This window comes from Pseudomonas sp. W2-17, assembly GCF_041060445.1.
In the GTDB taxonomy this organism is placed as follows: Bacteria; Pseudomonadota; Gammaproteobacteria; order Pseudomonadales; family Pseudomonadaceae; genus Aquipseudomonas.
In genome coordinates, this window is the sequence record NZ_JAUFNS010000008.1 from 1 (window position 1) to 115343 (window position 115343).

Genomic DNA, 115343 nt, shown 5'->3' on the forward strand with positions numbered 1-115343 from the left:
TGGTCGACAGCGAGAAGGATAAGCGCGGCGAAGGGTTTGAATTGCGCACGGATGGCTGGGGAGCCATGCGTGCGGGGAATGGACTGCTTATCAGTGCGGATGAACAGACCAAGGCACAGGGTAAGCAGCTCGACATGAGCGCTGCTGTCGGTCGCTTGCAGAATGCCGGTGATCAACTCGAAACAATCTCTGCAGATGCCGCCATTAGCCGGGCAGACCCGGCGGACGTCCAAGCTCAACTCGATCTGCTCAAACAGGATCTGGACGCGCTCAAATCCTCGGTGTTGCTGCTCAGCGCTCCGGACGGCATTGCCCTGACCAGCGGTAAACATCTGCAACTGGCCGCGCAAGACAACCTGATGCTCAACGCTGGCGGCCACGCCGATATCAGCGTGGTCAAAAAAATGTTCATGGGTATCGGCCAGGGCCTGAGCCTGTTCGTGCGCAAGGTCGGGCTCAAGCTGATCTCCAACGAGGGCCCGGTGAGCATCCAGGCACAGAACGATCGTCTGGAATTGCTCGCTCGCCAGGGCATAAACATCACCAGCACCGAAGACGAGATCCACATCACCGCCAAGAAGCGCATCGTCCTCAATGCTGGCGGCAGCTACGTCGCCATCGAGCAATGCAGCATTGAATCCGGCACCGCCGGCGACTACCTGATCAAAGCCGCGCACTTCGATTTCAAAGCGAAAGCGGAACAGCCGGTTGAACTGCCAGCCTTGCCACCACTGTTGGATATTCCGCCTGAACTGCACGAGTTTTGGGCCAGCTTCAGTGGCGGCAACATTCACTACGAGCGGAGCATGATCAAGAATGCTGCGCCGGTTGAACAGCCCGAGACACTTGAGGAGGAAGAAGAGGAAGAGGAGTTCGTTGAAGGCATCACCCTGCGCATCGGACTGTTCTTTGATGGGACGGGGAATAATCAGAGCAATGCGGCGGCGACGGAGCGTTGCCGACGGCAGGATCTGGAGACCTTTAGCAGTGAAGAGCTGGAGAGCATTGCGGCGACGTGCAAGCAGTACGGGTTTGGGGAGTTTGACGGCAGTGCGTTTAACAGCGCGCCGAATAACAGCTACGGGAATGCGCCGAGTAACGTGGCGCATTTGTATCAGCTGTACCCGGACAACGCGGTGGATGGTATTTCGGCTAAAGCCAAAACCGCGTACATCAAGGCGTACGTAGAAGGTATCGGCACCCGCAGCGGTGGCGAGGATGACATGCTGATTGGGCAGGCTCTGGGCCAAGGTGAGACTGGCGTGGTAGCTCGGGTGAAGGAGGTCCCCGATCTCGTTGCCAAGCAATTAAGTAGCTTCCACCAAACCAATCCCGGCATTGTCATCCAGAGAATCGAGTTTGACATTTTTGGCTTTAGCCGTGGCGCCGCCGCTGCACGGCATTGCGCTAATGAAGTGCTTAAACCAGGGCGCGGGCTGTTCAACGAACTGCTTCGGGGTGGCCTGGCGGGGCTGCTGAGAAGCTTCGATTCGGCCGCTGATGTATGCATCAATTTGGTCGGCCTGTTCGATTCGGTTGCGGCCATCTCAACGCCTTGGCGCGGCGACTTCAGTCCAGGCGATGACGTCAATCGTGGCGTTAATCTCTACCTGCCCCCCGACTGCGCGCGGCAGGTCATTCAGCTGCATGCCCTCGACGAGTATCGAGCCGACTTTTCTCTTAACAACGTCCACCACACGCACCTCCAGATCGGACTGCCGGGCGCCCACTCCGATGTCGGCGGGGGCTATCTGCCACGAGCACGAGAAAAGTTGTGGATGACGCAGCCCTGCAAGACCAGCGTTCCGACCGGTCAAAGGGTTGAATCCGATGCCGCATGGGCCCGAGCAGAAGCGGACGCCAGGGTTTTGCGCGAATCAGGCGTGGCCCGCGAGGGGTACATAGCCGTGAAAGCCTGGCCTGCAGCAACTAACATTCGCGGCAAAGCTGAGCAGTCCATGCAGGACTACTGGGTAACAGTGCTGCTTGAACGCCCAGTGCATGGCGAACTGAGCCTTATTGCACTACGTGTCATGCGTGAACTGGGGATACGTCACGGCGTCCCGTTTAAGAGCCTGGACGGGCGGCCTGAGCTCGCAATGCCCAACGAGCTCAGACCTATCGCCAAGCGAATCTTGCAGTTGGTCATGGCTGACCGGCTCGTACGACTTGAACCTGCGCAAGAGGCGTTGTTACGAGCGCGGTATATCCACCTGTCTGCGCACTGGACCCCACGAGGCCCCTTCTTACTAAGCAAGCCAGCACCGCTGAACCGTAGGAATGTGCATCTCAACCGCCCGCAAAAGGGGTATCCAGAATGAAGCGTTTGGTCTTCGCAGCGGGATTGCTTATCAGCCTAAGTGCCTGCGCAACGGGAGGGTCAGTACCTCCACCTGTCAAGCTGCCATATCCAGCATGGTACATAGGCTTTGCCGCGCCCAAGCACATGGAAGTGTGGGTGGAAAGCGTCGATGTGCTTGATCAGCGAGGATACGTTTTCTTCAATGTGCATGCCGGAGTCGCCGGCTACACGCGTAAGTCTGAGGGTTGGCATAAGGGCACATCCGGGGGCAAACCCATCAACAGCGTCGACTTGCCGGACCAACTCCTTCTGCGCTGGCAGTCACTTGCGGAACCTCAAGCCTACAAAATCAGCATACGGATTCCGCAGTGGGTCCGTGATGAGATGACCAGGCCCGAGCGTGTTCTGTGCCAGTGGAATCAGCAATGGAAAACAGACTACCGAGAGACGATCACGCTGGGCATGGCACCCGGCGGAATCGTAAAAGTGTGGCTAGGCGGATCGTGTTTGGATTTCAAGGAAGTCGGTCGTTACCAAGCCAAAGTCGAGCCGCTCGGCTCCTACCGTGGCGCAAGCAAGGGCAAGTACATCGCTCTCGAACCTGAGAACAAGGCCTACGTCGACCAACACGGCATTCCGTATGGCAGTTGGTAATGCTGCTGCGGCCTCGGACCCATTGCGGCACCGCACAAATGAACGTCTCAGAACCCAGTGCGACGCCCACTCCGATGTCGGCGGGGGCTGTCTGCCACGAGCACGAGAAAAGTTGTGGATGAGGCAGCCCTGCAAGGCCAGCGTTCCGACCGGCGAAAGCGTTGAGTCCCATGCGGCCTGGGCCCGTGCAGATGCGGACGCCAAGGTATTACGCGAATCTGGCGTCGCTCGCGATGGTTACATTGCGGTGAAGGCCTGGCCTGCAGCAACTAACCCTCGCGGCAAAGCTAAGCCGGTCGTGCAGGACTACTGGATAACAGTGCTGCTCGAACGCCCGGTGCATGGCGAACTGAGCCTGATTGCATTGCGTGTCATGCGTGAGCTAGGAGTGCGTCATGGGGTGCCATTCGACGTCATTACCGATACGGATAAACGCTTCAAGTTACCGGACGAGCTCATGCCTATCGCCAAGCGAATCTTGCAGCGGGTGATGACGGACCGGCTGGTAAGACTCGAACCTGCGCAAGAGGCGTTGCTACGAGCGAGGTACATCCACCTGTCCGCACACTGGACCCCACGAGGCCCCTTCTTACTAAGCAAGCCAGCACCGCTGAATCGTAGGAATGTGCATCTCAATCGCCCGCAAGCAGGCTATCCAGAATGAAGCGTTTACTGTTTCTAACGGGCATTTTGGTCAGCGTGACAGCTTGCGCGTCAGGGTCTAAACCACCGCCAACTCCCAAACTGCCGTATCCCGCGTGGTACGTCAGCCTCGTTGCGCCCCGCCACATGGAAGTGTGGGTCGAGAGTGTGGATGTGCTCGATCAGCGCGGCCTCGCGTTCTATCGAGTTCATGGGGGAGTTGCTAGTTACACTGGCACGGTCAAGGGATGGCCAACAGAAGGCGGGGGAGGAAAACCAATCAACAATGTGGATCTTCCGAAAACAATCCATCTGCGCTGGCAGTCGCTGGCGGAACCTCAGGCTTACAAGGTACTCATCGACATTCCGCAGTGGGTCCGTGATGAGATGGTCAAACCACAACAAGTGTTTTGTGCTTGGGATCAGAAGATTGTGACCCTCTATTCACGAACGATCAGCCTAGGGATGGCCCCGGGAGGCATAGCTAAGGTATGGGTAGGTGCAGGTTGTATAAAGGGTAAAGAAGTCGGTCGCTACCAAGCCGAAGTCGAACCGCTTGGTCCCTACCGTGGTGCAAGCAAAGGCAAGTACGTCCCGCTCGAACCTGAAAACAAAGCCTACGTCGACCAGCATGGCATCCCTTATGGAAGTTGGTAATACTGCATCGACCTTCAAAGGCCCGGATTTGTCCTCAGTTGCAACTCCCCGAGCCGGTCACCCCAGTGCAATAACTTCACCCGAAACACTCCCACTCGCCAGTAAGTCATTTCTCTAAACTTAATAGCGACAGAAACACTACAGATAGAGCCAAACAACTAAACCCAGAATCACCGCAATCAAAGAATCAATCACTAAAACCAACAACGAGCCTCACAAAATGAAAGACATTATCCGCCTAGGCGACATCACCACCCACGGCGGCGTCGTGCTTCAGGCCTTTGCGCAGACCGACCTGAACGGCAAGCCCATCGCCGGGGTGGGACACAACGTCAGTTGCCCGTTATGCAAAGGCATTTTCCCCATCGCCGAAGGCAGCAGCACCTACACGGTCGACGGAATTCCCGTCGCATTGGACGGCATGAAAACCGCCTGTGGTGCGGCCCTTATCGCCAGTGGCCCAGAGGGCGCCGTTACCAGCTGAATCAACCTGCGCGGGTCACCAACGGGCCTCGCTAGACAATTCAGGGAGATCGACGGCGCAATGCCGTCGATCCTTGTGCCGCCCCCGCTGATCAATACCTATTGCGGTCGCACGCTCAGTCGTTATCCGAGACCGAATGACGTGATAAACCGCTCGTCGGCACATCATTAACCGTTATTAAACTTTCAGCGCCAAACCACTTGTCGGCTCCACCCTCGCTTTCCTGAATTCGAGCTTCAGGCACCTCTCTTTATATCTGTGCGTTCTGCTTAGTTGACAGATCGCCGCAATAGAAAGCTGAACGTGTCGTTAAAAACCCTGATACGAAATTAGCCTAAGAAGGGAGTAAGACTATGTTCCTGCACAATAAACGTCTTCAATACACGGTTCGCGTTGCTGAGCCTAATCCGGGTCTGGCCAACTTGCTGCTGGAGCAGTTCGGCGGCGCCCAGGGCGAGCTGGCTGCGGCCACTCGTTACTTCACTCAAGCGTTGGCTGAAGAAGATCCAGGTCGCAAGGATCTGTTGCTGGACATCGCCACCGAGGAACTGAGCCACCTTGAAATCATTGGCTCGATTATCGTGATGCTCAACAAGGGCGCCAAAGGCAAACTCGCCGAAGGCGTGCAAGCGGAAGGCGAGCTGTACCGTGACATCAACGGCGCCGGCAATGATTCGCACATCACCAGCCTGCTGTACGGCGGTGGTGCTCCGCTGATCAACTCGGCCGGTGTGCCGTGGACCGCAGCCTATATCGACACCATTGGTGAGCCGACGGCGGACTTCCGTTCCAACATCGCTGCTGAAGCCCGGGCAAAGATCGTCTACGAGCGCCTGATGAACGTGACCACGGATCCAGGCATCAAGGACGCATTGGGCTTCCTGATGACCCGCGAAATCGCGCATCAGATCTCGTTCGAGAAAGCGCTGCACTCGATTCAGCCGAACTTCCCCCAAGGCAAGTTGCCAGGCATGCCGGAGTTCTCCCGGACTTACTTCAGCATGTCCAACGGCGAGCCGAACGTACGTGGCCCGTGGAACAGCGACGCTGATTTCGACTACGTCGAGAATCCAAAGCCGGCAGTCGATGGTGGTGACGGTACTGCTTCGGTCACGCTGAGCGAGGACGACTCGGTCACGTTGACGATGATGAAAGAGCGTCTGAAGTCTGATCTGCAAGCCGACCCCATGACCGGCGCCGACCTTGGGTCGGGTCTGGCTCAGGGTAAAGCTGAGTAGCGCGATAAGGGGAGGGCCGGTACGTAGCGGCTCTCCCGGCGATGTGATCAAGACCACGTACGACATGGAGATCTCTGATGAACAAGTTATTGGAAGATTCGACGTCCAATGAAGTCAGCGAGTTGTTCAACGACAACGCTCAGCTGGACTTCACATCCTGTGTGACCCGCTTCGAAGCAGAAGCTGCAACGCTGGGGCGTGGATTCAGAACCGCGTTGTTTGTTCAGCAATTCAAAGCCGGACTGTTGCCGAAGTCCGTAAAAGGGGTTGAAAGACTCCACTAAGGCCCGTGGCTTCCAAGGTTGATTCAATAGCAGCGTCCGCTGGCCGGGCTGTCTGATCCGCTACGACTCCATCGTTTTTGCCCGCGAAAGCGGGCTTTTTTTGGCTCCGATCAGGGGGTAGAGCTGGATCCCGGCGCAGCGCCGGGATGCCCCGCCATTCGCGACAGTGCGACAGGCTGGACTGATCCGCGATTACCCGCCACTGTATTGCCTTTCGCGCGTGGGCAATGCGTATTTTCAGGCCTGATGCACATCAGGAGAGGGAGCAGATTTGAATCAGCTAAAACGCCTTGAAAGCGGGATCAAGGGCTTCGACGCACTGCTCAAAGGAGGCCTTGTGGCGGGCGCCTCATACATCATTCAGGGACGCCCGGGGTCAGGCAAGACGATCCTCGCCAACCAGTTGGGGTTCAATCACGTCCGGCAGAACGGCCGCGTGCTGTTCGCCACACTGCTGGCCGAGCCTCACGACCGGCTTTTTCATTTCCTCTCGACGCTGAGCTTTTTCGATCGCCAGGCGGTGGGCCAGAGCATCCAGTTTGTCAGCGCCTTCGACACGCTGGAGAACGACGGTCTGGACGAAGTCGTCAAGTTGCTGCGCCGCGAGATCAGTCGTCAGCATTCCAGCCTGCTGATTCTGGACGGGCTGCTCAACGCACGCTCCAAGGCAGAAACGCCGCTGGACACAAAGCAATTCATCTCCGAGCTGCAGGGTCATGCCGCTTTCGCCGGCTGCACGGTGCTGTTTCTCACCAGCTCGCAACTCGACGATGGCAGCCCCGAGCACACCATGGTTGACGGTGTGATCGAGATGGGCGAAGACATGGTCGGCTCCCGTACGGTGCGCCGGATCAAAATGCGCAAGACCCGGGGCAGCGGCGCGATCCCCGGCGCCCATGAATTCGAGATCAACGACCAGGGCATTTCCATTTACCCGCGTCTTGAATGCATGCTCACCCGAACCGGTGCCATGCCCGAACACCCTCATACCCTCCTGAGCAGCGGCATTGGCGGGCTGGACTCACACATCGGTGGCGGTCTGGTCCGCTCGTCGGTGACGCTGATCATGGGCCCTTCAGGCGCGGGAAAGACGTCTCTGGGCATCCAGTTTTTGAGCGAATGCTCCGCGCAGGAGCCGGGGCTGTACTTCGGCTTTCATGAATCGCCGCAACGGGCGATGACCAAAGCGCGTTCGCTGGGCGTTGACTTTACGGCGCTGCAGGCGGCGGGCGCCCTGCACATCGTCTGGACACCGGCATCGGCAGGGCTTATCGACCGGGTGTGCTACGACCTGCTTGACAGGGTAGAGCGGCTGCAGATTAAGCGCGTCTTCATCGACAGTCTCAATGCCCTGAGCCGGGCGGCCACCGATCAGCGTCGGGCGCCGGATGTTCTCGAAACCGTGCTTGGCGAGCTTCGCGCGCGCGGCGTCACGGTAATGGCTTCCTGGGAAGCGCATCGGTTGTTCGACGATCAAACGAGCGTCCCGGCGCCTGACGTCTCCGGCGTGGTCGATAACCTGCTGCTCGTCCAGTTCGTTCAGCATCGGAGTGAACTTCAACGCCAGGTTTCTATTCTGAAGATCAGAGACAACGCCTACGATCCCTCGCCACTTGAAGTCGTGATGAGCAACGCTGGAATCACCATGAAGAAGGTCTGAGATATGCGATTCGCAACGTGGGGATGGCCAGAACGATTGAGTTGCCTGACCAGGTGCCTGACCCTCGCGACATCGTGGGCGCGCCGGGAAATGGCCCTCTGATGCCAACCATTCTGATCATCGACGATGAATACCTGATTGCCGATATCCTTAGCTTCGCGCTGGAGGACGAGGGCTTTCAGACCGTGGTGGCCGGAAGCGGGCGCAAGGCACTGGAGATTCTTGATCGCGAGCGGCCCGACTTGATCATCACCGATTTCATGATGCCCGGCATGACCGGTCTGGAACTTGCCGAGACGATCAAGTCTCGGGATGTGCACATGTCGACGCCCATCATGCTCATGAGTGGCGCGCAGGCCTACATGGGCGCCGAGCGGCCAGACCTGTTTGATGAGGTGGTTGAAAAGCCCTTTGATATCGACCAGGTCATCGGCAAGATTCACGCCCTGTTCCAAGCCCGCCACTAAGCCGCCTGTAAGGTTCTCGCGGTCCATCGTTATTGCCGTTGAACGAATCGATTGAGCCCAGGGTCGATACTGATAACGCTTATTGAGATGGGCAGTGCAATGAATACCTGGTACAGCAAATCGTTGGGTGAAGGCACCGTCGTCTACCGCCGCTTACGTGTGTTGAACGAACTTCGACATCAAGTTTGTCCTGACGCTTCCTGTCCCTATTCGCTTTACATGGACGCCGTCAGCGCGGAAACCATCGTGTTGTTTGATCCCGAGCAGATTGTGCTGGCCACCGCCTTTGGCGCACTACCGTGTGGGCAGCCCCATATCAATGGGGTTCGGTTGATCGATCTTGAATACCGTCCGCTCCCCGTTACATCCCAAAGTGCGCAACTGTTCAGCTCCCCACGCATCCATTCGCAACCCCGGTTCCACGCTGAATACCGCGCGTGACCCGTTGTGCCCTTGAATACTCAAGCTGATAACAGACGCGAGCCAGTTCCAGCGTGAGCGGCTCCGTTCGCTGTCAGTGCTGACCGCAGGAGAATCACCATGGCCGTGGCCGTTGTCAGACTGGAAGGTGAAGACATCCCCCTCGAACATCGGCAGTCGGGCGCAACCGCCGTCTTCCGTGTCAAAGATGATGAGGGCGCCGTACTGTTTTTTGAAGATGAAGTGGAAGCCGCCAAGTCGGCCGTTGAGCTAAGCAATGCCGAGCAATCCTGAATGAGCAGCGGTCTGACAGAGACTTGTGCTCAGTGATTTTTCAACAGGCTTAATATCGCATCGGCGAATTCTTGCGGTGCTTCCTGCGGCACATTGTGGCCCACTCTCGCTATCACCTGCCGCCGGACGGGCCCTGCAAAGCCACGTACCGCAGCACTGTCATCGCGTTTCGATGAGACGCCGTCGTCAGCTCCCGCCAGAATCACCGTCGGCACTGTGATCAGGGGTTTCTGCGCGAGCTTCTCCTGAATCGCCGCGCAGGCAGGATCGCCCGCCACCAGTCCATAGCGGTGTCGATAGGAATGCACGACCACGTCGACAAAGTCCGGGTTAGCAAATGACTGCGCACTTTCAGTGAACGTGGATTCTGCAAATTGCCACGTCGGCGACCATAATTTCCAAAGCAAGTGGCAGAACTCATCTCGATTGGCCGAAAGGCCGGCACGTCCGCGCTCACCGTGCAGGTAGTACTGATACCAGAGCCGTCGCTCTGTTTCGGGTGACGCAGGTGTGTTGGCTGCAGCGATGTCCTGAATGTTATAGCCCGGGTCGCAACTGACCAGCCCGGACACCCGTTCCGGCCACAGCGCAGCCACCACACACGCCGCGCGCCCGCCCCAGTCGTAACCGGCGAGAATGGCTTTCGGGATATTCAACGCATCCAGCAGTGCCAGCAGGTCGGCGCCCAATGCAGCCTGTTCGCCCGAGCGGGGCGTGGCTGAATCTATAAAACGGGTAGCGCCGTAGCCCCTCAGGTAAGGCACGATGCAGCGGCAGCCGGCCTGGACAAGCCGCGTCGACACTTCGTCGTACGCGTGAATGTCATAGGGAAATCCGTGGAGCAATACCACAACCGGCCCATCGCCTGGGCCCATGTCGCGGTATGAAACATTCAGCACGCCAGCAACTATATTCTTCACGGGAATACTCCGGCAGACAGCAGTAAGGGAGCCCTGACGAATGCCGGGCTGACGTGTGAGGAGCAGGGGTTAAAACGATCCAATTGCGCGATTGGCAATGGCAGACTAACAAGAGAGCAATGATCGAATCACCGATGCCGCGCGACGGGCGCGGGCATCGGGAGATCGGCAACGGAGCGAAGGTTAATCACCTGTCTCCCCCGTTCACACACCCATCAGGAAACCCAGGATTCGACAGTGTCGGAACCGTGTTCGGCTTTCCATTCTTTCAAGGTCTTGTGATTGCCGCCTTTGGTTTCTACGACTTCACCGGTGTGCGGGTTTTTGTAGACTTTAACGGCGCGGGCTTTGCGAGTGGTCTTCTCGGGGGCGGTGGCGTTCTTGCCCTGTTTGGATCCGGTAGGGTGATCCAGAATCGAAATAATATCTTTCAGGCTCTTATTGTATTCGCCGAGCAGCGTACGCAATTTGCCTTCGAATTCGATTTCCTGTTCCAGGCCTTTATCGCCTTTCATGGCCTCGAGGGCAGCGAGCTGATCGGCAAGGTGACGTTCGAGTTGGCGGTATTCAGCAAGTTTAGACATTGGAACTCCATGTTTCGGTTTGTTGATACTGACGTGCGGCGTTAGCACTGGCGAACATTGGAGCGCACGGTGGTGACTGGTGTGACCGTGGACACTGTAGTGCGAGTGGGTGCATGGATGCCAGTACTAACAGCAAACTTTTCTGACTTCTTTCCTCGCGTGACTGCAAAGCTGCCAGTTCATGTGGCGCAGGCGGATTTAAACCCTGCACGGTCGTCAGTTTTCGGCCAGGGCCGCAGGCTGCAACGCGGTATTCAATGCAGGCTTCATTGCCAGGCCGCCAAACGAGGTGGTCGGGTCTACATAACGCAGCGCCGATTTAATGTCTTTCCAGCCGACGTAATTCATCAGGCTTTTAATATCCCAGCCGTTACCGGACGCCCAAGTTGCAAATCCTCGGCGCATTGAGTGACTGCTGTAGAGGTCATCAGGCAACCCGGCGTCTTTAAAGATGCGCCGTAACATCGGCACCAGGCTGTGGGAATTGATGGCTTCCATGGACAGGTTGCCCCAACGATCGATTCGTCGAAACACCGGCCCGTGGGTCAGGCCGGCCACGGTAATCCAATTGATATAAGCATTGACCGGGCAGAGCGTCTTCAGCGCGGGGGTACGAAACGTGGTGCCCTCATGCTGGCGGTCGCCTTTGGTGTAAGGCAGATAAAAGCTGATGCCTTCGCCCGCCTGGGCCTGGGTGTTGCCGATGTCCAGCCTGGCCAGCTCATCGCCGCGGAACCCTCGCCAGAAGCCGATCAGCACCAGAGCGATAGACCGTCGATGACGCATCAATGTTTTGTGGTCGCCGCGTGCCCAGGCGGCATCGGCCTCGTTCTCCAGCCACGTCACCGCTTGCTCGAGATGACGCAATAGCAGCGGCGCCGCCTGTTTGGCTTGCGCCGGGTGGACGACGCGGATGCCTTTGAGCAGCTGCCGCACCGTTGGCGTTTTGGTCGGATCCGGAAACCCCTGAGTGACGTGCCACTGGGCCAGCGCCGCGAGACGCTGCTTCAGCGTACTGATCGCGTGTTTGTCGGCGTACTCCGCGAGGTAGCGCACGATGCCGTCGCCCGTCGTGGGCAGGTAACCGCCCCAGACCACTTCGAAGTGCTCGATCGCTGCCCGGTAGCTGCGGCGCGTGTTGGCGCGGGTGCCTGCTGACAGGTATCGATCTGCCTTTTCCATACATCCCTCGATCGGCGTGACACGGGCGCTTTACTGGCTTTGATCGCCGCTTACCCGGCTGAAAAGCGATAAAGCACTATTATCGGCTGCTGGCAGAAACATTTCCACACAACGTTTTAGCTGATATCGTGACCTGTAATAGCGTGTTACGTAACACGGTACGAAATCATAGGAGATGGCATGGCACGCGGTGGCATTAACAAGGCGGTAGTGGAGCGGGCCCGACAGGCCTTGCTGAGCAAGGGCGCTTACCCCAGCATCGACGCCGTGCGCGTGGAACTGGGCAACACCGGTTCAAAAACCACCATCGCCCGCTATCTAAAGGAGCTGGACGCCCAGGCGCCGGCCGAAGCGTCGTCGCGCGAGCGTATGGGTGAGGAGCTAAAAGCCCTGGTCGAAGGTTTGCTTGATCGGCTGACGGAAGAGGCCGAGGAGGTCGTCGCCCAGGCACAGGCGGACTTCGATCGTCAACGGATAGCCTGGGAAGCTCGACTGGAAGCCCTTGAGCTGGAGCTGAAATCAGCCCGGCACCAGTGCGAATCCCAGCATGCCGCGTTGACCGAACAGGGCGCCCAGCTGCAAACCACCCATTCTTCCTGGCAGTCGGAACTGACGCGAAACGCCGGTCTGAGCCAGCAGTGCCAAGACCTTCAACGGCGGGTGCAGGACAAACACCTGCAGATCCAGTCCCTCGAAGAAAAGCATGTGCACGCCCGCGCCGCGCTGGAGCATTACCGCGAGGCCATCAAGGAGCAACGCGAGCAGGATCAGCGTCGCCACGAAGCCCAGCTTCAGCAGATTCAGCTTGAACAGCGAAAACTTCAGGAGACACTGGTCATCAAACAGGATGAATCCACGCGCCTGAACCGCGATAACGAGCGCTTGCTCGGCGAAATGCGTCAGCAGGCCCGGGCGCTGGCCGATCAGCAAGACCAGACCCAGCGCTTCACCACAGAACTCCGAGAAGCGCAGATGGCCACCGCGAAAGCCGACGGCGCCCGTGAGCAGCTGCAGGAGCAGTTGGCGGCGATAAAAGCGGACAGTAAATCTCTGGCGAAAGCAGTGGCGCTGGCCAATGAGCATTTGGCGCACGCCAACCAGCAGATAGCGGTCTTGACCGAAGACAACGACAGCCTGCGTGCTCAAGTGCAGCTCATCATTGCCACACCGCCGCCGATACAAACGTAAGCGACCGACCGGTCTACAGCTTGCGGAAAGCCATGTCATATCAGCCCACCACGCCAGTCGATGCATCAGCCGTCACGTCCACCGGCCCTTCGACCGTGGCCCTGGCGCGGGGCTCGTTGTTCAAGTTCGTGTTTCTGCTGGCAGGCGTGTTTCTGCTGGCCGCTTACCTGTTGGCGTTCCTCGCCCATGACCTTGATCACACCGAGGAGATCGAGAGCGCTTTCTACACCGACAAGGCGGTGCGCTCGCTGCAAAAAACGCTGACGGTCACGGCCAGGGATTATGCGTTCTGGGGCGATGCCTACCGCTATCTGCATCTGAAAGTCGACCCCGACTGGGCGTTTGTTCGCCAGAACATCGGGCCTACGCTGTACAGCGATGGTGCTGATCTTCGTCGACGTGCTGGACGACGCCAAGCTGGCCGCTCTGGGCAAGGAATACGGCGTAGAGGGGTTGCATGTCGCAACGGCCGACGAGCGCGATCAGGTCTCGATCTTTCCGCTGGGCGAGGATGGTGCCGCTGGCGTCCTGCACTGGACGCCATCCAGACCGGGGCAGCGTTTGCTGACCCTCGGCCTGCCGCTGATTGGTCTGGCCGCCGTGCTGGTGTGCCTGATGACCTGGGCGATCCTGCGTCGGACCACCGCCGCCGCGCGCTCCCTTGATGACAGTTATGCGTCCCTGCAGAAAAGCGAAAGCGCACTCGCCACCAGTGAAGCGCGCTTTCGTGACGTGGTCGAAGCCAGCTCGGACTGGGTCTGGGAAATCGACAGCGAAGGGCGCTTCACTTACCTTTCCGACCGCTTCGAAATCGTGACCGGCCTGGACCGAGGGCAGTGGATCGGTGCCTTGATGGACGATCTGCTGCAGACCGAGCTCGGCCAGGTGTCCCAGTGGCTGGCGATCCCCAACCGTCGGCCCGACATCACCATTCAGTGCCGCTACCTGGAGACCTGCGGTCGCGAGCGTATCAGTCGTCTGTCGGCGCGTTCGATGGCGGCGGGCGGATTCCGTGGCACGGCCACCGATGTCACCGAAGAAGTGGAAGCCCGTCGACGCATCGAATTTCTCTCCCAGCACGACGCGCTGACCGGACTGCCCAATCGGGTCCGCTTGCAGGAGTTTCTGGACGGCAAGCTGAAAGCACTGCCAACCCTCGACCAGCCACTGGTGATGCTGAGCATCGACCTGGACCGCTTCAAGCCGGTCAATGACCTGCTCGGCCACGCCGCCGGCGACCGCGTGCTCAATGACGTGTCCAGTCGGCTGTCTGATTGCGTGCGCCATGGCGATCTGGTCGCGCGGGTGGGCGGCGAAGAATTCGTGCTGATCCTCAGCGACGCCCCGACCCAGGACGAAGTCGAGGCGTTGTGCCGCCGGCTGATCGAATCCATCGAACGCGCGGTGCAGATCGACGACCAGGAAATATTCGTCAGCGCCAGCATCGGCATCGCCATGGCACCCACCGATGCACGCGAGGCGGCCGAGCTGCTGCGCTACGCCGATATCGCGCTGTATGAGGCCAAGGCCAGCGGTCGCGGTACCTGGCGGTTTTATGCCGGCGACATGAACGCCAGAATCATCGAGCGCAGGCGTCTTGAGAGTGACCTGCGCTATGCGATCAAACACGACGAATTGCGTCTGCATTTCCAGCCACGCTTTCGCATTTCCGATGGCAAGATGGTCGGCGCCGAAGCGCTGGTGCGTTGGCAGCATCCGCAGCGCGGTCTGATTCCGCCGGACACCTTCATTCCCATCGCCGAAGAAAGCGGGCTGATCATCCCTCTCAGCGACTGGGTCATGACCCAGGCATGCAGTGAAGCCGTGCGTTGGCCGAAACATCTGTTCATTTCCATCAACCTGTCGCCTGCCGAGTTCAAGCGCGGCAACCTGCCGGCGCGCGTTCAGTTCGCCCTCAAGGCCACCGGGATCGAGCCCTCGCGGGTCGAACTGGAGATCACCGAAGGGGTGATGATCGAGGACGCCGTGGGGGCGCTCGATGTCATGCTGATGCTGAAGCAGTTGGGCGTGCGCATCGCCATGGATGACTTCGGCACCGGTTATTCGTCGTTGAGTTACCTGCGCACGTTCCCCTTCGACGGTCTGAAGATCGACCGCAGCTTTCTGACCCGCCTCAGCGAAAGCGAAGGCGACCGCTCTATCGTGCAGGCCATCGTCGGGCTGGGTCGGGCACTGTCACTCACGGTCACGGCTGAGGGCATTGAAACCGCGGAGGATCTGGAGTTGTTGAAGGCAGTGCAGTGCGAGGAAGGTCAGGGGTATTTTCTGAGTCATCCGCTGACCATGTCGGACTTCCACGCGCTGCTGGACGCGAGAAGTGCGGCAGCGGCGGATACAAACGTATAAAGTGCCCGCGCTGTCCCGGCAGCACCTCTTCCATCACACCCGCTGCCGCACACGGCCACCTTTCATTTCTGGAGCGTTCATGACTCACCCGCGCGCTGTTTTCACCGAAGGCTCGGTGGCCCGGCACGTGTTGGTGATGTCGAGCACCAGCGCGTTGAGCCTGCTGGCGGTGTTCCTGGTGGACATCTTCACCCTGCTGTACGTGTCGATGCTCCATGACCCGATGCTCCTCGCCGCGACAGGGGTGGCGAAGGTGCTGATCTTCCTCAATAGCGCGGTGTCCAGCGGGCTGATCATCGCCGCCGCCACGGTGTTGTCCGAGCGGATCGGCCATCGCGCCTCGAAGGCGTCTTCGCAGATGGTGACGCACTTGATGCTGATGGTGGTCGTCGCGTCAGGCGCTGCGGCGACGTTGCAACTGGCGCTATTGGTGCCGCTCACTCGCTGGCTCGGCGCGGACGCCAGCACCTACGAAGCCGCGCGGATTTTCATCTGGCTGACCCTGCCGTTCAGCGTGCTGCAGTCGGCCATGCAGATGGCGGCGCAAATCCTGCGAACTGCCGGCGACAGCCGCCGCGCCCTGTGCGTGGTGCTTTCGGGCGCGGCGACACTGGCCCTGGCCGATCCACTGTTCATTTTCGGTTTTGGCCTCGGGCTTGAGGGGGCGGGGATTTCCTATGCGCTGTCGGCGCTGGTGTCCCTGGGCCTGGGCATTTACTGGCTGCGGGCGCGGCTGGCGATGCCGTTTACCCTCCGCTGGCGACTGCTGCGCCTGCACACGCGCAAGGTCATGCAGGTCGGTTTGCCAGCGATGGTCGGCAATCTGGCGACGCCCGTGGGCCTGACCTATCTGGTCTCGTCGATCGGCGCCTATGGCACGTCGGCGCTGGCGGCCATGTCGGTGATGGACCGGGTCATGCAGTTCGCCTACTGCGTGTTCTTTTCCCTGCCCAGCGCCCTCGCGCCGGTGCTGGGGCAGAACATCGGCGCCCATCGCCACGCTCGCGTCGCCTCAGCCATCGTTTTCAGCCGCAGGCTGGTGATCGTCTATGGGCTGCTGGTCTGGGCGGTGCTGTTGCTGATGGCGAATCCGCTGGCGGACACCTATCAACTGGAAGGCACCGGTCGGGCGATCTTTCTTGCGTTCTGCCACGTCGGCGGCGGCCTGTGGGCGTTGATCGGGCTGGATTTCGTCGCCATCGCGATGTTCGTTACTCTGGGCCGGCCGTGGCTGGTGGCACTGTTCGCGTGGCTGCGGGCGACGCTGGGGACGGTGCCGTTCGTGCTCGGCGGGATTCACCTGTTCGGCGCGGCCGGCGCGTTCCCGGCCATGCTGACCGGTAACGCATTGATCGCCGTGACTTCGATTACAATCGCGTCCCTGACCGCCAGACGGTTTTTCCAGCGCCGGGGCGCCGCGCAGGCCGTGGCGTGAGCAGGCCGTTGCCGCGCTCGGTCGGGCTTTATCCGAATCAACGAGACAAGGTGTTATGACAGACGACGAATCAGGGAATGACTCGCCCGAGGTGGCCTCGCCGAAACGGCGGCGTGCGCCCAAGGGTGAAATGCGTCGCGCGGCCTTGCTCGATGCGGCGACGCTGATCTTCGCCCGCCATGGTTATTCCAGTGCGTCGATGAAGGACGTCGCGCAGCTCGCCGGCATCACCACCGTCGGCCTGCTGCATCATTTTCCGAACAAGGAAGCGTTGCTCAATGCACTGCTGGAGCGGCGGGATCAGCGGGTGGTGTCGCGGTTCAGTGAACTGACCATGGAGATGACGCTGGAAGGGTTCATCAAATTCGTGCGGATGAGCATGAGCTTCAGCGTCCAGGACACGGCCGAATGCCAGGCGGCGATGGTGCTCAACACGGAAAGCCTGTCAGAGGCCCATCCGGCCTTCGACTGGTACAAGACGCGCTTTCACATCACCCACGAACATGCGCGGGGGCATCTGCAGGCGTTGATCGAGGCAGGAGAGGTGCGGCCGGACATCGACGTGAAGGCGCTCGCTCAGGAGATCTTTTCAGTCATGGACGGTGTGCAGATCCAGTGGCTCAGGGCCCCGGAAGATGTCGACGTGATGGCCGTGTTCGAGGGCTATCTGCACCGTTTGAAAGCCGACCTTCAAGCTCGTCCCTGAGCTTGAAGTGACTGTTTGAACCCCGACCGGAACCCCGACCGGGTTACCCACTCAGTAGGTTTGCGAAGCGCTGACCTGCACTGCCTTGCGCAGTGGCAGCGGCAGCGGGTTGCTGTCGCGGGTGGTCAGGTGTTCCGGGAACAGCGTAATCAAGGTGCGATCCAGCGGCAGATCTTCGGAGTCAGGCCCTACGAGGATCTTGAACTTGCCGGCGTCCACATCCCAGCTGTCGGTCTTCTCGACGTAGTACGCCAGGGAGCGCGAATCGATCGGGATGCTTACCGTCTTGCTTTCACCCGGTTGCAGGTAAACCTTGGTGAAGCCCTTCAGTTCTTTTTCAGGACGGTCGACCGCCGGGTTGTTCGGGTGGACGTACAGCTGGGCCACTTCAAAGCCGGACTTGTCACCGGTGTTGGTCACTTTGAAGGTGACATCGACCGTGCTGCCCGGCGCCATGACGTTGGTCGACAGCTTCAGGTCGCTGTAACCGAACGTGGTGTAGGACAGGCCGTAGCCGAACGGGTAGAGCGGCTTGGCGTGCTTCTTGTCATAACCGCGATAACCCATGTATAGGCCTTCGCTGTAGGTCATTTCGGTCAGCGCATTGTCGCCTCGGTAGGCGGCCGGATCCGGGTATGACGCGTAGCTCGGGTTGTCCTCGATCTTCTTGTCGATGGTGATCGGCAGCTTGCCCGACGGGTTGACCTTGCCGAACAGAATCTCGGCCAGGGCCTGGCCGCCTTGCTGACCCGGGAACCAGGCTTGCAGCGATGCACCGACCTTGTTCGCCCACGGCTGCATGTCCATCGAACCGCCGCCGTGCATGACCACGATGGTGTTGGGGTTGGCTTTGGTGACGAAGCTGATCAGCTCTGCCTGCTGGTCAGGCAGCTCGAAACCGTGGTCGGAACCTTCGCCTTCGTGCTCGTAATTGGAACCTGTTGCGATGACGACCGCGTCGTACTTCGACAGGTCCTTCGGTGGACGCAGCGCGGCCCAGCTCATCTGCACGCCGGTCACGCCACCCAGTGCCGGGATGAAGTTGCCCTGAATGCGTTGGTACTCAAGCTTCACCGAGTACGACTTGCCAGCCACCAGTGCAGCGGTTTTACCCGAAGTCGTCAACGCGTTAACCACGTCGGCAGAGTACGGCGCACCGTCGCTTTGCAGGACCAGCTCATCATTGACCCAGAGTTTGTACGGGCCGTCTGCACGAACCTTGAACACCTGGGCGCCGGAAACGGTCGGCTTGATGGTGGCCGTGTAACGCGCCGAAAACGCGCCCGGGTTCGGGCTGAAACCGGATACCGCAGTGGTGCCGGCGTTGGTTTCGTTGGTGCCGGTGGTCCAGTTGAGGTTCACGCCAGGTTCGACGCGGGTCACGGCCGGACTGCCGGAGAAGCTGGTGTTGGCGAAGTATTCCGCCTTCACGCCGGCATTGTTGACGTTATTGCTGCCAACCGCAGGCTGAAACCAGGCCGAGGCTTTAGGGTTCAGGCTCAGCTCGGACAGGTAGGTGACGTTGGCGCTGCTGGACGCCAGTTGCTGCAGGCCGCTCAGTTCCGTGACATAGCTGTTGGGCGGCGAGTTCGCGGTGCCGAACGGCGATGCCGGTGCTTGATACGCCCAGTCACCGATGACCGCGATTTTCGCGTCGCGCGCCAGCGGCAGCAGCGGTTTGCCAGCGGAGGTTTTTTCGTTGCGCAGCAGCACGATCGACTCACGCGCCGTGTTCAGCGATGCGCGCTGGCCGTACTCGGGGTGGTCCAGGGTCTTGGCGGTGTTGAGGTTTTCCTGGAAGTCATAGCTGACGATGGCGCGCAGGTTGCGTTTGACCTTGTCGTCGATGACGTTCTGGCTCAGCTGGCCGCTCCACACGTACGGCATCAGGTTGGCTTCGGTGAATTGCAGGCCCGACGGCATGTCGATGTCGGTGCCGGCCCAGGCGCCTTTGAACGCGTCATGGATCGCGTTGAAGTCACTGATCACGGTGCCCTGATAACCCCATTCACCCTTGAGCACGTCGGTGATCAGGTGATGGTTTTCACAGGCGTAATCGCCGTTGATCTTGTTGAAACCACACATGATCGACGCGACGTTGGCGTTCTTCACCATCGACTCGAAGCCCGGCAGGTACAGCTCGCGCAGGGTGCGCTCGTCGACCACCACGTTGACGGCCTGACGGTTGGCTTCCTGTTCGTTGGCCAGGTAGTGCTTGCCGCTCGCCTGAATACCCTGAGCCTGAATGCCGTTGACCACGGCCGGCGCCAGTACGGCGCCGATGAACGGGTCTTCACCGCTGGCGTATTCCGCCGAGCGCCCGTTGTACGGCGTGCGGTACAGGTTGACGCCGGGGGAGAGCATTTGCTGACCGCCGGAAATCCGCGTCTCGTAGGCGATCGCCAGGCCGAATTCCTTGGCGCGGTTGATGCTCCAGGTCGCCGCGAGGGCGGACTGCGACGGGTACTGCGCGCCAAAGGTGGCGTTGTTGACGTGCACGCCCATGGAGGAGTCATAGGCGACGGTGCCTTTGATGCCCCATTTGAGCAAAGACGGGATCATGTGGCCGTCGTTCACGCGAGTGAAGTTGATCTTCTCGGACTGATTCATGTTGTCGAGGATCGAACTGACCCGGGCTTCCACGGCGTTGCCAGTGGCGGGCGTGACCGCCGCCAGTGCCAGGTTGGCTTGCAGTACGCCAAGGGACAACAGGCTCAAGGCCAGGGTGTGTTTGAAGGCTGACATCGGGAATGCGCTCACTGGTCGCTGACGGTGGCCGGACGGCGGGGTGCGTGGGTCGGTCATGGCTTCTGCACCAGAACCGGCGCGTCACCGGTGTCGACCGGCGCATCGAGCATGGCGGAAGAGGTTTGGGTGGTCGGAACGGCCACTTTGTCGACGCCGGACAACTGGTCGCGCTGTGTCTCAACATTCACGCGAAGTGTTTCTGCCGGGTTCGTCGTTTGAGTGGTCGCGGAGTCCGCCGCAACAGCAGCAAAACTGCAGGCGCCGAAAAGCACGACGCTGCAAACAGACAGCATGGGTCTATTCATCGATTGTTTCTCGATTGATGGGGTGTGGAAATTAAATGAACGCGCAAACCCGCCCCGTGAGAACAGGACGAACGTTAAGTCTGCGGAATCTACTGATTAGTTCAGGGTTTGCAAGATTATTTTTTAATTAGACGAGCGGTGATTGAAAAGGCACGTCAACAGGGCTTTGAATTGCTCGGCGACGCTGGTCGTCAGACACTGAATAGCGTTTAACAGCAATAAATCGCCTTATATAGCATTTTCGTCTAATTAAGTCTCCAACTATACAGGTGAAAGCGAGATATTATTGCGATACTGAAAACCTAATTGCTATTAGGTTTAGCTTGCTGGTAAGCTCTCTCTGCACTGAGTAATCCTCGATAATCAGGCGACTGCATAGCTACCTTAGTTGCCGATACATACTCGATGGCTTTGGCGGTTTGTTGCACTTCATTAATTAGTTAACAAGTTGCTCGCAACGCCCAGGTTTTAAGTTGACACCCTATCAAGCCGCTGCAGGAATACTGCACGGCGCGATAACGCGTGCGCGTAATTAAAAGAGCGGGGCATTGATTCGTTAATGGGGACTCCACGCGCTGTTTTGTGTATGTGCATTCACCGACGATTGTGGTCAGCAGATGCAGCCGCTCAACGGCGCCAGCGCCCCACAAGCCGTGCGCTAGACGCTCGCGCAGCTGTAACAAAGTTTTCCGGGGTGCGCGGTGTGGGCGCTAATATGGGCGGGAACGCTTGAGAACGGGCGGCTCGGACCTTCCGTTTTCGCCCACTTCCCACACGGAGCCATCACCGGCCCCAATACGGAAAACCAACGATGATCTTGAGAGTGACTGGGGTGGTGATGGCGATCTTCGCCATTGCCCTGTTGTACATGGGTGCGCAACTGGTGGCCGCCGGCGGCTCGGCGGCGTACTCGATTATCGCCCTCGCGGTATTGGCCTCGGCGGTGCTGCTGATCCTGAAAAGGAAAGCGGCGCTGACGGTGTATGCGCTGCTGATGTGGGGGATTCTGATCTGGATCGTCTACGAGGTCGGCTTCGACAAATGGCAGTGGATCCCGCGCGGCGATCTGTTCGCGCTGCTGGGTCTGTGGCTGGCGCTGCCGTGGGTGGTGCGTCCGCTGTACAAGGCGCAGAACCCGGGTGACACGCGGCGCTTCCACCCGTTTCTGGGCGGCACCGTGGGCGTGATGATCCTGATCGTGCTGGCGGTGATGTTCTACGACCCGAACCCGGTGGCCGGCAAGATCGACACCCCGCAGACGACGCGCAGCACGGGCGAAGCCGCTAACGACTGGGTCGCCTACGGCGGCACGAACAACGGTCAGCGTTTCTCCAGCCTTGACCAGATCAACGCCGGCAACGTGAAGAAGCTGTCCGTGGCGTGGGAATACCACACCGGCGATCTGCGCGATGCCGCCAAAGACGCCGGCGAGTACACCTTCGAAGCCACGCCGCTGAAGGTCAATAACCGTGTATACGTCTGCACCGCACACAACGAAGTGCACGCGCTGAACCCTGAAACCGGCAAGCTGGACTGGAAGTGGGAACCGGAGAAAAACCGCTCCTACCTGCAGCAGCATCAGACCTGCCGCGGGGTCAGTTACTACGCGCCGGCCGCAACGGCTGCGGTCGGTGCCTCGCCGAGCCAGTGCGCCAAACGCATCCTCACCGCCACGACTGACGCGAAGCTCGTTGCGCTGGACGCCGACACCGGCAAGCTGTGCAACGATTTCGGCAACAACGGCGTGGTTGACCTCAGTGCCAACATGGGCGAAATCCGTCCCCACGCGTTGATGCAGACGGCCGCACCGCTGATCGCGGGTGATCGGGTCATCGTCGGCGGTTCGGTGATGGACAACGGTTACAACGACGGCAACCCGTCAGGGGTGATCCGCGCCTACAACGCCGTGACCGGCGAACTGGTGTGGAATTTCGACCCGGCCAATCCGGCCATGACCCAGCCCATCGCGGCCGACCAGAACTACCCGCAGGACACACCCGTGGCGTGGGGTACCTTGAGCGCCGACATGAAAAACGGCCTGGTGTTTGTGCCGTTCGGCAACGCCTCGCCCGATGAGCTGGGCATCAACCGCGACCCGAACAGCAACACGGAAAAATTCCGCGACACCCTGGTGGCACTGGACCTGAACACCGGTGCGTTCAAGTGGAAATTCCAGTCCTCGAACAACGACCTCTGGGACCGTGATAACCCGTCGCAGCCGACCCTGATGGACGTGGGCAAAGAGGGCAGCAAGCAACCAGCGTTGATCCTGCCGACCAAAGTGGGCAACATCTTTGTGCTGAACCGGCTGACCGGCGAACCGATTGTCCCGGTTGATCAGGTCAAGGTGTCGACCCAGGGTGGTGTGCCGGGCGAGCATTTTGCGCCGACGCAGCCGGTGTCGAAGATCAACTTCATCCCGGAACCGCTGAGCGAGAAATCGATGTGGGGCCTGACGCCGTTTGATCAGATGTCCTGCCGCACGACCTACAACAGGCTGCGCTACGACGGCAATCCGTGGACGCCGAGCACCGAGCAGGGATCCCTGATCTTCCCGGGCAACATCGGGGCGTTCAACTGGGGCTCGGTGGCGGTCGATCCTGATCGGCAGATTCTGATCGCCGCGCCGGTGCGTCTGGCCTACACCTATCACCTGATCAAGCGCACCCCGGAAACCGCCGAGAAACGGCTGTTCACCCAGGACGGCACGCCGTACTGGAACGAGAACTTCAACGGCGACTACGCGATTCGCATCAAACAGTTCGCCTCGGCGCTGGGCGTGCCGTGCATCGCGCCACCGTGGGGCCGCATGGTGGGCGTTGACCTGACCACCGGCAAAACCGAGTGGATGCGCCGCACCGGCACCACGCAGAACCTCAAGACCACGTTCCTGCCGGGCCGCTTCCCGATCGGCTTCCCGATGGGCATGGTTGCCCACGGCGGTCCGCTGGTGACGGCGGGCGGCGTGGTGTTCCATGGCGCCACGGCGGACAACTTCATCCGCGCGTACGACATCAACACCGGTGCCGTGCTCTGGGAGAAGGAGCTGCCAGCCGGCGGTCAGGCGACGCCTTCGACCTACCTGGGCAGCGACGGCAAGCAGTACGTCGTCATCTCGGCCGGCGGGCACGGCTCGCTCGGCACCACGTTGGGCGACAGCGTGATTGCGTTCCGTCTCGATTGATTTGACTGATGTGTGAGAAAGGCCGTGACGCCGTTGTGCGTCACGGCCTTTTTTGTGAAGTCGCAACCTCCGGGTGTTCCGAGCAACTTAGCACTGCCTCGGCTTTAGTCGCTCTGACACCACACATTCGCACAGAAAATACGACACCTGTGGGAGTGACCGGGGTGGCGCTCCACCTTGCTCACGAAGACGCCAGTGCGGTCAGCCAATTTCTTCAGGGAACGACGGTAAGCCTTCGCGAGCAAGCTCGCTCCCACAGGTCGTGCACATTCACCGGAAGATCGGCAAGTGTCGGGATTTTTTCAAGCAGCGCCACCCACCCCCTTCAACCCTAAAACACAATATCCCGGTAGAACGCTTTCAGCGTATCAACGAACTCTTCGGACAATTTCGTCCGCACCTGGGCCGGGGCCCACATGACGTAGGTGGGGAAGAGGATCTGCGGCACGAACGGGCGGATGACGATGTCGCGGTGGCGATAATCCCGGGCCACCAGCGGGTGGGCGAGGGTAATGCCCATGCCCAAGGCCACCATCTCGCAATTGATCGCGCTGTACTGCGCCTCCACGGTCATGACCCGCTCCACGCCCGCCTGCTCGAACAGGCCGTCGACCAGTGCGCGGGTGCCGTCACCGTGGCACAGCGAGACAAAGGTCTCTCCCTCCAGGTCGGTGAAGGTGATCTCTTTCTGGCTCGCCAATGGATGAGCCGCCGGCAACACGCACACCGCCGCCACTTCGCTGAGCAGCTCGATCTGCTGACTGTCCACATCGCCGGGGTGCACCACGATCCCCACATCGCAGAACTGCGACTTCACCCATTGTTCGACGGTGGGCGAAGAGTTCACGTGCAACGACACGGTCAACTCCGGTCGCGACTCGGTAAACGCCTTCAGCACCCGGGGAATCATGCTCAGCCCGGTCGACGGCACCGCCGCCACCCGCAAGCGCCCCGTGCCGAGATTGCGGATGTTCTTCGCCGACAGCTTGAGGCTGTCCAGCCCGACGTAGGCGCGCTCGACCTCTTGAAACAACGCCTGACCCTCCTGGGTCGGAATCAGCCTGACACCCGCCCGCTTGAACAGGGTCAGCCCTGTGCTCAGTTCCAGCTGGGCGATCAGCCGACTGATGTTGGGTTGCGAGGTAAACAGCACCTCCGCCGCCGCGGTCATGGAACCCAGGCGCATGACGCTGCGGAAGGCTTCGATCTGTCTCAGGTTCATGTCGCGCTCCATATCAAATATGAATAACTAAGCCTTATATCCGTATTTGACCATATGGACACCCCGTCGCAATACTCGAACCAGCCACCCATAGCGCACATGAAGATGCGCCACCCCGCGATGGATTCGCCGGGAGCATGCACGCTGCATGCACGGCTTCGGTTCACGCCGAAGCGACTGACGCATTGTTCGATCTGCCCCACGCACTTCGGAGATAGTCTGTGAATAGCCTTGACCTTCCCTCAGCAGCACGACCGTTTCGTCCCTTCCATCGCAGTGCCGTGGCCCTTGCCCTGACGCTCGCAGCAATGGGTAGCACGCCGGCCTTCGCCGAGACCACGCTGTACGTGGCCGGGGTCGGCGGCTCCACCGAGCAGATGTACAAGAACCGCGTTATTCCGGCCTTCGAAAAACAGCACAACGTCAAGGTCGTGTACGTCGCCGGCAACTCCACGGAAACCCTCGCCAAACTGCAGGCGCAGAAAGGCCGTCAGCAGATCAACGTCGCGATGATGGACGACGGCCCGATGTACCAGGCGTTGCAGATGGGCCTCTGCGAAAAGCTCAGCGACGCGCCGATCTACAAGGACCTGTATCCGCTGGCCCGGCTGAGCCCTGAAGCCACGGGGATTGGCGTGGTGGCCACCGGCATCGGCTACAACGAGGAGGCCTTCAAGAAACGCGGCTGGGCGGCACCGGATTCCTGGGAAAACCTCACCGACCCGCGTTTCAAGCAACTGCTCGGCATGCCGCCGGTGACCAATACCTACGGCCTGCACACGCTGGTGGAAATGGCCCGGCTGAGGGGCGGCGGCGAAAAAAACATCGACCCCGGCTTCAAGGCGCTCAAGGACGAAATCGGCCCCAACGTGCTGGCCTGGGTCTCGGCTCCGGGCGAGATGGACGGCATGATGCAGAACGGCGACATCGTCATGGCGGTGTACGGCAGCGGTCGGGCCGTGGCGTTGCAGGGCACCGGCTTTCCGCTCAAATTCATCTACCCGAAGGAAGGCGGCATCGCCTTGCAGGTCGCCGCGTGCAGCGTGACCCCCAACGCGCAATCCGAACTGGCCCAGGCGTTCATTCAGTACGTGCTGTCACCTGAAGTGCAGGAGATTCAGGCGCGGGAGAATGGTTTTGCGCCGGTGAACCAGACCGTCAAGCTGCCGGACGACGTCGCCGCGCGCATGCCGTACGGGCCGGAGAAGGTCAACGCGCTGATCAAGGTCGATTGGGAAACCATCAATCAGCAGCGCAGCGAGTGGACCACGCGCTGGAACCGCACCGTCGAGCGATAGCGGTCGATCCACCGATCCCTTTCGCTGATCGACAGTCGCTGATCGGCTTACAAGCCGATCTTCCCGAGCACCCTTCTGGAGACGCAGGTCCGCCTGCGTGGCACGCCCATGGCATTTCTCACCCTCGAAGGCATCGTCAAGACCTACGGCACGTTCAGGGCCATTGACGGTTTGAACCTGGAAGTCCGGCACGGCGAGTTCATCGCCTTGCTCGGCCCGTCCGGGTGCGGCAAGACCACCACGCTGCAGTCCATCGCAGGCTTCGTGCAGCCCACGGAGGGCCGGATCGTCCTCGACGGCCGCGACATCACCGACGTGCGCCCGGAGCAGCGCGGGCTGGGCATCGTCTTTCAGAGCTATGCGCTGTTTCCGCACATGACCGTGGCGCAGAACATCAGCTTCGGTCTGGAAATGCGCGGCGTGCCCAGGGCCGAGCGCGGCAAGCGCGTCGACGAGGCGCTGGATCTGGTGCGCCTCGCGGGCCTCGGTGAGCGTTACCCGAAAGCCCTGTCGGGAGGGCAGCGCCAGCGTGTGGCGATTGCCCGCGCACTGGCGATCCGTCCGAACCTGTTGCTGCTTGATGAACCCATGTCCAACCTCGACGCCAAGCTGCGCGAGGAGATGCACATCGAACTGCGGGCGATTCAGCGCGAGCTGGGCATCACCACCATTCTGGTGACCCACGATCAGGTCGAAGCGATGACCATGAGCGACCGCATCGCGGTGATGCAAAAGGGCCGCATCGTGCAGATCGACACGCCCTTCGAAGCCTATGAGCGGCCGCATTCGCCCTTCGCGTCGGCGTTCCTCGGCAAGACCAACGCTTTCGCCGGCGCGGTACAACTGCGCAACGATCGTTGCTGCCACGTGCAGGTCCACGACACGCTGATGCACGTGCCCCACGAAGACCGCGCGCTGGGCAATGACGTCAACGTCTACATTCGCCCGGAGAAAATCCGTCTGGTGGCGGTGGGCAGCGGGCGGTTTTCCGGGCGCGTCAGGCTGCGGGTGTTTCTTGGCAATCTGTGGCTGATGGCGGTGGAAAGTCGCCTGGGGCTGGTGCACATGACCCTGCCAAACCTCGGCACACCGCCGCCGGAGGAGGGCAGCGAAGTCGGGCTGGACTGGTCGGATGACGACCTGCGTCTGCTGGACCGGGAGGTCGCCCATGGCCAGGTATGACGCCGAACGGGTAGGCGTGGCGCCGTGGCTGCTGAGCGGGCCGGCATTGCTGGTGTTCATCGCGCTGTTGCTGGCGCCCTTGCTGCTGACCGCCGTGCTGTCGTTGAACCTGTTCAGCGACACCGACGGCGTGGTGCCGAGCTACAGCCTTGGCAATTACCTGGAGGTGTTCAAGGACGATTACTTCCACGAGATCTTCCTGCGCACCGGCGGCATGGCCCTGACGGTCACGGTGCTGTGCGTGCTGCTGGGCATTCCGGAAACCATCATCATTGCGCGCATGGCGCCGCGCTGGCGTTCGCTGTTCCTGCTGGTGGTGTTGGGACCGCTGCTGATTTCCGTGGTGGTGCGGACCCTGGGCTGGGCGATTCTGCTGGGCAACAACGGGCTGATCAATGATGCCCTGCAAGCCCTGGGCATCACTGACCAGCCGGTGAAAATGCTGTTTACCCAGGTCGGCGTGGTCATCGCCCTGACCCACGTGCTGGTGCCGTTCATGGTCATTGCGGTCTGGGCGACCCTGCAACGGCTGGACCTTCAAGTGGAGTGGGCGGGCCTGTCCCTCGGGGCCTCGCGGCTGACGGTGTTCCGCCGGATCATCCTGCCGCAGATCATGCCCGGCGTGCTGTCCGGCTCGATCATCGTCTTCGCCCTGGCCGCGTCGGCCTTTGCCACCCCGGCAATCATCGGCGGCCGGCGCCTGAAAGTGGTGGCGACGGCGGCGTACGACGAGTTCCTCGGCACCCTCAACTGGCCCCTCGGCGCGGCCATCGCGATGCTTTTGCTGCTGGCGAATCTGATCATCATTCTGGGTTGCAGCAAACTGGCCGAGCGCCGGTTCAAGCAAGTCTTCGAGTAGCCGACCATGCACAAGAACGGATTTTTTTCGCTGCTGTTCCATGCCCTGTTCGTCACCTTCATCATCGCGCCGCTGGTGGTGGTGATGGCGATGGCGTTCACCAGCAAGGGCTACCTGTCGCTGCCCACCGAAGGCCTGTCGCTGCGCTGGTTTCGGGCGCTGGCGGACAACCAGGACATGCTCGACGCCTTCGCGCTGTCGATCAAGCTGGGCCTGGCGTCGGCGACCATTGCCGCGTTGCTGGCAATCCCGGCGGCATTGGCCATCAGCCGTTATGACTTTCCCGGCCGGGGCGCGGTGACCGGGTTTCTGCTGTCGCCGCTGATGATTCCCTCGGTGGTGCTGGGCATCGCGTTCCTGCGCTTCTTTTCCCTGGCGCAGATCGGCGGCTCGTTCTGGGCGCTGACACTGACCCACGTGATTGTCGTCCTGCCTTACGCGTTGCGCCTGACCCTGGCCTCAACCATCGGCCTTGAGCGGGACATCGAGCACGCCGCGCTGTCTCTGGGCGCCAGTCGCTGGACAGCGTTCTACCGGGTGGTGCTGCCGCGGATCCGCACCGGCGTGGTCGGCGGCTGGATGCTCGCGTTCATCCAGAGCTTCGACGAACTGACCATGACCGTGTTCGTCGCCACCCCCGGTACCACGACGCTGCCGGTGGCGATGTACAACCAGATTTCCCAGACCATCGACCCGTTGATCACGGCGGTGTCGACGGTGCTGATCGTCGGCACCTTGCTGCTGATGCTGATATTGGACCGAATGGTCGGATTGGACCGGGTCTTGATTGGAGAAGGCAAATGAGCCAAGCCACACAGAGCGTCATTCACTCGGACGTGATCGTCATCGGCGGCGGGCTGGTGGGGACGGCAGTCGCTTACGGCTTGGCCCGCAGCGGCGCCGACACCGTGGTGCTGGACCAGGGCGATGATGCGTTTCGCGCCTCACGGGGCAATTTCGGGCTGGTCTGGGTCCAGGGCAAAGGCCACGATTTACCGGACTATTCGCGCTGGACGCGTTCTTCGGCGAGCCGCTGGCCGGACTTCGCCCGGGCGCTGATGGCCGACAGCGGGGTGGACGTGCAGCTCCGGCAGCCGGGCGGTTTCCATATGTGCTTCAGCGACGAGGAGCTGATCGAGCGGCAATCGCGCCTGCAAACCCTGCAGGACGCCCTCGGCGACTACCCCTTTCAGATGCTCGACGCCGCCGACCTCAAGGCGCGCTTGCCCTTGATCGGCCCGTCCGTGGTGGGCGCCAGTTACACGCCCCAGGACGGCCACGTGAATCCTCTGAAATTGCTGCGCGCGCTGCACACCTCGGCCCAGGCCAAAGGCGCGCGGTTTTACGGCGGCATTCAGGTGGATCGCATCGACGGTGCAACCGGTGAGTTTTGCGTCACCGCCGGCGCTCAACGCTTCATCGCGCCTCGGGTGGTGCTGGCGGCCGGGCTGGGCAATCCGGGTCTGGCCCGCCAAGTGGGCCTGCATGCGCCAGTGGCGCCGAACCGCGGCCAGGTGCTGGTCAGCGAGCGGGTCCGGCCTTTTCTCGACCACCCGACCATCAACGTGCGGCAGACCGACGAAGGCACCGTGCAGTTGGGCGACTCGATGGAGGAGGTGGGTTTCGACGACAACACGTCAACCCACGTGCTCGAAGCCATTGCCCGACGCGGTGTCGCGACTTTTCCATTGCTGCGTGAAGTGCGGCTGATTCGTGCCTGGGCGGCGCTGCGCGTCATGAGCCCCGACGGTTTTCCCATTTATCAGCAATCGGCCAGCCATCCGGGCGCGTTCGTGGTGACCTGCCACAGCGGCGTGACCCTGGCCGCCGCCCATGCCCTGCGCATCGCGCCGTGGGTGATGGGCGGCGCCATGCCTGACGAGCTCGGCGTATTTGCCGGCGAGCGTTTCCTGACTGACAAGGTGTTTTCCCATGCGCACTGATCCGCTGTTTCAACCGGTCATGAGTGAAGTCAGGTCGACGCGGACTGTCTGCCTCAGCTTCAACGATCAAACCCTCGCGGTGCCGGCGGGCATCAGTGTCGCGGCGGCCTTGCTGATGTCCGGCATCAACCGCTTCCGCGCGACACCGGTGAGCGAATCGCCCCGGGCGCCGTATTGCATGATGGGCGTGTGCTTCGAGTGCCTGGTGGACATTAACGGCGTGCCCAACCGCCAGAGCTGCCTGATCGAAGTGGCGGAGGGCATGCGCATCCGCTCCCAGGAAGGCGCGCGGGACCTGATTTTCCAACCCGGCGATGTGCAGAACGCCGATGGGCAAACCGCCAATGTCCAGACCGTCGAGGTGCAGTCATGAATGATCTTTTTGGCGGTGTCGTGGACGCGGTGGACGTGGTCGTCGTAGGCGCAGGTGCCGCCGGCATGGCAGGCGCGGTGGCCCTGGCCGGGTTCGGTTTGCAGGTGGTGTTGCTCGACGAGCAGGGCAGTCCGGGCGGGCAGATTTATCGCGGCATTACCCTCGCGCCCCTGTCGCGAAGGGATCTTCTCGGCGCGGATTACGCCCACGGCAACGTACTGGCCCAGGCTCTGGCGTCGTCATCGGTGCGTTATGAAAAAGGCGCGGCAGTCTGGCAGGTGACCCGGGATCATCAGGTCAGCTACCTGCGCGACGGACGCTTGCACACGCTTCAGGCCAAGGCCGTGTTGCTCGCCACCGGCGCCATGGAACGGCCGTTTCCCATTCCGGGCTGGACATTGCCGGGCGTCATGAGCGCGGGCGCCGCACAGATTCTGCTGAAGAGTGCCGGTCTCGCGCCGTCCGAACCGGTGGTGCTGGCCGGCTGCGGCCCGCTGCTGTACCTGCTCGGCTGGCAATACCTGCGCGCGGGCGTGCCGATCAAGGCCTTGGTCGACACCACGCGGCCGGAAGACTACTGGCGGGCGCGGCGTCATCTGTTCGCGGCGATGCGCGCCTGGCCGTACCTGCGCAAGGGCCTGGAGTTAATGCGCAGCCTGCGCAGCGCACGCATCCCGCACCACACCGGCGCCGCGCAATTGGCGATCGAGGGTGACGAAGCCGCCACGGCGTTGACCTTCACCGTGGACGGCAAGGCTCAGCGGATCGACGCGCGCTGCGTGCTGTTGCATCAAGGCGTGGTGCCGAACATTCAATTCAGCCAGTCGCTGCGCGCACGTCATGTCTGGGACGCCGAGCAGTTGTGCTTCAGCCCGGTGATCGATCCTTGGGGTGAGCTGGACGTGCCGGGGATGTTTGTCGCCGGTGACGGTGCCGGCATCGGCGGTGCCCAGGCTGCGGCGCTGCAGGGCGAGTTGGCGGCGCTGAGCATTGCGCAACGGCTGGGCACGTTCGATGCCGGTCAGCGTGATGAACGGGCAGCGCCGCTGCGTGAACAGCTGGCGTTGAACCTGCGCATTCGGCCGTTTCTCGATGCGCTCTATCAGCCGAAGGAAGCGAACCGCATTCCCGCCGATGAAGTCATCGTCTGCCGTTGCGAGGAAGTGACGGCGGGGGACCTGCGCAAGTTCGTCGCGCTGGGCTGCGCCGGACCCAATCAGGCCAAATCCTTCGGCCGCTGTGGCATGGGGCCGTGTCAGGGCCGGATGTGCGGGCTGACCGTCACAGAGGTGATCGCCAAGGCGCGCGGTGTGTCGGCGTCAGAAGTCGGTTACTACCGCATTCGCCCGCCGATCAAGCCCATCACCCTTGGAGAGCTGGCCGGTGAGTGAGGCGCGGGCAAGGCACAGCGATGTGCTGGTGATCGGCGGCGGCATTCACGGTCTGAGCACTGCGTTGCACCTGGCTCAGCGCGGCGTTGAGGTCACAGTGCTGGAGGCTGATTACTGCGGTCGGCATGCGTCCGGGGTCAACGCCGGCGGGGTGCGTACCCTCGGCCGTCACGAGGCGGAAATTCCCCTGGCGCTGTCGTCCCGCGCCCTTTGGCACGACCTTTCGCAGACACTCGGCGATGACGGCGGCTTCGTGCCCAGCGGCCAGCTCAAGCTCGCTGAAACCGCCGCCGAACTCGACGAATGCCGACGGCGGGTCGAACACTTGCAGCGCCTGGGTTTCACCCATGAAGTGCTGATCGACGCTCAACAGGTGTTCGAGATCATTCCTACGGTTGCCCGGCATGTGGTGGGCGGCATCTGGGTCAAGGATGACGGCTACGCCATTCCCTACAGAACGGTGACGAGCTTTCGGCTGGCGGCAGAAAAACTCGGAGTGAAGGTGCTTGAAACAACGCCGGCCCAGCGCATCGAACAACGCGGCAGTGAGTGGCAAGTCACCACGCCCGTCGGGGTGTTCAGCGCCGGGCATCTGGTGATTACGGCCGGTGCCTGGGCGCGTGAGCTGGCCGAACAAGTCGGCGAATCGGTGCCGGCCCACCCCGAGGGCCTGATGCTGATGGTGACCCACCGCGTCGCGCCGTTTTGCGCGCCAGTGCTGGGGGCAACCGGTCGCTCGCTGTCATTCAAGCAGTTCGCCAATGGCACGGTGGTGATTGGCGGCAAGCTCATTGGCAGCGTGGACTTCCCGGCGCGCCACGGCGAAGTGGACCTGGCACAGCTCGGCATCAGCGCGAGGACCGTCACCGACCTGTTTCCCCATCTCAGGCACCTGGGCGTCAATCGCGTCTGGGCCGGCGTCGAAGCGTTTACCGCGGATGATTTGCCGGTGATCGGCGCGAGCCGCAAGGCCAGCCATCTCAGTTATGCCTTCGGATTCTGCGGCAGTGGTTTTCAGATGGGCCCCGGCACCGGCAAGCGCCTGGCGCAGCAGATCCTTGGCGAGCATTCGGACATTTCGCTGGAGGCGTTCGACATAGGACGCTTTGATGACGCCCGCTGTAAAACGCCACAGTTCGATATTCCGAGCGGCGCCTCTTTAGTCGTTCGATAAACCCTTAACACCCACCATCCCATCAGGAGTTCACATGCTGGAAATCAATCGCATCGAAACCAACCAACGTATGAGCCGTGTCGTGCAGTGCAACGGATTTACCTTCCTCGGCGGCCAGACGGCCACGGATCGCACTTTGGACATCAAGGGGCAAACGGCGCAAGTGCTGGAGAAGATCGACAACTACCTGGCCAAGGCCGGCCTCGATAAAACGCGGATTCTCACCGCGCAGGTCTGGCTGTCGGACATCGCGGCGAATTTCGCCGGCATGAATGAAGTCTGGGACGCCTGGGCACCGGAAGGGCACGCGCCCGCGCGGGCTACCGTCGAATCACGCCTGGCAGCGCCGGATTTGCTGGTGGAGATCACTGTGGTGGCGGCGGGCTGAATCAGCTGGCTGTATGAATCAACTGCGCCGGGCCGGGTTTGTTAATGGCCCGGCGTTGCCATTCAAGGGCTGACCGACGCTTCGGTAGAGTTGTTCACCAGGTGATTCTGGGTCGCGCGGCGCTGCTGGGTGATCAGCACCTGCGGCACCGATGAACAGCGGTATTTGATGCCCCGTCGGGTCGGCATTACGGCAACGCTCTCCATGCATTCTGCGCGGGTCGAATACGCCGTCGGCTGGCTCTCGTCCAGACATCCTTCCCCACCGGAACACATCGTCATTACGACCACAAAAATGCTATTCATTGCTCTCATTCCTTTTTGGCAAATCACGGCGCGGGACAGCGGGTGTGAGGCGATTTTGAGGGGAGGTGATGGCGGAAGGCAATGCGGTGAAAGTGCATTTCGTCGGGAATATGACGCTTTTGAATTTTTGATGGATTAGCGGGCAGTTTGGTAGTCGGTAAATTGACGTCACGTTTATTAAATGGGGCTGATCTGCTTAAGTATGGCGTCACTTAGACGCGCTGGCGCGGGTCTTATGAATCCTCTCAGAGACCGCAACCTGGCTCAACAATGCGCAACCAGTCCCAGCGTGCCTGATAGCTCTGCGCCTTTTTGCGGAACAGCGAGGGTTGCGGGAAGTTTGGGTTCATGCGCAAAACCCCTGGTTCCAGCTCATCCAATCCGTGGGGCGCGTAGAGCTCGCCAGTGTCTAAGTGCAAGCCGACGCAGGTCGAGCAGATGAGGAAGCGGTCGATGCCGTTTTTCGCGGACTGAAGCGGCGGGTAGTCATTGCCAAACCGGTCTGCAAACCAGAGATGCACACGCGCCTGATTGCGCAGTTCCACCTTGACGTCCAAGTCCTCAAAGAGCGACTGCGCCGCCACAATGACGCGGTTCTCTGCCTCCCATGAGAGGTCCTCGTCGAAATAGAACACGTCGTAATCATTCACGCCCCAGCCCGCCGGACGATCGGATAGCTGGTTTCAGACCGACTGGAACAGGCAGCCCGCGGTGAGCAGGGTCTGGTTGAGCCCCAGGGATGGCAGCCGCTCGACCAGTTGGGCGTTGATCGGGTTGGACAGGGCGAGATCAATGAGGCCGGAGGCAGTCAGTGTCATGTGGACTTCCTGGGTGGGGCAGCTTTGGCAGCGAGCTCTGCTTGATAAAAAACCGATCAAGGCGGGCCTGCGCGGGTGAATCTACCGCCGCTGTTTGCCTGGTCAAGCAGCGGCAGAACATCCTCCAGGGCATCGACGGTGGAAACGGGCGCAGCTTCCGACTGCGGCCAGGGGTGAAACCCGCTTAACCACACGGCCTTCATGCCAGCGGATTCAGCGCCTTTGACGTCGTTGATCGGATGATCGCCTACATACATGCATTCGCCTGCATCGAGCCCCAGCAGTTGAGCCGCCTGCAGAAAAATCCGCGGATCGGGTTTTCGCCAGCCTGCTGCCTCCGAGCTCATCAAATGCGTGACGTGCCGTGCAAAGGGGAGGCGAGCGACTGTGCGCTCGCGTGATCGCTGGGTGCCATTGGAAATGATAGCGACGGTGATGCCTTGTTCCAGCAGCGTATCGATCAGCGTCCGAGCGCCCGGCATTTCCACGGTTTGCGCCGGGAAATGCTCGACCCAATGCGCTGCCAGCCCCGCCACGTCCACCGGTAGCCGCCATGGCAGGCGTTCAACCAGCGCTGATGCGACAGCCATTCTGATAGTGGGGTGAGGACTGTCCGCTGATAGATAACCGCCGTTGTCCTGAGCGGCAATCAGGTGGGCGATCAGCGCAGGATCATGGCTGCCAAGGTGGGGTGCATACTCGCGCACAAACACTTTTGCGTAGGCGTCGATGCTTTGCTGGCGGTGTACCAAGGTGTTGTCGAGGTCGAACAAAACGGCGCGGATGGGCATGGGTGGCTCAACTCAAATATTGTCTTCAACGGGACTGATTTATTGGATCTTGAACACCACCGGAGGCGTTGGCATCCCTCATAGGAGTAAATTAGCCCTCTTTAGCAGCACAACCTATGGGGAGTCTTAAATGCTCATCGTCTTCAGTGGTTTGCCCGGCACCGGCAAGACGACCATCGCCAAGGGTCTGGCCGCAACGCCGGGGAGCTTCTATGCGGGGCCCGGCGTTGTCGCTAAACGCAGGCATCCTGCGCCGTAACGCGACAGTCATAAACCAGACGGAAGGCAGGGCGGTTAACTCAAGTTGTGACGCACTGGGCAGATAACCGTGATGTCAGTTACATACGCAGCATTGTTCAAGGATCGGACCCATGACTCAGCGTCAATCCAGCCCCATTTCCGCTCCCCGCTCTCGGCGCTTTCTCGGGTTCACCCTCATTCCGGTTGTGCCCGCCGTCGCCTGGATACTGTTCCAGTCGACCTCTCTCCCTAACGTCATCGCGTGTGCGGCACTGGTTCTGGTCGGCCTCGGCGCAGGAGCGTGGAGTGCTGTGTCCCAACGTGACGTGGTGTTGCGCGCCACTGCCCGGGCACAAGCGGAGCAGTCAGAAGCGGACGCGGCCAGCAACAGCATGGCCTCGCGGGTACAACTCGATGAGGTGTTGCTGGGCGCCATGCCGATCTGGGCCCGGCAGGTGGAAAGCTCACGGCATCAGACCGAAGAAGCGATTGTGAATCTGACCCATCGATTCATCGGGATCGCCGCGCGATTGCAGGAAACGGTTCAGGCTTCCCAGCGCGCCGCCGGCGAACTCGACGGGCAAACCGCGGACGGGGCGCTTGAAGTGCTGTCCCTCAGCGAAAGCGATTTGAGCCAAGTGATCAACTCGCTCAAGGCCGCTCAAACCAGCCGTGACCAGACCCTGGCCCAGGTGCGCGGCCTCACCGCGTATACCGGCGAACTGCGCACCATGGCCGCCGACGTGGCGGCGATTGCCGCGCAGACCAACCTGCTGGCACTCAACGCGGCCATTGAAGCGGCCCGTGCCGGTGAAGCCGGTCGCGGCTTTGCCGTCGTGGCCGACGCGGTGCGCAGCCTGTCGAGCAAATCCAGCGAGACCGGCCAGCAGATGTCGGCCAAGGTCGACATCATCAATAACGGCATCACCCAATTGGTGCACGCCGCCTCCAGCAGCGCCGATCAGGACAGTCAATCGGTGGCCGCGTCAGAAAACAGTATCCAAGTCGTTCTCGAGCGTTTTCATAACATCACCGGCCGCCTGGCCGAATCCGCGGACCTGCTCAAGCAGGAAAGCCGGGGCATTGGTGACGAGATGACCGAAGTTCTGGTCGACCTGCAATTCCAGGACCGTGTGAGCCAGATCCTCAGCCATGTGCGCGACAACATGGAAGACCTGCATGGCCACCTGCGACAGGCGAACGAGGCCCCGGATCAGGCGACGTCCATCGATGCCCGCCAGTGGTTGGCGCGCATGGACGCTACCTACGCCACCGACGAGCAGCGCCGCACCCACCGTGGCGAGACGCCTGTGCAGCAGAATTCTCAAGACATCACCTTCTTTTAGGAGCCCCTCATGGCGAAGAATGTATTAGTGGTCGACGACTCCAGCAGCGTGCGGCAAGTGGTAGGCATCGCCTTGAAAAGCGCCGGTTACGATGTGATCGAGGCGTGCGACGGCAAGGATGCGCTGCGCAAGCTCACCGGGCAGAAAGTGCACCTGATCATCAGTGACGTGAACATGCCCAACATGGACGGCATCACCTTCGTCAAGGAGGTCAAGAAGCTGGCCAGCTACAAGTTCACCCCGATCATCATGCTGACCACCGAGTCCCAGGAGTCGAAGAAGGCCGAGGGCCAGGCGGCGGGTGCCAAGGCGTGGGTGGTCAAGCCGTTTCAGCCCGCGCAGATGCTGGCTGCGGTGTCGAAACTGATACTGCCTTGAAACCTTGCGCGAGGGAGGCTGCGATGCCGATCACCATCGAAACACTGGACGACAGCACCTGCGTCAGCATTGACGGAGAGCTGACGATCTACACCGTGGCCGAGCTGGCGGGCGCGCTGTTGCCGCAGATGGGTGGAGCGCCACGCGTGAAGCTGGACCTCTCGCAGGTCACAGAAATGGATGGCGCGGGGCTGCAGTTGCTCGCGGTCATCCAGCGTGAAGCCGACAGCGCTGGCACCGCGTTAAGTGTCACCGGCCAGAGCGTGGCGGTCACGCAGGCCCTTGAGCTGTGCCGCAAAGCGGCCTCATAAACAGACCGCCACGCCAGCCCCAACCCGTTCATTGCACGTTCGTTGATAGACAAGGAAGGTCCAGGTGAGCATCAATCTCGACCAGGCACTACAGACATTCATCGTCGAGGCGCACGAACTGTTGCAGGTCATGGAGCAATCCCTGCTGCAGCTGGAAACCGAGCCCGCCGACCAGGATGCCATCGGCGCGATTTTTCGTGCCGCGCACACCATCAAGGGTTCCGCCGGTCTGTTCGGCCTGAACCCCGTCGTCAGCTTCACGCACATTGTCGAGGACGTACTCGACCGACTGCGCGACGGCAGTGTGGCAGTCGACACCGGGCTGATCGCGGTGCTGCTCAAGTGCGGCGATCATATGCTCGAGTTGATCAACGTCGTCGCCAGTCGTGGAGAGACGCTGCAACCTGCGGCCCTGGAACGCGAAGCGGCGTTGCGCGAGGCGTTGAGCACCTATCAGGCCCCGCACAGTACCTCCGACACCGGCGCTCAAAACACCGAAACCGGCTCTGCCGACACGTCAGCCGAGGTGCTCTGGCATATTTCCCTGCACTTCGGTGTGGACGTGTTTCGCAATGGCATGGACCCGCTGTCGTTCCTGCGCTACCTGGAAACCCTGGGGCAGATAACGCACGTCACGACCCTCACCGACACCATTCCGGCACTGGACAGCTGGGACCCCGAAAGCTGCTACTTGGGATTCGAGATCGAGCTGCGCTCGACGGCCAGCCACGCCACCCTCAACGAAGTCTTCGACTTTGTGCGTGACGACTGCGAAGTGCGCATCGAGGCCGTCGACGAAGCATCCCACAATGCTGTGTCCATCGGCAGCGAGTTGGTTGCTCAGGCGGAGCAGGGGCCATTGACGGCGTCGGCGCAGCGGCTACCGGCGACCAGTGAGCCAAAAACCCGGGACGGCAACTACGTGCGCGTCAATGCGGACAAGCTTGACGAGCTGATTAACCTGGTCGGCGAACTGGTGATCGCGAGCGCCGGTGCCAGCCTGTTGGCACGTTCCTGTCAGAACGACCCGCTGCAAGAGGCGACCTCGACGGTATCAGGACTGGTGGAGGAGATTCTTGATGGCGCACTGCACCTGCGCATGATCCCCATCGGCGACACGTTCAACCGCTTCCGCCGTGTGGTGCGCGACATCAGCCAGGAGCTGGGCAAGGACATCGAGCTGACCATCAGCGGCGCCGAAACCGAACTGGACAAGACCGTTGTCGAGAAAATCGGCGACCCGTTGATGCACCTGCTGCGCAACGCCATGGACCACGGCATCGAAAGCGCCGATGCCCGGCGCGCTGCCGGCAAGGCAGGGAAGGGCCATCTGAGCCTCAATGCCTACCACGACTCGGGCAGCATCGTCATCGAAATCGCCGACGACGGCAACGGACTCAACCGCGAACGGATCCTGGAGAAAGCTCAAGAGCGAGGCTTGGTGGCCAGCGGTGCGGTGCTTTCTGATCAGGAGATCTACAACCTGATTTTCGAACCGGGATTCTCTACCGCCGAGGCGGTGACCAATCTGTCCGGCCGTGGCGTCGGCATGGACGTGGTCAAGCGCAATATCACCTTGCTGCGCGGTACCGTCGATCTCGACAGTCGTCCCGGCCAGGGCACCGTGGTGCGCATCCGCTTGCCGCTGACCCTGGCGATCATCAATGGGTTTTTGGTCAGCATCGATAAGTCCACTTACGTGATCCCGCTGGACATGGTTCAGGAATGCATCGAACTGGACGAACACCAGCGCCAGTCGAGCCGCGACCAGGGTTACCTGGATTTGCGTGGCGAGGTGCTGCCGCTGGTGGACCTGCGCGAGCACTTCAGCCACGAAGGCAGCGCCGGCCGACGCCAGAACGTGGTGGTAGTGCGCTATGCCGAGCACAAGGCCGGGCTGGTGGTCGATGACCTGCTCGGTGAGTTCCAGACCGTGATCAAACCGTTGGGCAAGTTGTTTGGCGCACTGCGCGGCATCAGCGGCTCCACCATATTGGGCAGTGGCGCGGTGGCCCTGATCCTCGACATACCGGCGTTGCTCAACCAAATCGTACAACTGGAAGCCCGCACGACCCAGGCGCCTTATTCGCCAACCGTCGTCGCGCGCTGACGTATTTGCAACACCCTGGAGGCTCCACGATGAAATGGTTTTACGATCTTAAAATTTCCACCAAGTTGATCAGCTCATTCCTGGTGGTCCTGGCACTCACTGCGGCGACGGGCGTCTTTGCCATCCTCCAGCTCGGCGCTGTCAACCAGGCTGCCCAGGACATCAGGGGCGACTGGATGCCCTCCATGCGCGCGGCGGCAGGGATGCGTTTTTTTGCCGCCAACTATCGCTTGAAAGAATACCGCTACATAACGACCGACGTCGCTGAAGAAAAGGCCCAGGCTGAGCGGGAAGCCACCGAGTCCCGTCAGCAGTTCGAAACCCGCGTGGGCACCTATGAGCAGTTGCCGTCGGACGAGGAAGATCGTCAGCTTCTGGCGGCGGCGAAAAGCGCATGGGCCTCCTACCTGGCAATAAGCAATCAGGTACTTGAGCTTTCCAGGCAGAACCAGGAGGACCAGGCGCGAACTCTGCTCAGGGGTGAATCCAAGGTGCGTTTTGATGATGTGACCAACCGCCTGCAGAAAATGGTCGAGCTCAATGACGCCGGCGCGACGGTGGCCGGTGACAAAGGCTCGGCGCTGTACGAAAGCGCCCGTTTGGCGATCATTGCGGCGCTGGTCGCTGCGTTATTGATCGGCCTGGGTCTGGCCGTGTTCATCGCGCGGATCATTTCGCGTCCGCTGAGACAAGCCGCCACCGCCGCCGAGCAGTTGGCCGAAGGCAACCTCAGTGCACCTATTGCACCGGGCACGAAGGATGAAACCGGCATGGTGCTCAACGCCATGCGCAACATGGTCGGCAAGCTGGGACACATCATCGGCGAAGTGCGTAACGCCGCCGATAACCTGGCCAGCGCGTCCGAGCAGGTTAGCGCCACTGCGCAATCGATGAGCCAGGCCACCAGTGAACAGGCGGCCAGTGTCGAGGAAACCAGTGCTTCGATCGAGCAGATGAGCGCCAGCATCAACCAGAACACCGAAAACGCCAAAGTGACCGATGGCATGGCCAGCAAAGCCGCCAAGGAAGCCACCGAGGGCGGCGATTCGGTGCAGCAGACCGTTGTGGCAATGAAAAAAATCGCCCAGCGCATCAGTATCATCGATGACATCGCCTACCAGACCAACCTGCTGGCCCTCAACGCCGCCATCGAGGCCGCTCGGGCCGGTGAGCATGGCAAGGGTTTCGCGGTGGTGGCGGCCGAGGTGCGCAAGCTGGCCGAACGCAGTCAGGTGGCGGCCCAGGAAATCGGCGAGCTGTCTTCCAGCAGCGTGGACATGGCCGAGAAGGCCGGCAAGTTGCTCGGCGAAATGGTGCCGTCCATCAACAAGACCAGCGACCTGGTGCAGGAAATCAGCGCGGCCTCCGAAGAGCAGGCCGCCGGTGTCGCGCAGATCAACACGGCAATGACTCAGCTCAACCAGGTGACCCAGCAGAACGCGTCGAGCAGCGAGGAACTGGCCGCCACCGCCGAAGAGATGAGCAGCCAGGCTGAACAGCTGCAACAGGCCATGAGTTTCTTCGTGCTGGATTCAACGCCACGGCCCGCCGCTCAAAGCAGCAGCGTGGACAACTCCGGCAGCAAGCCGGGCCACCAGCCGCCTCGGGTCAAACCGCAGCCGCCGCGCAAAGCGTTCGCGTACAGCATGGCCAGTGCCCCGGACGAATCGGAATTCACCCGCTTCTGATCACAAAAATCGATGCGGGCCTACAGGGAGAACGACATGGGCGCAGTGACGACCACTCGGCAAACCGCAGTTGCGGTGGATGAGGACGCGCAGTACCTGACCTTCATGCTCGGCGGCGAAATGTTTGCCATCGGCATTCTGGGGATCAAGGAAATTATCGAATACGGCAGCCTGACCGTGGTGCCCATGATGCCCGCCTTTGTGCGCGGGGTGATCAACCTGCGCGGTGCGGTGGTGCCGGTGGTCGATCTGTCGGCGCGCTTCGGCCGGGCGAACTCGGCGATCACTCGGCGCTCCTGCGTCATCATCATTGAGGCGAGCACCGAGGAGGGGCAGGCGCAGGACATCGGTTTGCTGGTCGACACCGTTTCTGCGGTGCAGGAGATTCCGGCCGCGCAGATCGAGCCACCGCCCAGTTTCGGCGCGCGGATTCGCTCCGATTTCATTGACGGGATGGCCAAGGTCGATGGCAAGTTCGTGATTGTGCTGGACGTGGACAACGTGCTGTCCATCGATGAAATGTCCAGCCTTGCCGAAGCCGGTCAGGCACCGTCCCTTGATCTCGACCCGCGTTGAGGCCCGAACATGGCAGACACCGCTTCCATTGATGACCGTGAGTTCGGTCAGTTCCAGAGCTGGCTGTACCGCGCGGCCGGCATCAACCTGTCGCCCGCCAAGAAAGCGCTGGTGGCAGGGCGTCTGTTCAAGCGCCTCAAGCATTACGAGCTGCAGAGCTATGGCGAGTATTTCAAGCTGATCATGAATGACCAGCGCAAAGGCGAGCTGCAAGTTGCCCTGGATTTGCTGACCACCAACGAGACCTATTTTTTTCGCGAGCCCAAGCACTTCGACTTCCTGCGTCAGCAGGTGCTGCCCAGGGCTGCGCCGGGCAAGGTGTTTCGGGTATGGAGTGCGGCCAGTTCGTCGGGCGAAGAGCCCTACAGCCTGGCGATGACGCTGGCGGAAGGCCTGGGTACCACGCCCTGGGAAGTGGTGGGTTCGGACATCAGCACCCAAGTGCTCGCCAAGGCGCGCAGCGGCCATTACGCCATGGGGCGTGCCGAGACGTTGCCTCAGCCGCTGCTGGTCAAGTACTGCCTGAAAGGCGTCGGTCGCCAGGAGGGCACCTTCCTGATCGACAAAACCCTGCGTAGCCGCGTCAACTTTGTCCAGGTCAACCTCAACCAAGCGCTGCCGGCGCTCGGTGAATTCGAGGTGATCTTCCTGCGCAATGTGATGATTTACTTCGACCAGCCGACCAAGACCCAGGTCGTCGCACGCATGCTGCCGCTGCTTAAACCCGGCGGTTACTTGATCATCAGTCACTCGGAAAGCCTCCACGGTGTTAATGACACCCTGAAGCTGGTGGCGCCATCGATTTACCGCAAACCATGAAAATGCCCGTCGGCGCCGCCGAAGTGGTATTGGTCCCGGGTCAGGTCAGTTTCGCGACGCGTCCGACGCGCTTGCGCACCTTGCTCGGCTCCTGCGTGGCGATCACGTTCTGGCACCCGCAACGGCTGATCGGCGGCATGTGTCACTTCATGCTGCCAGGACGCCTGCGCCACGATCAGCCGCTGGACGGCCGATATGGCGATGAGGCGCTGGAGTTGCTGCTTCAACACGCCCTCGCCAATGGGACTCACGTACAGGACTACCAGATCAAGCTGTTCGGCGGCGGCAGAATGTTTCCCGATCAACATCGCGACCCGCGCACGCAGGACGTCGCCAGTATGAATATTCGCGCGGCGCTGGCCCTGGCCGAGCGTTACCACCTGCACCTGGCTGCTCAGGACATGGGCAGCACCGGTCACCGCACGATCCTGTTCGACGTGTGGAACGGCAACGTCTGGGTTCGGCACCAACCAATGGGGACACTTCAACACGATGCCTACCAAAAAAATCAGTGTGCTACTGGTCGATGACTCGGCCGTGGTGCGCCAGGTGCTGATGGCCATTCTCAGCGACACACCCGATATCCACGTCATGGGCGCCGCGTCCGACCCGATTTTCGCCATGGACAAGCTCGCCCGGGAATGGCCCGACGTGATCGTGCTGGACGTGGAAATGCCACGGATGGACGGCATCACCTTTCTCAAGAAAATCATGAGCGAGCGGCCGACGCCGGTGGTCATCTGTTCCTCGCTGACCCAAAAAGGCGCGGAAACCTCCCTGCAGGCGTTGTCGGCAGGCGCAGTGGAAATCATCACCAAACCCACGACCGGGTTGAAAAATTTCCTGCTCGAATCGGCGGCCGAGCTGGTGGCCGCGATACGCGCTGCCGCCAACTCCAACGTCAGGAACCTGGGAAAGCGCAGCGCCAGCCCGGCGCCGCTGCCAGTTCCGGCCGGTAAGTTGACTGCGGATGCGATACTGCCTGCCGCCATTGGCCACGCCATGGCACAGACCACTGAGCGCATCGTCGCTATCGGCACCTCCACAGGCGGAACCCAGGCGCTGGAAGCGGTGCTCAAAGCATTGCCGAGGGTGTGCCCGGGCATTGTGATCGTGCAGCACATGCCGGAGAAGTTCACCGCCTCGTTTGCCGAGCGCCTCAACAGCATCTGTGCGATCGAGGTGCGCGAAGCGCGGAACAACGATCGAATTCTCCCAGGCCTGGCCTTGATCGCCCCCGGTGGCAAGCACCTGATGGTCACCCGCAGTGGCGCTTATTATCACGCCCAGGTGATCGACGGGCCGCAAGTCAACCGGCATCGGCCCTCAGTGGATGTGCTGTTTCGTTCGGTGGCCAAGTTCGCCGGCAAGAACGCCACCGGTATCATCATGACCGGCATGGGCGATGACGGCGCGCGCGGTCTCAAAGAGATGCTCGACGCCGGCGCCGCCACCGTGGCCCAGGATGAAGCGAGCTGCGTGGTGTTCGGCATGCCCAAGGAGGCCATCAAGCTCAACGCTGCCCAGCGGATCATGCCGCTGGAGCATATTCATCAGGCAATCCTGAACGGTTAACCGGACCGCTGACGTTCAGCGTCTGCCCAAGGTTTTTACAGATCACGATCGCTCTTTCATGGGCAGCCGCTTGACCGAATACGCCCGCTTTTCATCCTCGGAGTTGTAGTAGACGTTCTGTGTCGTGCTGAGGCTGTTATGCCGCAGATCCACCTGCAGGTCTTTCATGTCGCGGTGCGGCGCATCGAAGGTGGCCGAGGTGTGCCGCAGCCAGTGCAAGGACGCCGCGCGCAGGCGTCCGACGTCTTCATCTGGCCAGTGCTCGGCTTGCATGCGCTGCAGCGCGCGATCAAACACCTCCTGCAGCAACACGCGGATATGCCGGTCGGACAACCCCGCACGTCCACGCTGAGTGGCAATCAGCGGCGTGCTTTCCCGGAAGCCGGGCAGGGGTGACAGGCCCTGGTGCAGGCGCCAGCGCTTGAGGTAGTTCTCGACATAGTCGTCACGCACGCTGATCTTGCCGGCTTTATTGCCTTTGCCCACCACGTGATACCACCAGTTGCCGGCGCCGTCCTTGCGCAGATCGCCCATGGTCGGCTTCCAGTTGTCACGGCCGACCAGATCGGAAACGCGGAGGTACATGGAGAAAATCGTTGCCACGATAAACAGCGTGCGCTCGTACTTGGCGTCCTCGGCGGCCAGCAGTTCGGCGGTCTCCAACACGAAATCCCACTGCAGCGAGGTCAGGATGCGCGTGTCCTGGTTGTCGGTGTTGCGCTCCTTGTATTTGCTCTTCTGCTTCACCGCCCGGAACGGGTTCTGCTCGCAGAAACCCTCATCAATCGCGTGCTGGAAAAAGCTGCCACACACCGCGAAGATCTGCGCGATAGAGCCTTGGGCCAACCGGTACGCGTCCTGCAAAGCGGGCCGGTTTTCTTCCTGGGCACGCTTGCGTTCTTCCTTGGCGACGGTTTGGCTGAAGGGCCTCCAATCGGGGTTGAGGACGTAGGTGTCCGTCGCGGTTTTCTTGCGCGCGCCGAGGCGGGTGAAGCGGGATTTGACCACCGGACCCACCCAGGCAGGGTCGGGCGCCAGGCAGAATTCCATAAAGTTTTCAGCCTGGGTGCGGCGCATGGCGAGGAGGGGTGTCCTTGATTTGAGCATCGTCCACAGCAGCAGCCGCTCGACGTGGGTGCGGTAGGAATTGAACGTGGATTCGTTGCCGGCGTAGGACTTGAGAAAGCTGCGCACGGCGCGGTAGCCTTCGATCGCCTGGGTTTCAGCAGGGAATTGCTCCAGATAATCCCGGATCGCCGGAAGCTCTTCCTTTAAGGAACTGAAGTTCAGCTCACCGAACTTCGCGTAGGTTTCGAACAGCGGATGGGGTGACGAAGGCGCGGGCATGGAATTCGCTGGCTGTGTATGCGGAAGGTGCCGGCATGATCGTGCAGGATGAATAGAGATGCAATATCCGGGTCTGACAGTTATCGGATATTGCATTTTTGGGTTGGGGTGTGTTAGTTGGGGTGCCTGCATATCTCTGGTTTTTGTGGGCTGATTTGGGCATCTCAGGTCATTGGGCTGGTGGTTTCTGTACCAGGCTGCGGTTTTTGAGAAGTGTTAGGCGAATTTGGCGCGTAAATGCGGCGGTTTTGCAGACTGTACGGACGTTGTCAGTCTTACGTATATGTGCTGCAGGCCTTTTATTACGGGGCTTTCAGGGAATACCCGGCCGTAATCGAGCTTAAATGTTCGACTTTAGACTGCCTGAGGTTAATTGGGTTTGGTTGGCTTTCCGTGGGGGCTGTCCTGGTTTTTGGCTGGGGACGGCTGGGCCTGTCAAGACTGGGTATCGAGGGTTCGCTATTTAAATCCGGGTGATCAGGCACGTGATGTTGGACCGCGTTGTGATAGGTCTTAGGGGCTGAGCCTGGACGTGGGCCTGTGATGTGATCTGCGGTGCGAGTCATTGGCGCCGGTTAGACATCGGCGGTCACTTGATGCGAGCACCGGCGGTTATTGGGGTGCCAGGCAGCTGCGGTGCTTATCAGGTGCCGGTGTGAATTCAAACTCAGACCTTGCAGGGTGGGCAGTTGCAGCGAACTGTAATCGTGATGGATACGGCCGGGAGCCTGGCGATCGATGAAACGCCGGAATCGAGGGTAAGCGTTGACGTCGCTAGTCAGGCCGGATGCTGAATGACCAGGGATAGTCCATTCAAGAGGCGGCACATTCGATTCTTGTCAGCATCAGCTATTAGTACGATTTTTTAAATTCTTTTATTTTCAGCATGTTAGGAAACTTGGCAGGCCACGGAGCATTCCTAGATCATGAATTATTGCGAATGAGCAGATTTATGCTTGAATTATTGTGAATGACTGTTCTCGGTGATTCGTCATGGATTCCATTCGTAAGGGCGCACGATTCTGGATTGACAGTAAGAAATGGGTCTATGAGGGGGCCGCCCCAAGTGGGCTCGCGCTCATGTATAGCGAGGACCTTAGCGAGTATCGAGAAGTAAAGCTGGGCGATTTGATAGATGAAGATCCTGAGGAGACTGAATACGCGGTTCCCGCGATCGAAACCAAGGCCAGTGCCGAGGACTGGGCACTAGCTGAGTTTAGGTATAGCGCACTAAAGGATTATGTAGAAGCAGACGATTCAAAAGTTGGTGATCTTGCGGCGAAACTCAAAATTAGCGAGCCCAGAGCTTATGCACTCGTTAAAATATTTAAAAACGCCAGCGGCCCTGCTGACTTTCTCAAAGACAAGCCGGGAGTTAAGCAGGGGAAGCGATTAATTCCTACACGAATTGAGGCTATTGTTGCTCTATCAATAAAGCAAAAGTGGAAAGGCCCAGGGTCTAATATCGCAGAGGTTGTTAAATACGTAGAAGAGCTATGTGATAAAGCTGGGCTCAAAGCACCTGCGGTAGGCACGGTAGCGAACCGTATACGTTGCATATCACAATCGCAGCTGGCGATGCTTAGGGACGGCCACAAAAGTGCGAATGATATGTACCAGCCACGCCCGAGGAAGAATAAGGCTAGTCATCCATTAGCCAAGACTGAAATGGATCATTGCTTGGTAGATTGCATTATCGTGGACGAAAAAACCAGGATGCCACTTTGCAGGCCCTGGGTAACTGTCATAATCGATCTGCATACACGAGTGCTCGTAGGATATTATCTTTCGATCGATGCGCCAAGCAGCTTCAGCGTTGCTCAAGCGATCACACATGCGACATTTCCGAAAGACGACTGGCTCGCACATCTGGATCTGGAAGATATATCCTATCCTTACTATGGAAAGCTAGAGTCCTTGGCAATGGATAATGCGAAGGAGTTCAAAGCTAAAGCATTGAAGATAGCAGCAGACAAGCACGCGATAAAACTGAACTATCGACCTCCGGGAAGGCCTTGGTGGGGAGGGCATATTGAACGGTTGTTTGGAACGTTGGCGGTAGGGTATATACATTTTCTCCCTGGCACTACGATGAGCAACGTGGTTCAGAAAGGCGATTATGATAGTGAAGGGAAAGCCTGTTTGACTTTTAGCGAGTTTGAAAAGTGGTTCGCTAGAGCTGTTGCAATTTATCATAATACTGAGCATCGTTCCATCAAGCAGACGCCGCACGATAAGTGGGTGTCGGCATGGACTGATAGTGAGGGACGTCTCAGGCAGCCGGCAATTGTCGAGAATAAAGTGCGATTTTCCTTGGATTTTTATCCGGAGAAAATGAGGACTATTTCGCGACAGGGGATCGAGATGTATGGCTTTCGATACTGGTCTGGTGCGTTATCAGCATACGTAAAGAAAAAAGTTGCGGTCAAATATAATCCATTGTCATTGCGTTTTATCTGGGTGAATCCGACTGGTGAGCGTTATGTTCGGGTGCCGTTTGCCGATCTGACGCTCTCTGATCTGTCATTACAAGAACTTAAAGCAGCGAATCGTCAAATCAAAGCGGCGGGTGAGGTGAGCGGAAAACGTCTGGTCAGCAAACGTGAAGTTTTTCGCTTAGTGGAAAAGAATAGAGAAATCGTTGAGACGGCTAAGCGAGCGACCAAAACGCTCAAAAAAATGCAGGAGTCTAGATCTGTCTATAAAGATCGTGAGACCTATATCAATAGTGATGAAAAAACAAGTGTTGAGATCCAGCAACCAGATGATGACTTTGCTACCCCACCCACTTTGTTTAAGATCGAATTTGAGTGAATCAACATGGCTAGCTTGAATAGTTACGAGCACGTGATACCCTCACGCCGACAGCTAGTAGAGGCAGGTTTAGATGCCAGAAAGGCTGCTATCGCCGAGAACTTTTGGATAAATTATCCTCAAGCGGAAAAGATCCTGTCGCAGGTGAGATTTATAGTCGACCTGCCTCGAACAGGGGATGGGTATTGCATGGTTATTCATTCGCAACCGGGAATGGGGAAAAGTGCATTATTTCGCCGCGTCATGATGGAATTTGGCATGAGCTCGGGCGCAACTGATTGTTTAGCCCAGCTTGAAATTGATTCCGAGCGCGCTCGCGATCATAAAACCTTCAGTAATGATCTCGTCTCAGCGCTGACGTTAGGCACTATAACGAGCTACTCGGGAAGCAAAAAAAGATTGTTGAATGCTATCGGCGCTCGTAACGTCAGGGGCATAGGTATCGATGAGTTCAACAACCTATTGGCCACGACACCGCGTGAACAATTAAAAAACCTCATTCATATGAAAACGATGTCGGGACCTCCCTTTTCTCTGGTTGTGATTATTTTTGGAACGAGCGAATGCAGAGAGGCAATCGAACACGATAGCCAGTTTTCCAGACGCTTCTATGAGATAGAGCTGCTTCCTTGGAAAGACGATGAGACTTTTCGGGCGTTTGTGTACTCCTATGTATCCACATTTCCTCTCCGAAAGCCTTCATTGATCGACAGGCCGGCAGTGACGAAATACTTGATTAGCGAAACTGGGGGCGTACTCGGACGGGTAGTCAACCTTTTGAAAAATGCTGCCTGGTGGTCCATTATAGATGGGACAGAGCGCATTGACTTGGATATTTTGAAAAAGGGAAAGGAGATTCCCGTAAAGGTGGAGCGTTGAAATGTATGTTCAAGGGGAGGTTTTGTCATCATTAATACTTCGATATATAGAAATCCCTGACACCTCCATGGTCAGTGAGTTCGGCAGGCTTATGCTTCAGGAGATAATGCAAAGCGCGATAGCAAATGGGGACATCGACTTTGATTATGCCGAGGATAAGCTGCGGTGTGTCAGTGAGTCCTTAGAGATTGAGCTGTCTCTTCTAGCGTCTATCAATCGCGCGCCTTCTTGGGGGTTGTTGCTTGCCCCCTGTGAGCGAGTTCAATTTTGTCCAAGCTGTATCAGGGAAGATTTGAAATCCATAAGGTTTCCCGTCTGGCGTCTAAATTGGGGATACGCGCATTATACAGTTTGCGATATTCACCTCTGCCCGTTGCAGGTTCTCAAAGGCGAATATCGTTGCAACAACCCACTGTACCGAATTAATTCAGTGGGCAGGTATATCCTCGACCATCCCAGTGAAGCGGTCGGGCCTAGTTATTCCGGGGAGGTTGGGAGGTTGCTTAGTATTATGGCGGTTGTAGCTAATAAGATACAAGATCAATTATGTGCGTGGCGTGAGCAATCTATGACTGAGCGCTCCAATTTGTTCTTTGGCTTGTTTTCGGCAGTGCTCAGGGCCTACATGAAGCCTGTTGACGCTCCACCTTACTGCTATCAACTATCGAAGAGTCTATTGCGGGAAAACGTCGCCCCTGTTGCTAATCACGGTTCGGCTGTCGGAGATCTTTTCTTTGGGCATACAAGAGCGACGTCCGTCACTGCGAGAATGATCGGGCTCGTGATGACGGCGGTAATACTGGATGTTTCTTCCGCTCGAGCCGATTGGCAAAATATCGTTGCGCTGTTTGCCGACATCGGGGTGCTGGTCCCGAATAATCCCACTTGGTTATTCACAACCTGTACCGGCACCGCCGATCAAGGCGTGAGAGGTTGGCTGACCAGCTCAAATGGTGAAAAGCTCAATTTGCCGCATTTCTTGCTTGAAGATTTAACGTTGCCCTGAAGCCCAGCTTCGATTACTGCTCATCTAGGCTGTCGCAGATCTCTTGGTTAGACATGCCCTTAGTTAAAGGTAGCAGAGCTTCTTGAACGCCATTGAGGCCCACGTATTCGCGGATGGATTGAACGCTCCATCCTGCGGACAACGCCCACTGTTCGAATCCCCGCCTAAAACTAAGCGAGCTTAATGGAAAAGATAATTCGGCATCTTGGCAGCGGGTCACCAAAGCATAGCCGGCCACAAAATGTTTGACTTTCTTTTCTGTGTCCTTTCCCCATCTGTCGATGCCATAGAATAGATTGTGGCGACGGCTTTTTCTTATTTCTAGCCACTCCTGAAGTGCCTGAGTAGGACATAAAGTCTTCCTTGCGGGCATCCTCATGCTCGTGACTGTCCCCTCCGTAGCAGGGGCACTGAGTATTATTCTGCCGCCATCCTGCAAGACAATATCGCTAATTTTCAGAGCTGCCAGCTGTGTGAATGTCAACCCTCTCCAAAATGCCAACAGCATCATCGCCCTATCTCTTATAAGCCTTTCCTCCACACCTTCCCTTTCAAAATTTTCACGGCGTTCAATTTTTTCTCGCATGTGGATATCTATTTTTGCGAGGTCTGCTACCAGAAGTGGTACAGTTTTTGTCGTCGTATGCTGACTGTGATTTTTGATGTGGGAGACAAGCTGGGAGATTCTCGGATCCTTAGTTGGGTCCTGGAACCCTTGTTCTTTATGCCACTTAGATAATGCGCTTAATCGTGCAATCAACGTGCCTGGTGCAAGCGTTGAGCTGTATTTTAGCAGGTAATCCGCGATTTCTAACGGGTCCGATGGCAGAGATTTTTCGGCGGTGTACCGAAAGTGTCTTATGTGCGACTTGTAAGCTCTGACAGAGTTGTCGGCGTATGTACGAAGGGTTTGTCTGGGCACCGTACTCAGTGTCCCCGTCACCATCTCGTCGCTATTAGTCTGACCAACCATTTTTTCTTTCATATGCGTACGTTCTTCTGGTAATTGAGAAGAGAGACCATTTTTGTCGTGTCCAGCCCAAGGATACCTATTCAATTTAAGCTTTTTTTATTAATTGTGGTCACTGATCAGCGTATCTGGTATTTGACTTTTTGTTTGCCGTTTGTCTGTTTCTTTTTTTTACACGAGTGCCGTACGGCAAACATTGCGGGCATGCTCTCTTCGGCTCTCAATTTCATATCTGAGGCTTCACCGCGAGAGCGTGGGTTGCACAAGCTATACAGTCGGGCTTTGTCTGAGAGTAGTCGTGGCGCTCGCCAGATAAATGCGCTGCATGGATCTCGCATTGGATTACGTGACGCAGTCCGGTATCGCATCGTCATTCATATCACTTGGAGTGTCTCGCGGGTGGAGGCTGGCCCTGGCCAAAAGCATCGTCGCTTGGCTTTCAAACAATGCCCCCGGCTTGAAAGTAACCCATTACGGTGGACACGCGTCGGTGTTCTGTCATCGCCATTACGTCCCCCATTGGTACGCCTCGCCGTCCTGCTACGGTCATGAAGCCTGATCGCAAGCTGTGCGCTGCCCAGTCACCCTCAAGTCTCGCAAGTTTCGCGCGACGCTGAACAATCCTTGCCACCTGATCTCCTGACAACCCGTTTCGACTGACTTTGCCCCCTTTGTACAGCCGCCGGAACAGTGGCCCAGATGTGGCTGCGCTGTTTCGAGCCAGGCGGTTAGCGCCTGCGCAGCGGCGCCTCGCAACGGCTTTTCACGGCGCACGCCGCTGGTATCCGTTTTGGTCGCGCCGAAGGTGTAGATCCAGGTGTCTGCATCTAGCGGCCGTACATCATTGACTGAAATACCGACCACTTCAGACCGTCGTCGACCGCCACCACTCCAGGCCAGGAGCAGCAGGGCGCGATCACGAATGCCCCGCACGCCGTTGGTGCAAGTGGCCAATAACGCTTGCAGCGGCTCAAGCACTACCGCGGTCTTCTTGCGCACCCGCATGCCGTGACGACTTTGTGCCTTGCGCGCCTCACGTAGCAGGGTCCTAACGGCGATGGATTCGCTGGGGCTCGGCCACCGACGTTTTGCTTTTTACCTTGGCGTTAACTAGTGCTGCGTCGATGGCCGCCGGCAGAAGATGGGACCATTCGCCATTGTCCAGCGGTCGCGCCAGGTGATCGAGGATGAACTGTATGGCCACGGGGTCAGGCAGTGGACTGTCCCCAAGGGCCCTACCGTAGCGAAGTTGCAGCCAGGCCAGCCAGTAGGCGAGGGCGCTGCGGTGGCTGCGCACCGTATTGGCGGCTGTCCCTGCAGCAATGAATGCCTGCGCGGCTGCTTTATCAGACCTAATATCAACGCACCCGTTAAAGTGAGCTTTTTCCGGTCCCCATGACGCGTTCAAGTTTTCTACGCAGCCACCGCTCTGCTGGATCACTGTCCATGACGCTTAACCATGACATGGACAACTCCAGTTTTGGGGTTACGAAGGGCAGGGGTTCAGCATGCAATGCACCGGTCTCGCTCAACGCTAGTGCCAAGTAGTCCGGCATATTGCACAGCATGTTGCCGACGGCCATGAGCGCGGGGAGGGTTGTGTACTGGGGAATTGAGAGCACAGCCTTACGCGTGCGCCCGACGGCCTCCAGCCACTCGTCGGCGAAGCTGGAAATGTTCGCAACATGGGACACGACCACATGGGGGCGTGAGCAGTACTCATCCAGGGTCAGCGGGGTGTCGGATACATCGATGCGCAGCACCATGGGCACGACGTTTCTCAGCAGCTTTCGCTTGGCGTTGGCAGGCAGGTCTTTAGTAATGCAGACCCCCACGGTGATCTCGCCCGAGGCCAGCAGCTCGGAAATATTCCACGCGTTGACCTGCTTGATGACAATCACCACGTTCGGCGCTTCCTCGTGCAGCGCTTGCAGCAACGCGGGCATCAGGCTGTATTCGACGTCATCGGACAGGCCGATTCGAAACGTCATGGTGCTGCTGCCAGGATCGAAATCCCGGGTCAGGCTCAAGGCGACGGACATCGCGTCGAGCGCCGGAGACAGATGATGAATGATCTCGCTGGCCCGTGCCGTAGGCTCCATCCGGTTGCCCACACGGATGAACAGCGGGTCATTGAAGAGGCCGCGCAGCCGGTTCAGCGCCGAGCTGATGGTGGGCTGGCTGAGGAACAGTTTTTCTGCCGCCCGGGTGACATTGCGCTCCAGCATCAAGGTTTCGAACACAACCATCAGATGTATGTCAGCCCTGCGCAGCTCATTGCGATTCATAAGCCCTATCCACCACGACCGACATCGTGGGTGCCCTTGATGATTTGAAGGTGCCTAGCCTAGGGAGCGCGCCATCCATGCGCCAGCGCGTATGCGGACAACCGGCATGTCCACGTCGCGAGGGTGGCGGCGCAATCAGAGCGCTGCCGTGCAAGGCGCGCAGTGAGCTCCCGGCCATGGCTGCCATTTGCATCGTGCTTGCCGGCATGCCTTGCGTGCATTGCCGGCAAGTGTTCAACCCGCCCAAGCCCATCGGGGAGAGGGATAACGGTTATCGACGTTGCCAATGAGTACGGAAAAAAATGCTGATAGCATCCTTTGCCATTGGCGGCACTTGCTGCTTTGCACTCAATCCACCCTGGTGAAAACGCGGCAGTGAGTCCATCGCTGGCGTCGATACCGCTATTCATTTCAGACCATGATGAGCGCCCCAATGATGCCCCCCGCTTATGCCGACATTTACCGCTCGGTGGGTAAGATTCATCGCGTGCTCGAACACACGATCAAATCAGCCATCTCCCGTTTCGGCCTGACCGTGGCGCAGTTTCAGGTGCTGGAAACAGTCGCTTCCGGCAGAGCCAGTTCCCCGGCCGAGTGCGGGCGCGAGATCAATCTGACGTCTTCAGGCATGACCAATGTGCTGGACAGTCTGGAACATCGCGGACTGGTGAGCAGAGGACGGGAAGGCGCCGACCGACGATTTATTACCATCCGCCTGTCGCCTGACGGCGCTGTGCTCTACCAGCACGCTGCACAGGCCGTTTCAGCGTCCTGGGACAAGGCGGTCGAGGCTTTGTCTGCCGAACAACCCTTGCTGTCGGCCCTGTGCGCCGCGCGGCCATCGTCCGCCGCAGGTTAGCGAGAGTTGGGCAGCACGGGTCATCACTGCTTAACGCCAATGCCTGAACGCAACCCCTTAACGACTTCTCGTTGGAGCCACACGATTGATCACCGAACATCCCGTCCGCCTGTTTCTGACCGCACTGGTCGCCGTCGCCCTCGGTGGATGTTCCTACAGTGATCTGAAACCCCAGTCTTCGGTGTGGCAGGGCCTGAAGGCCAGCAGTAAAAAGACCCTGGATGAGGCACCGGTATCTGGCGCCCATTGGCCCGAGCAAACCTGGTGGACGGCGTTTGGCGATCGGCAGCTCGATGACATGGTCCGCGAGGCGCTTGCGGGTAATCCCGGGGTGGCCAGCGCTGCCGCCCGGGTCCGCCAGGCCCAGGCCCTGACAGGCCTGAACCAGGCAGCGCTTGCGCCTCGGGTAGACGCCAGTTTTTCCGATACACGACAGCGATACAGTGCCAACGGAACAGCGGGCGGCGTTTCAGGCACCTGGCAGACGCTCTACCAGACCTCGCTGGGCGTGGGTTACGAGCTGGATTTCTGGGGCAAAAATCGTGCTGCGCTGGAAGGCTCCATCGGCCGTCAGCGGGCGGCCGACGTTGACCGGTACGCGACGACGCTGATGATTTCCTCGGCGATGGTGCAGGCGTATATCGAATTGCAGAAAAACTACGATCAGATTGACCTGGCCGAGCAGGTGCTCGCCCAGCAACAGTCGATCCTCGATCTTACGCACCGGCGCTTCGCCGCCGAGCTGGATTCCCAGGTTGATATCAAACAGGCCCAAGCGAGTATTCCGGCCAGCAAAGCCACCCTCTCCGCGCTCAGAGAGGTCGTGGAGCTGGACCAGAACCGGCTGGCGGCGTTGATGGGTGAAGGCCCGGACCGTGGTCGTTCCATCCGCAGGCCGGCCATCGGCGAGGTCGAGCCTTTTTCGATACCCAGCCGTCTTCCCGCAGAGCTTCTTGGCCGGCGCCCCGACGTGGTTGCCCAGCGCTGGAGAGTCGAAGCAGCCGGGCATGAAATTGACGTGGCAAAGGCCGGTTTTTATCCCAACGTCAACCTGGCGGCCTCCCTGGGCTTGCAGAGCTTTGGCTTTGGCGACTTCAAGGACAGCAGCAGCCGGATGCTCGGGATCGGGCCGGCGATCAGCCTGCCGATTTTCGACGGAGGTCGTCTACGGGCCAATCTGGCCAGCCAGGATGCGGCTTACGACGTTGCGGTCGAAGGCTACAACCAGACGTTGATCGACGCGCTCCACGATATAGCCGATCAACTGACCTCTCTGCGCTGGCTGAAAGAACGCGTGGACCAGCAACAACAGGCCGTTCAGACCGCCAATGATGCCTACGACCTGATCAATCGCCGCTACGGTGCCGGGCTTGCCTCCTATATCCAGGTACTGATCGCGCAAAACGCTGCATTGGCCGAGCAACGCCAACTCGTTGACTTGCGCGCCCGAGGCCTTTCACTCCAGGCCAGCCTGAGCCGGGCGCTGGGGGGCGGCTTCAGTCCCGATGCCATTGCGTCGAACGCAGCCCTGACACCTGATCTTTCGAGTAAATGATGAGCACTCAATCTCCCGCGTCCGGCGTCCCTGTCGCCGCATCTCGCCACTCCGGCCCCGTTGTCTTTATCGGCGCCGGTCTGATCCTCATTGCGCTGTTGGCCCTGTGGTACGGGTATCAAGTTGGCAATGAACGCACCGAAGACGCTTATGTGGACGGCAACGCCGTTCAAGTGACCTCGCAGATCACTGGCACCGTCACGGGGATTGGCGCGGACAACACTGACTACGTCTGCGCTGGAGACCCGGTGGTGCGGCTCAATCCGGTGGACGCCGAAATCCAGTTCGAGCGCAGCAAAGCTGCGTTGGCGAGGGCCACCCGCATGGCGCGCACTCAGTACTCCCAGGTGGAGCAACTGCAGGCGGAAGTCGATCAGCGCAGCAACGATGTCGGCAAGGCCAGGGCGGATGTGCAGCGGCGCGCGCAACTGGCGTCCAGCGGGGCCGTGTCCCGTGAAGAGATCAGCCACGCCGAAGATATTCTGAAAAACGCCGTTGCCGGGTTGGCGTCGACCCGCCAGCCCCTGGCCCAGCGCAGGGCAATGGTGGATAGCACCACGCTGCGGTCGCACCCGGACGTACTGACCGCCGCTGCCAATCTGCGCGATGCCTTTGTCGCCCGGGACCGCACCGTGGTGCTGGCGCCCGTGACAGGCGTCGTCACCAGGCGCAGCGTGCAAGTGGGCCAGCGCATCAGCCCGGGCGTGGCCCTGATGACGGTGGTGCCGCTGGATCACTTGTGGGTCAACGCGAACTTCAAGGAATCGCAGCTTGAACATATCCGCATCGGGCAGCCGGTCACGCTGACAGCCGACTCCTATGGCACTGATGTCGTTTTTCACGGAACAGTCGCCGGTCTTGATGCAGGAAGCGGCAGCGCTTTTGCCCTGCTGCCGGCGCAAAACGCGACGGGAAACTGGATCAAGGTCACTCAGCGTGTGCCAGTGAAAATCGCGCTCGACCCGCAGGAGATCGCCCGGAATCCGTTGCGCCTGGGGATCTCCATGCGGGTAAAGGTGGACACCCGCGCGCAAGACGGCGATGTATTGCGTGCGGACGTACCCCGCGAGGACCTTTACAGCACGGCAGTGTTTGATAACGAACTGAAAAACGCCGACGCGCTGGTCGAAAGCGTCATCACTGAAAATGAGGGAGCCCAACGGGCGCCTGCGCTCAGCAGTGCCAGGCGTTAGGAGGCTGCGATGTTCAGGAAGTACTGGCTGCTGCTGACTACCATCACGCTGTTGTGCAGTCTGGAGTTTCTGCAAACCGGCATGATCGCGTTTGCCTCGGCGCCGATACGCGGTGAAATCGAAGCCAGTCCTGAAGAGTTCAGCCTGGTGGCAGCCCTTTATGCCTGTCTGGCCGTGATCTCGATCTCCAAGCAACGCTGGCTGACCGAGCGCTTTGGCTGGCGCAACTACCTGCTGACGTCCATCGGCATTTATATCGTTGGCGCGGTGATCTGCAGCGTCAGCGCCGATCTGGTCACGTTCACCGCTGGCCGGGTGGTGATGGCGCTGGGCGGCGGAGGGTTCATGACCTCGGCTCGGGTCATGGTGCAGATGATTTCGCCAGGACCTTACCGGTTTACCGGCATCAAGGCCTTTGCCATCGGTCTAGCGTGCGGCACCTCGGCCGCACCGGTGCTTTCCTCACTGGCAGTTGCGTACTCCACCTGGCAGGCTATTTTCTGGATTCTGATTGTCGTGGCGATGCTGGTCGCAATGCTGGCGCTGAGATTTCTGCCGACAGACCGGCATCCGGTCGAGTCCCGTAGTCAGAGTCGACTCGGTCAGGTGCTGCTGCTGGCTGTCAGTTCGTTCTCGATCCTGTACGTGCTTCAACGCTCTTATTACGACTTCTACAACGAAACCACCATCATTCTGGTGTTCGTCGGGCTGGCTGCGTTCGCGCTGCTGGCCTACCTGCGAAACGAGAATAAACACCCACGGCCCTTGTTGAAAGTGCATCACGTGATCAACCGGCGCTACGTCTACGGTATCGCGCTGTTCTGCTTCAGCTATCTGATGCTGGGCGCCAACAACTACGTGCTGCCGTCTTTCCTGCAGTCCGCGCTGGGCTATTCGTGGGAGACCGTCGGGCATTTCCAGTCGCTCGGGCTGCTGGGTACGTTGGCGGCATGGCTGCTGATGTCGTGGCTGTTGCCAAAATCGCCGTCACCCAAAAAGTTCTTCACCCTGGGATTTTTGTCCTTGATCGCCTTCAGCTACCTGCTCGCGGGCATTACCCCTGGCGCAGAAATGTGGACCAATATCCTTCCGGCAGCGATCGACCACAGACCAAGCGTGGGACGATGAGCCATTTACCCACCACATCCAGCTTGTCCAGGTAATCTTTTGCTAGGCGCTCTCCCAGCTGGAGGGTGGCAAATTCAAACGCCGCAGCTTCCAAGGCCATCGCAGAGAAGACGATGGTTTTTATGCCAGCCACTTGTTTTCTGGCTTTCTGATCGTCGTAGTCTGTCGATTCGCTAAGCCATTGCGGTTTGGGAACCGGGTTGCCCTTCTCGAAGAGAAAGCAGCCGAACGCCTCTTCCGCAATCTCACAATAGGTGTCGACCATAGAATCGACCAAGACCCAGCTATCGCGAACCCTAAACGGTTTAGTCGTCTCCATGCTGCCCCCCCCTTTAAAACTAACGATAACGTATTTCTTGCCTATAAAAAGTGTAGATACGCAGCGCAAAACGGGACAGACGTTGGATCTGACCCATATTTTTCTTGAATCATTCTCATTGATGTAGAGCCGAGGTATGCTTTAAGCAACCAAGCTGCTGCAAGACTTAGCTGCTCGCACTGGTAGTACTCGCGGACAAAATATGAGCAATGCTGAGGCCGGGCACTGGGCTGTAGTGCATTCGTGGGTTGCGCAGATGCCGAAACATCGCAGAGACAGGGTCCAGATCGTTAGCAAGCCACTCGCCGAGCGGCACGGTATTGTCCAGGTGCAGTGGTCGCACGCTTAGTAAGTCAGCTCAGTCTCGCAGGGTGTATCAATGCACCATTAGATTAAGCTGGCAGGCTTTCACGACTGCACCGAACAAGAAAGGACAATCAGCTCACCCCGTTGGGTCCCTCCAGCACCTGCCGTACCTTCTTCGCCAGATCGGTGGGCACGTAGGGTTTGGATATCACATCAAACTCGTTGCCCCCCGCATCCGTACGTTCTAGCGAGTTCTCGGAATAACCAGTTGTCAGCAACACCTTTAAGGTGGGGTAAAAGCGCTTGGCTTCCCGGGCCAGCATCACGCCGTTCATTCCACCAGGCATGATCAGGTCGGTAAAAAGCAGATCAAATTGTTCTCCTTTGAGAATGGCAAGTGCCTCCTGGCCGCTGTAGGCCAGTCCGCACGTATAGCCATATTCTTCCAAAACCATTCTGGCCAGTTCCGCGACGTCCGGACGGTCTTCCACAATCAAAACCCGTTCTCGGCCTGATGGCTCGACGATCGCCTCCATGACGGGCAGGGTGTTGAGCTGGCTGTCATCCGCGGGGAAATACATCCGAATCGTTGTGCCGATGCCCTCTTCGGAATAAATCCGGGCCGTTCCTCCGGATTGCTTCATAAATCCGTACACCATGGAAAGCCCTAATCCGGATCCCTTTCCTTCATCTTTTGTGGTGAAGAAGGGGTCCATCACCCGGCTGACGATGGAGGCCGGCATACCAGCGCCGTTGTCAGTAATAGCCACGCTGACATAACGTCCAGGCATCAACCCGTCATATGACATTGAGGCGAGGTTCTGAATTTGTACGTTCTTGGTCTCCATGGTCAGTAGTCGCTGCTGTCGTGATTCCATGGCATCACGGGCATTGATGAATATGTTCAGCAAAGCGACCTCTGTCTGGGTCGTGTCCACCCTGCAATTCCATAGATCGCTTGCCAGAGCCAGCCTGATGTCGGTACCTATCAACGTGCGCTCGGCCATCTCCTGAGATGAGGTGATGATGGCATTCAGGTTCACCACACGGCCCTGAAGCTTCTGCTTACGCGAAAAGGCCAGCAGCTGTTGAGTGAGCGTTTTCGCCCGTTCAGCAGCGTCTCGTGCGTTACCTGCGCTGCGCAGAATCCGCTGCTGATCGTAATGCGGTTTATCGGCGGTACGCTGGATCATGTCCAGATAGCCAATCATCACCTGCAGGAGATTATTGAAGTCGTGTGCAATACCGCCCGTGAGCTGGCCCAGCGCTTCCATTTTCTGAGCCTGGCGCAACCCGTCCTCGGCATCACGCCGGCGGCTGACATCCAGCTGCGAGGCAAAGAAATAGATCAGCTCACCGGACTCGTTGTACACCGGCGAAATAAAAAGCGCGTTCCAGAAGGCCGAACCGTCTTTTTTGTAATTCACCAGCTCAACAGCCACTTCCCTATTGGCAGCGATGGCCTCACGGACCTGCTTGACGGCAGCTGGATCGGTTTCGGGCCCCTGCAGAAATCGACAGTTGGAGCCCACGATTTCATCGCGGCTGTAACCGGTCATGTCGATGAATGCGTTGTTCGCGAAGATTATCGGGTTATCAGGCCGTTTGGGGTCTGTGACGATCATCGGCATGCGCGTGGTCTCCACGGCAGCGAAGAAGATGTTGTGATCTGATCCGCTGATGTCTCCGGTGGAGCTATCGTTTACACGTGTTGGGTGACTCGCCATCGCTGCTCCGGCCTGTATCAAACAGTACGCTATCTGTGAATAGTCTGTATATATGAACAGTCTTTAATGCTGTGGTGCAAGTTTTTGACAGATCGCGTGCAACTGATCGATTTCAAACGGTTTGGGTAACCAGTGCACGCGATGATCAGCCAGTGATTCAGCAGTGGAGTGGTAGCCGGAAGCGACGACGACGGGCGTCGAAGGCTGAAGCCGACGGACGCGCCTAACCAACTCAATGCCATCAATCTCTCCTGGCATCTGCAGGTCCGTAATCAGTAGCCGCGGAGGATAGCCGCAGTTTTCGATAAATCTCCAGGCAGCATCGGCATTGCTGAAAGGCGTAGCCGTGTAGCCATACATTTCCAAAACGTCGATTACCAGATTCAGGATCAGACGCTCGTCTTCAACAACCAGGATGGAGTCCATTCGCAGTAGCTCTACAGAAGAGTGTTTCTGCTCCGACAGAATCTTCAGTGGTTGATTCCTAATAATCGAGTGGAATTTGCCGGCCGGTCAGTCCAGTGCTGCGGTTAAACTCATGGAGTTCCGATAGTCCGGATGCCTGTATAGAAAAAACGGTTACCGACTTATGCACGGCGGGTCAGTCAGTTAGGCTAAGGCATTTTCCGTTCAGTCTCTTTGCTATAGAGAGAAGCGCTATGGCCAACCGTCTGCTCAACTCAGCCTCCGATCCGCAGCGTCTCATTCGTGCTTTGAGGCTGGCTATGGATGCTGATAATCAGACGAGCCACATCTTAGCTGAGCTAAGCCGCAGTCTTGCCCTGCGCAATCAACGAGAGTCGAACATGTCCTACCAGATCAAACAGCCCATGGGCTTTCCAAGTCTCCCACCCAGCCACATCAACGCTCTGGAGCTCGCCCCGGAGCTGCACAGCATGGCAGATACTCTGCTTTACAAAATCCAGATGGCAGACTCGCTCGAGCAACTGAAGTGGACGCACGGTCGAGCGGATGGCTTTGCTTTGGGACTAAATGTGGCCGGGCGGTTAACCCTTTGGCAAGCCGACTATCTAGTAGCGTGTTATGCCGCTGCACGTGAAAAATGCGAGGTTCAGTTCAAAGCTAAAGCCGATGCTAACCAGCGTCAGGCTGCAGTTTTTTCTGGAGAGGCCGTGCCTAACGCCGCTATCTGAGAGGTGTAAGCCTCAAGCCCTCCACGGCCGTCTCCAACTTGGCTAGGGCTTCTTCGCATTCGTGAGCGCATCAGTACTTCTTACGAGCTTGAGGCCACTTCCTGGCTCAGAGATCCTTCTTGGCTTCCTTGTCTAAATGCTTGTCGGCCTTATGGCGTTTGTCATTGTCATGTTTCACGCCTTTATCAACCTCACTGGCGTCGTTCTTGACGCCTTTATCGACTTCCCCAGCGTCGTGGTCGACGCCTTTGTCCAGCTCTCGGTTGTCATGGCGAATACCTTTGGTCACATCGTCTTCGGCAGATGCAAATGGGATAAGAGAGCCGGTTAGTAGAAAGCCGATCATGGCAGATGAAACGAGCTTGCGCATGGTGGAACTCCTGAGTGAAAGGCGAGGTTTCCAAAACCTCATCGCTTTGAGGCTAGACGATTGTGCTAAAACGAAAGGTCTCTAGTTCGTCAGGCACTTCAACCCGTTGGCACTGATCACGACAAACTGCTCAGTCCCAGCGGGAAAGCTGTCCATGTTGTGAATCTCTTAAAAATGGCTGTTTGGCACTGCCGGTGAAGGGGATTTTGAAATAAAGTCTGGATAAGAGGCCAAGGCTATACGCGAAAACGACGGGTTTGTTCGTTGAGTCCGAACGCCAGTTCCGACAATTGCTGGCTGGCCGCTCGCGTCTGTTTAGCCCCGGCTGCCGCCTGGACCGAGAGACCACGAATTCTAACCAGGTTGCGGTCAACCTCGCGGGCCACCTGAGCCTGCTTTTCGGCCGCGCTGGCGATCACCAGGTTTCGGTCGTCAATACCTGACAAAGACTGGGCAATGGCGGCCAGAGCAAGGCGTTTGTGCAAGTAGAGAGATGCAGCGCGAGGGTTGTACGATAGATGGAGATCAGCCGTCGTAAGGATCCCCTTTGTTGGATCAGGCTAATGGGCCCAACAGACCGAGGGCAACAGCAACTCCACCGAGGTGCTCAAGTAACCGTCGCATTTTCGCGAATGTCCACACCTAGACGACAAGCTGATCCACGAAATCGTCTAGAGGGTTAGCTTCCACCAGCAAACCTCGAGAAATCACCGCTGGGCAGATTCTGGTGGCTCAACGTTCGCGGCAAGGTAGAATGGTGGCTTATAGCCATCACCAAGGCTTCACTAGTGCAAGCTGTGGAATCCCTATGTTAGACGCTAGCCAGATTGACCGAGAACTCGAGAAAAAACCCAGCGCTGTACGCTTCTCCGATCAATTGGAACTACGTTATCAGAGCGATATCCATGCTACCCGCCGGCGCCACCTGATCTTATGCTTGATCTTGGGAGGATTCACATTCAGTAGTTTTTCACTATGGACAGCTGTCATAAATCCAAAGGAACTGGTATCAGCAATTTTGCAGATGGTCGGAACATGTGTACCTAGCACTCTAATGGGGGTGTTGCTTCTAAAGAAATTATCTGAGCGCTGGAGAGAGTACGCCTCCATGTTGCCGTCATACACAGGATTTATAGTTGCCTACAACGTAGTGGTAAATGGTGAACAGCCTGCTTCGGGCGAGCAGTCACTGTTTATGTTCTGCTGGCCGCTGATGCTTATGTATGTTAATACGTGCATGAAAAGCCCTTTCAATGTGGCCTTAGTCTATAACATATTTTGCTTGATCATCACGGCTTGGGGGGTGCATAAAGCCCCGATTTCCCTGAGTGCCGGGGGCCTGATAATGACCGCTATAGGCTCTTCATCTTTTTTCTCATTGCTTGGTAACTACTGGTCCAACGCCGAAGCCAGACGACGTTATCTTTATTGGCTCCGTGAGGAAACCAGAGCGTCTAGTCTCACCGATGCCAACAGTGACTTGCAACGTCTTTCAGAGACCGACTCGCTGACAGGACTGGCTAACCGTAGGCACATACAACCGCAACTGGACGCAATTACGACAAACCATTTGAATCGACAGTCCGAGGGTGCAGTATTATTGATCGATATAGACCATTTTAAACGCTATAACGATCATTATGGACATCTCCTTGGCGATGAGTGCCTGAGAGTTGTTGCCACTGCTCTAGGCAGTTGCTTCATATCGCCCTGTACCGTAGCACGATTCGGCGGAGAAGAGTTTATTGCCGTTTTGCCAGATACCTCTCATGATGAGGCCCGTAGGATCGCTCACCATGTACTGCAGACCATACGTGAACTAAACATCGCCCACCTCGGACGTACAGACGGCATCTCCATTATCACTGTCAGCATCGGATTAGCGCACAGTGCGAGTATCGAGCTAACCGACAGCTCCTCACTCCTGGATCAGGCTGACAAAGCGCTGTATCGAGCTAAAAGAGGTGGCCGTAACCGTTTGGAGGACACGGGATTTATATTTTCACAGAACGATGAATCGCTTCTGACCCCGGAGGATATCCGAGAGGCTTTAGCAACAGACCAATTCTGTTTGTACTTCCAACCGCTGTATCAGCTCGAACCTTATCAGCTCACTGGATACGAAAGCCTTATTCGCTGGCAGCATCCCAAGCTCGGAAATGTTCCGCCTGATCTATTCATCGCAATGGCAGAGCGTAGCGGATTGATTCATGCTGTAGGTGACTGGGTTCTGGATAAAGCCTGTGAGCACGCCAGCCGGTGGCACGACGCTGTGAGCATATCGGTAAACCTTTCACCTATACAGCTTGCCAACCCTGATTTTCCAATGAAAGTGGCGGGTGCATTACTCAAGCAGGGTCTTGCAGGGCATCGCCTCATATTGGAAATAACCGAAGGAGTGCCTTTGCGCATAGATGATCAACTATTGAAAACAGTTTCAGGCCTCAGCAACTTGGGCGTGCGACTGGCTCTGGATGACTTCGGTCAAGGTCATGCCAACCTGGCTTATCTCCTGAAGCTTCCATTCCATTCTTTGAAGGTTGACCGTCAGGTATTGAGAATCGAAGAAAAATCCCAGCGCGAGCAGGTGTTGATGGCTCTTTTGAAATTAGGGCATGCTTTTAGTCTCAAGGTGCTGGCTGAAGGCGTTGAGACCGCCCAGGATCTCGAATTACTGCGTGATATAGGCTATGACCACGCTCAAGGCTATTATCTTGGACGTCCTCAACCCAATACATTTTCATGTAACACGTTGCCGCCCACCCAAACCCTGGACCCTTACTGTCATCTTCATATAGTTTCGGGCAACTGACTGGACTTGCTCTTACAAAACCGGAAACCAACTACCCATTAACTTGAATGGTCCTAGACGCTTCTTCGCAGCGCAGCCCGTAATAAAGATGTACAGCTAATATCGCCCGACTCGCGCAGTGTTGGATTCAGCTTCCTGCCGCTGATCCGGATGACTGCTGCTTGCTTTGAACACTACGTGTTTTCCTCGGACAAAGCGTAGGAGCGGCTTGTGCAGCGCCTGCCACCACATTCGTCGAGATAGCTGCACCCATCGAGGATTCACCATGCGTTCGTCCCACCCAATACGTTGTGCATTGGTTGCTACCGTAACTGCCGTCAGCTTGGCAACCTTGGCCGGTTGCGCTCGCGATCCGGAAAAACCTACCTTGTCGGAATTAGCTGTCAGCTCGACCAAAAGCATGTTCCGCACTGACAGCGACATGCAGAAAGTGCTTAACGCCCAAGCGGCGTTCGATCCTAAAGCTATTGAAAAAACCACGCCGGAGGAGGCCCGTAAACAGCCTACTGTGGCTGATGGCGTAAAGCGGGTACTGGCCGACCAGAAGCGTGACAGCAGCCCCACAGCACTGGTCCCGGGCGTGGCAACCCATGAGATCACGGTAGCCGGTGCTGCAGGGAACTTGCCAGCAACCGTCTATACCCCTGCTGGTAACGGACCATTCCCGGTAGTGCTGTATTTCCACGGCGGCGGTTGGGTGATCGCGGACCGCACCGTGTATGACGGTGGCGCCCGCGGCCTGGCCAAGCAGGCCAATGCTATCGTGGTGTCAGTGGACTACCGTCGCGCGCCTGAATATAAATTCCCGGCAGCGCATCTAGACGCTGTTGCTGCCTACCGCTGGCTCACTACCAACGCTGCTAGCATTGGCGGAGACCCTAAACGCCTAGCGTTGGCCGGCGAAAGCGCCGGCGGCAATCTGGCGCTCGCCACTGCTGTGGCAGCACGCGATCAGGGCCTGACCTCGCCTAAGAGTGTGATTGCTGTGTACCCAGTGGGGCAGACCACGACCAACACCGAGTCGTACTTGAAGTACGCTGACGCCAAGCCACTCAATCGCCCCATGATGCTTTGGTTCGTGGCCAATGTGACCAAAAGCTCTGCCGATCTGAAGGATCCACGTCTGGATCTTGTGCACGCCAACCTTCACGGTCTGCCGCCAGTGACTCTGATCAATGCCGAGATCGACCCGCTGCGTGATGACGGTGCGCAACTGGAGCAGGCGTTGCGAAACCAGGGCGTAAGCGTGGAGCGCAAGCTGTATGACGGCGTGACCCACGAGTTTTTCGGCACCGCTGCGGTGGTGGAAAAGGCTCAGGAAGCACAGGCCTATGCCGGCGCTCGCCTGAAGGCAGCATTCTAACCAGCCCTCTGGCTGCTGCGATGTCAAACCGTAGCAGTCAGCACCTTGGCTTACAGCTGGGTAAGATCGTAGCTACCGTATGAGTCGCCTCCGGTTTCATAGACACCTCCAAGCCTCATCATGAGGCCCAAACAGGAGGTGCGATGAACTGGCGCTCGAAGGCTACCTGACGGGGCAGTTGAACAGCCCCAACCTGGTGTTCACGGCCCCCACCGTCGAAGGAACGGCCGGCAGGGACGTGATCATAGGGACCGCTACGTCGGAAGTCATTTACGGCTTGGCCGGCAAGGACCATATCGACGGCGGCATAGGCTCGGATCTGATCATCGGAGGCACAGGTGCTCACCTGTTGATCGCCGGCGGCGACCCCAATCTCTCGGTCTATCGCCGCAATGGCACCAACGACGCTGACGTGTTCCGCTACACGGCGGCGACTGACAGCTACCGGAGAGCCAGAGCTTTGTGGATCTGATTGCCCGGTTCGCCGACAACGATGACAAGGCCGAAGCTGGCAATCACTCTTGCGGGATTGTGGGAGGCCGGGGAGGGGTACCCAAGGTGTCGCTCCTCTTGCTGGCCGCTGTAATCCAGGGCTCAAGTCTCCTTGGATTACAGCGATTACTCGGACATGGGAAAATGCTGGGGTCAGACGCGTTCAGTAGCAAATGTCTACTTTTTCTTTTTGTCTGGGGTTTGAGTCAGTGCCGAACCAGCGACTGATTTTTCTGCAGCAGAAGATTTATCGTCCTTCAATTGCTTACCTGCTTTTGACGCTACGCCTCTGCTGGTTTTTTCATTGCTAGCCATATTGAGCCTCCAGTAGGTGTGCCGGTGATGGCACTGTTTCTCTTCTAATGTATAGCTGAGCGGCTGGCTTTGGGCGAATCATAAACAGGACTTTTTGGAAACTGCTTACATCAGCAGGTGCTGGCACCACTGTTTTCCTCTATTAGTAGTTAGCCTTTTAGAGTCGGTAATCCGGTCATTCCTGCGTCGGTTCTACCGGCAATCGTAGATTCGCGCCGTGGTGATATTGGCAAGGGGCAAACTGCGTAGCAAATGCACAAGGATACTGATGCACCTACGATCATCCTTGGCTTGATATCGTGCAGCAGCCCCGGCTGGTGGCTGCTTACGGTCGATAGCGGTCGGTCATGGGTGACCGCTTTCGCCCCACAGCTGCCGTTCAGCACGCACACCGTAGCGGTTGCGTAAGCTAAAGTTGCGTGCTGATAGCTCAGTTGCTCAGGCAGCGTTAGCCCACGTGGTCAATGTCAATAGTGGCGTGGCCAATGAGGACCACCTCTGCCTTATCAGCAACCACCAAATCGGCATTGGTGATCAACTGCGTGTAGTCGAATCCGGCTAGCGTGACCTGGAAAGCGTGCCCATCGGCCCCCGCTTCGCTGCTGCGCAGGTAGGTACGATCAGTGTTTTCATCGTAGGTCATGCGCAAGGTACCGTCACGGCCGTCTCCCAAACCGGTCACGCCGAGCGCGGCGACGTCGAGCTTGTCCTGGCCCCAGATGAAGTCAGTGATCAGGTCGCTGCTACCGGCATAGCTGTCGGCGCTGCTCGCGAACACGAACCGGTCGTTGCCTGTACCGCCAGTGAGCTTGTCCGCGCCTAACCCACCGGTCAGCACATCGTCGCCGGCGTTACCCTCCAGCGTGTCGTTTCCGGCGCCGCCGGCCAGCGTGTCGTTTCCCCAGTAGCCATACAGGATGTTCGCCTTGTCGTCGCCGGCCAGATTCACGGGTGTGATCGGCTGCGGGGTGGTCACGGTGGTCGCGTCACTGGGCGGGGCGAACAGCACGGTGCTGGCATTGAGCTCACTGACGTGGTTCCCGCTGAGCAGAACTTCGAAGCGGTTGCCGTTGGCATCGGGCTCCAGCGATTTAAGCGCGGTGGTATCGCCGGCCAAGTTGAGGACCACCTTCAGCGTACCATTGTAGCCGTTGCCCAGCCCGGTGAAGCTCAACGCTGACACGTCGATCATGTCATGGCCGCTGCCACTGAAGTCGGTGATTAGGTCGCGGCTGCTGTAGCTACCACTGGCATCATTACGGTAGCTGTCGCTGAGCCGGGTATACACGAAATTGTCGGCACCTGCTCCGCCGCTCAGGGTATCGCCGCCGGCGCCGCCGAATAGCCGGTCATTGCCCGCACCTGCTTCGACGGTATCGCGGCCAGTGCCGGCCTTCAGGGATTCGCTGGCGTGTGTGCCTTCGAGCAGATCGTTGTGCGAAGTGCCGTTGATCAGCGGCTGGAAGTTGGCATCGGTAATAAGGCCGCTATTGGCCAGAAACTGCACGGCAAAATGTTTGCCATTACCGTCTCGCTCGTAGCTTTCCAAAATGTAAATGCCGCGCAGAGGCTCGCTACGGATGTGCAAGGTATCGCCATAACCATTGCCTAAATGGCTATAGCCCAGAGCCGACACGTCGAGGATATCGTGGGCGGGATCGAAATAGTTGATGGTGTCGGTATACTCGCCTCCGTCCTTGATATAGCTGTCGCCGAGGCGGTCGAAGCGGAATACATCATTACCGGCGCCGCCGTCCATACCGTCGTATCCGGCACTGGAGACCATCACATCGTTGCCCCCCCCGCTGACTAGTTGGTCGTTGCCGCCCCCACCCATTAGCAGTTCATTGGCCAGCCCACCACGTATGTAGTCATTGCCAGGAGTACCCTGCACGATGAGTTCGATCGCGTTCTTGCTGACCTGGCTACTGGCACTTGTGACCTGTAAATCCGTATAGCTGGTGACTTCCTTGATGCCGGAAATTTGGGTCATACCTGTTCCTTATCTGCGGTTGGTCCACAGCACGTGTGGTGTAACGCTATTAACGCCGTTTCGTTGCGGGCAATGGGCCGGTATCGACGAAGCGGCGATAAGAAACGGGTCAATACACATCGTTACGCGGTAGCCTTTAGGTGTTTGACATTCGATGCCAATGGCCGCTTTGGGTCGATAGCGGCCCCCCAAAGACCTTGGGTTTTGTCAGATTTCGGTACTAGATGCCGTCAACGTAACGCCTCTTAATTCGTATCGGGAAGGCTTGCCAGCTGATCGAGCAGTTGGGCACCTACAGCGTCGAATCGCAGACGCGCTTTATCCCAGAAGCCGCATGACAGCTCGTACTCGTACAGTGGCACGATCGGCAGTCGATGGATCTGCCAAAGGTGCCAGAGCAATCCCTGGCCCACCCCCTGACGCTGATGCACAACCTTGATCTTGTTGATGTACATTCGGATACAACGATGACGGTTCGACGATATTGCTTGCTACCTGGCCGCACTGATACCGCTGTAATTGACCCTTGTTCTAAATTTATGTTTTTCATTGCCGATGGCTTCCGTACAGAACGCAGAAAGTTTCTGCGTTTGCCCTTCGGAGTTGCACCGTGAACCTACGTTCTTTAAATATTGCGCCCCGTGCCGCCTTGTGTTTCGGTTTAATCACGCTGCTGGTCATTGCCCTCGGCGGCTTCGCATACGTGCAGCTAGGGAAGCTGCGTGGCACCGAGCAGGACATCGAAAAGAACTGGCTGATCAGCGTGCAGACCGCCGACGACATCCAGATCGCCCTGCTCGGCGCGCGCCTAGAGAGCATCCGTCTTCTGGCGACTTCGAATCCCCAAGAGCAAGCGACCGCCGTGCAGCACCTGGAAGACGCTAAGCGCATGCTCAACGAGCGCACCGACTTCTACCGCAATAACCTCATTTCCGACCCAGAAGAAGGGGCCAAATTCGAGGCCGCAGCGGCGCTGATGAAGACCTATCTTGATGGACTGCAACGCGTCGTCGATCTTCACGCTACCCAGCATGAGCAGGCCGTGACATTCGCCAACACTGAACAACGCGACCGTGCCGCAGCGTACCAGGTCAAACTCAATGAGTTGCGCCAGCACAATACCGACGGCGCTGCAGCAGCAGGCGTGACCGCCACTGAGGTGTATGCCCACAGCATCACCATCGTCGATAGTGTGGTACTCGCCGCGCTGGTGCTGACGCTGGTGCTCGCCACCCTGCTGACTCGCAGCATTGTCCAGCCTATGAGCGCCTCGCTGAAAATGGCCGAGGAAATCGCCGACGGCGACCTGCGTCTTATCCTGGAGGTTAAGGGTAATGACGAATCTGCGCGGTTGATGCGCGCGCTAAACACCATGCAAGGCAACCTGCGAAGCACCATAGAGCAGATCTCCGATGCTTCCGCACAGCTCAGTTCCGCCGCAGTAGAGATGACTTCCATCACCGAGAGCGCCAGCCTCACCCTGCAGCAGCAGAACAGTGAGATCGAGCAGGCCGCCACGGCGGTAAACCAGATGAGCGCCGCCGTCGATGAGGTCGCGCTTAACGCTAACTCCACCTCCGAAGCGGCCAAGGACTCCACACGCGCTGCCGCCACCGGTAACCAGAAAGTCGGCGAAACCCTACATGCCATGCGCAGCCTAACGGACCGCGTGGAAATGACCTCTGAACAGGTACAGGGCCTCGCTGGTCAAGCGCAGGACATCAGCAAGGTGCTGAGCGTGATCCGTGCCATTGCAGAACAGACCAACCTGCTGGCCTTGAACGCCGCGATCGAAGCGGCCCGCGCTGGTGAGCAAGGCCGAGGCTTCGCCGTGGTGGCTGATGAGGTTCGGGCACTGGCTCATCGCACACAAACCTCAACTCTGGAAATCGAACAGATGATTTCAAGTATCCAAGCAGGCACGTCACTGGTTGTGGATTCGATGAGCAGCAGCACCATCGAGGCACACAACACGCAGCGCACTGCCGACGAAGCCGGGATGTCACTGAAAGTCATCGCCGACTCGGTGCAACTGATCAATGACCGCAATCAGCAGATCGCCACTGCCGCGGAAGAGCAGGCTCATGTAGCTCGCGAAGTAGACCGCGCGCTCGTGAGCATTCGCAACTTGGCGCTGCAGAGCAGCGAAGGCACGCAGCAAACCCTGGCCGCCAGCAATGAGCTTTCGCAGTTAGCGGTGAACTTGAATCAGATGGTAGCGCGCTTCAAGACCTGAAATTAGCGTTTAATCTAGTATGGAAAATTGACCGATCAACGATCGGAACTTCATTCCTAGAGGCGCTGACAATGTGGTCGCTTTTCGAGTTAGCTCCGATCTTTCGCCAAGGCCAGAGGCTCCAAAGAAACCCAAGTTGACGATCGTCCGGCAGTCGCCGAGCATGAAAGAATGTGCGTGCTGGGCTTATAGACAGGGAAGTATCGAATCGCGAAATGCCACGCCTCAATCGGCCTCAAGCATCGTCACAGACGGCTGCGGGTCGAAAGCAGTGATCCACGGCCGACCGCTATCGATCCAAAGCGTCGCTCAGCCCTTCGGCATCTTGCTGCGTCTTGACTGCGTGTAACGGGATATCCGTTAAATAGGCCCCCTGACTTTCCGACAGTTCGAGGGCCTTTTCATAGTAAGTCAGTTGCAGCGGCATTTGCTCCACCGGCAACCTGGATATAGAGTAAGCGTCTGGCGAAGTCACCTACGACATTTAGAGCCGATAGATAAAGCATGATACGAATCGTCGAGAAGCAGTATTTGGCCAGAACCTATGATTTTCGACGGGCAGTGTCTAACTATAGCGGCTATTCGGAGGCTTTCAGAAACCGCGACAGCGATTGCGCCAAGACATCGAACACCAATGCGATACGTCTTACTCGCCGGAGGTCGTGGTGCATTGCAATCCATACACCTACTTTAAAATCGACCAGTTTCGGTAGCACTCGCACCAGCCCATGCCGACTCGCTAACTGGCTAGAGCACATCCCAATTCCCAGTCCCGCCCTCAGCGCTGCAAATTGGGCCAGATGATCGTCAGTACGAATGACCGCGCGTTCCGCCGTGCACAAATAGCCCTGTTGCTCCAAGAATGCTACCTCCGTCAGGTTGCGATCCGGGCCAATCAGCGGATACTTGTCTAATTCGCTTTCATAGCGAGGAGTGCCATTCAGCGCTACCAGCTCTTCGGTTGCGTACAGCCCTAACCGAAGATCCCCGACATGGCGGGTCACCACCGCAGACTCGGTGGGGCGATGAATACGCACCGCGACATCGGCCTCTTGCAGCGCTAGATCCTCTTGGCGATTGCAGACGCTCAGTTCCAGCCTCAACTCCGGATGCGCATTACGAACATCTCGCAATAGAAGAGGCAGTACTTCAACACTCATTAAACGACTGCTTGTTACGCGCACGGTGCCCCCTGGCACGCTGGCTTCGGCGGAAGCGGCACGGGTGAATGCCTCGGCGGCCAAGGCCATGGACTCGGCATGGCCAACCAGCTCTCTCGCAGTGTCAGTGGGCATCAACCCCTTTGGCGAGCGTACAAACAGGCTCATCCCGACGCTTCGCTCCAGTTCGTCTATACGGCGTCGTGCAGTGGCTTGCGCCACGCCCAGTGCTCTTGCAGCGGCGGAAAGGCTGCCGGTTCTCAGGACTGCCAGGAAAACGCGCTGAGTTTCCCAATGAAGCTGCGGTGTATTCATACATTTCCTGTGAGCTGCTAGGTAAGTTTGATTAGTTTCAATCATACCCAGACTCGCGCATGCTTTCCCTAACCCTACTTTGGCCATCCAGCGCCCATCCGCGCACCACGAGATAAAATTCATGATATTTTCGGGAACCTGCCGTTGCGGACACGTCACTTTTGAGACCGATTGCCCACCTGTCATGACTACTGCTTGTCATTGCGTCGGATGTCAAAAAATGTCCGCTAGCGCATTTTCTCTGACGGCACTTTTTCCTGCGGCAGGCTTCGCAGTGACCCAAGGCGAAACTGTTATCGGTGGTCTACATGGCTCGACTCGCCACTATTTCTGCGCACACTGTCTAACTTGGCTATTCACCCGGCCCGCCGGAGTCGACGAGTACGTAGGTGTGCGAAGTAGCCTGTTGGAAAACCCGCAGCAGTACCTGCCGTTCATGGAAACCTGGACGAGAGAGAAATTACCTTGGGTGACGACCGGAGCTTCGGTCAGTTATGAAGCATTCCCGGATCCGCAGGATTATCCAGCACTGATGTCTAAATTTAGATCCGGGGATAAGTAAGCGCAGCTGCGTTGCCGTTTTGAAACCCTATCCAGTGGACTCCTTGTGAATGTTGTCCCAAGCAAACAATATTCGTGTCCGGTGAACCTGCCTTGCGCAGTTAAACGGGCGCCCACTCATGCGGTAGCAGCTCCATAATCTCACTCGCCCGCTGCGTCGGTAGGCGCGTGAGAACGTCTTTCAGATAGGCGTACGGATCATGCCCATTCAGTCGCAGATTGGATCAAGCTCATGATCGCCGCCGCCCGTCTCCCGCTGCGCAACGACCCTGCGAAGAGCCAGTTCTTGCGTCCAAGCGCCCATGGCCTGATTTGGTTTTCGGCCCAATTGTTGTCTATGGGTACGGCCCCGTCATCAAGGTAGCGCGACAGCGCTGCCCAGCGTTTCAGGCTGTAATCGAGTACTCTGCTGATGGCCGAGCCTTCGGGCACGAGATCGCGCTGGGCGAGCATCCAAGCATGCAGCATGTCCATCACCGGGACAGCTTTTTCTTGCCGTATTCGGCGCCGTAAATCCGGCTCCAGATCGCGGACTTCACTTTCGATTTCGTACAACAACTGGATATAGCGCAGGGCTTGCTCAGCAAGCGTGCTTTTATTCGTAGCGTGCAGTTCGAAGAACTTACGCCGTGCATGGGCCATGCACCCGATTTCGGTAACGCCAAGTTCGAAGCTGGCTTTGTAGCCGCCAAAATCATCACAGACCAACTTGCCCCTCCAGTCTTGCAGGAAGTTGCGCGCATGCTCTCCGGCGCGGCTAGGGCTGAAGTCGTAAACCACCGCTGCCACATCCGAGAACTGGCTGGTGGCGTAGGCCCAAACATAGGAACGGTGAGTTTTCTTTGTTCCCGGCATGAGCATCTGCACCGGTGTTTCATCGGCGTGGATAACCTGCTGCCCAAGCACTACGTCGCACAACGCATCGACCAGAGGCTGCAACTGTACGCCCGTCATGCCCACCCATTGAGCCAAGGTTGAGCGTGGAATCGCAAGGCCCGCTCTACCGAAGATCGATTCCTGACGGTAAAGCGGCAGATGGTCGGCAAACTTGGCGATCATGACGTGGGCAAGTAGGCCCGCAGTCGGGATGCCCTTATCAATAACCTGCGCCGGAACGGGTGCCTGAATGAGGGTTTGGCAGTCATCGCAGACCCATTTACCACGCACATGGCGTTCAACTGTAAACACGCCGGGCGTGTAATCCAGCTTCTCGCTGACGTCCTCGCCGATGCGCTTGAGGGCGCAACCGCACGGGCAGTGAGTGTTGTCCGGTTCGTGATGGATCAGTGTGCGCGGAAACTCAGCCGGTAGTGCAGTGCGCTTGGGCTTCTGCTTTTTCTTGGTCGCCGCTGGTACTGTTTGCAAGGCTTGAAGCTCGGCTTCAATCGCGGCGATATCGGTGTCGATCAAGTCATCGAGCAAACTGGCCTGCTCAGGATTCATCTGCTCGCTGCGCTTGGCAAACTTCAAACGCTTGAGCTGAGCGATCTCGTGAGTCAGTTTCTCAATGACTGTTTGATCACGGTTGATCTTCTTGCTCATCGTCTCAACGGTTTTACCCATCGTTTCGACCTGGTGGTTGAGCGTCTCGACACGCCGCATCAACTGCGCCGCCAAGGCGCGCAGTTGTTCAGGGGGCAGGTGATCGAGATTGGGTAGCGAAGTCATGCTCAGTGGGCCAGTTCACTCTGACGGTGCCACGCGGGTGCTGGATCTCAACGCAAAAATTCGATGGTGCAGCTTGCGAATTTGCTCCGGTCGGCGGCATGGGCATCGGAATAAATGCAGGTTGCAGCGCTGTGCTTTTCTGCGCTTGCACCCGAATCCATTTGTGGACGAGGTTTGCGTTGAGGCTATGGCTCAGCGCGACGCTGGCAATCGAGGCACCAGGCTGGGCGCACTCTTGAATGACTTGGACTTTGAAGGATTTGGAGTAGGAACGGCGTGTCGGCTGCATAAAATACCCGCTTAAAAGGCTAGAACTGGTGCCCACTTAAAATTAAGTGCACACCATGTCTTGGCTTTGCGGAGTCCGGTAGATGACTTGGCCGGACGGATACCCTGGATTGTCTTCATCCAAGGGTATGTTTTCGAGCGTATCAATCCGGTTCCACTGGAGGTACTGTCGGCTCTGACAAATGCAGGCCAAGGAATAGGATCATGGAGATCGAATGGAGTATTGAAAAATGGAACGCCCGATGGATGACCGTCTCCGGTCGGGCGGTGTGCACCAGCTGCATGGAAAGCCAAGCGTTGGAAGATTGCGAAGAAGCCTTCTGTCATGCCGACGCATGCGCTGTCAGCGATCAGGAAAGCAAACATCCATGGGGTGCATTCCACCATATTCTCGACACTGCTCGAGGGTGAGCTGTCGCTTAGGTCTCAATACCTTATGCTTGACCTTAGAATTTTTGGCGTTTATGGCCTGGCGAGCCCGCTGTAAGGGACCGGAAGCCTAGCCACCCAGCGACGATTACTAACCCCTTGCCCAGGACGGGCGTATACGGGCCCCGCTCAGGCGGGATTTCTTTGCGCGGAATTAAACGGCATGCACAAAAAAACCGCCCGAGATGGCGGTTTTTCTGTCGCAGGCTTCGGTGAGGCCGATTCCTGCACATCCTCAGTGGATGCATTCGCAATGGGTACATCTTACTGCTGGTTGACGTTGATAACAACTATGTCATTGCATTCCCTTGTAGTAGCCCGGGGGTAACCTGGGTTTTAGGTAAAGGGTAGCGGTTTTAAGCCGGGGGCTGGCAGGGGGGGAAGCCCAAGGGGCACAACGCCTCTGGCGTGCTTAAACCCCCGGTTTCGCATCTTCAGCAGGCGGGGCTGCGGCTGCAGTAAATTTTCGTGTTACAGCGCTGCGAGCTATTAAAAATCGAGTACCATGCCAGTCGACGGGTTCCCTGCAAAGTGAGTCGTCCACGAGGTCTGGCCTGGGAAATAACGGTTTCATACTCTTCAAACGGGGTGAGATCCGGGCCGGTGCTGTGAAGGGTTCACCCCCGGCCGCCTCAGTAGATGCATTCGCAATGTATTCCCGAAGGTGGGTGGTAAGCCGGACAAGCCCACCGGAGGATTGGCCTCACTGTAGGAGGCCAAAGTATGTATAAGAAATTTAAGCGTATGTGGGACCTCGTTAGAAACGGATTAGGGGCTTATCACCTCTATGAGTTTTTGCGAGCCCATTGGAACGATCTGTTGTAAAGGATTGAACTGAGGGAAAAGCCGCCCTAGCTTCGGTTGGGGCGGCTTTTTTTCGCCCAAAGGGGATTAGGCGCCTCTCAATTGACAGCAAGGCTATCAACACCTGCGCCGGTACTCGGCAAAGCCGGCCTTTTTCAAGCCCCAAAACCCGACGATCTATTGGTCACTGAGGGGGCTCTTCGCGTGCCCTGGCCCTTGTAGCGCCTCTGCTGCCACTGCGCCCCATGATCCTCTGCTTTGCCCAGAACTCGTCGTAGGATTCTAAACGCGGTCCCGTGACACCAGTCACGGCAGTCGGAGTGTTCTCAAGCGACTTCAACCTAAGGCGTCGCATAACGGGATATCCGTTAAATAGTCCCCCGGACTTTGCGTGAAGTCTGGGGGCCTTCTGTGGAAGGCCACAACTGACTCACGAGAAAGCAGCTGCAGAAGGACGGGGATCCCAATTTTCCGAGAATTTCTGCCGCGGGGTGCAGTTGGTGTGGTGAGCCAGAGCCTAAAAAGTTCGCATTAATAGATCCTACCAAGGTCAGATTCAACGGACCCGTCCAAGCTTTTTCCCAATCCATCGGGTTCCATGCCAAAAGGACAATGTCATGGCTTCAACAGACAGCAAGCCCACCATCGATTACACCGTACGAAGCGGTCCGGGCACCGTGCAGGTCGACCCCTCCACGGGGGGCGATCAAACCTGGAGCGTCATTCTTCAGCCTGACGGCAAGATTATCGTCGGTGGCGAAAGCTTCCAGACCGCCATTGGTTACCCCGGCTCGCCGGGCGATGAAAGCTATGGCACACGCGGCAGCTTCACGGCGGTGCGCCTCAATAGTGACGGCAGTCTGGACAGCAGTTTCAGCCAGGACGGAATTGCCCTCGTGCCCGGCAACCTGGATCCGGAAGCCTATGCTGACTACGTCATGGCGGTGCAGGCTGACGGCAAAGTGCTCGCCGCGCAGCCGGGGCTTGGCGGTTTGAAGGTCGAACGCTTCAATGTAGACGGCACCCTGGACACCACCTTCGGCCACGACGGCGCCGCAGCAATGGTCCCGCCCTTCAACTACGACGGCCTGGTGATGTACGCGACGGCGGATGGCTCGGTGTATGTCAGCCTTCGCGGCACCGCCCAAGCAGTGGTGTTCAAGCTGGACAGCAGCGGGGCTCCGGCGGAGGATTTCGGTACCGACGGCGCACTTGTCCTCAACCCGACCGGGCATTACGGCACCGGCAATATCGCCACAGTTGTGCAGCCAGACGGCAGCGTATTGCTCGGCAGTTGGCTGTACGTGGGCTCCGACGGTCCCCACGACCCGGGCGATCCGGTTTACGCCGTTCAGCGACTAGCAGCCGACGGCAACCTGGATACCGCGTTTGGCGTGGACGGCGTGGTGTACTTCGATACCGCGCTGGGGCTGGACTACCGCGCTGCGATGACCGTGCAAGCCGATGGCAAGATCATCATTGCCGGCGAGAGCAATGACAATACCGCCTTCAACGTACTGCGGCTGAATGCGGACGGCTCCTTCGATACCTCCTTTAGCGGTGATGGCAAGCTCACCGTCCAGGTGCCTCACGGCGATAAGAACTATGCCCACTCGGTAGTCGTTCAGCCCGATGGCAAAATCCTGATCGCCGGCGACGTGATCACCCGATTGAACGCCGATGGCAGCCTGGACACCACCTTTGGCAGCCAGGACGGCCAATACCATGTGGATGGCTCCAGTGAGGCCAATCACCTGATTGGCAACGACACGGCCGAGATCATCCACGGCCTGGGCGGTGACGACGTGCTGCAAGGCGCGGGTGGCCGTGACGTGCTGACAGGCGGGACGGGCGCAGACATTTTCCGCTTCACTCAGATCAGCGACAGCTACCGTACCGCTACGGAAACCGGCAGCGACCGGATTCTGGACTTCGACGCCTCCCAAGACCGTGTAGATCTGATTGCGTTGGGCTTCACCGGCATTGGCGACGGCCACAATGGCACGCTGGCCATCCAGGCCAACGCTGACGGCACCCGCACTTACCTGAAAAGTTTCGATGCCAACGCCGACGGGCAGCGCTTTGAACTGGCGCTCGAAGGCAACCTGACGGGGCAGTTGAACAGCACCAACCTGGTGTTCACGGCCCCCACCGTCGAAGGAACGGCTGCCAAGGACGTGATCACAGGGACCGCGATGTCGGAAGTCATTTACGGCTTGGCTGGCAACGACCGTATCGACGGCGGCAGAGGCTCGGATGTGATCATCGGGGGCGCGGGTGCCGACCATCTGAGCGGCGGCGACGATCCGAACCTTTCGGTGTACGGCCGTAACGGCATCAATGACGCTGACGTGTTCCGCTACACCTCGGCCACTGACAGCTACCGCACCGACACCCAGAGCTTCGTGGACCTGATTGACCGGTTCGCCAACAACAACGACAAAATCGACGTGTCGGCATTGGGCTACACGGGTTTCGGAGACGGCACAGGGACGACGCTGAAGATGGTCTATAACCACGATCTGGACCGCACCTACCTGAAGGATGTGGAAGCGGACGCTCAAGGCCATCGGTTCGAAATCGCCCTCACCGGCGACTGGACCCAGGACCTGGGCAATACCGACATGATCTTCGCTTCCACGGTGCAAGTGTCTTTGGTGGGCGTAATTAGCGCGTCCATCGACTCAACTGAAATGCTGTAGTTAGAAATAACTCTAGCGGGATTTTGGGAGCTGGGGGTGGTGACCAGCGTGCCTTTCCGCTGGCTGGCCGATGTAATCCAAGGCGAAAGGAGTCCTTGGATTACAGCGACTCCACGAAAATGAAAAAGGGTGGCGGCGCAGTAACAGTAGCCTCGCTGTTTTTTCTGAATGAATACCTTACGTGGCATGTCTCATGCGCTGACGGCTCCATTCCGGCGCCGGCATTCCCAGGACTCCCCACATGACTTCACCTCTTAACGTCGTCGCGATCATGAAAGCCAAGCCAGGCAAGGAAGCGCAATTGAAAAACCTGCTGCAATCCGCCCTGCCGCAATTCCAGCACGAGCCTGGGTGCCAGGCCTATGCGCTGTTGACGGATCTCGAAGACCCCACCCGCTTTGTTTCCTACGAAAGCTGGGACGATGAAGCGGCACTGCAAGCGCACATGAAGGCCCCGACCCTGACAAACGCTATGCCGGTTCTGGAAAATATCCTAGCCGAGCCCATGCAGCAGATTCGCCTTAATCAATTGCCGGGCAGCATCGTCTAGGTCGTGGTGTGCCATGCACGCGTGATTGACATCCGATCAAAGGGAATGAGTCATGAAACATATTTTCTTCACTTCGTTGTTTGTTTTTAGCCTGACCGCTACAGCTGCACAGCAAAGCCTCAATCTTCCAAGCTGTGACATCTAAAACCAACAAGAAACAGCCGGCGAGACTGGCGGGCAGATCAGCGATCCAGGACAAGCACATATCTCAGTAAGAGCGAATGTTCTAAGTGCCGATATCAGTACCTCAAGAAAAAAGGCCGTGGTATTACCGAGGTTGAAGCACAGCGCATGGTGAAGCGTGTAGAGAACGTCCGGCATGAAACTAATCGGTTCGTCGAGCAGCAGGGTTTCTTGAGCGCGGCAGAGAAAGTTAGCTTTGACCGTGAGTTCGATGCCATTGCGATGCAGCTGTGTAGGTAAGAAAAATTGAGCAACGCCCAATTCCCGTCACGAGTGGGGCTGTGGCCGTAGAGGAATACCGTGATCGTACCGTGATCGAGCAGGAAAAGCGGCTATCGCGCCTGAGGGCTTGATGGCTGATGGTAACCACGGCGACAATTCACCCAGTCCACCACCAACACAAATAACGGACATGTCGCTGCATCCACCACAAGTCCTCCCCGTGCGGGCTTTGTCAGTAGTAACAGGGCATCATCGGACCTCAGATCGTCCAGGAAAATCAGCCGTGACCAATCTTAGTGAAACGCTTCGTGCAACTGCCAGAAAATGGCGAAATGCTAACCAGGATCATCGTGGCGGCGTCGTGCTGATCTGGCAAGGCGCAGTGTACGGCTGGAAGGATTCCTTGCGTGACGCGAGCGATGAGAGTCCAGGCGTATACGCTGTGAATGAAACAGATCACATTTTCATTGCCGAAGGCGGTGATGAATACAACGGTGCAAAAGGCTGGGTAGCGGCTTTTTTTGAAAGTTAGTAGGAAAAGTCGATGAGTACGAAAAAGCAATCTGCCCCGTATCCATTCCGACTGCCGACAGAGTTGCGCGAACGGCTGGAACACTGCGCGGTGGTGAATAACCGCAGCCTCAACGCAGAAATGATCGCACGTTTGGCGACAAGCTTACGTGAGGTTGAGAAAATCGATTTAGTGGTTGAAAACAACGTCATGCTAAAAGCGCTGTGCGCCAAGTTGGAAGTTCAGGCAGAAAGTTAGAGAAAAGTCTGCTGTGCACCACATGTCTTTGGCAGTAGCAGGGCGCGTCTTTCGCGTCCGAGAGTTCAACGGGAAGATCGCTTCCAGAATGTTGCCGATGTGCAAAAAGAGATCATAGATAGGTCATGGATGAAAGCAGAACTCAGTGATGCCCCGGAACGAATTACCCGAAGAGGCCACAGGCCCTGCGTGCAAAGTCTTGTCGCGTGCCTAGCAATAGGCAGTGTTATTGGAGTCAGCGCTTTGCTGTGGTCAACCCGATCGGAGCCCCACCGAGGAGTCGCGTCGATGGAATCCAAAGCTCAGGTGTTGAACGCAGAAGTGGACAGGGGCTCTGTCATACGCTCGAGTCCAACATCGTTGGACACGGGTCCTAACCCCGGGCCTCGGCAAACCAGCTTCAATAACCAGAACTTTGTTCCCACGGGCGCTCACAACATCGTCACCTTTCATCACAGCCCCTCTATCCCTCCTCGGGCTGAGTCTCCGCAGAAGGTCAAGCTGACGATCGTCGGGCAAACTCCCAGCATGAAAGATCGGGCGTGCTGGCCTTTCAGGCAGGGGAGTATTGAGTCCCGCAACTGTCGGCTTTCAGTGGGCCTCAAGCATCGCGACTAAGGAAAAAGAGTTAGCCGCGCACCGTACCGGCCGGCGATAACATCGACATCTTATAAGTGGATGAAGGCAGCTATAAGTTCTTCGAAGTGCCGGTTACCTATACCTCCGAAGTTGCGGTGAATTTTAGCGATGAATCCTGCACACTTCCCGTTTGATGGCTTTAAGCACACGTCTACGAATCAGCCCGCTGAAGGGGCGTATCAGGTACCAATACGGGCGAAATTGGCGCAGGGCAACGGCATCAAGGCACTGCACGCGTGTTTCCGTAACAAGGCGGGTGAGACCGTCACCAAGTTCATTGGCGCTGAATCCGAGCACTAGACGCGCCGCGCCAGGCTGTTCGAAATGCTTAAAACTTTCAGCATCCGGGACGATTTCTTGGCCGTAGTCTAGCTTCCAAAAGCGCCCCGCCAGACCTAATGCGAGAGCTTTATCAGGAATGGTTCCAAGGTTGGTAAAGTTTTCAAGACTGAATGGCGGACGATTGCTAGCGGGAGCATTACCTAGCCTCCAAATTAACCGCTGCGGCATCTCGCGCAACGCGGTCATCGCCCTAACGAGTCGATCCTCGGTACTATCGTAGCTTTCGACAGCCCCCATTACTTGGGCAGCGGTAGCGCGAATATCGAGGGCGTGACGCTCACGAAAATGGTAATGAGGGAGGTAAATATCAAGCAGTTCCATTGCGTTACCTGCGGTTTTCGGTGCCCAACTCTAGCCATCAAGGCGATCGACACGCAAGGGGTATTTCGGCACTAGGGTATGCCTCCCCTCTCTCTCTTCTCTTAACAGGCGACACGATCAGCCCGGCAAGTAAACGCAATGACATAATAAGCGATCGCACTTTATTGACAGCATGTAAGCCCTCTAAGAACACAGGAAAAGACGCAAGAGCGCGTGGGGTAGCGCGTGATCAAACCGATGTATGAGGCTTGTGCATGGCACGATTAAAATTTTCTGCTAGTCGATATGGTTCCGTCCTCCTATCGCCGGATGCTTAAACGTGGCGAAGGCGGCGGCACCCCAGGCGTTGCTCAGGCAAATTAATTACGCAAGATGCAGACCGGCTCAACCAGAGGTGCCCATCGTTTATGTCAAGCTGCCTTTTGGCATGATTTTACAAGTAGAGCGTCAACATGGAGGATATAAACACCCAACTGGTGATTCTGCTGGTGATAAGGCTTTCGCCGCTCTAGCACTTGGTACGCCTTCTAGCGGGCGTTCATGGCAGAGTCCAAGGCGTGGAACGACCAACTCCTGTTGTGGTGTCTGAAATTATCGTCAAGCGATAGCGAATCTCGGTATCGCCGCCAATCTGGGCGGTCTTTTTCTGTCCTGCCAATGACTTTTATTGCGAGAGCAGATTGGGTTTGACAGAATTGAGAACCATTTCCATTAGTGATGCTCTCGATGGCAGTCAATTCCAGTGTCGCCAGCGTCAAGTTGACCGCCCGCCAAAGCCTGCTCCATCAGCTGTTCGGCGATCACCATGGGTGGTTGTTCGACCGGTTGCGGGCGCGATTGGGTTGCCCCAGCGATGCCGCAGACATGGCGTCGGAAACCTTTGCTCACGTGGTAGCACTGGATGATCCACATTCGATTCGCGAGCCTAGGGCACTGTTAACGACCATTGCCAAGCGCTTGGTGTACGCCAGTTGGCGCCGCCGCGATCTGGAGCGTGCCTATCTGGAGACGTTGGCCGGCGAGCCTGAGCAGTTTGCCCCGTCAGCAGAGCAACAAGCGCTCGCGGTCGAAGCCCTGGTCGAGATTGATCGTATGCTTGAGGGACTGTCGTCCCGGGCCCGGGCGGCGTTTTTGTACAGCCAGCTCGATGGCATGACTTACCTTGAAATCGGCCGCGAGCTGGGCGTGTCCGTGCCGCGTGTTCATCAGTACGTGGTCCAGGGGCTGCGTGCCTGTTTCGAAGCGCGGCTATGACTGCTGTACTGCCTGCTGCTGTGGATGAAGCCATTGCCTGGATGGCCTATCAGCGTTCCGGGTTTTTCGATGCGCAGCAGCAACTGTCTTTCGAGCAGTGGCTTGCGGCCGACCGACACCATCAGGAGGCCTGGCAACAGTTGCAGCTTCGGTTGCAGGCAGCGTTTGCCAGCGTTGACGGTGTGTCGGGCCGAATGTTGGCCAAGGACCGACTGGTTCGTCGTCGTGCCTTTCTGCGAGGGGCGTTGGGGCTATGCGGGTTGGCAGCTGGCAGTTATTGTCTGACCGGCCCGGGGAGGGGGCTGGCGGGACTGCGCTCAGATTTGAGTACCGGCACCGCCCAGCGTGAACGCATCGCTCTGCCAGACGGTTCGTCTCTGCTGCTCAACGCGCAAAGTGCAGTGAACCTGCGTTTCGGGGCACATAAGCGTGATGTTGAATTGCTTGATGGCGGTGTGATTGCCGACGTTCGGGCCAGCGAGCGGGATGCCCTGCGGCTGTGTTCTCGCCTAGGTACTGCGAGCATGGCCGAAGGACGCTGCATGATGATGCTCTTGCCGGAGGAGTCCCGTATCTGGGCGTTGAAGAAAAGCCTGCGGGTAACGCACATCAACGGCTCGGGTGCGACGTTGGCAGAGGGGCAGGGTGTACGGCTGACCGGCAGAGGTATCGAGCCGATCGGCAGGTCCGCGAACAGTGCTTCAGCGTGGTCGCAGGGCATGCTGGAGTCTCACGACCAGACGCTGGCAACGGTCATCGAGGCGTTGCGACCTTATCACCGAGGCGTGTTGACCCTCAGCCCCAAAGCTGCGCGACTGAAAATCTCCGGCGTGTTCAGCCTCGATCAAAGTGAACAGGCGCTGGCTGCAATGGCTGATGTGTTGCCGCTGCGGGTCGAGCATTTCCTGGGGTTCTGGACCCGTGTGTCCCTGAGCTGAGGTCCGCAAGAAAAAATTTTTCAATAGGCTCTTAATATTTCGCTGGCTCATCGCACAAGCAAGACAGTGCTGCGCCGTTTGCAGCTGTTCTGTCCTGACACCGGAGAGTCATTCACCCATGCGTCCTCAGTTCCTTTGCCCTTTGGCCATTGCTGTCAGCATTGTCGTTACGCCTGTAAACATCATTTTTGCTGCAGAGCCGGTCAGCGCGGCGGGGCGCCAGATGTACGCCTGGCTCGCAGGTCCTCTGGAGGCGACGCTTATCGCGATCGGTCAGCGCAGTGGTCGCCAGGTGGTGTTCCTGCCGGATGACGTCAGAGGGCGACAGGCCCATGGAGTTTCCGGCCAACTGACAGCAGAGCAGGCCGTCGAGCAGGCACTGCAGGGCAGCGGACTGTCGCTTTTGATTAGTGGCAGCGGCGCGCTGAGCGTGCAGCCGGAAACCGGTGCGCTGATGTTGGGTGTGTCGAACATCGATGCAGTGTCCGATCAGGAGTCGGCCTACGGTCCGGTCTATGGCTATGTGGCCAAACGTGCCGCCAGTGCGACCAAGACCGACACGCCACTGATTGAGACGCCGCAATCGATTTCCGTAGTTACCCGCGCCGAAATGGACGACCGCAAGAGTGACACCTTGGCAGATGCCTTGGGCTACACGCCAGGGTTTGTAAGCCAGCCCAATGGTTTCAGCCGGGTGGCGGACGATTACACCTTGCGCGGTTTCAACGTTGGCTCCGGGACTGGCAGTATTCTGCTCGACGGCATGAAATTGCAGTCCAGCGTCTACGACGGCGGCATTGAGCCGTTTGGTTTGGAGCGCGCCGAAGTGCTCAAGGGCGCTTCGTCTGTGCTGTACGGGCAGCTGTCGCCGGGAGGCATGATCAACGCCGTGAGCAAGCGGCCCACCGACACCCCGTTGCATCGGGTCGGCGTCGAATACGGTAGCCATGATCGCAAGCAGTACACCTTCGACCTGGCCGGCCCGCTGGATGAACAGGGTGAATTCTCCTATCGGCTCGACGGCCTGTGGCGCGACGCTGACACGCAGGTAGACCACATTCGCGACGACAAGCGCTACATCGCACCCTCTTTCACCTGGAAGCCGAACGACGATACCTCTCTCACTGTGCTCGCCAGCCACACCGAAGCACTCACCGGGCTGACGCCGCCGCTAACTTACGCCATGACCACCTACAGTCCAAACCCTGGACGCAAGATCGGGCGCGACGATTTTGTGGGCGAGCCCGGTTACGATCATTTCAACAGCCGCATCGATACATTGGGCTACGTGTTCGAACACAGCTTTAGCGACACGCTCAAAGTACGTCACGCCCTGCGCTACTACCAATCCAGGGTTTCCTGGAACTACCTGTTGCCGTTCAGCATTTCCGGTAACACGTTGAACCGCCGTTACAGCGAACGTGAAGAAACCTCCACCGGCTGGACCAGCGACAACAACGTTGAATGGAAGATCGACGCGGGCCGCTGGCGCCACACACTACTGGCGGGTGTGGACTACTACCACAAGACCTACGACACCCATCGCCACATCAGCGCCACAGTGGCGCAACTTGCTCCCCGCCTGAACCTCTCGACCTTTGCCTACACCGGGGTAGGGGCGAACACCGCACCCGAATCCGGGTGGGATATCCACAGCCGTCAGGTGGGTCTCTACCTTCAAGACCAGATCACCTTTGACGATCATTGGGTGTTTCTGTTGGGTGGTCGCCAGGACTGGGCAGAAAGCCGTAATTATTCCTTCGTCAATGGCGACCGTACGCCACGCAGTGACCAGAAACCTACCGGCCGTATCGCGCTGTTGTACCTGTTCGATAACGGCGTAGCGCCCTATGTCAGCTATAGCCAGTCGTTCCAGCCGGCCGATGTTGCCAACCCTGGCGTCGCGGGGACGTTCGACCCGATCGAAGGCGAGCAATACGAGGTCGGCATTCGCTACCAGCCACCGGGCAGCAACACGGTGCTCAGCGCGGCGGTCTACGAGCTGACACAGACCAACGCGATCACCTACAACGCCCTGAACGCGCAGTACGAGCAGTATGGCAAAAGCCGCTCCAAGGGGCTGGAACTCGAAGCCAAGACCGACCTGACTGACACCGTGAGCATGACGGCCAGCTACAGCTATACCGACGCGCATGTCTTGGAAGATAACGTCGTCACCAACATTGGCAAACGCCTTGAAGGGGTGCCTTACCACAACGCCTCGCTCTGGACGGACTATCGTCTGGCTGCGTTCGGTCTGCCGCAGGTCAAGATCGGCGTGGGCGCATTGTACACCGGTACCACCCGCACCACACCGACCGTCACTGATCGCAAGATCCCGGCCTACACCCGCTTTGATGCACGGGTCAGCTATGACATCGACGACCATTGGCAGTTGACTGCCAAGGCCCAGAACCTGACCAATGAGTCGTACCTGTCGTGCAATACCTCGTGCCGCTACGGCGACGAGCGCAGTGTCATCGGCTCTGTGAGCTACCAGTGGTGAGGCATGGCAGGCCCCAGCTGTCCGTTCGCTATAGGTTAGGGGTATTCTCAAGAATCCTCGCAGCGGTGATAGGCGGGTACGCCGTCACCGCGCTGTTCACCGCCTGCCTGGCCATCGGGTTGCCCCTTGTCGTGTTACAGCCTCGCGCCGAGACCGTGTTGGCAGCGACGTTGCCTGCCTTCCTGATTCTGTGCCTTGCAGCCATATGGGTTTTCGCGGCACGCTCGGCCAGGCGCGCCTGGCTGGGGCTGCTTGCCGCGATGTTGCTGCTCGGGGGCGTCTATGGGTGGTTGTCCGCCGTCTCCCTGCCCGGTGATGCGTGATGAAAGAAGGATTGCGTCAAAGCATGGCTTGGCTGCACACCTGGTCGGGGCTGGTTGTCGGCTGGCTGTTGCTGGCTATTTTCATGACCGGCACTGCCAGCTATTACCGCAGTGAAATCACCGCCTGGATGCACCCGGAAATTCGCCCCTCGGCGCCGATCAGCGAGGCCGCTTCACTCAAACAAGCGATGGACTGGTTGGAGCAGTGTGCGCCGGATGCTGCTTCCTGGCTGATTGATCTGCCCACGACGCGTCTGCCTGTGACTCAGGTCATGTGGCAAGGTGCAGGGGAGCGGCGTTACAACAGCGAGTGGCTTGATCCAGCCTCCACGCAGACGCTAACCCCGCGCAAAACCTTTGGCGGAGACTTCTTTTACGGGTTTCATTTTCAGCTCAGCCTGCCGTCGCAGATCGGCCGCTGGATCGTTGGCGTTGCCAGCATGGCCATGCTCATCGCCATCGTCAGTGGCGTGATTATCCATCGGCGCATCTTCAAGGACTTCTTCACCTTCAGGCCAGGCAAGGGCCAGCGCTCTTGGCTCGATGCGCACAATACTTTGAGTGTGTTAGCGCTGCCGTTCCATGCAGTGATCACCTACACCGGGCTGATCACCTTAATGTTCATGTACATCCCGTGGGGCGTCGATCTGGTCTATGGCCCCGATCGCGCAGCGTTCTTTCGTGACATTCGCGACTTCAGTGCCCCGCAGGTGCCGGCGCTCGGGAGGGCCGTTTTGGCCTCGCCCGAAACCCTCATTCAGCAAGCCCGGCAGCATTGGGGTCAAGAGCATATTGCTCGTGTGTCGATCACTGCGCCTGGAGCCGTCAATGCCCGCGTCGAGCTGTTCAGGGACACCCTGGATCACGTCTCATCGCAGCCGCAACGGCTGGTGCTGGACGGCGTGGGTGGTGAGTGGGTCGGCACGAACCCGTCAACGGGGCCCGTCAAGGCTTTCTACGGTGTGATGTACGGGCTGCACTTGGCGCATTTCGCCGATCCGCTGTTGCGTGTGTTGTTATTTCTCAGTGGGCTGGGCGGCTGCGCGATGATTGCCACAGGGCTGCAGCTGTGGGTGGTCAAACGCAGAGGCAATTCAAGGCGTGGGGTCTATCGGCATATTGAAGGCCTGAACATCGCGGCAATGCTCGGACTGCCCACGGCGATGGCTGCGTTTCTCTGGGCCAACCGGCTACTGCCCGGCGATATGCCCGCTCGGGATATTCGTGAAATACAGGCCTTTTTCTGCACCTGGCTGCTAACGCTACTGCACGCTCAAATGCGGTTGACCCAACATGCCTGGCGAGAGCAGGCAATGCTGTGTGCGTTGACGTGTGGTGGTTTACCTGTGCTCGATATCCTCACAGGTCCCAATCCAATAAACGGGCTGAACCTGGTCTGCGGACTGCTGGGAATGAGTTTTGCGGTTGTGGCCTGGCGGCTCTACCAACCTGCGCAGCAGTGCATACCACAAACTCGTGCGCCGGGTTCAAGGCCCCCCCGACGCGAGAGGCATTCATGAGCCTGCTGACATGGAGCGCTTTGCTATACGCGGCCCTGACGGCCTTGTGCCTGTCGCTAAACAGACACTACCGTGACGTCTTTAACAACCGACCGATATGGCCCAGCCAGCGGGCGTTGCGTTGGTTGGGGTTCACTGGCATTGCGGGATCGTTACTCTTTTGTATAGCGAGTGCGCCAGATGGCCGATCATGGGTCATGTGGTTCTGCACATTCGCGGTGTTGAGCTGCACTATTAGCGTGGGATTGGCTTATTTCCCGCGTCTCATTACGCTGGCCGGGAAGACAGCGGTGACGGTGTTCTTAACGGCTGTGACCATCGAGTTTTCTTTTTGAGAGGTTTGACGCTGCACTGACCGTCCGCTATCGACCGATTCTGTTGAAACAGTAGCTCTCCTGCTTGGCCTGAGGCAAAATCTGCTCATCGGCCAGCGGGAGAGTACGCAGCATGATGGGACAGTTATCGAGTGGGCAGGATCGGCTGTTTTACTCGTTCAACCTTGAAGACCACATCCCAACAAATCACCTGCTGCGCAGCATTGATCGGTGTCTCGATCTGAGCGACCTGCGCCACTATCTCGCCGATTTCTATAGCCCGATTGGGCGTCCTTCGATTGATCCTGAGTTGATGATCCGCATGCTGGTCGTGGGCTATTGCTATGGCATTCGCTCCGAACGGCGCTTGTGTGAAGAGGCCCATTTGAACTTGGCTTATCGCTGGTTCTGCCGGTTAAGCCTTGAGGATGAAGTTCGCAATCGCTGGACGTTTTCCAAGAATCGACACGGCCGTTTCCGGGACAGTGATCTGTTTCGCTGGCTGTTTAATGAGGTGCTGCGTCGCTGCATGGACGCGGGTCTGGTAAAGGGCGAAGGCTTTGCCGTGGACGCCAGCATCATCAAGGCGGACGCGAGTCGGCAACGTGGCGTGCCTGGCGATGAAGAGATCAACTGGCGCGACCCGTCTCTGAGCACTCGTGCTGTCCGTGAGTACCTCGAAGCACTCGATGAAGAGGCGCTGGCTTAAGCACTTCCCAAGCGCTTTTCGCTGACTGATCCCCTATCCCGTTGGACGGCGGCCCCGGGTGGCCCAGCGTTTTTCGCCTACTCCACGAACTACCTGATTGATGTCGAGCATGGCGTGATCATGGACGTAGAGCCGACACCAGCTCATCGAACCGCCGAGGTTGAGAGCACCAAGACCATGATTGACCGAGTCGAAGAGTTGTTCGACATCAAACCGGATCGCTTAATCGGCGTTACCGCTTACGGCACAGCACCGATGTTGGCCTGGATGGTGGAAGAGAAAGATATCGAGCCGCATGTGCCGGTGTGGGATAAAACCGAGCGTAAGGGCGACAGTTTTTCGATCAGCGACTTCCACTGGAACAAAGACGCTGAGGAGTATCGCTGTCCTGCTAAGGCATTACGTAGCGAATGGCGAGCTTTCAAGAACCTGCGCTCACACGTGACGAAAGCCAACACCATCAACTTCCGATCCAGCCAAACCGACTGCGCGACATGTCCGATGAAAGCCAAGTGCTGCCCCAACACTGCGGTTCGTAAGATCGCCCGCAGTGTTCATGAAGCGGCTCGCGATGTGGCTCGGCAAATCGCGAAGACGCCGGAATATGTGCGCTCTCGTCACGAACGTAAGAAAGTAGAAATGTTATTTGCCCACCTCAAGCGCATCTTGAAACTGGATCGCTTGCGACTACGCGGCATGAGTGGCGCGACTGATGAGTTCACATTAGCTGCTGCGGTACAGAACCTGCGCCGACTGGCCAAACTCATCTCTCACGGGCCGCCAACCACAGGATGGGTGCGCCCGAAATCAGCAAAAACCCTCAAATTAACCCACTGACAAAGCAGCAACGGTCAACGAAGTACCGAAAAACCACTTAACAGTGGTGAATAGGTTCTTTGATGAGGCCAAGCTCAGCGTCACGTTTCCTGAAAAAACGACTTTTTCAACAGAATTGGCCAAAAGCTGCCGGTAACACGCCGACCAACACGCGTTGCTTTATTGGTTGTTGCGCATGGCTTACCCCCAAACAAGGGCATGGTTTTGGGCGTATCAAACAGGCCCGCACAGGGCTACCTTCAGCATCTATCAAATGTACGCTGAGGAGTCGGAGAAGTGGAGACTGAACGAGGTATTGAAGAATGGAACGGTCGATGGTCGATCGTTGCAGGACGTGCTGTATGCACTGGCTGCATGGAAAGCCAAGCACTGGAAGACTGCGAAATCCCATTTCTACACACCGATACCTGCGGAGGCAGTGATGTGGAAGGTCATCATCCTTGGGTAGCGTTACACCACATTCTCGACAATGCGCGTGGGTGAGTTGTTGCTCAGTCCTCAACTCCTTCTATTAATACTTCACCTTATAGGTCGGAGAATCCTCTGGCCGGTTCTCTCTCCGGTCATAGATCTTGGTCGTGCTGATATTGGCGTGACCCAGCCAGGCCTGGACCTTGGCAATATCGGCTTCATGCTCCAAGGCGTTGGTGGCTGCGGTTGCTCTGAGTCCATGGACGCCTAGGCCGTCGACCTCAATACCGGCCTTTTTCGCGTAGGCTGCGACCACCGTATAGATGCCGTTGGCTGTGATACCGGCGCCGGTCAACTTGCCCCGCAACGGGATGAATAGCGGCACCTTCCTGTCCGCCAAATGATGCCCTGAGCTTTCCAGGTACTGATGAATGCGTCCAGCCGCCACCGGGTGCAGTGGCAGGTACCGAACCTTGCCGCCTTTGCCGTGCACCTTTAGATGCTGGATCCCGCGGCGCTCCTGAATGTCGCTCACCTGCAGCAGCGCTGCTTCTTCACGGCGTAGTCCGTGATAGAGAAGAACAGCCAATAGCGCCCGGTCGCGCTGCCCTTTAAGTGTTGCTTCATCCGGCGCCTCGAGCAGCGCTTTGGCCTGGTGATCACCCAGTGCCGGCGTCTTACCTTCGTTGCTTTCTATCCTGGGTCGTTTCACCCCGTGGACGGGATTGCCGCCGGCGATCGCATTGCTCTCCAGGAGGTGATCAAAGAGGCTGGCCAGCGCGGCCAATTTGCGGCGGATCGTGGCGCCGGCCAAACCGCGATGCTCGAGCTGGGCGCGCCAGGCCAGAACGTGCGATCGGGTCACCACACGAAACTCATCGGCCGAAGCCAAACCGACAAAACCGCAGAAGTCTTCCAGGTCATTTTGGTAGGCGCGTCGTGTTCGAGGGTTGTCGAGGTTGGCAAACCACTCGACTGCAGCGGGTACCCGAGCCAAATCCTGAAATTCGACCGCCGTCAGCCTACGCTGATCGTTCTGGGCGGTTTTCGTCAGTTCCTGCATATCTATCTCTCTGTTGGCACCGCTACGATCACTAATGGTCATCCCAGTCACAAAAACACCGCGCTAAGATTTCGGCGTACGAAGATCGGATAAACGGTAATAATCGGTGATAACGTATTTCTTACACCGGCAAGTAAGGCCAGCCTAGCCAGCTAGCCTGATTGATTGCGGGCAAACCTGCTCTGTCTCAGATGACCGCGTCGACCTCTGGAAGAACGTCTCTCGGCATGAACAGCGAAAAAGTTGTGCCGTGGCCTTCCTGGCTCTCAACCGTAAGGCATCCTCCCGCCTGGATGACATACCCGTAGACCATCGTCAGGCCGAGACCTGTGCCTTTTCCCTCTTCTTTGGTTGTAAAGAAGGGTTCGAAGATCCGCTCGATAAGCGCCACAGGCATTCCGGTGCCCGTGTCAGACACCTGAATTCGCACACACGATTGACCGGTTACCAGTAGGGAGCCCTTGGCAGCCATCTGTTCACTGACATCTACATTGGAGGTGCGAATCGAAATGGTGCCCCCTGCTGGCATCGCATCCCGGGCGTTGACCATCAGATTGAATACGGCGCTTTCCAGTTGGTGTGGATCGACCTTCGTCAGCCAAAGGTTGGACGCCAACTCAGTCTCATATAAGACCTTTGATCCCAAGCTTCCACGACCAAGCTCAATTAGCGAAGTGATTAACGGATTCACATTGATCACTTCTGAACCCAGCTTGTGCCGTCTGGAAAAAGCCATAAGCCGGGCTGTCATCGCACTCGCGGTCTGGGACGCGCGCAGTGCATTGGCCAGATGCTTCTTTGCATGGTCGGGCTTATCGTTTTTAAGGTAATGCTCAGCGAGACTTGCCGAGCCCGTTACGGCCGTCAGCATGTTGTTGAAGTCATGCGCGATGCCCGTGGTGAGCTGGCCTACGATTTCCATCTTCTGAGCCTGAAACCGATCGCTGATCATCTGGACCCTCTCTTCCTCACGCTGCCTAAGGAAGGTGACGTCCTGCACGCAATTAACGAAGCCGATCTGGTCTCCACCTTCGTCAAAAAGAGGCGTGACGTTTGCAATAACGTTGCGACGGCTACCGTCACGCCGCTCAACGATCACATCGACATTCAGTGCGGGCTCACCTGTGGCCAGAACCTGCACCATTGGCGTCTGGTCATGGGGCAGGTAGGTGCCGTCACCTGCATAAAGTCTGTGAGCGCCGCAGAACTTCACCTCGGGATCACCCTTGACTGGGGTCTCTCCCCAGATCTCTGCTGCTTTGAGGTTGTAAGCAACAACGACGGCATTTCGATCGCAGATATAGAGCCCGACGGGAAGGTGTTCAATCAGATCCTGGCTGTAACGAGCGTTCCAAGGACCTTGTGTAATCCGGCGATCAGAATTAAGCGCCATGGTGTACCTGTGCGTTGAGAAGCATGCAGCCGGATGGCCGACCTGCATTGTCTCAATTTCCTGCAGGAATCAGGAAGCAGGAATTCTCTAAACTTTGCGATAGCCATTAGCCCGTGCGTACAATCCACCTGGGTGCGTAAAGCGATGTGCTGATCCGCAGGTTAAATTCCAATATCGGTCGGGCCGCCGGTGAGGAATACCCGTGCCTGCGCCAAATACGCCCGCATCGACTGTTATCCCCCGGCCGCAAATCCTCACCAGCCGAGCATTGGCTGCGGTCGAGCGATTCAGTCATATCGAAGCCCTCAGTGGCGTCGTTCTTGTACTCGCCGCTATCGCTGCACTGCTCTGGGCCAACAGCTCGCCCAGCGTTTCCTATGAAACCTTCTGGCACACCACAGTCGCCATCACCATCGGATCCTTCAGCGTGGGTCAGTCGCTGCACTTCTTGGTCAATGACGGCTTAATGACCATCTTCTTTCTCGTGGTCGGAATGGAGATTCGTCAAGAGATCCAAGACGGCGCTCTGTCGAACGCAAAGCTGGCAACGCTCCCGTTAGGTGCGGCACTGGGTGGTGTGCTAGTCCCTGCAGGAGTCTACCTTGCTTACAACATGGGTACGGCGTCTGCACACGGTTGGGCAGTCCCGACCGCAACCGATATCGCATTCGCCGTGGGAGTTCTTGCTCTGCTGGGCAAATCAATTCCAGCCAACTTGCGAGTCTTTCTGCTGGCTCTTGCAATCATCGACGACATTGCTGCAATCCTCATCATCGCGCTGTTCTACACCGCAAGCCTGCATCTTGTGGGGCTGGCGATCGCAGGCACAGGTCTCGCGCTTGTCTTTGTGATGCAAAGGATGGGAATCGGCTCGGCCTGGCTCTACTTGCTGCCGGGCTCGATTGTCTGGGGAGGCCTTCTCAAGCTCGGTGTGCATCCAACACTGGCCGGCGTGATCCTTGGGCTTGTAACACCTGTATGGTCGGCACCGTCTCGGGAGCGGCCACTCGAAATCATGTCTCAGGCATTCCGAGATCTCACGCACCGGGTAGACCAGGGCGAGAAGAAGGTCTCAGCACCACTCAAGCAAATCCGGCTTGCCGAGCGTGAAGTGATGCCCCCTGTGCAACGAGTTCAGGAGGCTCTCCATCCGTGGGTCGCTTTCGTGATCATGCCGCTTTTCGCACTGGCGAATGCTGGGGTCAATGTCCATGGTGCTCAGCTAAGCGATGCAGCTGTGGTTCCGGTCGTCTATGGCGTCGTAATGGCGTTGGTATTTGGTAAGCCCATCGGCGTGGTGCTCGCTACTTGCCTCTTGGTTCGCACGGGGCTTTGCAAACTGCCTGAACAGGTGACTTGGCGCGGGGTGATACTGGTAGGCCTGCTCGCCGGCATTGGCTTCACGATGTCGATTTTCATCGCGGGCCTTGCCTATGACGACGACCGTTTATTGGCAGCAGCGAAGCTGAGCGTGCTATGCGCTTCCTCTGCGTCTGCAGTGGTGGGTTTGCTGTGGGGCTTGTTCAACTTCAGAAAGCCGGCCAGTCGTTAGTTGGTACAGATATCATCCAACTCACCCTTACGTAACAGCGGAGTTTCGCAATGGTTGCTCGGTGGCAATGGCTGTTGATTCGCACGACCAGACGTCTGTGGTTCAGAGCGGGACTGTTTTCCCTACTGGGCGTTGTGACGGCGTTGCTGGCTGTGGTTCTCAGAGACCACATTCCTATAGACCTGCCTGGCAAGATAGGCGCTGATGCCGTCGACAAGATTCTGGGCATCATCGCGTCCAGCATGCTGGCGGTCACGACGTTTTCTCTAAGTACCATGGTCACGGCCTATGGAGCAGCCAGCACGGGCACCACCCCGCGCGCCACAACACTGGTCATGGAGGACTCGACCACTCAGAACGCGCTGTCGACCTTCATTGGCTCCTTTCTGTTTAGCCTGGTCGGCATCATCGCTCTAAGCACAGGTGCGTATGGTGCTCAGGGCCGGGTCATCTTGTTCGCGGTCACACTCGCCGTGGTGGTACTGATCGTCTACACCTTGCTGCGATGGATCGACCATCTGTCCAGGCTTGGCCGGGTAGGTGAGACGATCGACCGAGTCGAGGCCGCCACCATCAGTGCGCTCACTGAACGCTGCCAACTGCCTTACCTGGGCGGTTGCGCCTACCCGGAGCGACTTGTGCAGGTGCTGGGAGTGCTATCGATCAACAGTCGGGAAGTGGGCTACGTGCAGCACATCGACGTGCCTGCGCTGGACGCCTTCGCACAGAAACATGCTGCGTTGATTTATCTTGAGATACTGCCTGGCAGTTTTGTAAACGAAGGCGAACTGCTGGCACGGGTAATGAGATCGAACACCGAGCCGCTGGATGAACCTCAGGTGAGACAAATCCTATCCGCGATCACCCTTGGCGTTAGTAGAACGTACGAGCACGACCCCCGCTTCGGTTTGTCCGTATTGTCGGAGATCGCATCGAGGGCGCTTTCGCCGGCCGTAAATGACCCAGGCACAGCAATCGATGTAATAGGCAGGGGAATTCGCGCGTTCAATGCACAGGCGAGGTCTGGGACGCTTGAAAAGCCTGAAGCACAGTGCAGTTGCGTGCATGTGCGTGGGCTCTCCGTGGAAGAAATGTTTGACGACTTCTTTTCGCCGATTGCGCGTGACGGCGCAGCACTTATCGAGGTCAACATCCGTCTTGTCAAAGCGCTTGCAAGCCTTGCGCATTGCTGCCCGGCTTTGTACGCCGACTTGAGCGCCCGTCACATCGGCGTCGTCCTCGAACGGGCGGAGGCGGCGATGACTCTTGACGGTGACAAGGCGCGGTTGAGAGCGTGCATTGCCGCCTCGCTCCGGTGAACCGGCCCTCAGCCCTGGCGATCCGTGCTCATTTCCTGCAAGGAATAACGCGCTTCACCAGCGTTCCGATGCTCATGCCCTGAACCAAAATCGAGAACACGACGACCATGTAGGTCAGCGATACCACCACGTCCCGGGCATGCCCCGCCGGAAGTGACAGTGCCAGTGCTACTGATATCCCTCCCCGTAATCCGCCCCACGTCATAACGCTCCAGGCGCCGGCAGGCAGCCGAAAGCGTTTGCCCAGCACTGCGACGGGAGCGCCAACTGTCAGCAACCTGGCCAGCAATGTCAGCACGATAACGGCCAGTCCTGTGACAGCAAGCGTACCTGAGAAGTGAATCAGCACCACTTCCAGGCCAATGAGCACAAAAAGAACCGCGTTGAGGATCTCGTCAATCAACTCCCAGAACATATCAAGGTTCCTCTCGGTTTCTTCCGACATGGCGTAGGAGCGGCCTTGATTGCCAACGATGAGGCCCATTACCACCATCGCAAGCGGACCTGAGACGTGCAGATGAGTCGCCAAGGCATAGCCGCCAAGTACCGCAGCCAATGTGATGAGCACTTCTTCCTGATAGCTGTCGATGCTCTTGAGCATTCGATAGGTGATGTAGCCCAACACCGCGCCAACCAATGCGCCGCCGCCTGCCTCCTCGACCAACAGTTGTGAAGCACCAAGCACTGAGGGCGCGTCACCACTGACAATCATCGCCAGAATGAGCGAAAACAGCACGACGCTGACTCCATCGTTGAACAGCGATTCGCCCGATATCACCAGCTCGACGCTTGCGGGTGCACCTGCTGACTTCAAAATGCCCATTACCGCGATGGGGTCCGTTGGAGAGATGAGCGCACCGAATACCAGGCAGTACGAAAGGGGCAGAGCCAGGTCAGTAAGCGAGAGCAGCGCCCAAAGCGCAAAACCAATGAACAGCGTCGAAACCGTCGTTCCAATGACCGCCAGTGATGCAACTTGCCATCGGTAGGCACGTAGCTGCGACAAGTCTACGTGTAGTGCGCCAGCGAACAGCAGCAGCGATAACATGCCTTGCATCAACAGCTCTGAAAAGTCGATGGACTCCACCAGTGAGGTTTCGAATGTATGCAACGCTTCAAAACCCAGTCCACTGAGCGCCATGTTGACGAGCGAAAGCGCTAGCGCAATGCTCATCACGCCAATGGCGGGCGGCAAACCCACATACCGTCTGTTGAGAAACGCTAGCACCGCGGTGATGCTGAGAAAGACTGCGACGGTGTCCAACATCGGTCTACAACCTCCATGGATTAAGGGGGTGAGGGCGTTGCGTTGAAGTGCAACCCACCTGCTGTGGGCTCGGATTTGACATCGTATCTGTTAAAAACGCGAAATTTCAGTCGATGATCTGCTGACAATTACGAGGCGGTGCTGCACGTTGTTTTTCGGTTTGATCCTACCTCCTGAGCACGTTCACAAAGACAGCACCAGGACGCTAGTGGGGGTGGATGTCACAAGGGAGCCGTCGCTGGGGACGTGGTATCAACGAGCCGACGGGCAGCCATTATCCTTCAGGATTTCTAGCCGATAGCTTCAAGACCGGGCCTCTGGCCATCTTGCAGTGAGAAGTCCAATGCGGCTCAGAAATATAAACCTTGCTCCACGCGCCACCCTGTTTTTTTCGGCCATCATTATGCTGGTCGTGGTATTGGGCGTCATCGCCATACTGCAGATGGACAAGCTTCGCGATACGGAAAAGGATGTCGAACTCAACTGGATGCCCAGTATCCGGCAAACCGCGCTGATGAACTCGACCATTCTTCGCATACGCCTCGAGACGCAGCGGGCACTCGCGGATCCCCAAACCATTCAACAAACAGTCGACAAATTTCCCGGCTACCGCAAAGCCTCGAAAGATGCGGTATACAACTATGAGCCGCTCATTGCGAGTGATCGTGAGCGGCAATTGTTCTTGGCTGTAAAAAAGTCTTATGACGACTACGCCGGTCAGCTAGACCTACTGGAGCCTTTGCTGAAATCAGGCGATACAAGCGCCATTGTTAAGCTCGACGCTACCAGTATCCGTCCTCTGATAAATCAGATGGAGGATCAGATCGAGGAGCTGACTCAATTTAACAACGAAGGCGCCACCCTTGCCGGCGCTCAAGCGACGCAAGTTTATGACTCAGGCTTTTACCTCGTCGTCGGCTTGATTATCTTCGTCGCGCTCCTGACCCTTTGTTTGGCAACTCTACTGACTAAAACGATCACGTCGCCCCTAGGAAACGCTCTCGGTGTCGCTGAACGCATTGCCTCTAGCGACCTGACAAAAGAGGTTGAAGTCAGCGGAACGGATGAAGCAGGTAGGCTTTTGAGTGCATTGGCCAAAATGCAGCAGAACCTTCGAAGCACGATCATGCAGATCGGGGACTCCTCATCCCAGTTGGCTGCGGCATCGGAACAAATGACTGCGGTGACTGAGCAATCTAGTCTTGGCCTGGTGTCGCAGAACGATGAAGTGAATCAGGCCGCAACTGCCGTCACCGAGATGAGCGCTGCGGTAGACGAAGTGGCACGCAATGCCGAATCGGCTTCTGAAGAGTCCAGACGAGGCCAGGGCTACACGGAGGTTGGCCTGGAGCGCGTATCGCAGACCCTAAAGGCCATAGAGAAGTTGTCGAGCAATGTGCAGGACACCAGCGAGCAAATCACTGGCTTGTCCAATCGTGCACAGAATATTTCAACAGTGGTTGAAGTGATCAGAGCCATTGCGGAGCAGACCAATCTTCTTGCGCTCAATGCAGCGATCGAGGCCGCTCGGGCGGGTGAACAAGGCCGAGGCTTCGCAGTCGTCGCCGATGAAGTTCGAGCCCTCGCTCACCGCACGCAAGTGTCGACGCAAGAAATCGAACAGATGATCCAGGCTATTCAAAACGATTCCGACCAGGCCGTAAAAGCGATGGCCACCAGCAGAGAATTGGCTGCTGAATCCCTGAGTGTCGCTGGCGATGCCAGCAGTTCTTTTGACCAGATCGCCACCGCCATTACGAGCATCAACGAGCGCAACATCCTGATCGCCACCGCTTCGGAAGAACAGGCGCATGTCGCCCGGGAAGTTGATCGCAACCTGGTCAGCATTCGAGAGCTTGCCTCCCAAAGCTCGGCAGGCGCCAGCCAGACCGCAAGTGCGTGTAACGAAATGTCGAAGCTTGCGGTTAACCTGAATCAGCTGGTCAATCGTTTCAAGGTCTAAGGCATTCATACCTGATGGCGAGTTCGTCCGATATCTCTGGATGTCGGACGCTCAAACGGAGTGCAGTCTAAGCGCGAAGATACATGGCGGATCGAGTTTTTAGGCGTCAAACTGCGCTGAACTGGAGGCTGATCGTCCAGCAGTTCCAGTTGGCAAAATGCGAGCAGTGATGAACTATTACGCCTAAAAATAGAGTTTCAAATCAGGAGAAGGCCTCGTGAGCTATCGCCTGCTCAACTCAAGTCTTGATCCGCATCGTATGATTAGCATGTCGGGGGTACCACGCGATCTGCAGCAGTGCCTACGTACATGTATTGAGCGAATTAGCAGCGCGGAGAGCATTATGGAGCTGTGCCATGCCCATGGCCGCGCTTTAGGGTTCAGCACGGGTCTGGGCGTGGCTGAAGCAATCTCCGGTGCGCAGTTCAATGCGCTGGGTGTAGCCTTTGAAAGGGCTTTTGAAGACCGTCTTGTATCTTTAAAGGAGCAGCTGCCGCCGGTGATAAACTCAAACCAGTTAGATTCATAACGTCTGATGCTTGCGAGTCACCCGCCAGGCGCAATTTCGCTGGGCAGAATGCCGTCGGACTTTTTTAGGTTTTCTTTGCTGCGCCGCCTAACCTCCAAATCAAGCGTGCTACCCCTAGGCGGACTGGACCATAAAGCCCGGGCAGCTATCTGCAAGACATGGACTCGAAGCGCACACCCATCCGTACACCCATCCCGTTGCAATGTCTGGTCGCAACAACCTCAGCTTTTCAGACTTGTTACTGATGTGGCTATGCGCACTGCTTCGGTGGGTAATCCTCAAGGTTTCCCTCGACCCGTCGATAGTATTTTATGTCAATGCGGGTCACTGTCATGTTCAACAACCGGTTAAAAAACAGAATCCAGCAATTGGAAACACGGCTGGGGGCTCTTGAGCAGGTCAAGGCGACTCTGGATCTCGAAACCGTGGCGGTCACCCTGGATGCGGCAGGTGTCATCCTGGAGGTGAATGCTCTGTTTGAAACAGAGCTGGGATTCACCCGGGCGGAATTGTCAGGCCGCGCCCTGCGTGAGTTCAGTCCCTCTGAACTGAGCGGTGACGTACATCAGCGTCGGGCTCTTGATGCAGTGGCCCAGGGCAAGCATTACAGCGGCACATTGCGTCTGTGCAGCCGTGAAGGTCGGCACGTCTGGCTACGGGCAATGGTTATACCTTTCGCGGGTGAGAGCGGACGTGTAGAACGAATCGTTGTGTATTCCAGCGTGCTGACAAGGACAATCGAGGCCTCCAGAGAGAACGAAGCGCTGGTGGGGGCACTGATGCGGTCCACTGCCGTTATCGAATTTTCGCTGGACGGAATAGTCCTGGCAGCCAATCATAATTTTCTGAATGCTATGGGCTATACGCTTCCCCAAATCCAGGGCCAGCATCACCGGAGCTTTTGCCTGCCGTCTGACGCTCAGTCACAAGACTATGAACAGTTCTGGCACACCCTGCGAAAGGGATCGTACGTTGCTGGAAGGTTTTGCCGCTCGGATAAACACGGCAAGGAAGTGTGGCTGGAAGCTTCATACAATCCAATAGTGGATGCCAATGGCAAGCTGTACAAGATTGCCAAGTTGGCCACCGTTATCACCGACCAGGTCACCCGAGAGCGCGCTGTTTCCGAAGCAGCTGGCATGGCGCACGGCACCTCAGTTCGAACCAACGCCAGTGCACAGCAAGGTCGCGAGGTCATTCAGAACACCGTCACCACTCTCAATACGCTTTCGGCCTTGATGGAAGATGCTGCCCATGGCATTGAAGCGCTGGATGCCCAGAGCCAGGAAATCGGTACCATCGTGAAAACCATCGGCAGCATCGCAGACCAGACTAATTTGTTGGCTTTGAACGCAGCAATCGAAGCGGCACGTGCCGGGGAGCAGGGCCGGGGTTTTGCTGTGGTCGCTGACGAGGTCAGAAATCTGGCCATGCGAACCACTAAAGCAACTGCAGAGATCGTCGAGGTGGTAAAAAAGAACCAGGTACTGGCCTCGACTGCGGTGAGCATTATTGGAAAAAGCAGGCAGCAGGCCGGGGAAGCGCTTGATTTGGCCAGTGAGGCAGACGAGGTGATCAAGGACATTCAGCAAGGTGCCAACAGTGTTGTGACTGCTGTAGAGCAGTTCTCAGGTCAAGCCGGGTATTGATGGATTTGTAGTCTTCCGTGTTCAGCAGCTTTGCTGCTACAAGGTAATGCGTGATATTCAGGGGATCCCATGCTCGATGCTCTCAAGCAATCCATTCGTAATCTGCATACAGCCCATTGGGCCAAGCTGGAAGATGACTGTAATGGGTTATTCATTCGGATCGAGCAGGCACGAAGAGAGGGGCTTGTGACTGGAGAGCAGGCCATGCAGCTGATCTATGATGTTCGCAACGAGCGTTCACGATGCTTTCGCAGCGTGAACCGCTGTTTTGTGCGGCGCTCCGCTGCCGAGTGAACAACTGCTACAGAACAAGCATCGCTGTCATGGTAACTGATACTGGGATAAATATTTTTTGGGTACCGCTAAGAAATGGCTTAACAGCGTGTGGTATGCCCACTGGCTTAGGGCATGAAAAGAGCATCTACGAATCCGGTGACAGTCCAATCTTGTCACTGCACTGGCGTACAGTCAGCATTACTCAGCGATTGAACGGGCACTTTCTTAAGCGTGTCATGATGCTGGCTTACCTAGGAAAATTAACAACGGCTGTTGGGTGTGGATTGCTCACACAGGTTATCAATCGACCTTCAACACTGTTACGGCCTTTAGTTTTAGCGCAGTAGAGAAGCCGATCTGCCTCTTCTAAGGCGGCTGTATAGCCTTCCTTCGAGGGTGAACTGATCGCCACCACGCCTGAGCTGATCGTTACGATCCCCAACGGGCTACCTGAGTGATCTATGAGTGCATTGGCGATCGATAACCTGACATTGGCAGCGACGTTAAAAGCCCCAGCCAGATTAGTTTCAGGCAGCAGGATCACAAACTCTTCGCCACCATAGCGGGCCGCAAGATCGCCCGGCCGATTGACGCAGGTGCCGATGATTTCCGCAACTTGCCTCAGGCAGTCGTCCCCCCCCAGATGGCCGTAGAGATCGTTGTATTGCTTGAACCAGTCGATATCTAGCAAGATTATGGCTATGGTTGATCTGTTCCGGCTTGCCCGTCCCCATTCTTGCTGTAAGGTAGCATCGAAACATCGCCTGTTAGCCATATGTGTCAAACTATCGGTCCGGGCGATGATCTCAAGTTCGGTTCTAGCGATGTTCAGCTCAGTTTCCGCAGTGATTAACTGCTGGATCTGCCGGTACAGCAGGGCGCCCAACAAGACCAAGGCCAAAGTGATTATACCGATGAGCGCCATGGACCTATACGCGTATGCCCACCAGGGTGCGAAGATATGTTGGCTGGATACACCAGCAGCGGCAACGATGGGCAATCCAGATACCCGCCGGTAGGCATAAATCCTTTCTACGCCATCCACCACTGACCTAATCACGGCGTTGCCATGATCGCTCTTTGGCAGATAGAGGGTAAATATATCGCCCTTTGCCACATTGGTGGTCATCAACGCTGTCAACGTAGGCCGCCGAGCTAGTAGATCACCGTTGTTGAGCGCAAGGAAAATAACGCCCTGGTCGTCTACATCCATGCGCTGGAAGAACGTTTGGAAATATGCGACAGGCACGGTTGCCAGAGCAACACCTGCGAACGATCCGTCAGCAGCATTGATACGCCTGCTGACCGGTATGACCATGTCGCCCGTAGTGCGGCTCTTTACAATGGAGTCAACGTGAATGGATTCATCGGTGTGGTCGCGGTGATAAACGAAGTATGCGCGGTCGACGTTGTTCAGCGTCTGCGCGCCACTTGAAAAGGAGTTTGCAACCCAATTACCTTGAGCATCGTAAATAAATAGCCCTTGGATCCCTTCTACGTTTACCACGTCTTGAGCCATCAGTTCCGCCAACCGTGATAGCTGATCCTTCGCTACACCATCGTGCTCCACGCGTTCGACAATATCTCGCAGTGTATTATCAGCTTGGCGAATGGTGTCCTGAGCTTGTTGTTCAGCGGCTCGAACGATATTCGAAACTGCAACTTTAGCGTTAGCAGTGCGTTCGTGCCTAGACTGATTTATCTGCCACGCTGTAGCCAGAATCAGCGATATACACACTAATGCAATGAAGCCGATCAGCGCTCTGGTAAGCGCTGAGGGAGAGAGCCTTGTTGATACAAGGTTGAAAAACTTCATAGATTCGTCATCAGATTGACTGTAAGACAACGACGCATGCAGTTTCCGTACCCTAAATGCTGTCTGTTTTGCGCAGAACGTCTACCGCCGATCTGGCCACGCGAGAGACGTAGGACGGCCATTGCGTCATTACCGCAAGGCGCGCCGGCCTGCAGGGTACATTGCACCAGATCGATTAAAAGGGGGACTTGGCGCAAACCATTCGACTTAGAAATCGATGGTGCCCGAGACTTTGACCAGACGCGGGTCGCCCTGGCTGAGATAGCCGCCGTTGGCTGAGGCCCAGTAATTCTTGTCGGTGATGTTCTCCACATTGACGCGCAACGTCAGGTCCCGTTGATCGACTTTAAGTTTGTAGCGCGCCCCGGCATCGAACCGGTTCCAGGTGGGAAGGCTCAGGTTATTGGCCTGATCCGCATACTGGCCTCCAGTACGAAGCATACGGGCGCTGAGGGCAGCTCCCTCCAGGCCAGGAACGTCCCAGTCGACGCTCGCATTTAGCTGGAAGGTGGGCACCCCGATGGCATGGTTGCCATCAGTTAGCCCGCCCGCGGTCTTCTTCAGCTCCGAGGTCATGCGCGTGCCGCCTGCCATCAGGCGAAGGCCTTCGATAGGCTCACCAAACACGCTCAGCTCAACGCCTTTGTTCACTTGCTCGCCGTCGCGAATGTAGAGGCGCTGGGTAGCATCGACGTAGCCATCGCTGGGCTTCTCGATTCGGAACACGCCGAGATTTGCGCCGAACGATTGCATGTCCAGCTTGATACCCGCTTCCAGTTGCTTGGTGCGGCCAGGCGGGAAAGCTTCCCCAAGGTTGGTGACGTTGGTACCGGATGCGACCGGCCCTTTGGCCAGGCCTTCAATGCGGTTTGCATACAGGGAAACTGTGTCAGTCGTTTTATAGACGATGCCGTACACCGGAGTGGTGATGGATTTGTCGTAAAGCGAAGTACGGCTGCCGTCATTGGCCGCGTTAGTCGCTCCGTTGGAGGTGGTGCCGTCGTACGAGTAGTTCTCTACGCGCAGCTGCTGACGGCGTACGCCATAGGTCAGCAGCAAACTGTCGTCGAACAAGCCAACTGTGTCGGAAACGGCCAGGCTTCGGTTGCGGGTTTTGCCGGTGACGCCCGGATCGCCCATATCGCCGCCAGTGCTGGAGACCGCCGTTGGCTTGGGCAGACTAGGTGTGGTGTAGATATTGGTATTCCCGGTGACCGGGCGGTAGAAGGTGTAGGCGTTCTCTTGCTGGGTCCAGAGGGTAGAGGCGCCAATCGCGATCTGATGACTCACCGGCCCGGTTTGAACATGACCGTTAAGCCCCGCTGCGAAGCTGGTGTTGTCCTCATTGTGCGGGATCTCAGAGCCGCCGACAGTTGCAACGCCGTTATTACCTACGAGCGTTGGCGTGCCGTATACGCCCGTTTCACGCGTATGCTTGGCGCCCCCTGCAAGATAGGCAGTCCAGTTTTCATCCAGGTCCCAGTCGCCACGCATCATGCCGAACGTGTCTTCGGTTTCGGTATTAGTCCAGTCCTGGCCGTAGTTGTGGCTGGCGTCAGGGGCGGTCGGGATTTTGGTCGCATTACCCAATTGCACGGTGTTGCGTAAACCGTTGATGCGCTGTTTTTGGTAGCCAAAGTCGGTAGAGACGCGAAAGGTGTCACCCCGATAATCGAGTCCCGCGACAAACAACTTGGTGCGCTGGTTTTCGTCATCAATCGCAGTGTCGCCTTCGCGTTGGCTGAGGTTGACTCGCGCTCCGAATCGATTGCCCTCGCCGAAGCGTTGGCCAAGGTCCAGGTGCTCACCAACGCGGCCGTCAGAACTGATGTCTTGGGTGTAACGTCGAGTCGGCACGTCTTCCGCACGCTTGGGCTGCAAATTCACGCTGCCACCCAAGCCCGTACCGGTGGGGCTCACGCCGTTGATAAAAGCGTTGGGGCCTTTGAATACTTCCACCCGCTCAATCGCGTCCGTGGAAAGAATTTGCCGAGGAAGGACTCCGTACAAGCCGCCGTAGGAGATATCGTCGCCTGCCAGCGGCAAACCGCGGATCACAAATATCTGCGACTGGTTACCGAAGCCGTAAGACTGGCGCACCGACGGGTCGTTAAGGAGTACGTCTCCCACATCTTCAGCCTGCTGATCCTCGATAAGCTGGGAGGTATAGCTGGTCATGGTGAAAGGCACGTTCATGTTGTCCTGATTACCCAGAACACCCATCTGCCCGCCACGAGCGACCTGACCACCCGCATAGACATCAGGCAGCGTGTTGGAATTGGCCTTGACGGCATCCGCGTTGATGTCAGTAGCACCGAGCTCCACCGCAGAGTCGGCAGCATTGGCGATGAAGCTCGCAGAGCAGCAAAGCGCAAGCAGGGTGGGGCGAAACGGATGCGAAAGGAACATTACGGGCTACCCAGCAAGGTGATCAGAACGGGTTGAAGCCTCCTTGGCAATGCGAAATATTCTCATGTGAGAATGATATCAGAAAGCTTAAGGAGATAGTCAGTTGAAATCACAAATTTTTCACATCGCATATTCTGCCAATGCCCTTGAGGAGCAGACCTAGACCTGCTCGCCACACGCGCTGCTTCTGAGGGTGATACTCAAGGTTTCCCTCGTCCCGTCGATAGCATTTCATGACAATGCGAGTGTCTGGGATGTCCATCTGCCGGTTACAAACCAGAATCCAGCAAGGGGGAAAAGCCGCTTAGGACTCCTGAGCAAGTCGAGAGTGAATCTGGATCTAAACCCCATGGCGGTCACTTGGACGCAGCAGCGCTGCTCAATGTGTGGAACGCTCGGTCGGGCGCTGGCTGATACTTAATGAAGAGCGGGTCGGTTGCGTGGTTTGCTCACAAGGCGCAGTTTCCCAGGGCAAACTACTAGAGCGTCGCTTTTTGGTGATAGCCCCAACCTTCGTTGGTAGGCCCATAACAATGAAGCTCCCCAGAAAAAGACATTCTTCTTTATTGGAGGAATAAACAGGTTCTATAAACCGACACCATGGCTTATGGGATGATGGCCATATGATATTACACGCTGTTAGCTTGGCCTGTGAGGCCGCCCATGACCTATTTACGCTTACCCAGTCCATACCGTCTGATACAGCTGCTTTTTCTCATTCTGCTTACCGTCATGGGTCTTTCCATTCTTTGGGAGTTCGAGCTGGAGGCATGGGTGATGCGGGGGCTTGGCCTTCCCTATGACGGCATTTTTGAGGACGGGGAAAGGTTACGTTTCGTACTGACATCTACGGGCTTTTCACTGATCGCCATGATCGGGCCGGGAGTGATGCTTATAAAAATGATCAGTAATGCCAGACGCAACTACCTTCAACTGGAAGGGTTGCAGTCCCATACTGAGAAGCTGGCAAGGTACGACTCACTCAGCGGCCTGCTCAATCGGCGTGCCTTTATGGAGCTTGTAAACGAGCAACTCGCTCAGTTGGAACCTGTGATTGTGATGCTGATCGACCTTGACTATTTCAAGGCGGTTAACGATCAGCGCGGGCATGCAACGGGTGACGCAGTGCTCATTGAGGTAGCAAAACGACTGGAGGAGATTGCAATCAAGTACGGCGGCATCGCTTCGCGTCTAGGAGGCGATGAATTCTGCGTCGTATTTACCAGCCGCAGAGAGGAACGCGAGCTGGGCCTCATTGCCGCAGATGTGATTTCGCGAATAGGGGCGCCGATGCTCGAGAAGCTTCGACCCTTCCGGCAGGGGGCTACAGTTGGCATCTCTCGTTCGTGGGTCGACGCTACCGAAACCTCAGCGCTGTTGCACTGCGCAGATGTAGCAATGTACCGGGGTAAGGTCATGGGTCGTTCAACTTACCATTTTTACGAAACCGAGCATGGTCTTCAATATCAGGCTCAAATTGATGAAGACGCTGCGCTTAAACAGGCAGTGGAACTTCAAGAGATTGTTCCATTCTATCAGCCAATTGTGGCACTGCCGTCTCAGGAAGTCGTCGGATTTGAGATCTTGGCTAGATGGCTCAAGCCAGATGGGAGCACTGGGATGCCTGCTGATTTTATTCCAGCGCTCGAACGCCTAGGGTTGATCCCCATGATGACTCAATCTCTCGTCAAGCAAGCTTGTAGTGCTGCCAGGGATTGGGAAGATCACCTTCATCTTTCGCTGAACGTCAGTGCAGCAATGATCACTGACGAACTTTTTCCTGATCGGTTTCTGGATCAGTTGCGCCATGAGCAGTTTCCATTTGACCGCTTTGAGGTCGAGATAACCGAAGAGGCCTTGGTCGGCAATATCGAAGCGGCCGAGCGCAACTTGAACAAACTTCACGCAAATGGCATCACAGTGGCACTTGATGATTTCGGCACTGGATACTCAGGCCTTTATCATTTGACACGTTTGTCCATTGATAAAATCAAGATTGACCGGTCTTTTTTTGAGCTCGGTAAGACTGATCATCGTCCAATGGTGGAAGCTATTTTAGGGATGGCACGTAGCCTGAAAATGAAAGTGACGGCGGAAGGCATCGAGGACTTTCACTCACCCTCCCTTCCGTCGTGGCTGGCCAGCAATGGGTGTAACTATGCTCAGGGGTATCACTACGGTCGGCCACAGGCTTACGTTTCACGCTCCGTAGCTGGGGTTCCGGATCCTGAAGTTCTATCGCGACTGTAGCTGGTCGTGCAGCTCCTGTCAGTTTTCTTGCCGGCCTTCTATTTAATACCTCACCTTGTAGGTGGGTGAATCCTCAGGCCTGTTCTCCCGCCTGTCGTAGATCTTGGTCGTGCTGATGTTGGCATGACCTAGCCAAGCCTGGACCTTGGCGATGTCGGCCTCATGCTCCAGGGCATTGGTGGCCGCCGTCGCTCGAAGTCCGTGTACGCCCAAACCGTCGACCTCAATCCCGGCCTTCTTCGCGTAGGCCGCGACCACCGCATAGATGCCGTTTGCTGTAATGCCGGCACCGGTCAATTTGCCTCGCAGTGGCATGAACAGCGGCACCTTCCTTTCGGCCAGATGATGCCCCGAGCTTTCCAGGTACTGATGAATACGCCCGGCCGCCACCGGGTGCAACGGCAGGTACCGCACTTTGCCGCCTTTGCCGTGCACCTTGAGGTGCTGAATTCCGCGGCGGTCCTGGATGTCGCTCACCTGCAGCAGCGCCGCTTCTTCGCGTCGCAGCCCGTGATAGAGAAGAACAGCCAATAGCGCCCGGTCGCGCAGCCCTTTGAGGGTCGTTTCATCCGGGGCTTCAAGCAGCGCTTTGGCCTGGTGATCACCCAGTGCCGGCGTCTTGCCCTCGTTGCTTTCGATCCTGGGTCGTTTTACCCCGTGCACGGGATTGCCGCCGGCGATTGCATTGCTCTCCAGGAGGTGATCAAAGAGGCTGGCCAAAGCTGCCAATTTGCGGCGGATCGTGGCGCCCGCCAAACCGCGATGCTCGAGCTGGGCGCGCCAGGCCAGAACATGTGATCGGGTCACCACGCGAAACTCATCCGCCGAAGCCAAGCCGACAAACCCACAGAAGTCTTCCAGGTCATTTTGGTAGGCACGTCGCGTCCGCGGATTGTCCAGGTTGGCAAACCACTCGACCGCAGCCGGAACCTGGGCCAGCGTCTGAAATTCGACCGACGTGAGCCGACGTTGATCATTCTGATGGACTTTCGTCAGTTCCTGCACATCGTTCTCATAATTGGCTCGTTTGAAGTCATTGGCCATGCATCTAGTCACAAAAGCAACGTCAAATGCGGCAGCTGACTTCGAAACCGATAAACGGTAATAATTGGTGATAACCTATTTTATCGCCAGAAGAGGAGGGGCTTTCTGCCAAGCGCTGGTGATCAGCCCGGCAAGGGTCCGCTTTAGGCGAACAGCCATCCTTGATTGTTTGTGGGCACCGGATGCAGAGGAGGGGTCATTGGAAGACTTCAATGATTTCCTAAGTTTTCACAGTGGATGCGACGTCCGTGTCAATCTGGGTTAACAGCTCCGTCGCTTTACTGCTAAGCAAAGACCCGGCTTGAAAATACCCCATCACGGTGCCGACGCTGCGGTGCTCCGTCATCGCCATGACTTCGCCGAGTGGTACTCCCTGACGCCCAGCTTCGGTGACGAAACCCGAGCGCAAACTATGCGCGGCCCAGTCGCCAGCCAGCCCTGCTAACGCCGCCCTGCGCTGGACGATGCGCGCGATTTGGTCTGCGGATAACGCGGTCGTCCCGACTTTATTCCCCTTATACATTCGCCGAAAGAGCGGGCCGTGATCCGCAGGCGCAACGGCCAGCCAGGCAGCTAGTGCTTGTGCCGCAGCCCCTCGCAAGGGCTTTTCCCGCCGAATTCCCCCCGTGTCTGTCTTCGTCGTGCCCAAAGCGTACAGCCAAGTGCCCTCATCAAGTTGGCGCACATCTGCGATCTGTATCCCCACCACTTCCGAACGTCGACGGCCGCCGCCGCTCCAGGCGAGCAGCAATAGCGCGCGATCACGGATGCCGCGCACGCCATCCGTGCAGGTCGCTAACAGGGCCTGCAATGGCTCAAGTACCACTGCGGTTTTTTTTCTAACCTGAACACCTTGACGGCTCTGCGCTTTTCTCGCCTCACGTAGCAACGTCCTCGCCGCTATGGACTCGGTGGGGCTGGCCCACTGATTGATGCGATGCCACTTGCTCAAGACCGCTAAACGGTGACTGACCGTATTGAAAGCCAGAACTCCAAGTTTGCTTTTGACCTTAGCTTCAACCAATGCGGCGTCAATCGGCAGTGGGAGGAGGTGAGCCCAGCCACCTTCCGCCAGCGGACGAGCCAGATGATCGAGAATGAACTGGATCACGACGGTTTCCGGCAACGCACCGTCTCCCAGCGCGATGCCGAACCGTAGGCGCAGCCAGGCTGACCAATAGGCGAGGGCGCTGCGATAGCTGCGCACTGTATTGGCCGCAGTGCCTGCCGCCATGAATGCTTCCGCTGCGGTCTGAGCGCTTTGCGTCAGAGAATGCACCTCTAAATGCGTTTCGCTGACCACCCGAACTTGATCTGTATCATTTAATACGTTCAACGTACTATATTCTCAGTAATTAATTTATAAGGTCGGATAAACTACGATTATCAGACCTAATATATCTGGAGGTAGCGCATGGCGGTAGGAGTACCGGAACATGAGGTATTTGCGGCTGCGGACGCGGTTTTAGCCCGTGGCGAAAGGCCAACAGTGGAACGAGTCCGCTTGGAACTGGGTCGCGGCAGTCCAGCACGTGTTGGTAGCCTGCTCGATCAGTGGTGGGAAACTCTGGCCGCGCGCTTGCGCGGTGAAACTCGGTTGCCGGGATTGCCGACAGATGTAGCCCAGGCCTTTATTACCCTCTGGCAGCAGGCGACTAACCTGGCGCAGGGCGTAGTCGAGGTCTCTTTGGCGGATCAGCGGCAAGTGTTGATAAACGAGCGCGAGCATCTGGCAGCAAGCGAAGCTAAGGTACGGTTGGAGCAGGCGCAGGCACGTCGGCAGACGGCCGAGGCACTGGCGGCCCGTGACGTTGCCGAAATCCGCCTCGCCGACTTGGAGCAACTACTGACCCAGCGTCAGGCGCAGATTGACGACCTCCTACGCCAACGCGATGCGTTCCATGCCGAACGTGACAGCGCGCGCCGGCAAGCCGACGAGATGGTGCAACAGAATAGGGCCTTACAGGAAAAGGTCGAGCAACAGCGCGCTGAGCAGCAGGAGTACCTTCGGGGCATTGAAGACCGCGCGCACCGCGAGGTGGATCGTGCTCGGGAGGAGAGCAGGGCGGCTGCCATACAACTCAAACAGTTGGGCAGGCAAGCGGAGATCCTTGAGAAAAGGCTGACCTCCGCGCTAACCGAGCTCGCCGATGCCCGGCGAGAAGTGGCGATTCATAAAGAAAGAGCAGAACAAAACACCTGCAGCGTCCAGCAATTGCAGGCAAGCCTGGCAGCTCAGTTAGCCGCACTTAATGGAGCCCAACAGCAGTCGGCCTCGCACGCGGCGCGCGCCGAGGCGCTAGGCGAGCAGGTGCTCCAGCTTCAATCACTACTTAAACCCAACCGCAAGAAAGGCGTCTCAACAAGCAGCGAGGATAACCGCTCTTGATATGTGGTAGTCGGGCGGCAAGCTACAATGGAGCTGAAGATATTAGTGGCGGAGCATCCCGACAAGCGCAGAAAGCTGGGCCATTTACCGAAAACCTGCCTCTTCCTGGCAGTTGAGATACTTCAGCAAGGAGCGCAGGGATTGCAGAGGGGGAATTCATCGTCGACTTTACTTTCGACCTCGGAGAAAGCATGCATCTCAATGTTGCTGACTTGCTAAGTATCGAGTTGGCTGACGGAGGCGCAGCACTCAAGCCGAGGTGAGATGCAGGTGCTAGGTGCTGAATAAGGCGCCGGGGCAGAGAACCGAGGCCAGGTATCCATCGACAGCGGAATGCGTTGACATCCCAACTGCAAAGGCTAACGTTACTCGCAGCGAACCGATCCTGGAGGACGGGCATGAAAACCAAAGAAAGTGAAGACGTGAAGGCCGCGGCGCGTGCGAAGCTAAAGAAGATCCAACAATCGGCAGGGTACAAAAGCTTTTTTAATGACTCGGCAGTTGAGGCATTTGGTCGCGTTGGGGGCACCGCGTTTGCTGGCAGGCCTTTGAGCGACAAAGCTTAGGCTGCCCCGGCCCGAGTTTTCCCACGGCTTGCGCGACCAGACGATAATCCACTCCGTAGGAGGTGTGGGGCCGCCTTACGACCCGCGGCTGCCAATCCGAAGGACGTCGATTCAGTAGACGAGTGTAAGTTGCAACGCGTCGTCTTAGGTTCGCAAACTGTGACGCCGGTGCATTGTCGCTATAGCTGAATACAGTCCGTTGGAGATAGCGATTATTTGTAGACAAAAAAGCCGCCTTTAGTAGGGCGGCTTGTAGTGGCAAAACGGTCGGGGAGCGTTCTGCCAAATATCACAGTGATCATCTGACGGGGCCCATTTTCCTAAAAACTGCCAGGCAGGGCAACCGCTTTGCGGAGCGCGGAGCCCGTCTAGCTACCACCCAGCGTTGAGTGAGATCCATCACTGTCTGGGGAGATCGAACCGTGGAGTGGCTTGTTCTGGCCGAAAGCAGCCGGTCGTGGGTTACTGCTTTCGACCCATACGACTCTCGGCCGTAATCACGAAAGCCGACGCGACTCACCCATTTGGGTCTGGCGGTATGCTCGAAAGTCGTGAGTGTTTGGTTTATGAGTAGATCCTCTAGCCAACGGGCTGCCACATCAGTGCAGCCTCAGACCTAGAAAGGCTTCTACTTGCGATTGTTCCAGCGTGTCAGCAAACCTTTCATTGTCCGGCTATCGCCGAAAAACTTCCCAATGATGCTCAGGTCTTCTTCCTTCAGCCCATCAGGCTTCAATTCCTTGAGAACGGCATCGGTACCCAGCACTTTCGCCCAAGTGGCCATATGGCCCTTGGCGGTCTCAGAGGCTGCATTGCGAAGTTCGCTCAGCAACTGCTTGGCAAAGTCGACCCGCTCCTCGTGTGTTACCAGCCGCTTACTGATGTCAACGCGCGACGCATGGACAGCAGACCAGCTCAGCGGACTGTCTGGCATTTTGAAGATTGTGATCGCGAGCGTGAGTACCTCTCGCGACTCTTTGTGATCCTCTCCACCCTCGGCTCGAACGATTTGTTTGAACAGGCGAGCGCGGTGTTCATCCGTCGTCTCTGCGTCGAGAAGAAGTTTTTTGAGATTGCTATGGGCCTCTGCGGCCAGTGCCCGACACCATAGAGCCAATGCCAGATCAGGATCTTGAGTATTGCCACGCATGCCTAGAAGCAGCACGGCTTTGGTGGTCTCAAAGTCTTCTTGGATGGACAGGTTGGGCGTCAGCGCTTTCCAAACGCGCTCCAACAATGCTACTTCATCAGGCTTCGCGAAGTTGATTGGGTCAGGCAGATGGGCCATTTGCTCCACTGGAACCTCATGCCCACTCGTGCTCAGGAACTCAACGGCTTCTTCTGGGCTTTGCTCCCAAACGAAGCGAGCGATCTCTACAAGTGTCGTGGCCAGGGAAGACGGCGCGATCTCGTCCACCAGCATGCTGTTCAGCGACGCTAGCGCGTGCCGGCCAACGCAGCATGGTGATTTTGTAACGGCTACACGCGCCTCAGAGATCATCGCCTGCAGGCTATAGCCGCTGGTGAGAACATCTTCTGACGGCCAGCGACCGACCATCTTGCGGTGTAGCTCTTCGTAGACTTCAGGGTAATCCTTGGCATTGGTAACCAGTTTTTGTAGAGCGGGGCCCAGAATGCTCGGGCTGCCCTGAAGCATTACACGGCTCAAACCAGGAAGCAGGAATTTCAGGTATGTGTCCCACTCATCTACTTTGCTTGGCACTGTTGTCAGAAGCTTGTCGAGATGTACCTGGAGATCGGAGCTTCCCCAGTAGGCCAAAGGAATGTAGGTGGCAGCGTCGCTGTAGAGACTCTCATCTCGCTCATCAAGCTCTGTGCCTTCTGTCAGCTGTGTGAGGTGCGTTGCGACGGCCTCTTTGTTTCCCTCAGACAGGTTCTCATACGCCTCAAACATCACCTTGCGACACTCGCGAGGAACGTCTTCGAGCGGTGTTGCGATCCAATGATCCAAAGCCTCGCCAAGCGCTTCTTCATCAAGGATGACGAATTTTTCCAAGACTGTGGCCGCGTCGTTTTCGTAGCCTTCGATTTCGCTGAGCCCCGTGGAGAGATCGGCATAGGCCTGGTAGTGCGAGGCATCGAAGCGTGGAAGCCGCGAAGCGCCGATTTCGATAAGCAGGCGGAAGGCTCGCGGGTAATCGAGTGGTTCCTGTTTGACCTCCCTGACACGCCTGCAAAGGAGTTTCAGGCATTCCAAAACTTGCTTGTCTTCGGCGGAGCGGTGGTGCTGCTCTACTGCATTCAGCACGCAGCTGATTGGCTCTGGCGCATAGAGGTTGCTTGCCGCTCTGATCTGTGCCCACATCTTGATCCGGCTGTCTTCACCTTCAATGGCCAGTTGGGCCCAGACGTGATCAACCCTGGCTAAGGTAACTTCCGCCCCCAGCGCGGCCAGCGCGTGGCCTTCATCGATTTCGCCCGCTTCGTGCGCGTGCAGG

At 57.8% G+C, this 115343-nt stretch carries 97 protein-coding genes and 7 pseudogenes (1 of these 104 running past the window's edge); 70 read left to right on the forward strand and 34 right to left on the reverse strand.

From position 1 onward, the window contains the following. From QWI20_RS11690 to QWI20_RS11740, 11 genes are all read left to right on the forward strand, one after another. A partial coding sequence (locus tag QWI20_RS11690) for a DUF2345 domain-containing protein (RefSeq protein WP_369305611.1) occupies positions 1-2321 on the forward strand: 2321 nt, incomplete at its 5' end. Further along, a complete protein-coding gene (locus QWI20_RS11695) occupies positions 2318-2956 on the forward strand; it encodes a DUF2931 family protein (protein WP_369305612.1) in 639 nt (212 codons plus the stop codon). The genes QWI20_RS11690 and QWI20_RS11695, both read left to right, overlap by 4 nt. A 118-nt stretch (positions 2957-3074) precedes the next feature. Then, complete coding sequence (locus QWI20_RS11700) at positions 3075-3620, forward strand: hypothetical protein (RefSeq protein ID WP_369305613.1); 546 nt, start codon at positions 3075-3077, stop codon at positions 3618-3620. Next, positions 3617-4255, forward strand: coding sequence for a DUF2931 family protein (locus tag QWI20_RS11705; RefSeq protein ID WP_369305614.1), 639 nt, complete (start codon positions 3617-3619; stop codon positions 4253-4255). Before QWI20_RS11700 ends, QWI20_RS11705 begins: the two co-directional genes overlap by 4 nt. Positions 4256-4475: 220 nt before the next feature. Further along, on the forward strand, positions 4476-4739 hold the full coding sequence (locus QWI20_RS11710; RefSeq protein ID WP_369305615.1) for a PAAR domain-containing protein: 264 nt from the start codon (positions 4476-4478) through the stop codon (positions 4737-4739). Positions 4740-5092: 353 nt separating this feature from the next. Continuing rightward, positions 5093-5977: a manganese catalase family protein gene (locus tag QWI20_RS11715; protein ID WP_369305616.1), complete on the forward strand. Its 885-nt coding sequence runs from the start codon at positions 5093-5095 to the stop codon at positions 5975-5977. Between the two features lie 77 nt (positions 5978-6054). After that, positions 6055-6261, forward strand: coding sequence for a hypothetical protein (locus QWI20_RS11720; protein WP_369305617.1), 207 nt, complete (start codon positions 6055-6057; stop codon positions 6259-6261). A gap of 271 nt (positions 6262-6532) precedes the next feature. Continuing rightward, positions 6533-7921, forward strand: coding sequence for an ATPase domain-containing protein (locus tag QWI20_RS11725; protein ID WP_369305618.1), 1389 nt, complete (start codon positions 6533-6535; stop codon positions 7919-7921). 101 nt (positions 7922-8022) lie between these two features. Continuing rightward, positions 8023-8388, forward strand: a complete 366-nt coding sequence (locus QWI20_RS11730) for a response regulator transcription factor (protein WP_369305619.1) — start codon at positions 8023-8025, stop codon at positions 8386-8388. A gap of 99 nt (positions 8389-8487) precedes the next feature. Beyond that, positions 8488-8829, forward strand: a complete 342-nt coding sequence (locus QWI20_RS11735; RefSeq protein WP_369305620.1) for a hypothetical protein — start codon at positions 8488-8490, stop codon at positions 8827-8829. 99 nt (positions 8830-8928) lie between these two features. Beyond that, complete coding sequence (locus QWI20_RS11740) at positions 8929-9102, forward strand: hypothetical protein (RefSeq protein ID WP_369305621.1); 174 nt, start codon at positions 8929-8931, stop codon at positions 9100-9102. 29 nt (positions 9103-9131) lie between these two features. Here the strand turns inward: QWI20_RS11740 and QWI20_RS11745 are convergent, their stop codons facing one another. The 3 genes from QWI20_RS11745 to QWI20_RS11755 form a co-directional block, all read right to left on the reverse strand. Further along, entirely contained in the window at positions 9132-9977 is an 846-nt protein-coding gene (locus tag QWI20_RS11745; protein WP_369305795.1) for an alpha/beta fold hydrolase, read from the reverse strand. 260 nt (positions 9978-10237) lie between these two features. Next, the gene (locus QWI20_RS11750; protein WP_192173877.1) at positions 10238-10606 is read right to left on the reverse strand and encodes a histone-like nucleoid-structuring protein, MvaT/MvaU family; all 369 of its coding nucleotides are present in this window, start codon (positions 10604-10606) and stop codon (positions 10238-10240) included. Between the two features lie 216 nt (positions 10607-10822). Beyond that, positions 10823-11788: a tyrosine-type recombinase/integrase gene (locus tag QWI20_RS11755; protein WP_369305622.1), complete on the reverse strand. Its 966-nt coding sequence runs from the start codon at positions 11786-11788 to the stop codon at positions 10823-10825. Positions 11789-11968: 180 nt separating this feature from the next. Here QWI20_RS11755 and QWI20_RS11760 point away from each other — a divergent pair, with 180 nt between their 5' ends. The 4 genes and pseudogenes from QWI20_RS11760 (at position 11969) to QWI20_RS11775 (ending at position 17484) form a co-directional block, all read left to right on the forward strand. Then, positions 11969-12976, forward strand: coding sequence for a DNA-binding protein (locus QWI20_RS11760; RefSeq protein ID WP_369305623.1), 1008 nt, complete (start codon positions 11969-11971; stop codon positions 12974-12976). A gap of 32 nt (positions 12977-13008) precedes the next feature. Continuing rightward, positions 13009-15343 (forward strand): annotated as a pseudogene (locus QWI20_RS11765) (EAL domain-containing protein). Positions 15344-15422: 79 nt separating this feature from the next. After that, positions 15423-16778, forward strand: a complete 1356-nt coding sequence (locus QWI20_RS11770; RefSeq protein ID WP_369305624.1) for an MATE family efflux transporter — start codon at positions 15423-15425, stop codon at positions 16776-16778. Positions 16779-16833: 55 nt separating this feature from the next. Then, on the forward strand, positions 16834-17484 hold the full coding sequence (locus QWI20_RS11775) for a TetR/AcrR family transcriptional regulator (protein ID WP_369305625.1): 651 nt from the start codon (positions 16834-16836) through the stop codon (positions 17482-17484). Between the two features lie 51 nt (positions 17485-17535). On the opposite strand, the gene QWI20_RS11780 is transcribed toward QWI20_RS11775, so the two are convergent. Continuing rightward, positions 17536-20229 (reverse strand): glycoside hydrolase family 3 C-terminal domain-containing protein, encoded by a 2694-nt coding sequence (locus QWI20_RS11780; RefSeq protein WP_369305796.1) that lies wholly within the window; start codon positions 20227-20229, stop codon positions 17536-17538. Positions 20230-20285: 56 nt separating this feature from the next. Then, on the reverse strand, positions 20286-20525 hold the full coding sequence (locus tag QWI20_RS11785) for a hypothetical protein (protein WP_369305626.1): 240 nt from the start codon (positions 20523-20525) through the stop codon (positions 20286-20288). An 823-nt stretch (positions 20526-21348) separates the two neighbouring features. On the opposite strand from QWI20_RS11785, the gene QWI20_RS11790 reads away from it, so the two are divergent. Beyond that, entirely contained in the window at positions 21349-23721 is a 2373-nt protein-coding gene (locus tag QWI20_RS11790; RefSeq protein WP_369305627.1) for a membrane-bound PQQ-dependent dehydrogenase, glucose/quinate/shikimate family, read from the forward strand. 331 nt (positions 23722-24052) lie between these two features. Here the strand turns inward: QWI20_RS11790 and QWI20_RS11795 are convergent, their stop codons facing one another. Then, entirely contained in the window at positions 24053-24943 is an 891-nt protein-coding gene (locus tag QWI20_RS11795; protein ID WP_369305628.1) for a LysR substrate-binding domain-containing protein, read from the reverse strand. Between the two features lie 221 nt (positions 24944-25164). On the opposite strand from QWI20_RS11795, the gene QWI20_RS11800 reads away from it, so the two are divergent. The 9 genes from QWI20_RS11800 to QWI20_RS11840 all read left to right on the forward strand — a co-directional run bounded on the left by QWI20_RS11800 (position 25165) and on the right by QWI20_RS11840 (position 33551). Continuing rightward, positions 25165-26241 (forward strand): ABC transporter substrate-binding protein, encoded by a 1077-nt coding sequence (locus QWI20_RS11800; RefSeq protein WP_369305629.1) that lies wholly within the window; start codon positions 25165-25167, stop codon positions 26239-26241. Between the two features lie 108 nt (positions 26242-26349). Further along, positions 26350-27423 carry an ABC transporter ATP-binding protein gene (locus QWI20_RS11805; protein WP_369305630.1) on the forward strand — a complete coding sequence of 358 codons (1074 nt, stop codon included), beginning with the start codon at positions 26350-26352 and terminating at the stop codon, positions 27421-27423. Then, entirely contained in the window at positions 27410-28282 is an 873-nt protein-coding gene (locus QWI20_RS11810; RefSeq protein ID WP_369305631.1) for an ABC transporter permease, read from the forward strand. Before QWI20_RS11805 ends, QWI20_RS11810 begins: the two co-directional genes overlap by 14 nt. A 6-nt stretch (positions 28283-28288) precedes the next feature. Beyond that, the gene (locus QWI20_RS11815) at positions 28289-29086 is read left to right on the forward strand and encodes an ABC transporter permease (protein WP_369305632.1); all 798 of its coding nucleotides are present in this window, start codon (positions 28289-28291) and stop codon (positions 29084-29086) included. Then, positions 29083-30225 carry an NAD(P)/FAD-dependent oxidoreductase gene (locus tag QWI20_RS11820; RefSeq protein WP_369305633.1) on the forward strand — a complete coding sequence of 381 codons (1143 nt, stop codon included), beginning with the start codon at positions 29083-29085 and terminating at the stop codon, positions 30223-30225. The genes QWI20_RS11815 and QWI20_RS11820 overlap by 4 nt, the downstream gene beginning before the upstream one ends. Then, positions 30215-30598, forward strand: coding sequence for a (2Fe-2S)-binding protein (locus QWI20_RS11825; RefSeq protein ID WP_369305634.1), 384 nt, complete (start codon positions 30215-30217; stop codon positions 30596-30598). Before QWI20_RS11820 ends, QWI20_RS11825 begins: the two co-directional genes overlap by 11 nt. Further along, on the forward strand, positions 30595-31989 hold the full coding sequence (locus QWI20_RS11830) for an FAD-dependent oxidoreductase (protein ID WP_369305635.1): 1395 nt from the start codon (positions 30595-30597) through the stop codon (positions 31987-31989). Before QWI20_RS11825 ends, QWI20_RS11830 begins: the two co-directional genes overlap by 4 nt. Beyond that, a complete protein-coding gene (locus QWI20_RS11835; protein WP_369305636.1) occupies positions 31982-33163 on the forward strand; it encodes an NAD(P)/FAD-dependent oxidoreductase in 1182 nt (393 codons plus the stop codon). The genes QWI20_RS11830 and QWI20_RS11835 overlap by 8 nt, the downstream gene beginning before the upstream one ends. Before the next feature lie 34 nt (positions 33164-33197). Continuing rightward, entirely contained in the window at positions 33198-33551 is a 354-nt protein-coding gene (locus tag QWI20_RS11840) for a RidA family protein (RefSeq protein WP_065990810.1), read from the forward strand. A 62-nt stretch (positions 33552-33613) separates the two neighbouring features. On the opposite strand, the gene QWI20_RS11845 is transcribed toward QWI20_RS11840, so the two are convergent. From QWI20_RS11845 to QWI20_RS11855, 3 genes and pseudogenes are all read right to left on the reverse strand, one after another. Further along, positions 33614-33856: a hypothetical protein gene (locus QWI20_RS11845; protein WP_369305637.1), complete on the reverse strand. Its 243-nt coding sequence runs from the start codon at positions 33854-33856 to the stop codon at positions 33614-33616. Positions 33857-34101: 245 nt separating this feature from the next. Further along, positions 34102-34674 (reverse strand): annotated as a pseudogene (locus QWI20_RS11850) (nucleotidyltransferase family protein). 56 nt (positions 34675-34730) lie between these two features. Next, positions 34731-35465 (reverse strand): HAD family hydrolase, encoded by a 735-nt coding sequence (locus QWI20_RS11855; protein WP_369305638.1) that lies wholly within the window; start codon positions 35463-35465, stop codon positions 34731-34733. Between the two features lie 130 nt (positions 35466-35595). Between QWI20_RS11855 and QWI20_RS11860 the strand changes: the two are divergent. The 10 genes and pseudogenes from QWI20_RS11860 to QWI20_RS11905 form a co-directional block, all read left to right on the forward strand. After that, positions 35596-35658: pseudogene (locus QWI20_RS11860) on the forward strand (kinase); the annotation flags it as partial. Positions 35659-35836: 178 nt separating this feature from the next. Beyond that, positions 35837-37051, forward strand: coding sequence for a methyl-accepting chemotaxis protein (locus QWI20_RS11865; protein WP_369305639.1), 1215 nt, complete (start codon positions 35837-35839; stop codon positions 37049-37051). A 9-nt stretch (positions 37052-37060) separates the two neighbouring features. Continuing rightward, positions 37061-37429, forward strand: a complete 369-nt coding sequence (locus tag QWI20_RS11870; RefSeq protein WP_369305640.1) for a response regulator — start codon at positions 37061-37063, stop codon at positions 37427-37429. Positions 37430-37452: 23 nt separating this feature from the next. Beyond that, positions 37453-37740, forward strand: coding sequence for a lipid asymmetry maintenance protein MlaB (locus QWI20_RS11875; RefSeq protein WP_369305641.1), 288 nt, complete (start codon positions 37453-37455; stop codon positions 37738-37740). A gap of 64 nt (positions 37741-37804) precedes the next feature. Next, positions 37805-39850, forward strand: a complete 2046-nt coding sequence (locus tag QWI20_RS11880; RefSeq protein WP_369305642.1) for a chemotaxis protein CheA — start codon at positions 37805-37807, stop codon at positions 39848-39850. A 29-nt stretch (positions 39851-39879) separates the two neighbouring features. Then, the gene (locus tag QWI20_RS11885) at positions 39880-41538 is read left to right on the forward strand and encodes a methyl-accepting chemotaxis protein (protein ID WP_369305643.1); all 1659 of its coding nucleotides are present in this window, start codon (positions 39880-39882) and stop codon (positions 41536-41538) included. Positions 41539-41574: 36 nt separating this feature from the next. Further along, complete coding sequence (locus tag QWI20_RS11890) at positions 41575-42114, forward strand: chemotaxis protein CheW (protein ID WP_369305644.1); 540 nt, start codon at positions 41575-41577, stop codon at positions 42112-42114. A 9-nt stretch (positions 42115-42123) separates the two neighbouring features. Next, the gene (locus QWI20_RS11895) at positions 42124-42933 is read left to right on the forward strand and encodes a protein-glutamate O-methyltransferase CheR (RefSeq protein ID WP_369305645.1); all 810 of its coding nucleotides are present in this window, start codon (positions 42124-42126) and stop codon (positions 42931-42933) included. Beyond that, on the forward strand, positions 42930-43463 hold the full coding sequence (cheD, locus tag QWI20_RS11900) for a chemoreceptor glutamine deamidase CheD (protein ID WP_369305646.1): 534 nt from the start codon (positions 42930-42932) through the stop codon (positions 43461-43463). The genes QWI20_RS11895 and cheD overlap by 4 nt, the downstream gene beginning before the upstream one ends. Beyond that, on the forward strand, positions 43426-44508 hold the full coding sequence (locus QWI20_RS11905; protein WP_369305647.1) for a chemotaxis response regulator protein-glutamate methylesterase: 1083 nt from the start codon (positions 43426-43428) through the stop codon (positions 44506-44508). Before cheD ends, QWI20_RS11905 begins: the two co-directional genes overlap by 38 nt. Before the next feature lie 42 nt (positions 44509-44550). On the opposite strand, the gene QWI20_RS11910 is transcribed toward QWI20_RS11905, so the two are convergent. Further along, positions 44551-45855, reverse strand: coding sequence for a tyrosine-type recombinase/integrase (locus QWI20_RS11910; RefSeq protein ID WP_369305648.1), 1305 nt, complete (start codon positions 45853-45855; stop codon positions 44551-44553). Between the two features lie 993 nt (positions 45856-46848). Between QWI20_RS11910 and QWI20_RS11915 the strand changes: the two genes are divergently transcribed. From QWI20_RS11915 to QWI20_RS11925, 3 genes are read left to right on the forward strand one after another with little or no spacing between them, the layout of a single operon-like run. Beyond that, the gene (locus QWI20_RS11915; protein WP_369305649.1) at positions 46849-48669 is read left to right on the forward strand and encodes a Mu transposase C-terminal domain-containing protein; all 1821 of its coding nucleotides are present in this window, start codon (positions 46849-46851) and stop codon (positions 48667-48669) included. Between the two features lie 6 nt (positions 48670-48675). Next, positions 48676-49548, forward strand: a complete 873-nt coding sequence (locus QWI20_RS11920) for a TniB family NTP-binding protein (RefSeq protein ID WP_369305650.1) — start codon at positions 48676-48678, stop codon at positions 49546-49548. 1 nt (position 49549) lies between these two features. Further along, positions 49550-50554 (forward strand): TniQ family protein, encoded by a 1005-nt coding sequence (locus QWI20_RS11925; RefSeq protein WP_369305651.1) that lies wholly within the window; start codon positions 49550-49552, stop codon positions 50552-50554. A 13-nt stretch (positions 50555-50567) separates the two neighbouring features. Here the strand turns inward: QWI20_RS11925 and QWI20_RS11930 are convergent, their stop codons facing one another. From QWI20_RS11930 to QWI20_RS11940, 3 genes and pseudogenes are all read right to left on the reverse strand, one after another. After that, positions 50568-51539 carry a hypothetical protein gene (locus tag QWI20_RS11930; protein ID WP_369305652.1) on the reverse strand — a complete coding sequence of 324 codons (972 nt, stop codon included), beginning with the start codon at positions 51537-51539 and terminating at the stop codon, positions 50568-50570. A gap of 424 nt (positions 51540-51963) precedes the next feature. Beyond that, positions 51964-52881, reverse strand: a pseudogene (locus QWI20_RS11935) (site-specific integrase). 13 nt (positions 52882-52894) lie between these two features. Beyond that, positions 52895-53812, reverse strand: coding sequence for a LysR substrate-binding domain-containing protein (locus tag QWI20_RS11940; RefSeq protein WP_369305653.1), 918 nt, complete (start codon positions 53810-53812; stop codon positions 52895-52897). A gap of 433 nt (positions 53813-54245) precedes the next feature. Here QWI20_RS11940 and QWI20_RS11945 point away from each other — a divergent pair, with 433 nt between their 5' ends. The 4 genes from QWI20_RS11945 to QWI20_RS11960 all read left to right on the forward strand — a co-directional run bounded on the left by QWI20_RS11945 (position 54246) and on the right by QWI20_RS11960 (position 58547). Next, positions 54246-54671, forward strand: coding sequence for a MarR family winged helix-turn-helix transcriptional regulator (locus QWI20_RS11945; RefSeq protein ID WP_369305654.1), 426 nt, complete (start codon positions 54246-54248; stop codon positions 54669-54671). Between the two features lie 85 nt (positions 54672-54756). Next, positions 54757-56226, forward strand: coding sequence for an efflux transporter outer membrane subunit (locus tag QWI20_RS11950; protein WP_369305655.1), 1470 nt, complete (start codon positions 54757-54759; stop codon positions 56224-56226). Further along, positions 56226-57419 carry an HlyD family efflux transporter periplasmic adaptor subunit gene (locus QWI20_RS11955; RefSeq protein WP_369305656.1) on the forward strand — a complete coding sequence of 398 codons (1194 nt, stop codon included), beginning with the start codon at positions 56226-56228 and terminating at the stop codon, positions 57417-57419. The genes QWI20_RS11950 and QWI20_RS11955 overlap by 1 nt, the downstream gene beginning before the upstream one ends. 9 nt (positions 57420-57428) lie before the next feature. After that, positions 57429-58547 (forward strand): MFS transporter, encoded by a 1119-nt coding sequence (locus QWI20_RS11960; protein ID WP_369305657.1) that lies wholly within the window; start codon positions 57429-57431, stop codon positions 58545-58547. On the opposite strand, the gene QWI20_RS11965 is transcribed toward QWI20_RS11960, so the two are convergent. Next, complete coding sequence (locus QWI20_RS11965; RefSeq protein WP_369305658.1) at positions 58474-58866, reverse strand: hypothetical protein; 393 nt, start codon at positions 58864-58866, stop codon at positions 58474-58476. The genes QWI20_RS11960 and QWI20_RS11965 overlap by 74 nt on opposite strands. Before the next feature lie 157 nt (positions 58867-59023). On the opposite strand from QWI20_RS11965, the gene QWI20_RS11970 reads away from it, so the two are divergent. After that, positions 59024-59215 carry a DUF6555 family protein gene (locus tag QWI20_RS11970; RefSeq protein WP_369305797.1) on the forward strand — a complete coding sequence of 64 codons (192 nt, stop codon included), beginning with the start codon at positions 59024-59026 and terminating at the stop codon, positions 59213-59215. 88 nt (positions 59216-59303) lie between these two features. Here the strand turns inward: QWI20_RS11970 and QWI20_RS11975 are convergent, their stop codons facing one another. Both QWI20_RS11975 and QWI20_RS11980 read right to left on the reverse strand, forming a co-directional pair. Then, positions 59304-60899, reverse strand: coding sequence for a histidine kinase famiy protein (locus QWI20_RS11975; protein WP_133777123.1), 1596 nt, complete (start codon positions 60897-60899; stop codon positions 59304-59306). Positions 60900-60962: 63 nt separating this feature from the next. Further along, positions 60963-61325, reverse strand: a complete 363-nt coding sequence (locus tag QWI20_RS11980; protein WP_133777124.1) for a response regulator — start codon at positions 61323-61325, stop codon at positions 60963-60965. A gap of 233 nt (positions 61326-61558) precedes the next feature. On the opposite strand from QWI20_RS11980, the gene QWI20_RS11985 reads away from it, so the two are divergent. Continuing rightward, entirely contained in the window at positions 61559-62053 is a 495-nt protein-coding gene (locus tag QWI20_RS11985) for a hypothetical protein (RefSeq protein ID WP_369305659.1), read from the forward strand. Positions 62054-62159: 106 nt separating this feature from the next. Here QWI20_RS11985 and QWI20_RS11990 read toward each other — a convergent pair whose 3' ends face one another. Both QWI20_RS11990 and QWI20_RS11995 read right to left on the reverse strand, forming a co-directional pair. Then, positions 62160-62423: a hypothetical protein gene (locus QWI20_RS11990; protein WP_369305660.1), complete on the reverse strand. Its 264-nt coding sequence runs from the start codon at positions 62421-62423 to the stop codon at positions 62160-62162. 236 nt (positions 62424-62659) lie between these two features. Continuing rightward, positions 62660-62893 (reverse strand): annotated as a pseudogene (locus QWI20_RS11995) (methyl-accepting chemotaxis protein); the annotation flags it as partial. A gap of 338 nt (positions 62894-63231) precedes the next feature. Here QWI20_RS11995 and QWI20_RS12000 point away from each other — a divergent pair. The 3 genes from QWI20_RS12000 (at position 63232) to QWI20_RS12010 (ending at position 67070) form a co-directional block, all read left to right on the forward strand. Further along, positions 63232-65235, forward strand: a complete 2004-nt coding sequence (locus QWI20_RS12000; protein WP_369305661.1) for a putative bifunctional diguanylate cyclase/phosphodiesterase — start codon at positions 63232-63234, stop codon at positions 65233-65235. A gap of 367 nt (positions 65236-65602) precedes the next feature. Then, the gene (locus tag QWI20_RS12005) at positions 65603-66598 is read left to right on the forward strand and encodes an alpha/beta hydrolase (protein WP_369305662.1); all 996 of its coding nucleotides are present in this window, start codon (positions 65603-65605) and stop codon (positions 66596-66598) included. Positions 66599-66776: 178 nt separating this feature from the next. Next, a complete protein-coding gene (locus QWI20_RS12010; RefSeq protein ID WP_244656991.1) occupies positions 66777-67070 on the forward strand; it encodes a hypothetical protein in 294 nt (97 codons plus the stop codon). A gap of 197 nt (positions 67071-67267) precedes the next feature. Here the strand turns inward: QWI20_RS12010 and QWI20_RS12015 are convergent, their stop codons facing one another. The 3 genes from QWI20_RS12015 to QWI20_RS12025 form a co-directional block, all read right to left on the reverse strand. Further along, positions 67268-67405, reverse strand: coding sequence for a hypothetical protein (locus QWI20_RS12015; RefSeq protein ID WP_369305663.1), 138 nt, complete (start codon positions 67403-67405; stop codon positions 67268-67270). A gap of 448 nt (positions 67406-67853) precedes the next feature. Continuing rightward, positions 67854-69398, reverse strand: coding sequence for a M10 family metallopeptidase C-terminal domain-containing protein (locus tag QWI20_RS12020; RefSeq protein ID WP_369305664.1), 1545 nt, complete (start codon positions 69396-69398; stop codon positions 67854-67856). Between the two features lie 245 nt (positions 69399-69643). After that, the gene (locus QWI20_RS12025) at positions 69644-69853 is read right to left on the reverse strand and encodes a hypothetical protein (RefSeq protein ID WP_192133378.1); all 210 of its coding nucleotides are present in this window, start codon (positions 69851-69853) and stop codon (positions 69644-69646) included. Between the two features lie 155 nt (positions 69854-70008). Between QWI20_RS12025 and QWI20_RS12030 the strand changes: the two genes are divergently transcribed. Then, on the forward strand, positions 70009-71634 hold the full coding sequence (locus QWI20_RS12030) for a methyl-accepting chemotaxis protein (RefSeq protein ID WP_369305665.1): 1626 nt from the start codon (positions 70009-70011) through the stop codon (positions 71632-71634). A gap of 289 nt (positions 71635-71923) precedes the next feature. On the opposite strand, the gene QWI20_RS12035 is transcribed toward QWI20_RS12030, so the two are convergent. Next, entirely contained in the window at positions 71924-72061 is a 138-nt protein-coding gene (locus QWI20_RS12035; protein ID WP_369305666.1) for a hypothetical protein, read from the reverse strand. Between the two features lie 151 nt (positions 72062-72212). Further along, complete coding sequence (locus tag QWI20_RS12040) at positions 72213-73109, reverse strand: LysR family transcriptional regulator (RefSeq protein ID WP_369305667.1); 897 nt, start codon at positions 73107-73109, stop codon at positions 72213-72215. A 121-nt stretch (positions 73110-73230) separates the two neighbouring features. On the opposite strand from QWI20_RS12040, the gene QWI20_RS12045 reads away from it, so the two are divergent. Further along, positions 73231-73671, forward strand: a complete 441-nt coding sequence (locus tag QWI20_RS12045; protein ID WP_369305668.1) for a GFA family protein — start codon at positions 73231-73233, stop codon at positions 73669-73671. Positions 73672-73771: 100 nt separating this feature from the next. Here the strand turns inward: QWI20_RS12045 and QWI20_RS12050 are convergent. Together QWI20_RS12050 and QWI20_RS12055 are read right to left on the reverse strand one after the other, a co-directional pair. Next, positions 73772-75338: pseudogene (locus QWI20_RS12050) on the reverse strand (IS66 family transposase). Beyond that, positions 75301-75627 (reverse strand): transposase, encoded by a 327-nt coding sequence (locus tag QWI20_RS12055; RefSeq protein ID WP_369305669.1) that lies wholly within the window; start codon positions 75625-75627, stop codon positions 75301-75303. Before QWI20_RS12055 ends, QWI20_RS12050 begins: the two are co-directional and overlap by 38 nt. Positions 75628-75830: 203 nt before the next feature. Between QWI20_RS12055 and QWI20_RS12060 the strand changes: the two genes are divergently transcribed. The 5 genes from QWI20_RS12060 (at position 75831) to QWI20_RS12080 (ending at position 81285) form a co-directional block, all read left to right on the forward strand. Then, positions 75831-76037 carry a hypothetical protein gene (locus QWI20_RS12060; protein WP_369305670.1) on the forward strand — a complete coding sequence of 69 codons (207 nt, stop codon included), beginning with the start codon at positions 75831-75833 and terminating at the stop codon, positions 76035-76037. 1439 nt (positions 76038-77476) lie between these two features. Next, positions 77477-79561 (forward strand): calcium-binding protein, encoded by a 2085-nt coding sequence (locus QWI20_RS12065; RefSeq protein ID WP_369305671.1) that lies wholly within the window; start codon positions 77477-77479, stop codon positions 79559-79561. A gap of 241 nt (positions 79562-79802) precedes the next feature. After that, positions 79803-80111, forward strand: coding sequence for a putative quinol monooxygenase (locus tag QWI20_RS12070; RefSeq protein WP_369305672.1), 309 nt, complete (start codon positions 79803-79805; stop codon positions 80109-80111). A gap of 688 nt (positions 80112-80799) precedes the next feature. After that, complete coding sequence (locus QWI20_RS12075; RefSeq protein WP_369305673.1) at positions 80800-81048, forward strand: hypothetical protein; 249 nt, start codon at positions 80800-80802, stop codon at positions 81046-81048. Positions 81049-81060: 12 nt separating this feature from the next. After that, a complete protein-coding gene (locus QWI20_RS12080) occupies positions 81061-81285 on the forward strand; it encodes an Arc family DNA-binding protein (protein WP_369305674.1) in 225 nt (74 codons plus the stop codon). A 741-nt stretch (positions 81286-82026) separates the two neighbouring features. On the opposite strand, the gene QWI20_RS12085 is transcribed toward QWI20_RS12080, so the two are convergent. Continuing rightward, positions 82027-82587, reverse strand: coding sequence for a hypothetical protein (locus QWI20_RS12085; RefSeq protein WP_192173822.1), 561 nt, complete (start codon positions 82585-82587; stop codon positions 82027-82029). Between the two features lie 726 nt (positions 82588-83313). On the opposite strand from QWI20_RS12085, the gene QWI20_RS12090 reads away from it, so the two are divergent. From QWI20_RS12090 to QWI20_RS12120, 7 genes and pseudogenes are all read left to right on the forward strand, one after another. Beyond that, positions 83314-83841: a sigma-70 family RNA polymerase sigma factor gene (locus QWI20_RS12090; RefSeq protein ID WP_369305675.1), complete on the forward strand. Its 528-nt coding sequence runs from the start codon at positions 83314-83316 to the stop codon at positions 83839-83841. Further along, positions 83838-84779: a FecR domain-containing protein gene (locus QWI20_RS12095; protein ID WP_032703268.1), complete on the forward strand. Its 942-nt coding sequence runs from the start codon at positions 83838-83840 to the stop codon at positions 84777-84779. The genes QWI20_RS12090 and QWI20_RS12095 overlap by 4 nt, the downstream gene beginning before the upstream one ends. Before the next feature lie 118 nt (positions 84780-84897). Then, complete coding sequence (locus QWI20_RS12100) at positions 84898-87285, forward strand: TonB-dependent siderophore receptor (protein WP_369305676.1); 2388 nt, start codon at positions 84898-84900, stop codon at positions 87283-87285. Positions 87286-87350: 65 nt separating this feature from the next. After that, positions 87351-87608: a DUF3649 domain-containing protein gene (locus tag QWI20_RS12105; protein ID WP_228380260.1), complete on the forward strand. Its 258-nt coding sequence runs from the start codon at positions 87351-87353 to the stop codon at positions 87606-87608. A gap of 23 nt (positions 87609-87631) precedes the next feature. Continuing rightward, positions 87632-89128, forward strand: coding sequence for a PepSY-associated TM helix domain-containing protein (locus tag QWI20_RS12110; protein ID WP_369305677.1), 1497 nt, complete (start codon positions 87632-87634; stop codon positions 89126-89128). Then, on the forward strand, positions 89125-89463 hold the full coding sequence (locus tag QWI20_RS12115) for a DUF3325 family protein (RefSeq protein ID WP_369305678.1): 339 nt from the start codon (positions 89125-89127) through the stop codon (positions 89461-89463). Before QWI20_RS12110 ends, QWI20_RS12115 begins: the two co-directional genes overlap by 4 nt. A 112-nt stretch (positions 89464-89575) precedes the next feature. After that, positions 89576-90988: pseudogene (locus QWI20_RS12120) on the forward strand (transposase). A gap of 511 nt (positions 90989-91499) precedes the next feature. Here QWI20_RS12120 and QWI20_RS12125 read toward each other — a convergent pair. Beyond that, positions 91500-92462 (reverse strand): tyrosine-type recombinase/integrase, encoded by a 963-nt coding sequence (locus QWI20_RS12125; protein WP_369305679.1) that lies wholly within the window; start codon positions 92460-92462, stop codon positions 91500-91502. Between the two features lie 187 nt (positions 92463-92649). Next, entirely contained in the window at positions 92650-93903 is a 1254-nt protein-coding gene (locus tag QWI20_RS12130; RefSeq protein WP_369305680.1) for an ATP-binding protein, read from the reverse strand. 154 nt (positions 93904-94057) lie between these two features. Between QWI20_RS12130 and nhaA the strand changes: the two genes are divergently transcribed. Beyond that, entirely contained in the window at positions 94058-95407 is a 1350-nt protein-coding gene (gene nhaA / locus QWI20_RS12135; protein ID WP_369305681.1) for a Na+/H+ antiporter NhaA, read from the forward strand. 50 nt (positions 95408-95457) lie between these two features. Continuing rightward, a complete protein-coding gene (locus QWI20_RS12140; protein ID WP_369305682.1) occupies positions 95458-96726 on the forward strand; it encodes a DUF2254 domain-containing protein in 1269 nt (422 codons plus the stop codon). A gap of 28 nt (positions 96727-96754) precedes the next feature. On the opposite strand, the gene QWI20_RS12145 is transcribed toward QWI20_RS12140, so the two are convergent. Further along, positions 96755-97993 (reverse strand): cation:proton antiporter, encoded by a 1239-nt coding sequence (locus QWI20_RS12145; protein WP_369305683.1) that lies wholly within the window; start codon positions 97991-97993, stop codon positions 96755-96757. A 343-nt stretch (positions 97994-98336) separates the two neighbouring features. On the opposite strand from QWI20_RS12145, the gene QWI20_RS12150 reads away from it, so the two are divergent. The 4 genes from QWI20_RS12150 to QWI20_RS12165 all read left to right on the forward strand — a co-directional run bounded on the left by QWI20_RS12150 (position 98337) and on the right by QWI20_RS12165 (position 102428). Continuing rightward, positions 98337-99956 carry a methyl-accepting chemotaxis protein gene (locus QWI20_RS12150; protein ID WP_369305684.1) on the forward strand — a complete coding sequence of 540 codons (1620 nt, stop codon included), beginning with the start codon at positions 98337-98339 and terminating at the stop codon, positions 99954-99956. Positions 99957-100173: 217 nt separating this feature from the next. After that, a complete protein-coding gene (locus QWI20_RS12155; RefSeq protein ID WP_369305685.1) occupies positions 100174-100485 on the forward strand; it encodes a hypothetical protein in 312 nt (103 codons plus the stop codon). Positions 100486-100817: 332 nt separating this feature from the next. Beyond that, entirely contained in the window at positions 100818-102134 is a 1317-nt protein-coding gene (locus QWI20_RS12160; protein ID WP_369305686.1) for a methyl-accepting chemotaxis protein, read from the forward strand. Positions 102135-102203: 69 nt separating this feature from the next. After that, positions 102204-102428, forward strand: coding sequence for a hypothetical protein (locus QWI20_RS12165; RefSeq protein WP_122396755.1), 225 nt, complete (start codon positions 102204-102206; stop codon positions 102426-102428). 229 nt (positions 102429-102657) lie between these two features. On the opposite strand, the gene QWI20_RS12170 is transcribed toward QWI20_RS12165, so the two are convergent. Then, positions 102658-104226, reverse strand: coding sequence for a diguanylate cyclase (locus QWI20_RS12170; protein WP_369305687.1), 1569 nt, complete (start codon positions 104224-104226; stop codon positions 102658-102660). A 207-nt stretch (positions 104227-104433) separates the two neighbouring features. Continuing rightward, positions 104434-106635 carry a TonB-dependent receptor gene (locus QWI20_RS12175; protein WP_369305688.1) on the reverse strand — a complete coding sequence of 734 codons (2202 nt, stop codon included), beginning with the start codon at positions 106633-106635 and terminating at the stop codon, positions 104434-104436. Positions 106636-107298: 663 nt separating this feature from the next. Between QWI20_RS12175 and QWI20_RS12180 the strand changes: the two genes are divergently transcribed. Beyond that, positions 107299-108885 (forward strand): putative bifunctional diguanylate cyclase/phosphodiesterase, encoded by a 1587-nt coding sequence (locus QWI20_RS12180; protein ID WP_369305689.1) that lies wholly within the window; start codon positions 107299-107301, stop codon positions 108883-108885. Between the two features lie 42 nt (positions 108886-108927). Here the strand turns inward: QWI20_RS12180 and QWI20_RS12185 are convergent, their stop codons facing one another. Continuing rightward, a complete protein-coding gene (locus tag QWI20_RS12185; RefSeq protein WP_369305798.1) occupies positions 108928-109890 on the reverse strand; it encodes a tyrosine-type recombinase/integrase in 963 nt (320 codons plus the stop codon). Positions 109891-110149: 259 nt separating this feature from the next. Next, positions 110150-111265 carry a site-specific integrase gene (locus tag QWI20_RS12190; protein WP_369305690.1) on the reverse strand — a complete coding sequence of 372 codons (1116 nt, stop codon included), beginning with the start codon at positions 111263-111265 and terminating at the stop codon, positions 110150-110152. Positions 111266-111343: 78 nt separating this feature from the next. Here QWI20_RS12190 and QWI20_RS12195 point away from each other — a divergent pair, with 78 nt between their 5' ends. Both QWI20_RS12195 and QWI20_RS12200 read left to right on the forward strand, forming a co-directional pair. Further along, on the forward strand, positions 111344-112318 hold the full coding sequence (locus QWI20_RS12195) for a DNA-binding protein (protein ID WP_369305691.1): 975 nt from the start codon (positions 111344-111346) through the stop codon (positions 112316-112318). 398 nt (positions 112319-112716) lie between these two features. Further along, positions 112717-112884: a hypothetical protein gene (locus QWI20_RS12200; RefSeq protein WP_369305692.1), complete on the forward strand. Its 168-nt coding sequence runs from the start codon at positions 112717-112719 to the stop codon at positions 112882-112884. A gap of 628 nt (positions 112885-113512) precedes the next feature. On the opposite strand, the gene QWI20_RS12205 is transcribed toward QWI20_RS12200, so the two are convergent. Beyond that, positions 113513-115343: the 3' end of a P-loop NTPase fold protein gene (locus tag QWI20_RS12205; RefSeq protein WP_369305693.1), read on the reverse strand. The gene runs 2252 nt beyond the window's last position; 1831 of the gene's 4083 nt are visible here — the last part of the coding sequence; its start codon lies beyond the right edge, outside the window; it ends in the stop codon at positions 113513-113515.

Bases quoted from the DNA above. Each gene is read 5' to 3' on its own strand.
- QWI20_RS11695 (WP_369305612.1), top strand. From the start codon at position 2,318: ATGAAGCGTTTGGTCTTCGCAGCGGGATTGCTTATCAGCCTAAGTGCC.
- QWI20_RS11700 (WP_369305613.1), top strand. From the start codon at position 3,075: ATGAGGCAGCCCTGCAAGGCCAGCGTTCCGACCGGCGAAAGCGTTGAG.
- QWI20_RS11705 (WP_369305614.1), top strand. From the start codon at position 3,617: ATGAAGCGTTTACTGTTTCTAACGGGCATTTTGGTCAGCGTGACAGCT.
- QWI20_RS11710 (WP_369305615.1), top strand. From the start codon at position 4,476: ATGAAAGACATTATCCGCCTAGGCGACATCACCACCCACGGCGGCGTC.
- QWI20_RS11715 (WP_369305616.1), top strand. From the start codon at position 5,093: ATGTTCCTGCACAATAAACGTCTTCAATACACGGTTCGCGTTGCTGAG.
- QWI20_RS11720 (WP_369305617.1), top strand. From the start codon at position 6,055: ATGAACAAGTTATTGGAAGATTCGACGTCCAATGAAGTCAGCGAGTTG.
- QWI20_RS11730 (WP_369305619.1), top strand. From the start codon at position 8,023: ATGCCAACCATTCTGATCATCGACGATGAATACCTGATTGCCGATATC.
- QWI20_RS11735 (WP_369305620.1), top strand. From the start codon at position 8,488: ATGAATACCTGGTACAGCAAATCGTTGGGTGAAGGCACCGTCGTCTAC.
- QWI20_RS11740 (WP_369305621.1), top strand. From the start codon at position 8,929: ATGGCCGTGGCCGTTGTCAGACTGGAAGGTGAAGACATCCCCCTCGAA.
- QWI20_RS11745 (WP_369305795.1), bottom strand. From the start codon at position 9,977: ATGGGCCCAGGCGATGGGCCGGTTGTGGTATTGCTCCACGGATTTCCC.
- QWI20_RS11750 (WP_192173877.1), bottom strand. From the start codon at position 10,606: ATGTCTAAACTTGCTGAATACCGCCAACTCGAACGTCACCTTGCCGAT.
- QWI20_RS11755 (WP_369305622.1), bottom strand. From the start codon at position 11,788: ATGGAAAAGGCAGATCGATACCTGTCAGCAGGCACCCGCGCCAACACG.
- QWI20_RS11760 (WP_369305623.1), top strand. From the start codon at position 11,969: ATGGCACGCGGTGGCATTAACAAGGCGGTAGTGGAGCGGGCCCGACAG.
- QWI20_RS11770 (WP_369305624.1), top strand. From the start codon at position 15,423: ATGACTCACCCGCGCGCTGTTTTCACCGAAGGCTCGGTGGCCCGGCAC.
- QWI20_RS11775 (WP_369305625.1), top strand. From the start codon at position 16,834: ATGACAGACGACGAATCAGGGAATGACTCGCCCGAGGTGGCCTCGCCG.
- QWI20_RS11780 (WP_369305796.1), bottom strand. From the start codon at position 20,229: ATGTCAGCCTTCAAACACACCCTGGCCTTGAGCCTGTTGTCCCTTGGC.
- QWI20_RS11785 (WP_369305626.1), bottom strand. From the start codon at position 20,525: ATGCTGTCTGTTTGCAGCGTCGTGCTTTTCGGCGCCTGCAGTTTTGCT.
- QWI20_RS11790 (WP_369305627.1), top strand. From the start codon at position 21,349: ATGATCTTGAGAGTGACTGGGGTGGTGATGGCGATCTTCGCCATTGCC.
- QWI20_RS11795 (WP_369305628.1), bottom strand. From the start codon at position 24,943: ATGAACCTGAGACAGATCGAAGCCTTCCGCAGCGTCATGCGCCTGGGT.
- QWI20_RS11805 (WP_369305630.1), top strand. From the start codon at position 26,350: ATGGCATTTCTCACCCTCGAAGGCATCGTCAAGACCTACGGCACGTTC.
- QWI20_RS11810 (WP_369305631.1), top strand. From the start codon at position 27,410: ATGGCCAGGTATGACGCCGAACGGGTAGGCGTGGCGCCGTGGCTGCTG.
- QWI20_RS11815 (WP_369305632.1), top strand. From the start codon at position 28,289: ATGCACAAGAACGGATTTTTTTCGCTGCTGTTCCATGCCCTGTTCGTC.
- QWI20_RS11820 (WP_369305633.1), top strand. From the start codon at position 29,083: ATGAGCCAAGCCACACAGAGCGTCATTCACTCGGACGTGATCGTCATC.
- QWI20_RS11825 (WP_369305634.1), top strand. From the start codon at position 30,215: ATGCGCACTGATCCGCTGTTTCAACCGGTCATGAGTGAAGTCAGGTCG.
- QWI20_RS11830 (WP_369305635.1), top strand. From the start codon at position 30,595: ATGAATGATCTTTTTGGCGGTGTCGTGGACGCGGTGGACGTGGTCGTC.
- QWI20_RS11840 (WP_065990810.1), top strand. From the start codon at position 33,198: ATGCTGGAAATCAATCGCATCGAAACCAACCAACGTATGAGCCGTGTC.
- QWI20_RS11845 (WP_369305637.1), bottom strand. From the start codon at position 33,856: ATGAATAGCATTTTTGTGGTCGTAATGACGATGTGTTCCGGTGGGGAA.
- QWI20_RS11855 (WP_369305638.1), bottom strand. From the start codon at position 35,465: ATGCCCATCCGCGCCGTTTTGTTCGACCTCGACAACACCTTGGTACAC.
- QWI20_RS11865 (WP_369305639.1), top strand. From the start codon at position 35,837: ATGACTCAGCGTCAATCCAGCCCCATTTCCGCTCCCCGCTCTCGGCGC.
- QWI20_RS11870 (WP_369305640.1), top strand. From the start codon at position 37,061: ATGGCGAAGAATGTATTAGTGGTCGACGACTCCAGCAGCGTGCGGCAA.
- QWI20_RS11875 (WP_369305641.1), top strand. From the start codon at position 37,453: ATGCCGATCACCATCGAAACACTGGACGACAGCACCTGCGTCAGCATT.
- QWI20_RS11885 (WP_369305643.1), top strand. From the start codon at position 39,880: ATGAAATGGTTTTACGATCTTAAAATTTCCACCAAGTTGATCAGCTCA.
- QWI20_RS11890 (WP_369305644.1), top strand. From the start codon at position 41,575: ATGGGCGCAGTGACGACCACTCGGCAAACCGCAGTTGCGGTGGATGAG.
- QWI20_RS11895 (WP_369305645.1), top strand. From the start codon at position 42,124: ATGGCAGACACCGCTTCCATTGATGACCGTGAGTTCGGTCAGTTCCAG.
- cheD (WP_369305646.1), top strand. From the start codon at position 42,930: ATGAAAATGCCCGTCGGCGCCGCCGAAGTGGTATTGGTCCCGGGTCAG.
- QWI20_RS11905 (WP_369305647.1), top strand. From the start codon at position 43,426: ATGCCTACCAAAAAAATCAGTGTGCTACTGGTCGATGACTCGGCCGTG.
- QWI20_RS11910 (WP_369305648.1), bottom strand. From the start codon at position 45,855: ATGCCCGCGCCTTCGTCACCCCATCCGCTGTTCGAAACCTACGCGAAG.
- QWI20_RS11915 (WP_369305649.1), top strand. From the start codon at position 46,849: ATGGATTCCATTCGTAAGGGCGCACGATTCTGGATTGACAGTAAGAAA.
- QWI20_RS11920 (WP_369305650.1), top strand. From the start codon at position 48,676: ATGGCTAGCTTGAATAGTTACGAGCACGTGATACCCTCACGCCGACAG.
- QWI20_RS11925 (WP_369305651.1), top strand. From the start codon at position 49,550: ATGTATGTTCAAGGGGAGGTTTTGTCATCATTAATACTTCGATATATA.
- QWI20_RS11930 (WP_369305652.1), bottom strand. From the start codon at position 51,539: ATGAAAGAAAAAATGGTTGGTCAGACTAATAGCGACGAGATGGTGACG.
- QWI20_RS11940 (WP_369305653.1), bottom strand. From the start codon at position 53,812: ATGAATCGCAATGAGCTGCGCAGGGCTGACATACATCTGATGGTTGTG.
- QWI20_RS11945 (WP_369305654.1), top strand. From the start codon at position 54,246: ATGATGCCCCCCGCTTATGCCGACATTTACCGCTCGGTGGGTAAGATT.
- QWI20_RS11955 (WP_369305656.1), top strand. From the start codon at position 56,226: ATGAGCACTCAATCTCCCGCGTCCGGCGTCCCTGTCGCCGCATCTCGC.
- QWI20_RS11960 (WP_369305657.1), top strand. From the start codon at position 57,429: ATGTTCAGGAAGTACTGGCTGCTGCTGACTACCATCACGCTGTTGTGC.
- QWI20_RS11965 (WP_369305658.1), bottom strand. From the start codon at position 58,866: ATGGAGACGACTAAACCGTTTAGGGTTCGCGATAGCTGGGTCTTGGTC.
- QWI20_RS11975 (WP_133777123.1), bottom strand. From the start codon at position 60,899: ATGGCGAGTCACCCAACACGTGTAAACGATAGCTCCACCGGAGACATC.
- QWI20_RS11980 (WP_133777124.1), bottom strand. From the start codon at position 61,325: ATGGACTCCATCCTGGTTGTTGAAGACGAGCGTCTGATCCTGAATCTG.
- QWI20_RS11985 (WP_369305659.1), top strand. From the start codon at position 61,559: ATGGCCAACCGTCTGCTCAACTCAGCCTCCGATCCGCAGCGTCTCATT.
- QWI20_RS11990 (WP_369305660.1), bottom strand. From the start codon at position 62,423: ATGCGCAAGCTCGTTTCATCTGCCATGATCGGCTTTCTACTAACCGGC.
- QWI20_RS12000 (WP_369305661.1), top strand. From the start codon at position 63,232: ATGTTAGACGCTAGCCAGATTGACCGAGAACTCGAGAAAAAACCCAGC.
- QWI20_RS12015 (WP_369305663.1), bottom strand. From the start codon at position 67,405: ATGGCTAGCAATGAAAAAACCAGCAGAGGCGTAGCGTCAAAAGCAGGT.
- QWI20_RS12020 (WP_369305664.1), bottom strand. From the start codon at position 69,398: ATGACCCAAATTTCCGGCATCAAGGAAGTCACCAGCTATACGGATTTA.
- QWI20_RS12025 (WP_192133378.1), bottom strand. From the start codon at position 69,853: ATGTACATCAACAAGATCAAGGTTGTGCATCAGCGTCAGGGGGTGGGC.
- QWI20_RS12035 (WP_369305666.1), bottom strand. From the start codon at position 72,061: ATGCCGCTGCAACTGACTTACTATGAAAAGGCCCTCGAACTGTCGGAA.
- QWI20_RS12040 (WP_369305667.1), bottom strand. From the start codon at position 73,109: ATGAATACACCGCAGCTTCATTGGGAAACTCAGCGCGTTTTCCTGGCA.
- QWI20_RS12045 (WP_369305668.1), top strand. From the start codon at position 73,231: ATGATATTTTCGGGAACCTGCCGTTGCGGACACGTCACTTTTGAGACC.
- QWI20_RS12055 (WP_369305669.1), bottom strand. From the start codon at position 75,627: ATGCAGCCGACACGCCGTTCCTACTCCAAATCCTTCAAAGTCCAAGTC.
- QWI20_RS12060 (WP_369305670.1), top strand. From the start codon at position 75,831: ATGGAGATCGAATGGAGTATTGAAAAATGGAACGCCCGATGGATGACC.
- QWI20_RS12065 (WP_369305671.1), top strand. From the start codon at position 77,477: ATGGCTTCAACAGACAGCAAGCCCACCATCGATTACACCGTACGAAGC.
- QWI20_RS12070 (WP_369305672.1), top strand. From the start codon at position 79,803: ATGACTTCACCTCTTAACGTCGTCGCGATCATGAAAGCCAAGCCAGGC.
- QWI20_RS12080 (WP_369305674.1), top strand. From the start codon at position 81,061: ATGAGTACGAAAAAGCAATCTGCCCCGTATCCATTCCGACTGCCGACA.
- QWI20_RS12085 (WP_192173822.1), bottom strand. From the start codon at position 82,587: ATGGAACTGCTTGATATTTACCTCCCTCATTACCATTTTCGTGAGCGT.
- QWI20_RS12090 (WP_369305675.1), top strand. From the start codon at position 83,314: ATGGCAGTCAATTCCAGTGTCGCCAGCGTCAAGTTGACCGCCCGCCAA.
- QWI20_RS12095 (WP_032703268.1), top strand. From the start codon at position 83,838: ATGACTGCTGTACTGCCTGCTGCTGTGGATGAAGCCATTGCCTGGATG.
- QWI20_RS12100 (WP_369305676.1), top strand. From the start codon at position 84,898: ATGCGTCCTCAGTTCCTTTGCCCTTTGGCCATTGCTGTCAGCATTGTC.
- QWI20_RS12110 (WP_369305677.1), top strand. From the start codon at position 87,632: ATGGCTTGGCTGCACACCTGGTCGGGGCTGGTTGTCGGCTGGCTGTTG.
- QWI20_RS12115 (WP_369305678.1), top strand. From the start codon at position 89,125: ATGAGCCTGCTGACATGGAGCGCTTTGCTATACGCGGCCCTGACGGCC.
- QWI20_RS12125 (WP_369305679.1), bottom strand. From the start codon at position 92,462: ATGCAGGAACTGACGAAAACCGCCCAGAACGATCAGCGTAGGCTGACG.
- QWI20_RS12130 (WP_369305680.1), bottom strand. From the start codon at position 93,903: ATGCAGGTCGGCCATCCGGCTGCATGCTTCTCAACGCACAGGTACACC.
- QWI20_RS12140 (WP_369305682.1), top strand. From the start codon at position 95,458: ATGGTTGCTCGGTGGCAATGGCTGTTGATTCGCACGACCAGACGTCTG.
- QWI20_RS12145 (WP_369305683.1), bottom strand. From the start codon at position 97,993: ATGTTGGACACCGTCGCAGTCTTTCTCAGCATCACCGCGGTGCTAGCG.
- QWI20_RS12150 (WP_369305684.1), top strand. From the start codon at position 98,337: ATGCGGCTCAGAAATATAAACCTTGCTCCACGCGCCACCCTGTTTTTT.
- QWI20_RS12160 (WP_369305686.1), top strand. From the start codon at position 100,818: ATGTTCAACAACCGGTTAAAAAACAGAATCCAGCAATTGGAAACACGG.
- QWI20_RS12165 (WP_122396755.1), top strand. From the start codon at position 102,204: ATGCTCGATGCTCTCAAGCAATCCATTCGTAATCTGCATACAGCCCAT.
- QWI20_RS12170 (WP_369305687.1), bottom strand. From the start codon at position 104,226: ATGAAGTTTTTCAACCTTGTATCAACAAGGCTCTCTCCCTCAGCGCTT.
- QWI20_RS12175 (WP_369305688.1), bottom strand. From the start codon at position 106,635: ATGTTCCTTTCGCATCCGTTTCGCCCCACCCTGCTTGCGCTTTGCTGC.
- QWI20_RS12180 (WP_369305689.1), top strand. From the start codon at position 107,299: ATGACCTATTTACGCTTACCCAGTCCATACCGTCTGATACAGCTGCTT.
- QWI20_RS12195 (WP_369305691.1), top strand. From the start codon at position 111,344: ATGGCGGTAGGAGTACCGGAACATGAGGTATTTGCGGCTGCGGACGCG.
- QWI20_RS12200 (WP_369305692.1), top strand. From the start codon at position 112,717: ATGAAAACCAAAGAAAGTGAAGACGTGAAGGCCGCGGCGCGTGCGAAG.